Origin of the sequence: Rhizobium herbae (assembly GCF_017873135.1) — a bacterium.
GTDB lineage: Bacteria > Pseudomonadota > Alphaproteobacteria > Rhizobiales > Rhizobiaceae > Pararhizobium > Pararhizobium herbae.
This window is the reverse complement of sequence record NZ_JAGGJV010000012.1, coordinates 113,292-226,884: the sequence shown is the minus strand read 5'-3', so window position 1 is coordinate 226,884 and position 113,593 is coordinate 113,292. Positions and strand designations below refer to the sequence as shown.

The window sequence follows — 113,593 nt, the reverse complement described above, 5'->3', positions numbered from 1 at the left end:
CGGTAGTCGAGCTCCCGCCGCCATTTTGCCGAAAGGAACGCGACAATCGCTTCCCTCCCGGTGACAAACTCGGCACGGTTCCGCCACTGGCTGTCCACGGTGTACGCTAACGCAACCCTAGCTGGGTCACGGCTGTTCCATCCGTCTTCGGCAAGCCGCACTTTCTCGACTGCGCTTTCGAACGTGAACGGGGGAAGTGGTGGTCGCTGAGCTGCGCTCATCTTCAAGGTCCTCCCAACTGGGCTCGCAACGTCGCGTTTTCAGTTTCCAATCGCTGCAGTCGCTCACGAAGAGGAGCGACAACCTGTTCAACCTGCTGTTCGGTGTAGCGCGGGGTGATGTGCTGAGGGCAGTTCCAGTCGTACGCCTCAAGCCGAAGCCTGAAAATCGCCTCTGCCCGGCCTTTGTACGTGGGATCGGACACGAGTTCGGTGAGCCCCTGGTCGTCACCGAGCGTCAGCCGCTCAACATGGACGTATATTTTGAGCCGGGCCCGTCGCACGTAGTCCATCAAAAAGAGACAGGCCCGATCGTTGGCGGCGAAATTGCCGGCACTTATATACTGGCGATTCCCCCTGTAGTCGGCAAAGGCCAATGTTTGCTGATCGACGACCTTGAGGAAGCCGGTTTTTCCTCCACGATGTTGAACATACGGCCAGCCCGTTTCGGAGACGGATGCCATATAGAAGCTGTCGCGTGAGGCTATGAAGGCGATCTCGTCTTCGGTGAAGGTGTCTGAAGGGCGGTTGTCAGCGCCCAGCCATATCTGGTCGACCCCCATGTTCGCCTGAGCCGCTCTGACGCTTGGCGTTACAGCAACCTCAAGGAAATGATATGGCATGCCTATTCTCCTTGCCCAGGCAGGCTCGCATCGTTGTCTCACGGTGCGAGCCTGGATCTATCTTTGGGTAGCCGAAATCAGTGCTTGGCATTCATACCTTAAGATCACCGAGAGCTGACATCAGTCCTGCAGGGCCCAGTCCGCGACCTGCCACCGCATCTCCCCACGATCGGCGACGATACGGCCGAGGCCGGGGAAAGGCATGTGCGTGGCAGCGATGAGCGCACCCTCCGACGCGGCAAGCGGAAAGAAGCGATCACGCATGGCTTTCGCAGCGGCACGGTCCTGTTCAAACAGGAAAAACACATCGGTCGCGGCCGGATGCACGACGGGAAAAATCATGTCCGAAACCATGATCATGCTCTTCCCGCCATCTTCGACCCGCACGCCGATATGACCGGGGGTGTGGCCGGTCAGGTCGACGATCGAAACACCCCTCATGATCTCGCGCTCTCCGTCGATCGCTTGGAGCCTCGGGTATAGCCGCACGACCTCCTCCGCCATCCTGAAGCTCGTCTGCAGGTAGTCAGGTGCGCCGTTACGCTTGGCTGGATCGGTCCAGTGGGTAACATCGCGACGATCGATATAAAGATCGGCGCCGGGGTAGTTGTTCTTGCCCCCCAGAACAAGTCCGCCCATGTGGTCTTGGTGCATATGCGTTACGATGACCGCGTCGATCTGTTCGGGCTGTAGACCGAGCGCGGCGAGTGCCTGTGGCAACTGTCCCGTCTGCCCGATCGAACCTGCCGCACCGGCATCGATCAGGATGCGGCGCTCGCCATCCTCGACGAGATATTGGTTGAAGAGGAACCGAACCCCACTTGGCCGGGCGGTGAATTGCGCGCTTGCCGCCCTCTCGACCTCGGTTGCCGAGCGTCCCGGAAAATAGTCATACGGCATGTCGGCATAGCCGTCCGTCAGCGCCGTAACAGTGAACCGTCCGATGCGGATCTGCGCGAACGGGTTCACCGCAACAGGCGCCTTGGCAGCGACCTGCGTCGCCGCACGGGCGGGGGAGTCGCCGAGCAGGCCTGCACCGAGCAGGCTTCCACCGATGAGGCCGAGAGGCAGAGCGCCAGCGAAAGCGCGACGTGAAAGTTGAGGCATGACATCTTTCTCCGGATCAGTAGCACGATGGGACCTATGGCAACGCGAAGGCTATGACATCCATAAACAACCGGATACCTTGGTATTGTGGAAACATTCTTCTCATTTTATGGAAGGTTTTGATGGATCGTTTTGACGCAATGGCGGTGCTATTGGCGGTGGTCGATGCCGGCAGTCTTTCTGCCGGGGCACGGCGGCTGAATGCGCCGCTCGCCACGGTCAGCCGCAAAGTGACCGATCTTGAAAAGCATCTTGGCGTTCGCCTGGTCGTGCGCACCCGCCGCGGCCTCGCCTTGACGGATGAGGGACACGCCTTCGTCGTCGCGTCACGTCGTATTCTCGAGGAACTGGATGCGGCGGAGCGGCAGGCCAGCGGCGATTATGGAGCGCTGCGTGGCGGGCTGCACGTGACCGCGCCGATTGCCTTCGGCGAGCGCCATCTGCTGCCAATTGTGCTCGAATTCCTCAAGGAGCAACCCGATATCAACCTGCGGCTGACCCTGACTGATCGGCAGCTAAGTCTGACGGATGAGCACGTCGACGTAGCCCTACGGATCGGGCACATGCCGAACAGCGCGATTATCGCGACACGGGTTGGTACCGTCCGCCGGGTGATCTGCGCCAGCCCCGACTATCTCGCCCGCCGAGGAGTGCCGCGTCAGCCGGAAGACCTCGCCCTGCATGATGGTATAAGCTTCCAGGGGTTCGCGACCGCCCCGGAATGGCGATACCGCCGGGATGGCGCGGCCTTCGCCGTCGAACCGCGCCTCAAACTCGCGGTCAACACGACAGAGGCTGCCATTCAGGCTGCGCTGGCCGGTATCGGCATTATTCGCGTGCTGTCCTACCAGATCAACGAACATTTGCGCTCTGGCGCTCTGCAGGAATTGTTGGCGGAGTTCGCACCGGAGCCGCTGCCAGTAAATGTTATTCGCGGACCAGCCGATCCGCTGTCGCTGAAGGTGCGGTACTTCCTTGACTGGATCGGCCCGCGCCTGCGCGCACGGATGCCATCCTAGCCCCACCACTCTCTCTTAACACACTGAAATCGTTGAAAAGCTCATGCCGCTGTCGGCCGTTTGATGCGTTTTGCTACAAAGTCTCTGCGCGAAAGCCCCGCCATCGCTGACGGGGCCTGTTTCCGAAGGGGCGTTTCAAGCTGCTGCAAGCGCCTTTTCGATATCCTGCAGCGAATGGCCCGTCAGATCCTTGGCGAGCTCGCCAATCAGAACTTCAGACAGGGATTTGTGGTAGCTCTTGCGCATTTCGCCCAGCGTTCGCGGTGCCGCCACGACCACAAGGCTCTTGATCTTCCCGTCAAGCACTTGCTTGTTCAACATATCCGCCACGCCGGAGCTGAAGCCGTCCTCTTCCTGCTGGCTGTCATCCGGGTTTGCAGAGCTGCTGGAATGGCGGCCGCCGGAGGAGATTTTCGAGCTGTCGATCTCCGCGGAAGGCATCGCCTTCAGCTTCACGTTTGCCGCATCGCCTTCGTTTTGAAAAAGGTTGAACTTCTCGCCATCGGCAACGGCAATAATCGTGTTCTGAGGAAGTTGCATGTTGGATCTCCTTCATAGCAATGCGTATTCCACCCGTGGGATGGGACAATGCTTGTTTCTGTTGCAACGGTAACCCCGCAGCCGAAGATCTGTTCCGTCGCAAGCGTGCGACCTACTCCTCAAACCGGTCCGTGGCGTCACGATCGCGGTCGTAACGTCTGGTGAGTGGAAACGGCGGCAACCAGGACTCGCGACGGATGGTCCAGAGTTCGTAGGTCGGCATCAGCTGGTCGGGCGCATCCAGGGATCCCAGGTTCACCTCGATTTCGTCCGCGGTGCGTGCGAAAACGGACGAGCCGCAGCGGGGACAAAAAAACCGCCCGGCGTAGTCGCGCGTCTCGCCGTCGATCGTCACCGCATCCTGAGGGAATATCGCGGAAGCGTGAAAAAGGGCGCCATGATGCTTGCGGCAGTCGAGACAATGACAAAGGCCGACCCTATACGGCCGCCCCGTTGCGACAATTCGGACGTTGCCGCACAGGCAACCGCCCGTGAATCTGTCCATGCTGCGTCTCCTCCCAATCGAGCCGGCGGAATATTTACAACCGGCAGCGCCGGCATTGCAATTGCCGTTGCGGGCGGAGGAAGACAAATCGCCCTCGGGAAATTCGTCGGGATGGATGCTTTCGCAGGTCGAAGCGCGGCATCCGCGCGCAAAATCGTGGTATCAATTGGCTGAAAAATCTGCGAAAGGCCTGTCGTCCGCAAGGACGGGACGCGGCTGCTATTAGATTTAGAATAGGGCCGGGCGGGCAGATTGACGTCTCTCTCGCTGCCACGAAAGAACGTGGCCGTCCATTTCTCAAGCCACCCTCCGATTTGCGACGCCACTCCTTGATGCCGAGCGGTTCTGCCGCCACCTGGAAAGCGGCAATGAGATGATGGCCGATCGCGCCAGGGCGAATTTTCGCCGGACCCTATCGATGTGCCCCCGGCCGCCAGAGCGACTGGAACGTCATTTTCCACGCGAACACAAACGGTCAATCCGGATTGACGAAACCCCGCGGTTTGCAGGCCGATGAATGCGGATTGTGGGTACAGTCCACGGCAATCAATGCTACAGGTCGCTGCGATATGATCGGCTTTGCCGGCGCCAACATTCTTGAAAGGGGCCATTCATGGCCGAGAAATTCATCGTTCTTCCCTATCGCAAGGTCCGTGGCGGAATGGCGCCGGGCGAGATGCGCCAGGCATCCAACGCAGCCAGCGCCGAGAAGATCGCCGCCGCCATGGCCGGCCGCTTTGCCGGCGTCGCGGCTTATGCCGTTGAGGTCGATGAGGAAACCGGCGACATGACCAGCCCGCGCCTGCTGGTCCAATTCGGGGATATCGCCGAACTGCCGTCGGCTTGATCGCATCGCAATCGTAACAGTGATTCCCGCGCAATTTTGATCAAAAAAGTGGCTGTCCGGCTACTTTCCATGCCTGGACCGTCTTTTCGAGGAACATTCGCCCTGCCGCGACGTTTAGTGGGCAGTTGCCTTCAACGTTTGCTGGCACAGGCACCATTTCTCGAAAGGATATGACCGCCATGAATCAACGTTTTGACCCCAGTGAAAACCGCAACGTGAATCCTGCAGCATGGCCAGCCGAACAGGCAGGCCCGCGTATCGATCCGGTGACAGGAACGCCGGTGAACGATCCGTTGGCAAACCAGCGTCAGCCGGAAGAGATCGAACCCCGTTCGACCCGCTCCCGCTGGCCGGTCCTGATCATCCTGCTTGCAGGTCTGGTTCTGGCATTGCTTGTCTGGCTGCCGGCGGAACTGTCGACCGATCAGACCAATGACGCGGTAACCCCACCTGCGACGACAGAGCAGTCGACCACGCCGCCGGCTGACAACGCCACCCCGCCAGTCGACAACAGCGCGACGCCGGGCACTGCAACTCCGGATACCACGACAACGCCGAACGCAACGCCTGCGACCCCGGATACGCAGACCCCGGCGACCGGTACCGACACGCAGACCCCTGCTACCGGCACTGCTCCGCAGAACTAATCTGCGCCCGATCGATGACACATGGCGGAACCGCTTCAGCGGCTCCGCCATTTTTTTATCCGCGTCGTCGACCGCAGGATTGCTCCGAGGTCACTCCGCCAAATGAACCAAATGCGCCGCCATCCGTTTCCCTCTCGATCCCATCAGAATGAGGACGTAACGATGATCGACAAGACACCGAAAACCACCGGACGCGAGGAAGACTACCGCGACTACGAGGAACGCGACCTCGACGAAGGCTGGCCATATGCCGACGGAACTCCCGGATCGGAAAGAAAGGTTGGCAACGGCTCCTACGGACAGGGCGAGGGAAATTTCGACGAGGCGGGAAATCCCGGATTCCAGCGCAGCAGCGATACCGCGATCGAGAGCAAAAGCGGCGTGGACCCTTTCGGCGACGACACCGAGGCGGACGTCGACGACGACGCGCTTGAAGACACGGTTGCCAATGCGCTTGAAGACAGCGACATCGAAACTTCGGGTATCGACATCAAGGCCCGGCGAGGCAATGTCTGGCTGAAGGGCGCAGTCGATACCGCGCATGAACGGCGCAAGATCGAGGCGCTGGTTTATGCAATGCCCGGCGTGGTCAGCATTCGCAACGACCTCGCGACAAGCGGTGTGGATGGCGGCATACCGACGGATTGGGACGATTGATCCAATCCGGTTCAATTCGTCTTGGCCTTACAAAAAACCCGCATTCGACTTCCGAACGGCTGAGGGGCTTTCGTGAAAACATTAGGCACCAGCGCGACCGGCAATAGAGACGGGTCTGGCAAATCCGCAGATGCAGTGACGCCAGCCAAATTTCTGGTCGGCATCGGCCGCGGTGTCGGCGGCGCCCTGCTGTTTGCACTGCCGATGCAGATGACCATGGAAATGTGGGAGCTTGGCTTCACCATGGACCGGTGGCGCCTGGTTCTCCTGCTTCTGGTTGCCATTCCCCTGCTGATCGGCATTTCCCATCGCATCGGTTTCGAAGAAACGTTCTCCTGGAGGGAGGGGGCTCGCGACGCGATGATCGCCTATGGCCTCGGCATTGTCACAAGTGCCGTCATGCTGACGCTGTTCAAGCTGCTGATGGGCAACATGCCGGCGCAGGAGATTATCGGCAAGATCGCAGTCCAGGCGGTTCCCGCCAGCATCGGCGCCTTGCTGGGGCGGAGCCAGTTGGGCGGCGGCAAGGACGATGCCGATGACGATCCGCAACCGGGCTATGGCAGCGAGCTGTTCATGATGGCGGTGGGCGCCCTGTTCCTCAATCTCAACATGGCGCCAACGGAAGAGATGATCCTGATTTCCTACAAGATGACACCCTGGCACGCTCTTGCAACGATCCTGCTTTCCATCGCCCTCATGCACGCCTTCGTCTATGCCGTCTCCTTCAGGGGCGGCCACGAATTATCGAGCGATACGCCATGGTGGCACGCGCTCATCCGCTTCACCCTGCCCGGATATGTGATCGCCCTGGTCATCAGCCTGTATTCGCTGTGGAGTTTCGGGCGGCTGGACGATGGATCGTTCACCCCGGCAATGACGGCAATGATCGTTCTTGCCTTTCCCGGCGCGATCGGCGCCGCCGCCGCGCGGCTGATCCTGTGAGGAAACACGATGGCTGAGGCAAAACCAGACAGGCGCAACGGCCGGACGGTCAGCCGCGGCGCACACTGGATCGAATGGCTCACCGGGGGACTTTGCACCGCGCTGGTTGCGGCGATGATTGCCTGGATCGCCTCCAATGCCGTGATCGGTTCCGACAGAGCGCCGGATCTCGCCGTTCGGATCATTCGCCAGCAAGCCAACCCCGGTGGCGGCTACGCGGTTTCATTCGTCATCGAGAATAGCGGAACGCGAACCGCGGCCGCTGTCCCGGTCACGGGTGACCTGAAGGATGGCGACAGGGTGATCGAGACACACGAGGTGACCTTCGACTACGTCCCGGCGCAATCGAGTACCACCGGCGCCCTCCTGTTCAAGACCGATCCGTCCGCCCATATGCTCGACATCCGCGCATCAGGTTATGTCGATCCCTGATCGGCATAGGACACCGCTTAGGCGCGGGTTTCTTCACGAGGCAGAGGGACAGCGGAAACTGCATTCCAGCCGAACTGGCTGATGGAAGGATCCCCCTCGCCGGGCACCCAGAAGCTGGCCGCCGGCATCGAACGCCCGGGCGGCTTCGACAGAAGCGCCGTTACTGCTCGTTTTGCTTCCACCGGACGAGAAAACAGACGGCCGTCCAGGCTCCAGACGCCATACTTGACGGCGATGAAGCGAAAACCGTCGCCATCGGGCACGACTGCGCCCACGGCTTCGCCGTTGAACTCTATCACCTGTTTCTGCATGAAATACGCTCCCGCTGCCGCTTGCCACGGCAGTCATTTCCATTCGCTGCGCATGGCGCAACAGACCGAGCCCTCGCCTTCAGCCAACCCTCTTAACGGGTGAATTTGACGTTTGTTCCGGCCTGCGGAAAAAAATAACGGGAATTCATGCAGGGCGACGGGGGCGAGAGAGTTTGTCCTCGCCTCACCGCCCCCCCTTGATCAGGCCAGAAACCGATCGGGTCTGAACGGCTTGATATCGATCACCGTTTTCTCCCCGGTCATCTTTTCGGCGAGCGCGCGACCGGTAACGGGGCCAAGCGTCATGCCGTGATGGGCGTGGCCGAAGGCGAACCAGAGGCCTTCGTGGCGCGGCGCCTTGCCGATGATCGGCATCATGTCCGGCGTGCAGGGGCGCGCGCCCATCCACGGCTCCTCGTCGCGGCGCTCAGCCAGCGGAAAGAACTCGCGGGCAACGCGCTCGGCGCGGGTCAACTGCACCGGCGTTTTGGGTGCATCCCGGTTGGCGAACTCGGCGCCAGTGGTCAATCGGATACCGCGCAGCATCGGGGCGAGGAAATAGCCCTTCTCGGCGTCAAGGACCCAGTTGTTGAGCTGGGCGCCCTCCTCCATGCCATAATGCATGTGGTAGCCGCGCTTGACGGCGAGCGGAAAACGGTAGCCGAGCTTCCTGGTCACCGTATCGGCCCATGGACCGAGCGCAACGACGACTTCCTTGGCCTCGAGCGGGCCTTCGGGCGTTGCGACGCGCCAGCCTGGGCCTTCGAGAATATGCTCCAGCGTTGCCGCGTCGCCGGAGACGAGGCGTCCGCCGAGCGACTGGAAATAGCTGAGGTAGGCCTTGTTGAGGCTGTGCGGATCGCGGATCGACCAGGGATCGGTCCAGCGCAGGCCGCCGGTGAGATCCGCCCTGATCGACGGCTCCATCGTCTTCAACTCGCTGCTGGACAGTTTCTGATGATTGACGCCAAACGTCGACGAAAGCTTTTCCGCGTCCTTGTAGGCGGCGTCGCGCGCCGCCTCCGTACGAAACACCTTCATCCAGCCGTCCTTTCGGATCAGATCGCCGGCTCCCGACGCATCGATCAGGTCGCTGTGTTCGGCGATCGAATTCTCGATCAGCGGCGCATACATCGAGGCAATGTTCTGGTGCTGGGTGAAGCCGGAGTTCCACCAGTAGCGGATGAGGAACGGCACGAGGCCGGGCAGCGCCCGGAAATGGTAGTGCGCGTCGATCGTGTTGTTCAGCGCATAGCGGAACAGCGCACCGAAATCATGCGGGAAGCCATAGGGAAACACGCCTTCGCGCTGGATCAGGCCGGCATTGCCATAGGAAGTTTCCTCGCCGGCGCCACGGCGATCGAGAAGCACCACCGACTTGCCCCGCCGCGCGAGATGGATAGCCGTCGACAGGCCGACGATGCCCGCCCCCAAAACAACGACGTCTGTCTTCATGCCCTGTTCCCCATTGTTCTCTCTGCTTATTTCTTCAGTCTGTTCATGATCTGCTCGAGGAACCCGAGCATCAGCGCGGAGACCACAAACGCAATATGCATGATCGTCGCCCACATCAGCTGCTCGCTGGTATACTGCTGCGTATTCAGGAAAATCTGCAGCAGGTGGATCGACGAGATCGCCACGATCGACGAGGCCACCTTGATCTTCAGGCTGCCGGAATCGAGCTTGCCGAGGAACGACACCTCGGCATCTGCCTCATCGAAACGGCTGACAAAGTTTTCATATCCGGAGATCATCACCATGACGATGAGGCTGGCGACGAGCGCCGCATCGATCAGGCCGAGCATCGCGAGGATCATGTCAGCCTCGTCATAGGTGAAGACCATGATGGCGATCTTGTAGAACTTGTAGGCGAAGGAAACCGCATAGAGGGCAAGCGCTGCGACGAGTCCCAGATAGAAGACCACCAGGAGCCAGCGGCTCGACAGGATGATCCTTTCGACAATGAGTTCCAGCGACTTCATGCTTCGCGCGGCTCCGGATTGTGCAGTTGCGAGATACTCCGGTCATGAATACCGAAGCCCATTGCCTTCGGCAAGGCGGAAGCGGGTTATGTCGAACTCGGCAGCAGAGCAGACGCAAAAAAGGGAACGATGCTTTCGCGCCGCTCCCCTTCTTTATTCATCATTCATCACCTTGGAGGGGATCAGGTTCTGCGCATCAGGCCGGCCACCAGCGAGATGACCAGGAATGCCAGGAACAGGAAGAACAGGATCTGCGCGATACCCGCGGAAGCGCCGGCAATACCGCCAAAACCTAGAACACCCGCGATGATGGCAACAACGAGGAAGACGAGAGCGTAGTAAAGCATCGGAAATTCTCCTTAGTTTAATCCTTCGCTGAATAAACGCCGAAAGAGAAACTTTGTTCCGGAGAAGGGCACCATAGGACGCCATATCCCGCGCGAAATCATTCATTAACCATGGCCGGGAGATTGCCTCGATTTGACACAGATTGACCGTGCATTTCGCGGAACATTACCGATGCGGAGACCGTTGTCAGGGCATATACATCATGCGAGAGAGTAAAATGACCGTGTCGACAACGAATATCTGGAAATCTGCCGCGGCTGCGGCTCGTCAACCGAAACATATGCGTGAGAAAAATCTGCATGTCGGCAGGACTTTGCGCGATCTGTACTTTACCGACGACATGCCTGCGCCGGACGGAAAATTTTCCGACCTTCTGTCTCAACTCGATGCTGCGGAAAAACCGTGCAGTGGCCGAGACCATAGTTGAAAATAGAGATCCAAATCGAACAAAAGACAGCGGCATTGCGCCGCTTTTTTTGTGCCCGCTCAGGAGCCGGCGGACGGTATAAGGACAACAAAAAACCGGCGCCATTTTGACGCCGGTTTTTTCTAGAAGCCGCGTTAGTTTGCCGGCGCTTCGAGAATGATGCCGCGCGGATTGACCTTGTAGGCCTCCTCGTCATAAGCCGCCTGGCTTTCCAGCTGCGCCTTGGTGAACGGCGAGTAGATGGTCATTGCGCCGCCGGCATCGGCCATCACCTGAACGCTCTCGGCACTCATGGCCACCGGCTTCTGCCCGATACCGAGGAAACCGCCGACATCGATGACGTAGGCCTCGACCTTGCCGTCCTTGCTCAGAATGACGTCGCCGATCTCGCCGACCTTGGTATCGTCGGCAACCTTGACATCGGTGCCGATGAGCTTGTCGGCGCTGATCAGCGCCGGATCGACCAGTTTCATCTCATCGGACGGTGTTGCGGCCGTCGTGCCGGTGTCCACCGGCGGCTTGAGATCCGGATCGGTCATCTCAGGCGTCGTTCCGGTGGCCGGCGACGTCGCTTCCGCGGCCTCGTCGGTTATAACCGGCGCGGCTGAGGGCGTCGAAGCATTGTCATCTTCGGGCATTTTTGCCGCAACGCCGTCCATGATGGCCGTACGCTTGAATTCCGGGGCTGCCTGGAGTTCCTCCTTGGTGGCAGAAATGACGATGATACGTTGGCCGTCCCTGTCCGACCATGAAACACGGTCGAAGTTGACAGCCACGTCCTTCTCGCCGATGCCAAGGAAACCGCCGACACCGATCACAAGCGCCTCGGCACCGCCATCGGCGTTGATGACGACGTCGTTGACGTCGCCGATCGCTTCGCCTTGTTCATCGACCCCGGTATAGACGGTTTTGCCAAGGACCGAAGTCGCCAGAATTTGCTCGGGCGCCGCCGAAAAATAGCCGGCCGGGCCTTGCCTGGAGGCATCGGAGCTGGTGCTTGCGGGCTTGGCCGGATCGGCCTTCGTAGCCGCATCCTGCGCCCATGCACTGGAGGTCAGGGCGCCGGAGGCCAGGAACGCGGCAAGTGCGGTCGTCGCCAAGAGGGTGCGGATCATTGTGTACTCCTTCATGCAAGTCGGGATAAAGCCTGTCCGGCGGAAAAGCCGGTGTTCTGCCGGCTGTGATTGCCCTCGGGAAACGGAGCCCTCCGGGTTTTGTTCCGAATTTTATCCAGCTCACTTGATGCCAGTTAGAAAATGACCCGGACGAGGCGGGCAAGGACCAGCAAACGGTTCCGCCGCCGATCAATTTGCTGTTCGGTCTGCCGACGGAATAGGTAAGTAATTTCTTACTTACATTTGCGCGCACCCGTTCTTTTGCGAACACGCTCACAGCCCGGCTTCAATCAGAATTGTCCGCCGGAACAAAATTGTGTGACAGACGTTGTCGCAGCAGAACCCCGTGGCCCGCCAGAGGCCTGAACCCGAAGAGGAAATATCATGCTCGGTACAATTCTGCTGATTGTCTTGGTGCTGTTGCTGGTCGGTGCGCTCCCGAACTGGGGCCATAGCCGCAACTGGGGCTACGGACCCTCGGGCGGTCTCGGACTGGTTGTCGTGATCCTCCTCGTCCTCGTCCTCATGGGCCGTATCTGATCGGCCGCAGTGCTTTTCCCGTTTGACCATTAATGCCCCTTGAAAAGGAACCAGTCATGAAAAAGATTCTTCTCGCAGCAGCCCTTATTCTTCCGCTTGCAGCCTGCTCCCAGACGGAAAAGGGAGCCGGTATCGGTGCCGCTTCCGGCGCCATCATCGGTGGGGTAGCGACGGGCAATGTCCGCGGCGCCGCTGTGGGTGCTGCCGTCGGTGGTGTTGCAGGCGCCTTGATCGGCAATGCCAACGAGCCCGGTCGTTGCGTCTATCGCGACCGCTATGGCCGCCGTTATACGGCAGCTTGCTGATCGCGACAGCAACATAGTCTAAAGACAGGAAAACGGGCTACGGCCCGTTTTTCACGTTCTGACAGATGAGATTGATCAAACCAGCCGGCGACTGTCAGCAGCATGCGTCAGAGCTGCGACTTGCCGATCTGCTCGGCCTTGTCGAGTTTTTCGAGAAGATCAAGAAACATGTCGGGAATGGGTTCCCGCTCGACTGCGCTGTAGAGGGCTTTCAGTTTGGAAGCGATCTGGTTGTTGGGGTCTGCGAGGCCACCACCTGCCCTGCCCGCCATACCGGCACGCCGCTGATTTTCCGGGATGTCACTCATCGACAGTTTTACTCCTGAGCCCGCAACGGCGATCGCCACGCTGCAACGCCTTCACGCTTCCCTTTGGTACACTTAAAACGTTGCTATATTCCAAATTTTCAGGGGTTTCGCTTCCGCCCGCATACAATTGGTTCGGCCCGGAAACTTCCCATAAACCATAAAACATGTTCAAACCAATGCCACGTTTCGACTCGCGATAGCGTCCGACACCGACAAATCTCGGCGCCATCATACTGAAGGAAGTCCTAAATGTCACTTTCCATGCGGATCGCAGCCCATCTTCCCTATCTGCGACGTTTTTCCCGTGCGGTGACTGGATCGCAAACGTCCGGCGACGCCTATGTGGCCGCCGTACTGGAAGCGCTGATCGCCGATATCACGCTTTTTCCGCAAGGCGCCAACGACCGGGTCAACCTTTTCAAGCTGTTCTCCTCGCTGTTCGATACGCTCACGGTCGATCTGCCCGCCACCGCTTCGCCCTTCGGCTGGGAAGCGCGCGCGGCGGCAAACCTTTCTGTGATCCCGCCGGCGGCCCGCAAGGCCTTTCTGCTGGTCGCCGTCGAAGGCTTTACCCCGGATGAAGCGGCCGAAATCCTCGGTGTCACGGATGTCGAAGCCGCGGCATTGCTGCGGGAAGCTTCGGAAGATATCTCCAGACAGGTCGCCACCGAAATCCTGATCATCGAAGACGAACCGCTGATTGCCATGGATATCGAAGACATGGTGACCAGCCTTGGCCACAAGGTCGCAGGCGTGGCAAGAACCTACGGCGAAGCGATTGCGCTTTTTGAAAAGACCGCGCCAAAGATGATTCTCGCCGACATCCAGCTCGCCGACGGCAGCTCAGGCATCGACGCGGTCAACGAGATCCTGAAGAGCGCGACGATCCCGGTGATCTTCATCACCGCGTTTCCGGAGCGGCTGCTGACGGGAACGAAGCCCGAGCCGGCCTTCCTGGTGACCAAGCCGTTCAATCCGGAAATGGTCAAGGCCCTGATCAGCCAGGCCCTGTTCTTCGACGAGAACGCCCGCGCCGGCAAACGCTGACGGGTTATCCGGCAGGCGAAGGCCGGTCGATTGCAAAGGCATCGAACCAGTCTTCCCGGTGGCCGGCGCACAGTTCGGCCAGCATGCGCGATGCCATGAAGCTGAAGGTAATGCCGTTGCCGCCGTAACCATAGGCGGCAAGAATGCGCGGCATGCCGGGAACGACACCGATCAGCGGCAGGCCGTCCTCCGTCTCGCCGAATGCGCCGGACCAGGAATAATCGACGACCGGTTGGGCGGCGGGCCAGAGCTTGACGAGATCGTCGATGAGCGCCGCCGCTTTTTCCGGCATCTTGCTGTCGCGCTCAGTGGGATCAACCGTATCGTCGTCTCCGCCGCCGATGATGATCCGTCCATCCGCCGTGGTGCGCGCATAGTTGTAATTTTCCGACGCCTCCCAGATCAGTTCGCTGCCCGGCCAGAGGCTGCCGGGCGCCTGCGGGGTGGTCGCGATCGCCCAGCTTGACGCCGTCCGATGGATCTCGCTCTTGACGAAATCGGGCATGACATATCCCGTGGCCAGAATGACATGTCGTGCCTCGATGACGAACGGGCCGTCGGTCTCGACCGTCACAGCACCCGGTGCATCATGATAGGCTGTCGCCATCGCATCGATAAGCCGCGCACCACGCGCCGCGGCATCGCGCAACAGTCCCCAGGAGAGAAGCATAGGATCGGCGTCGGCGGCTCCCGGCGACAGGATGGCGGCGGCACGGTCGATACCGAAGCGGGACAAGAGTTCGGCGTGATCAAGCAACATGCCCGGCAAGCCAGCGCGCTGACGCAGGAGATGCTCTTCGCGCAGCGCCGCAGGCCCTACCTCGCCGGCGGCGATATACAGTGTCGAGCGTGGCCGGAAAACGCAATCGAAACCCAGCGCGCCGACGAGACCGGTCAGGCCCTGCACGGCGGCAGCGCTTCGGCGATAGAGAGAGGCCGCCCGGTCGAAACCGTAGAATTCACTCAGTTCGCCGAGCGTACAATCGATTTCCCATTGCAGCATCGCCGTGCTCGCAGCCGTACTGCCAAGGCCCGGCTGCTCGCGATCGATGATCGTGACATCCACCCCACGCGCCGCCAGATGCTGGGCGGCAAGCGATCCGGTGATCCCCCCGCCGACGATGAGCACATCGGTCTTCATGCTTTCCAACAGGCGGACATTGCGGGGCGGCCGAAAACCCCTGCCCCATGGGGCACGACCTCCATGAAGATCATCCTGCACCGTACCGAGGGGATCGAGCGTTGGAGGCATGCTTTTGTCTTTCCGTTGCCATGCACGGATCTAGATCGATCCGGGCCAAGGTTATTCCGACTCGGTGTTCACGCGGGCAATTGCCGCTCGGGCGGTTGAGTACGGACCTCATTGAAGATGGTCATGGCGATCAGCGAAAGCGGCAGGGCCAGCATGGCGCCGACGGCGCCCCACATCCAGGTCCAGAAGATGATCGCAAGGAAGATCAGGAACGGATTGATCTCCAGCCGGTGCCCCAGGATCGCCGGGGTCACCAGGTTTTCCATCACCAGATGCAGCAGGAAGAAGGCCGCGGCGGGAGCGAGCGCCAGCAGCAGCGCATCATGGGTCATCAACCCGGCGCAGAGCAACGCTACCGTCATGATCGTGACGCCGAGATAGGGAATGAAGCTCGACACGAAGGCGAACAATCCCCAGAGCGGCGCCATTGTCAGGCCGCCGACAAAGGCAATCGCTACGGTGATCGTCCCGAGTATCATGTAAATGATGCCGGCCGTCGAAAAATAGAACCCAACCGCATTTTCCGTCGCGTTCATGATCCGGATCGCGGCAAGCCGCCGGTCGCGCGTCGCAAAGGCGAGGATGATCGTCTTGCGCAAATGCGCACGCCCCACCAGGAAAAGCCCGAGTGCCGCAAGGAAAATCAGCGTCTGGATAAAGGCGGGCGTGACACCGGCGGCAACAAGCCCGAGCATGGCGCCGGCGTTCTGGATGGCAACGTCGGTGACGGCTTTTTCGTCGGTGCCGGCAATCGCAGTCTTTGCCCATTCGAACCGCTGGATATAGGGAAGGATGCGCTCGATGGCCCGCTCAAGGATACCGGGCGCCTGGCCCGCCAGCGACGTCAGGGGCTCGATCAGCGTGTTGATCAGAAAGAAAATGCCGACGACGAAAATGATCGCCAGAAGCAACCCGCCGAGTACGGGAGGCAATCCGAATCGCGCCAGCCGATCCGCGGCAAGCCCCAGTACCATGCCGATGACGATGGCAAGGGTTACCGGCATCAGAATGGCTTCCATCATATAGATGGCCGTTGAAGCAAGGATGACGAATGTTCCGACAACACTCCAGGCAACCACCAGGTCGAGCCCTGTTTTCGGCGACGTTTCCGGAATGTCCGCCGCAGCCACCTGTGCCTCTGCCTCCGCCTGTTTTCGCTTCTTGAAAATCCCACTCCCCGGCAAGGCAGCACTCATCTTCCGTCTCTCCATGTGCCCGGTCCGCAACGGTCTCTGCCGAACGGACGAATGAGATCAATATGCGGAAAACGCCGGAGCAGAGGCAGCACCGGCGTGTAACGGCTATTAACTCGTCGCTTACGAAAAGGTTCCCGCACCCATATTGGCCGGCATTGCAGATACTCAAGCAGGCTTTTCAGATAGGGTCGAGTTCGACCGCGCCAAAAACGTCGATCCAAAAGATGAAACCGTTTTGTCGCCTGCTTTCGCCGGACGGGTCAGTAGCGTTCCGGGGGGAAAACGTGGAGCGTCAGGGAGAATAGGCCGAGGCCCAAAATCACGACGATCAATGTGCTGGCGATGTCTTCAGACGTCGCCGGCAGAATACCCAAGCCCAGAACCGCGCCGATGAGCAGGAACAGGCATAGCCTTGGCAACCAGTACAGCATGGCACATTCCTTCGTTGTTGGAGAGCATTCCAGAAGAATGCGTAGTCTAACGCGGAGAGGCAGGAATTGTTCCATACCCTTGCGTTGAACATCGCGAAACATTGGACGTAGATCGAGTGATCCAATTGCTGAGCACGACGTATCGAGTGCAACGCGATGGAGACTGTCATGCACAAAATTGCCATTGTCTTTCTGGGAACGACAATTTCCAGCCTTGCCGCAGCGGCCGAAGCCAATCAGATGAAGGAGGCAGATATCCGCAGCCTCATCATCGGCAAGACGATCTATCTGGCAGCACCGATGGGCGGAGAATTTCCGCTGAATTACCACCCTTCCGGCGAGGTCGATGGCAGTGGCAAGGCGCTGGGCCTGGGAAAATTCATCCAGCCAACCGACAAGGGCCACTGGTGGATACAGTCGGACAAGCTCTGCCAGCAATTCAAGGTCTGGTATGACGGATCGGCAATGTGTTTCGACCTGACGGAAACCGGTCCGGACAAAGTCAAATGGATTCGCGACAACGGCGACACCGGCACCGCACGCATTGGAAACTGATTGCTGGAACGCAAAAAGCCGGCACCTGTTGAAAGCGCCGGCTTTCTCATGGAACAATCGCAGGTCCTAGAGAGCGGCGATCACGATAACTTCGACGAGGTAGTCCGGGGTTGCGAGCTTGGCTTCGCCAGTCGCGCGAGCCGGCGTGTTGCCCTGCGAGGCCCAGGCATCCCAGACGGCATTCATCTTCGGGAAGTCGACCATGTCGGCGAGCCAGATGGTGGCCGACAGGATGCGGGACTTGTCGGTGCCGGCGAGCGCCAACAGACGATCGACGGATGCGAGAGCCTGTTTGGTCTGCTCTGCAACATCCGAGCCTGCCTCACCAACCTGGCCGGCGAGATAGACGGTACCATTGTGCACGACAGCTTGGCTCATGCGCGGGCCGGTTTCGAAGCGTTTGATGTCCATTTTCATATTCCTCGTAAAATGCGGCAGGCCGCATGTGAATTGTTGTAACGCTGGCGCTTTATCGCAGATTTCCAATCAGTGGAACCGTCATTGCGACAACCCGGCAGCCAATGCGCATCATTCAGGCGGCATTTTTCCGGGCAAGGCGCGCCTTGATGCTTTCGACATCGGCGCGGGGCGTCGCGGCGAAAAGCGTCCTTGTGTAGCTGTGCTTCGGATCGCTGAAGACTTCCTCGCGGCTGCCATATTCGACGGCCTCGCCATAATACATCACCATCACGTCATCGGCGATGTAGCGCACCACCGACAAATCGTGGCTGATGAAGACGTAGGTCAGCTGGAATTCGTCCTGTAGGTCGGCAAGCAGGTTGAGAACCTGGGCCTGCACCGACAGGTCGAGCGCCGAGACCGGCTCGTCCAGCACCAGAAGCCGCGGGTTGAGCATCAGGGCGCGGGCAATCGCGACGCGCTGGCGCTGGCCGCCGGAAAACATGTGCGGATAGCGACCGTAGTGCTTTTCCTCGAGGCCGACCTTCTTCAACATGGCCATGGCCTTGGCCTGCCGCTCGTCCGCCTTCATCTTCGTGTTGATGATCAGCGGTTCGGTGAGGATTTCGCCGATCTTCTTGCGCGGGTTGAGCGTGCCGTAGGGGTTCTGAAAGACGATCTGGACCTTCTGGCGCATTTCCGGCGTCAGCCGCTCCTTGGCGATATCGACCTTCACACCGTCGATCAGCATGTCGCCTGATGTCGCAGGGTCAATCATGGTGACGATGCGGGCAAGCGTCGATTTTCCGCAGCCGCTTTCGCCGACTATGGCCAGCGTCTTGCCTTGGTCGACCGAAAAGCTCACGCCCTTGACGGCATGAACGGTCTTGCCTTTTTTGAGGAGGCTGCCCGGGATCTGATAATCGCGGACGAGGTTTCTGGCTTCGAGGACATGGGTCATCGAACAGCTCCTGCAAAGATCTGGTCGTCACTGAGGAATTCCGCGATCGTCGGCAGACGGTCTCCGGTGGCGTTGTCGGGAAGCGCGGAGAGAAGTGCGCGCGTGTATTCGCTCTTCGGGGCCTCGAACAGCGACAGCACATCCGCCTCCTCGATCTTGCGGCCCTTGTACTGGACGATGACACGATCGGCGGTTTCAGCAACAACACCCATATTGTGGGTGATGATGATCAGGCCCATGCCATGTTCTGCCTGGAGCCGCATCAGGAGATCGAGAATCTGCTTCTGGATGGTCACGTCGAGTGCCGTGGTCGGCTCGTCGGCAATCAAAAGCTTCGGATTGCAGGAGAGCGCAATCGCGATCATGACGCGCTGGCACTGGCCACCCGACATCTGGTGCGGGAAATGGCTCAACCGCTCGGCGGGATTGGGAATGCCGACCAGGTCGAAAAGCTCGATGGCGCGCGCCCGGCGGGCCTTCTTGTCGAGACCGAGATGAATGCGCAGCACTTCCTCGATCTGGAACCCGACCGTAAAGCAAGGATTGAGGCTGGCGACCGGTTCCTGAAAGATCATGGCAATGTCCTTGCCGACGATCGTGCGCCGATCGGATGCCGACAGACCGAGAAGATCAACGCCGTTGAACTGCAGCTTGTCAGCGGTAACCTTCGCCGTCCAGGGCAAGAGGCCCATGGCGGCCAGCATCGACACCGACTTGCCGGAACCGGATTCTCCGACGATCGCCAGCACTTCGCCCGCATTGACTTTCATCGAGACGCCATCGACGGCGCGGAACGGGCCGGCAGCCGTCTGGAATTCGACGACGAGATTTTCGACTTCGAAAAGGGACATCATGACCTCTTCAACTTGGGATCAAGCGCATCGCGCAGGCCGTCGCCCATCAGGTTGATGGCAAGGACGGTGATAAGAATGGCAAGGCCGGGGAAGGTTACGACCCACCAGGCGCGCTGGATGAACTCGCGGGCTTCGGCCAGCATCGTGCCCCATTCCGGCGTCGGCGGCTGGGCGCCCATGCCGAGGAAGCCGAGGGCCGCCGCGTCGAGGATCGCCGCCGAGAAGGCGAGCGTCGCCTGGACGATCAGCGGTGCGAGACAATTCGGCAAGATGGTCAGGAACATCAGTCGCAGAGTGCCGGCACCGGCGACCCTGGAGGCGATGACATAATCCTTGGTGCGTTCGGACATGACCGCAGCCCGCGTCAGCCGAACGAAATGCGGCAGGTTGACGAGCGAGATGGCGATCATCGCGTTCAGCAGGCCCGGGCCGAGTACGGCAACCAGCACGAGAGCCAGAAGCAGCGACGGAAAGGCCAGGATGATATCCATGACGCGCATGATGATCGTATCGGTGCGGCCGCGGAAATAGCCGGCGACCAGGCCGACGAGCACGCCGGAAATGACCGAAAGAGTGACGACCACGAGACCGATGAACAGCGAGAAACGCGCGCCATAGATCAGTCGGGACAGGATATCGCGACCGACGGCATCGGTGCCCAGAAGGTAGGTCCACTGCCCGCCCGCAGACAGCGCCGGGGGCAGCAGAAGGACGTCGCGGTTCTGGATGCTCGGACTATGCGGCGTGACGATCGGCGCGAAGATCGCCAGCACCAGGATAATCGTAAAGACCACGAGGCCGATCACCGCGCCCTTGTTGCGCGAGAAATAGAACCAGAACTCGGCAAGCCCGGTCGGCGGCGCGGTGGTTTTGATTTCGACGACAGCCATCAGACCCTCCTAGTGCCGGATACGCGGATTGATGAAGCCGTAGAGCACATCAACGATGAGATTGACGATCATGATCACCGCGGCGATCAGCATCAGTCCGCCCTGGACGACCTGATAGTCGCGTTTGAAGACGGAATCGACCATCCACTTGCCGATGCCCGGCCAGGAAAAGATCGTTTCGGTCAGGATCGCACCGGCCAACAGCACGCCGACCTGCAGGCCGATGGTGGTGATGACCGGGATCAGGGCGTTGCGAAGCGCATGCACGCCGATGACGCGGAACGGCGACAGGCCCTTGGAGCGGGCGGTCCGCACATAGTCTTCGCCAAGCACTTCCAGCATCGCAGAGCGCGTCTGTCGGGCAATGACGGCGAGCGGAATGGTCGCCAGCACGATGGTCGGCAGGATCAGATAGGTGACCGCCGACTTGAAGGCGCCCGCCTGCCCCGAGATCAAACTGTCGATCAACATGAAACCGGTAACCTGCGGGAAGAAATACATCAGCGAGATGCGGCCCGAGACGGGCGTCCAGCCGAGATAGCCGGAGAAGAAGATGACGAGCAGCAGACCCCACCAGAAGATCGGCATGGAATAGCCGACCAGCGCGGTTCCCATCAGCGTCTGGTCGAGCCAGGTGCCGCGCTTGACCGCAGCCAGGACGCCGGCGGGCACACCGAGAGCGACGGCCAGGATGATGGCACAGAGCGACAGCTCGATGGTTGCCGGAAACAGTTGCATGAAATCATCAAGCACGGCCCGTTTGGTAACGATCGAGCTTCCGAAATCGCCGTGCAGCAAGTTCACGAGGTAATCGAAATACTGGATGTAGATCGGCCGGTCGAGGCCGAGATCCGTCATGATCTGGGCATGACGCTCGGGAGACATCACGCGTTCACCCGACATCAGCATGACCGGATCACCGGGCAACAGGCGGATGAACGAGAAGGCGATGATGGAAACCCCGATGAAGGTGGGGATCAGGACGGCCAGCCGTCCGAAAATAAAGCGCAACATGGGCGTTTAGTCCGATTGTAAAACCGGCGGCTCGAGGAATTCGAGCCGCCGGAAACTGCCACCGCGGTTGCGGCGGGCATAGATCATACGGAAGAATTACTCTGCAATATCCACGCCGTTAAAGCGGTGAATGCCGAGCGGATCCATGACGAAGCCGGTCACCTTCTTGTTCATCGGAACGAAGACGAGCGAATGGTCGATGGTGTTCCACGGAGCTTCCTTCTTGAAGATGACCTGGGCCTCCTCATAGAACTTCGTGCGCTCCGCGACGTCGGCGGTTGCCTTGGCCTTGGTCATCAGGTCGTCGAACTCCTTGTTGCACCACTGGGCACGATTGTTGCCGCCGACGGCGTCGCAACCAAGCAGGGTGTCGAGGAAGTTGTCCGGATCGCCATTGTCACCGGTCCAGCCGAGGATGGCCGCGCCGTCGCGGTCCTTGGCGGACGAGAGCTTCAGGTACTCGGCCCATTCGTAGGAAACGATTTCCACCGTAACACCGATGGCGGCCAGATCGGCCTGCATCAGCTCAGCTGCACGGCGAGCGTTCAGCATGTACGGACGAGCGACAGGCATCGCCCAGATCTTCATCTTGAGATCCTTGACGCCAGCGTCTTCAAGCATCTTTTTGGCCGCCGCCGGATCGTACTTGTCGTCTTCGATCTTGTCGTTATAGGACCACATTGTCGGCGGGATCGGGTTCTTGGCGACTGTTGCGGCCCCCTGGAACACGGCGTCGACGATCGCCTGCTTGTTGACGGCCATGTTGAGGGCCTTGCGGACCTCAGCCTTGTCGAACGGAGCAACGAGCGTGTTGTAAGCGAGGTAGGAGACGTTGAGGCCTTCCTGTTCGAGAATCGTCAGGTTCTCGTCCTTCTTCAGCTCGGCAACGTCGGCCGCGTTCGGATACGCCATGATGTGGCATTCGCCGGCCTTCAGCTTCTGCGCGCGGATTGCGGCATCGGTCGTGATGGCGAATACGAGATCGTCGATCTTTTCCTTGCCGGCCCAGTAATCCGGGTTGGCCTTGTAGCGGATCGCAGCGTCCGTCTGGTAAGCGACGAACGTGAACGGACCTGTGCCCAGCGGCTGCTGGTTCAGCAGTTCCATCTTGCCGTCGGCAGCGAGCTTGTCGGCATATTCCTTCGACATGATCGAGGCGAAATCCATGCCGAGGTTGGCGAGGAACGGCGCTTCGGCCTGCTTCAGCTTGAACTTGACAGTGAGGTCATCGACCTTGGTGATCGACTGGATCAGGTCCGGGAAGCCCATGCCTGCGAAATATTCCCAAGACGCGCCGGCAACGTACTTGTTCCAGGGATTGTCTGCCTTGTACTGGCGCTCGAACGAGAAGATCACGTCGTCTGCGTTCAATTCGCGGGTCGGCGTGAAATATTCGGTCGTCTGGAACTTGACGCCCGGACGCAGCTTGAAGGTATATTCAGTGCCGTCAGCCGAAACTTCCCAGCTTTCAGCGAGGCCCGGCTCAAGTTCCGTACCACCATGCTTGAATTCGACGAGACGGTTGTAGACCGTGCGCGACGAAGCGTCGAATGTCTGACCACCTGTATAGAGACCCGGATCAAAACCTTCCGGCGATGCTTCGGAGCAGTAGACCAATGTCTTCGACCATGCCGAACCAGCCATCAATGTGGCGATTGCGGTTGCAGCAAGGAGAGTAGAGAGCTTTTTCATGAGTTTGCTTCCCAGTTTTGTTCTTGTTCTCATATTTTTCTGACGCAGAAGCCGTTGTTTCCGGTCAAGGCCGGATGGAACGACATTTGCTACGGCATTGCAATAAGCATCCGAAAAAAATTGTCCAATTGGAAAATTCCTCCGGATGCGACAGAGGCGGCGCCATACACGACTTTTTCATTCGAAAACGGGCCAAATCGAATCACGGTCGATCGCCATAAAAAGTCAATCCCAAATTGCACGGATAGCGACTGGTTATGCTCCGTGGCATAACCAGATTGCGGGGCGGGGAGGGCTGTCCAGCTTTTATCTGCCAGGCGGGGATAGATGAAAGCGACAATATACAGTCCTTCCCCCCTCCACCACGCTTGCGGCTCGAATCCAGCAGTTCAAAACCGCCCACAACTCCCCTTTCCAGTGCAGATGCCAGTTGCTTATAGTCAATCGCACGTTAAACTGGCGGTCGCGGGATACGTGGGGGACGGCCGCGTCGTGGCAACTCTTCTGAAAAACCACCGGCGATACCATTTTGACAGCGATTTGGAGAAAGCTCTCAATCGGGTCGACTTCTTTCGAATTTTCCATACCATGTCGCTCCGCTATGGTTTCGACCATTTCGGCATCCTGCAACTCGGAAACGAGGGCGATGCCTGCATGTTGACGAACCGGCTGGCCCTGCACGATCTCCCCTCCGGACTGGCAGAGGAATATGACAAACGCCATCGTTTCGGCGATTCCGTCGTATTCAAAAGCCTTCACACATCATCCATTCCTTCCATCTGGAAGGCCGACGACCCTCATCTCGGCCATGGCAGCAATCTGCTCGGCCAACTCGGCTTCGACATGCTGATGTGCGTGCCGGTGACCGGCATCAATGGCGCGCGCTATGCCGTGCTGTTTCTGGGCGACGGTGAGGACATGGACCAGCAGGCGCATTTCGCGCTCTGTTACGACGCCGTTTGCGCCTTCGACTATTTTTACCGGCTGGTCCTGTCCAACAAGGCGGGGCTTGGCCTGACACCGCGAGAGACGGAAATTTTGCGCTGGATCTCGCACGGCAAGACAGCAAGCGAGATCGCGCTGATCGTCTCCGTGTCGGAACACACGGTCAACTCGCATACGGCGACAATCCTGAAGAAGCTCGACGTGGTCAACAGAACCCAGATGGTGGCCAAGGCGATACGGGAGCAGATCATACAATGATGCCGGACCCGCAGCCGATCCACATCCTGCTCGTCGATGACGATCCGGCCGAAAACCTGATCATGCGCGGCGTGATGAAAAAGGTATCGAGCGCGGAGATCCATCTGCACTATTGCGAAACGATTGACGACGCACTCGACTTCATCAAATCCGGAAAACCCGTATCCATGGTACTGATGGACAATCGCCTGCAGCCGCAGGCTGACTTTCGCGAAACCGTTCCAGCCATGCGTCAGCAAGGGTTCATCGGCCCGATCGGGGTGATTTCCTCGTCGCTTGCCGATCCGTATTTTCAGAAATTCGAGGAATACGGCGCCGATTTCCGTATCGACAAGGCCGAGCTCGATCCGACCGCGATCGAATTCATCCTGCGGGAATATGTGACGAAATCATAGCCCAGCAAAAAGCCCGGAAAAACCGGGCTCTTGCTTCAGGACGATGGCTCAGTTCAAGCGGCAGCCGTTTTCGGATGCGTGAGCTGATCGAGGCCAAGCAGGAAATTGATCTGCGGCCGGGCCTTCACCAGATCGTCGATCGAATATTGCTGGAGCACTTCGAAAAAGGCGTTCAGCGCCTTGCGCAACGCCGAGTTCAGGCCGCAGCTATCGACCAGCGGACAATCGATCTCGCCAGCCTCGAAGCATTCCGCCATGGCGAAACTGTCTTCAGTCACCTTGACGATATCGAACAGGCTGATCTCGGCCGCCGGCTTCGGCAGGCGCACGCCGCCGTTGCGGCCCCGCACCGTCTCGACGAGACCGGCCTTGTTGAGTGGCTGCAGGATCTTGAAAAGGAAGAGTTCAGACACTCCATAGGCCTTTGCAATTTCCGGGATGCGGCTGAGATGGCCGTCATTGGCAGCGCAATACATGAGCATGCGGACTGCGTAGTTCGTTTGCTTCGTCAGACGCATCGTTTACTCCAGGCTTCGAAATGTCGGTGCCCCTCGGTTCGGATGAACCTATGAGCCTATAGCGATACTCAAGAATTCGTGGCTATGCGGCGATTCGACCGACAGTCTCACATTCTGCCTCTTCATATAGGACGATTGGTAGTTTGGAACAATTCCAAAAAGCATAAAATCATCTCGATGTGATCATGATCAGCTTCTCGGCGGCTGTCCATCCTTCAAACGGGCAAAAATTGATGTTTAAAATCAAGTTATAGCTGACAGTGAGCGACGCCGGGCTAGTTCGGCGCCTGCTTCTGCCGCAACTCCGCTTCATATTCGCGAATCGCCTTCTTGCGCTCCGGGGTACCAGGATGCGTGGAAAGAATATTTGTCCCGGACGTGTCGCCGAGCTTTTTCTCGATGATCTCGAAGAAGCGCGCAATGGCCGTCGGATCGTATCCGGCCTTTTCCATCAGCTCGACCGAATGGCGGTCGGCAGCAGCTTCCGCCGACCTGGAATAGGAGAGCGACACAAGGCCGCCGCCCTGGACGAGCAGATCCTCGACACTGTCGCCCACATCGCCGGCGATCAGCATGATCAGGCCGGCCATGCCGGCGGCGCGGTAGATCTGCCGCAGGCTGTGCTCCAGTTCGACATGGCCGATCTCGTGTGCCAGCACGCCGATCAGCATCTCGGTGTCGTTGCCGGCGAGTACGACCAGTTCATCCGTAATGATCAGCGTGCCGTCCGGCAACGCAAATGCGTTCGGGCCGATCGCCCCACCTTCGCGGAAATTTAGCGTATAGGCGGAGGCGCCACGATCCGATTTTGCCGCGATGCGGGCAAAACCTTCGGAAATCGTGCGCTTCTTTGCTTCGTCCAGCTTCGTTTCGTCAAGCACGGTACGATCCAGCGTTGCCAGCGTGCTGACGGACATCAGCTTCGGCACGACTGGCGGGGTAACGGCGACGGCAACCTCGACCAGCACCGGGAGCGCGAAACGATAGACCAGACCCGACAGCAGGAAAACCGCTGCGACGAAGACCAGCAGGCGCGGATGAAACCGCTCGAGGCCGTGGACGAACCCGACCCTCTTCCGGCCGTTTGCCAACTGAAGGCCGTCAATCGCATCGTTGTCGGCGGTTTCAAACAGCGAGCCGTCGGGAAACTCGACACGGCGCGGGATCGAGCCGACCCGCGCCGATATATCGAGAGTGGAAAAGACCGCCGATGCGAGCGCCGTGCCATCTTCGGCAATGGCCCCGACCTGCCCGTCCTTTTCGACGAGACGAGCAGCAGCCGAACGGCTGGAATCGCGCGGATGCCAGTCGCCCCGGCAAATCGGCCTTTCGTCAGAAGCCAAAATCGAAGCCCTCGAATTCCATGAACTCCGCGCCGACCGCAGATCCTTCCTGCTCGACCGTTGCGAGGATTTCGCCGACATCTCCGTCGAAACGGACTGCCGTGTGCTCGTTGACATAGCGCGCCATGCGAACCGCCGCCCAAGGGCGCATCAGGCCGAGGGTCAGAACGGTCACGACCACATTCGACACTGCAATCCAGACATAACGGAACCGCGACATGTCGCTCTTGAGGTCATGCTTGCCATCGAAACGGGTCGCCGACCAGGCGATGTTGCGAACGCCGGCACGATAGAACAGGGCAGCAATACCGAAGGACAGCAGCACGGCCAGATAGGCGACGATGCCCAGAATGAACATCGATGCCTGGAATTCGGGTGGCAGCGCATTGGGGTTGTCGATGAGGGCGACGATCAGGGACATATTGGCAAATGCCGCGACTGCGATGACCAGCAAGCCGAGGATGATGATCAATGCCGAGAAGAACCAGGTTTGGTAGATCGGCCCGAGCTTCGGATCCGTTGCAAACGCCCGGCCGCCATAGCGCAGATTGTTGCCGATATAGCGATACATCCAGCGGCTGGCGAGCGGCGCCAGAATGCCGAGCGACAGAACGGCCATCACCGGACCGGCCATGAATGCGACAAAGGCCCCACCCATCTTGCCGACGAAATTGAAGCGGACGTTGCGATAGCTGGTCACCCGGGCACTGAAGCGCAGACCGCGCATGATCAGCCAGGGAAAGAAGAAGAGAACGACGACGGCCAAGGCTATGCCGGCAATCGGAGATGCCGCCAGCAGGATATTGTAGATGACGAAGTAGGCAAAGACGATCAGCCGGCCGATGAAGATCTGCTTGCCCTTGGCATGATATTCGAAGGCGCGGCCGAGCAGTACCGTGTTGCCGTAGAAATAGCGGTTGCGCCGCACCTTCGCCCAGGCCGAGTAGATGCCGAGCGTGACGATCGTCAAAAGGATGTTGACGATCCAGATGCCGAAATATTCCGCAGCGTTTCCGGTAAATGACAGCCGGTGAAAATCCTGCGATGCCGCCGGCAATGGTGCCGTTTCTGTAGTACTCATGGTTGCCCCTCTTCCGTATCATTCGATGCCATTGAAGAACGGCCGAATATCCCCCGATATTCAGCCGCCGAAGAGGAGTCTTAAACGGCCACCACCACAGGTCAACCGCGCTAAGGCGACTACAACAAAAAAGGGCCTCCGCAAGGAGGCCCAATCGGGGAGGATTTCAGAGTGATTACTTCATCGTCGGCATGACGAACTCGGCACCGTCCTTGATGCCGGACGGCCAGCGCGAGGTGATCGTCTTGGTCCTGGTCCAGAACTTGATCGAGTCCGTGCCATGCTGGTTGAGATCGCCGAAGGACGAGGACTTCCAGCCGCCAAACGAGTGATAGGCCAGCGGAACCGGGATCGGCACGTTGACGCCGACCATGCCGATATTAATACGGGACGCGAAGTCGCGGGCGGCGTCGCCGTCGCGGGTGTAGATCGCGACGCCGTTGCCGTATTCATGCTTCATCGGCAGGTCGAGGGCTTCCTCGTAGGTCTTGGCGCGAACGACGGAAAGAACCGGGCCGAAGATTTCCTGCTTGTAGATGTCCATGTCCGGTGTGACGTTGTCGAACAGGCAGCCGCCGACAAAATGGCCGTTTTCATAGCCCTGCAACTTGAAATCGCGGCCGTCGACGACGAGGTTTGCACCTTCTTCGACACCCTTGTTGATCAGGCCGAGAATACGCTCCTTGGCTTCCCTGGTAACGACCGGGCCCATGTCGGCCTTCTCGTCGGTGTAGGGACCGATGCGCAAGGATTCGACCATCGGGGTCAGCTTTCCGATCAGGCGATCGGCGGTGTCCTTGCCGACCGGAACGGCAACCGAGATCGCCATGCAGCGCTCGCCGGCCGAACCGTAGCCGGCTCCCATCAGGGCGTTGGCGGCCTGATCGAGATCGGCATCCGGCATGATGATCATGTGGTTCTTGGCGCCGCCGAAGCACTGGGCGCGCTTGCCGTTCATCGCAGCCGTGCCGTAGACGTAACGGGCAATCGGCGTCGAGCCGACGAAGGAGACGGCGGAGATATCGGGGTGGGTCAGGATCGCATCGACCGCGCCCTTGTCGCCATTGACGACGTTGAGGATGCCGGCCGGAAGACCCGCTTCGATCATCAGTTCGGCCAGGCGGATCGGAACGGACGGATCGCGCTCGGAAGGCTTCAGGATGAAGGCGTTGCCGCAGGCGATTGCCGGGGCGAACATCCACATCGGGATCATGGCCGGAAAATTGAACGGGGTGATGCCGGCACCGATGCCGACGGCCTGGCGAATGGAATACATGTCGATGTTCGGGCCGGCGCCTTCGGTGAATTCGCTCTTGGAAAGATGCGGAATGCCGATGACGAATTCGCAGACTTCGAGGCCACGAATGACGTCGCCCTTGGCATCGTCGATGGTCTTGCCATGCTCGCGCGACAACATCTCGGCCAGTTCATCCATGTTGTCGTTGAGGAGCTGGACGAACTTCATGAAGACACGGGCGCGGCGCTGCGGGTTGGTCGCAGCCCATTTCGGCTGAGCAGCCTTGGCGTTGGCAACGGCGGCGGCCATTTCCGCGTCGCTGGCCAGCGCCACGGTTGCCTGAACTTCGCCGGTTGCAGGATTGAAGACGTTGGCCGTGCGGCCGCTGATGCCGGCAACACGCTGGCCGCCAATGAAATGACCGATCTCGTACATGGTGATCCTCCTGATCTTGATTATGGCGGGAGTGTCGCACTACAATATGCACAAATCAACGCGCGATATTCAGCAACCGTTGTGCGTATATTGATGTCGATAAGGAAATCGGGGAGGTCCTGCAGATGAAAGCCGACGCCGAAAGAATGGTCAGGATGGCAGAGCTGGAAATCGATCCGGCCCGGATTGAGGACTATATCGCGTTGCTGAGAGAGGAGATCGAAGCCTCGGTCGCAAAGGAACCCGGTGTCCTCATGCTTCATGCCGTCACGGTCAAAGGCACGCCGGAGAAAGTTCGTATCCTTGAAGTTTATGCCAGCCGGGAGGATTACGAAGCCCATATCCGGACACCGCACTTCCTCAAATACAAAACGCTGACTGCCGACATGGTGAAGTCGCTCAACCTTATTGACGTGGACCCAATCGTCCTGTGCGCCAAGTGAGGAATGCGGCATGAACTGGGATGATGTCCGCATGTTTCTGGCGGTCGCCCGCGGCGGCCAGATCCTGTCAGCCTCCAAGCGGCTGGGCGTCAATCATGCGACGCTCAGCCGGCGTGTCACGGCGCTGGAGGAATCGCTGAAGACGCGGCTGCTGATCCGCCGCACCAATGGTTGCGACCTGACGGCGGAAGGCGAGATCTTCCTGCATGCCGCCGAGCGGATGGAAACCGAGATGCTGGCGGCGCAGTCGCAGATCGGCCGGATCGATACCGCCGTCGCCGGCACGGTGCGCGTCGGGGCGCCCGATGGTTTCGGGGTGTCGTTCCTCGCCCCGCGGCTTGGCAAGCTGACTGCCCGCTTTCCGGAACTGCGCATCCAGCTGGTGCCGGTTCCGCGCTCGTTTTCACTGTCGCAGCGCGAGGCCGACATCGCCATCACGCTGGAGCGACCGGAACAAGGGCGGCTGATCTCATCGAAGCTGACGGACTACACGCTGGGACTTTATGCATCGCAGGATTATCTGGCTTCCTACGGCGCTCCTGAAACGATCGAGGATCTGAAAACCCATCGCCGCATCGGCTATGTCGAAGACCTGATCTTTACCGCCTCGCTCAATTTCACCGGAGAGATCATGCGCAGCTGGGACGCCTCCTTCGAAATCTCCAGCGCCACCGGCCAGACCGAGGCTGTCCGCTCCAGCGCCGGGATCGGCATCCTGCACAACTATATCGCCCGGCAATATCCCGAACTGACCCGCATCCTGCCGGAGACAACCATCCGGCGGGGCTACTGGACCACCTATCACGAGAGCGCCCGCGATCTCGTCCGCGTCCGCACCGTTGTCGATTTCCTTCAGGAACTGGTCACCGAGGAACACCACATCTTCATTTGAGGATGCTTACTGCGTGGCGGAGGCAACGGCTGCCGGAGCCAGAATGATCGCCGGTTTGAAGATCGCCTTGCTGGAAGCATTCTGCCCGGCGACGGCGGGAACCGTATCGGTGGCGGCAAGAACGGCTGTCTCCCCCGGCATCGGCACCTTGACCGCGTTGGCGACTGTTTTCTCCTCGGTCTTCGCCGTTTCAGACGAAACGTCCGCGATGACAACATGTTTCGGCATCCGGCGCACCGGAGCCACGACGGCGACATCCGTCACAGAGGGTTGCGCCACCTGTTCCGCGATCGGTTGTGTCATATACAGCGGTGCGGCGGACACTTTCCCCGAACCCGCTGCAAAGCGCAGCGTCTGGAACGTCTGCGACGAAACCGGCTTGATCCGCAGCCCCTGCATCAGGACGGCGATACGGTCCTGCGACATGGACGGATTGCAATAGCGAAGCCGGATCTGGGCCGCATAGCCGGAGCCCACACCGCCAATCGGCGTGATGTTTCCGGCAAGCTGCCAGGCATAGATGCAGCTGCCCCCTTTGCCTAAAGCGCCTGTCGCGTACCCGAAGACGCCATAGGCGTTGTCGCCGATCACCGGGCTGACGCGCATGCGCACGCCGGAAAGGGCACCCCGCATTTCCGCCTCGATCTCCGATTGCGACGGCGCGTGCCTGGAGCTCTTACTCCCCTTGCCGACAGTCACCGTCAGCGCATTCTCGCCGGCAAGGTCGGTGGCATTGGCATAGAGGATCGTCTGTTCGGCATCGTTTTCACGCACCGTCTGGCGCACGGACGCGGCCTCGATGCCGGGCACGATCGCCAGGGCATAGTCCGCGGAAACGGCGGTCGCCAGAGACGGGCCGTCTGCTTTCAGAGCCCCGGTCCGCAGGAAAGGATCATCAACCGTCGTGCAGGCGGCAAGCGGCATCATCATCGCAAGGGCAAGGAAAATCCTGTTCATCGGCGGGTATCCCACTGGCTCGTCACCATCAGCCCGCGACGAACGCCGGCATCGGAAAGATGGTCGTTCAGGCGCTGGAACACCTGCTTGGCCATCACCTTGTTGCCAAGGTGGTAATAGGCCCAGCCGCGAAGCTGGCTGAGGTCGGTCGGCTCCGCCACCAGGCTGGCCCGGGCGTTCAGGGCATCCAATGCATTCTGGTATTGTTTCTGATCGAACGACGCGCGTGCGCGCTGGACGTAGATTTCCGCACGAATTTCCCGGTCGCGCTCGGCATTGAGCGGATAGGCGGCCAGAATGGCTTCGGCATCATCGGTCAGGCGACCGCGCAGCAACGTCAATGCCGTGCCGTAGGCGGCGTCGGAGCGTATCTGTCCGCTGGCATTCAACCCTTGCGCAAAGGACGCCCGCGCTTCTGACAAACGGCTCAAGCCCAAATAGCACCAGCCGCCGATCTGTGCGGCATCGGGAGACAGCTGTCCCCTCGCCTGGAGATCGCTCAGGTCGTTGATGCAGGCGCTGTAGCGCTTGGCCTGAAAGTTGCGGAAATAATTGGCCTGGATCGCGCCACGGGGCTTGATGACGGCGGCTGCCTTCTCGCCCTTCGGCGGAGCAGCCGCCTTGATCTCGCTCCAGATATCCGGATAGGCCACGCCGTATTTCTCCTGCAACCCGGCAAATTCCTGCTTCTGCGACAGGCGCAGGTATGAAAGTGCCAGACCCTTGACGCGGGCCGGCGCCACCTTCCAGTCGACCGCCTTCTGGAACCAGGCGGAAGCGGCCTCGTATTGCTTGGAATTATAGGCGTACCAGGCCAAAATCTCGGCATGATCGGCATTCAGCGTCTGCAGGATCGTCGTCGAGTAGGACGCAACGATCTTCTCGTCGATCACGGCCATGTCCGGCTTGGCGAAGCGAAGCGACAGCGCGTTCATCAGGAATTCGGGATCGTCTGACAGGTCCTGCAGATGGGTGGCAGCCACCTGATAGGCTTCCTCCTCGAGGTTCTGCGCGGCGAGGCTGAGATAGAGCCCCTTGGCATTCGAGCCGTCCGCCTGCAGCGCCAGAGCCTTGCCGAACCACAACGCGCTGACGGCAGGCTGCTTGACCTTCAGATAATACCAGCCGAGCAACGCCAGATCCTCGGCCTTCGGCGGCACTTCGGCCTTGAGTGGCACCAATTGATCTTCGGACAGGGGAGCCGTCTGTTTTTCATCGGCATTGAAATCGGCGACCGTCTTGCGCAGGAGATCGAATGCGACGGGTTGCAAGCCTGCCTGCATCGCCGGCGTCACGGCCAGTTTCTGCATGACTGCCTGGACCTCAGCTGCCGGAAAGTCGCGGATAGCCTTTTGCAGCGTCGTCACCAGCACCGCATCAGGCAGGCGTTTATCGCCTTCGCGCAGCAGAATACCGCGATAGACGTCCGCCAGAGGCTGCTTTATGCCGGTCTGCGAATAGGCGTCGATCAGCGTCCAGAGCAGATCCATCTCCGTTTCGGTTGCCGGATCGAGGCTGCCGGAGGCCTGGATCACATCCGTCCAGTTCTTGTTCTTTGCCGCCTCGGTCATCAGCACGCGCTGCTTCTTGCGGGCGAGCTTGTCGGTGAAATCGGCGGTCGGTGCCCAATCCGGCGTCTCGGTCTTGCGGCGGATGATCTCGGCGTCGATGCCGGTGAAATCGCTCTTGTCGTAGAGCTGCCAGAGTGCGGTCTCGTCAGCGCCGCGTGCCGATTGCGGCAGGAACAGATCCTGCGGCATTTCGAACTGCGGAAACTTGAGCCTCAGCCGCGCGGCCTCGGCCGCGACGCGGTCATCCTGCTTCTGTTCGGCATAGTAGTAGAGTGCGGCCAGTTCGACCTCACCGGGCTCGTTGCCGGCCTTCGGCGACGCCTTCGCCGCCTGATCGGCGCCTGCGGCTGCCGAGGTTTCTCCCGTTCCTGTGACGGCAGCCGTCATCGCCTCGTCCACGAGCCGGAAGGACCCTGCCGCCTGGGTCAGGAGAGCGGCGGAATCCTGTGAAAAGCTCAATCCCGGCAAAAGCAGGCTCGATGCGGCCAGCAGCACGACCCAGTGTCTTTTCATCACGATCATTGATCCGACCTCACACCCTTGCGCGGAATGGCAAACCCGAGCCACACGGCGAAAACACCCATCGACGCAACGATAAGCAGAACGTAGAACTGGAAATTGTCGGAGAACCAGGCGGCGGCCAGACGCCGGATGTTGCCGACACTCTGATCCGTCATACCAGCCACGAAACGCGGGCCGGACGGCATGGTATTCACCGCAAGACTCGCGGTTTCGATTTCGGCCGAACCACCATTCAGCCCCGCCCAGACCGCAGGCTCGGCAAGCCGGCGAACGCCGAGAGCGATATCGGCCGGCGATCCTGCATGTACCACCGTCCAGACGGCATCGCCGGAGGGCGATGGAGCCTGCGTCAGCGTCAGAAGAGACCGCCCTTCCTTCAGCGTTGCCACCGTGTCCGCCCCATCCTGATAGTTCAACCATTTGCCGAAGCGCGCGCCGGCGGCCGCAAACCAGCTCTGCAGCTTCGACGTCACCGACAGACCGCCTTCCGGACGCGTGGTCGATTTGCGAAAGGCATCCAGCAGCGCACTGGAATCGTCGCCGCCGTTTTCCGTGACGCCTGCCGCGAAAACAGTGTCGCCGATGGCGGCCGTTTTCATCGGATCGGCGTCCGTGATCGGCGCAGCCATCGCATTCGACTGGAACACATCAAGGGGAAAACCGCCCTTGCCTGTTTTTCCAAGATCGGCAAAGGCGTTCTGGGTGGTGATGACCAGCGCGTTGCGGTCGCCCGAGGCACTGGCGGCGCCCAGGTGGATATCGGCGCCGAGCGGATTGCGGGCGGCCAGCGCCAGGCGGGAGAGCATGGTCAGGGCTGCGCCGGCAGACTGCGCGTCCGGGCGCTCGATGAAGATGTCGAACGGTTTTCCATCGGCATAGGGATAGGCGGTGCCGGCAAAGGCGCCGATATCCGGCAGACGGCCGATGCGGGCAAGCGCCGGGATCTCGATCGCCGTATCCTTCAGAAGTATGAAACGCGGCCGGGCGTCGTCGCGGGCCTCGGGCGCACAGGCCTCGTCGGCTTCGACCGGCAGCTCGGCCAGAAGCTCGACCTTGTTGTTGCCCGGACGAAACGCGCGCAGCGGCAGCTCTATCAGCTTGCCGTCGAACTGTTCACCCTCGGCGTTGCGGAAGGGGTAGCTGGTGACGACGAGATCGTTGACCCGAACCAGGAACTGCGCCGTGCGCTTCAGGCCCGGCGATGTGGCCGCATGCAGCTTCAGGCCGATCGTCGCATAATCGGCGGGATAGAAGTCGGCAGGCATCACCATGTTGAAGCCGGTGCGCGATAGGCGGCCGGAAAAGACGCGGGTGTCGTAGCCGGTATCAGCCAAGGTATAGCGGCTCGACGCATCGGCAAGGATCGTTCCGGACCGGCTCGAAAAGATGCCGCTATCAAGGCTATCCTTTAGCGGACCGCGAATGGCCTCCAGCAGCTGGCCGCTCATCTCGGCGCGCGTGGCACCACGCAGGCTGACCAAGGCACGGCCGACCTCGCCTGAATTCCGAACGGAGAAGCCATAGGGCATGATCGGGGCGCCGACACCCTGCGCCTGTGCCCGGGTCTTGTCGGTCGAGACATAGAGATCGATACCCGGTCCCGTGCCAGGCTTTTCGCCAACGGTCACGGCCAGATCGTCGCGATTGAGAAACAATGCCAGGGTCTGGAGAACCGGAGCTGCGTCATTCAGCATTTCGGCCGTCACCGTCCGCGGCAGGACCAGCCGGATATCGGTGACATCAGCGTCGGTACGGGCAACCGTCAGCAGATCGTCGAAAGAGCGGAAGCCGTTGCTCCTGGCAGCCATGAAGCCGCTGGCGGCGGGATCGATCTCGCTCCAGAGTTCATAGGTTGCCGCCAGCGAACAATCGACCCGATGGAACTGTCGCGCCCTGAGCAGCACCTGATTGCGCCCCGGCTTCAGGAAATCGGCGCTAATCTTCAGCGCTTCCGTCTTGAAGCCGTTCGGCGAGGCGATCGCGAACGTACCGGCAGCCTTGCCGTTGACCTCGACATCCATCACGGAGCTATCCGGCAAGACCGAGACGGCGTTGCGATAGGCAAGTGCCAGCTGACCGCCCGATGCGACCTGATCGGGAGCGAGGTTGAAGCTCAGCCGTGCCACATCGTCCTCGCCGGACAGGCGATAGGCCGGCAGCGCCTGTTCGAACGGCACCAGACCGGTTGCCCTAGCAGCGACCGCTTCTTCGGGAGCCGTGCGCGTCGAGAGAATGCTCTCGCTTTCGCCGGACACGACCCGGGTGACGGGCGGTGCGGCTTCCAACAGGCTCTGGGCGGAAAGAGGCAGCGTCTGTGCCACGATGAGGGCAAGCGTCAGACTGGCGGCCCGAGTGCGAAAAGGCTTAGCCATAGAGCTGCTCTCCCTTGAGAACCAGGCCGGGCTCCGCCGTTTTGACGGGCAGAGGCACCTGGACGATCTTGTTGTCGTTAAGAACCATCGGTGCATCCTCGAAGGACTGGACGACCGTTTCGCGGATCAGGCCGGCGCTGTATCGGATGGCGCGCAGCGATTCCGTCAGGCTCCAGAGTGCGAACCGGCTGGTGCCCCAGAAGAAGTTCTTGCGTATCTGACGGCGAACCAGACGGTCCTGCAGCACGGACTGGTCGGAATACATCAGCTCGGCGATCGCCATTACCGTTTCCGGCGTACGCTCGGAATAGGCAAAGCCGCAGATGGCCGTCTTGTCGATCACCCGGCGGGAGCGATAGACGACATTGAAATTCACCGTCTGGCCGCCGCGGCGCACCTCAACCTTGGCAATCGTCGGATTGACGAGATCCAGCTTCGGTTCCTTGTCGACAAACTCGATCGACACGCCGCCACTCGATGCATCCTGCACGATGACGTGGTGGATGATGTCGTCGATATGCATCAGCGCATGGCGCTTGACCGGCAGGCGCTGGTTGCGGCGCAATTCGCGGCGTTCGGCAATCGCGCCAAGAGCGGCACCGGCAAGGCCGAGATTGATCAGGTTCCACATGGCGACGATCAGCAGCAACTCGCTGGCGACCGGTTCTGTGAGGACGCGGTAACCCGAATAAAGGGCGGCGGCGAGCAGCAGGAAGAAGATGGCGAAGTACGGCTTTGCCAGCGGCGACAGCTTGCTCCTGTCCAGCGTCTGGCCCTTGGCCGTCACATTGAAGGTCGGTTTGCGCGGATTGCGCACGACGCTGATGATGCTGCCGAACAGGAAGACGGCCTGTACATATTCATAAAGCTCGGAAATCCACGGCCAGCGGACGCGGCCATAGAGATAGCTCTGCATGGCGAACGAGCTGATCAGGTAGGTGACGGCGTAGGAGGCGAATTCGAGGATGTTGGCCTTGTAGATCTCCAGCGAGAAGAAGATGTAGAGCAGCGGCGAGAACATGAAGGCCAGCCGCGACAGCGGAAACAGCCAGAACATGTTGATGCCGGCATAGCAGATGCGCTGCGGGATCGAGAGGCCCTTGGCCAGGAACGGCCGCTTCAGGATCAGGATTTGCAGCATGCCCTGGCACCAGCGGGCGCGCTGGCCGATGAAGGAGACGAAGGTTTCCGGCTGCAAACCTGCGATCAGCGGTTTGTCGACATAGACCGAATGCCAGCCCTGGCAATGCAGCGACAGCGCCGTTTCGCAATCCTCGGTGATCGACTGGCCGGAGAATCCATCCGTGGTCATCAGCGCCGAGCGGCGCAGAACGGCAGCCGAACCGCAGAAGAACGACGCATTCCACTTGTCGAGCCCGCGCTGCAGGATCGAATAGAACATCTCGTTTTCCGACGGCATGCGCGCAAAGGTCTGGAGGTTCTTTTCGAGCGGATCGGGATTGAGGAAGTAATGCGGGGTCTGGACGAGGAAGAGCTTGGCATCGTCCTTGAAGAAGCCGACCGTCTCGCGCAGAAAATCGCGTACCGGTGCATGGTCGGCGTCGAAAACCACGACCAGCTCGCCCCTGGAGATCTTCAAGCCTTCGTTGAGGTTGCCGGCTTTGGCGTGATCGTTCTGCTTGCGGGCATGGTAATGCACGTCCATGGCGGCGCAGAGCGCCTTCAGCTGCTCGTGACGGCGGATGGCGGCAACCGCGATATGCGGGTTCTTGTGGTTGCGCTTGGCATCCGTGCCTCCGTCGTCGAGCAGATAGATGTTGAGCTTGTCCTTCGGATAGGCCATCGACTTGGCAGCAGCGAGCGTCACGGCCAGCAGTTCGGCATCTTCATTGTAGCTCGGGATGAAGACATCGACCGTCGGCAGGTCGGCGGCACCGCCCATGTCCGGGGTCTTCCGCTTGATCGGATCGATGACCATGAAGAAGCTGATCGCCAGCATCGCCAGGCAATACATTTCCGCGAGATAGAGCAGGAAACCGGGAATGAAGTTCAGCGGCTCGGTGATATCTGGCAGCGTCTCGGTCGTGCGCCAGAAACCATAGCGGAGCGCGATGATGCCGGCAAAGACGAGCGTGATGACGCGGAAGGCGCTGTTGTCGGGCCGCGTCATGCCAATGAACATGATGCCGAGGACAGCGAAGGAGAGCATGAGCTGCGCCTGAAGGCTCATCGGCAGCAGAATAAGAGTCAAGCCGAGAGCCCCGGCCGGAATCGCCAGATATTTTCCGCACGTCATGTGCCACCAACCCCATTGTCATGTTCAGCGGCGCATCATGCGGGCCGGTCCTACATCGAACAGCCGGAACCTAAGCGGTGAAGGGTCAACAGAATCCTAATATGCGGCGGGTGACCGGAAAGGACACAGGATTAGGTAAACGCAAGGTTTACGGATGGATCCAAGATTTGAGGGGGCACAACGTCCGCTTGCAACGCACGAATCTGAAACACGATTTCGGAGATGAGGACAGCAAAGACGGCACGGTTGGCGTGGATCGACCCTTAACCGTGCAATTGTTATTTCGAGCTGTTAATTCGAGGTGGAATGCCAATTTTAGTGGAAAATGTTCGGATTTTCCTTTCAGTTCAAAGTCATCTCGCGAATGGAACGGATGACCACATTCGGATCGTATGGCTTCGTCATAAATCGAGCTTCAACCGGCAGGGCATCGACATCTATTCTGCGGTGTCCGGATGTCACGATGATCTTTATCGGCGGCCACCTGTCACGAACCGATGCCGCAAGCTTCAAGCCGTCGACGCCACCGGGCATGTCGATGTCGGTGAACATTACCTCGATCCTGCTGTTGGCAATGAGAATATCGATCGCCTGCGCCGCATTCGACGCCTCAAGCACCTCGAATCCCGCATCCTCCAGTTCCTCGACGATACTCATTCTGATGACAGCCTCATCTTCGACGACAAGAACCGCGATACGTGGATTGTCCATGACGTGCTCAGTCTCGTTTGGCCTGCGGCCCTTGCCGGAGGTCACGCAGCTTGTGGCGCGTCGGTTATGACGACGTCATCCCGGTGTATAATTGAAACCCTGGTTCCGGGCATAGCATCTGCCACGGTGATCTCGGCCCCCAATTGATTGCTGAGCGCCTCGACAATACCTGTACCCAGGCCGGGTTTTGCGTCATCCGCTTTCGCCGGCATCCCTATGCCATCATCGCCCACCTGAAGGGTCCAGTCTTTTCCTTTGGCGTGATAGTCGACGGTGATTTTGCCCTTGCGCTGGTTCGGGAACGCGTGCTTGAGCGCATTGATTACAAGCTCGGTGACGACGAGACCAAGGCTTACGGAGATGTTTGCGTCGGTAACGGTTTTGTCCACGTTGACGTCGATCGAGAGTTGCTCTGGATCGTGGATCATGGATGCCCCAAGGCTTCTGCAGAGCTGTTCGAAATAGCTGCGTAGCTCGACCTCTCCGACACTGGATGCCGCGAGCTGCTGCTGGACCGCGGCGATTGACATCACCCGGCTGTGTGCGGATGTCAAATGCGTGCGGGTCTCTTCGGATTGAACCTTCCGGGCGCTCTGCAAAAGAATGCTCGCGATGATCTGCAAGCTGTTGGCCACCCGATGCTGAACCTCCTTGAGGAGGATCGCCTTGTCCCGCAGCAGGTCGTCCTTTACCTTCTCGGCTACTCGCGCGTCCGTGACGTCGGCCACCGTCAAAAGCAGCCGGACCGACGCGTCCGCGTGGTCAAGCTTCTGAGCGCTGAGAACCAGACGCCGAGTATTTTGGGCGGGGCGCTTCAGATCCATCTCGTAACCATGCACATCCGCGATCCCGGCCGCCGTTGCCTCCAGCAAGACCGATAACTGCGCTACGTTCCATTCGCCCGCGCCGAGTTGCGAAAACTTTTTTGCCGCGGCCGTCTTGGGGTCGATCAGAAATGCCTGGTAGAACGAGGTACTGGCCGCGATCACGCAAAGATTGCCGTCGAGAAGCACGATCGGCGCGCTGGAGGATGCAATGACCGCAAGGGCGAGACTGAGCGAGGCTTCGGGATGAAGAGGCGTGACGGCTGTCATGGATGTGTCCTTTCGGCCAGAGGCTCGCGTTGCGAAAGCCATCCCCGGCATGGACCTGGATCAATTCGGAAAAACCGATCCTCAAAGACACTAACACGTATATTGCGGCACAGTTCCATCATTCGCAAAAAACTGAGAAAGAACCAGCCGCGCCCGGTAAAAGACGAAACAAAAATTAATCAAATACTTAATTGTGGAAGAAATGGTACGGTTGGGGGGTCTCGAACCTCCGACCTCAGGTGCCACAAACCTGCGCTCTAACCAACTGAGCTACAACCGCACAAAACAAAGCGGACCAGACAAGGTCGTGTCCCGCTTTCCGGGTCAAATACGGGCAGTCCGTATTTTTTGCAAGCCATAACTTGCCACTTGATGTGAAAAAACCGGGTGACATGCCACCCGGTTCCTTTGATGATGCCCTGCCGGCAAAGCTGGCGCGGCGACAATCAGCCCTTCTTGAAGCCGGCAAATGCCTTTTCGGCGGCATCCTTGCCAGGCTTGGCAACCGTCTCGGCAATCTTCTTGGTTGCTTCCTGCATCGACTTTGCCTGCTCCATGGCAAGCTCGGCCTGCTTGCGGATGAAGGCCGTCTGCAGTTCGAAGAGTTCCGAAACGGACTTGACGCCCATCAGCGCTTCCATGTGCGAGAGCGAATTCTCGGCATTGGTGCGCAGCGCTTCGATGGCCTTGAGGCCGAGAGCGACGGAACCGGACTGTGCGCTTTCCAGCGTCGCCTCGACGGTCTTCGTCGCGTCTTCGGCGGCGGTCTTCATCTTGGAATAGGCGTCCTTGGACTGGGCAGCACCCTTTTCCGCGAAATCGCGGAAGGTTTCGGTGACCTTTGCCGGGTCGAACGATGTAAGCGAAAAGACGTCGTCGATTTTCTTGGTAGCCATGATCTGCGCTCCTTGGTTTGGGCCCTCTCATGAGGCACCCGTTGTGTGATGATGTCTATATAGGCGATTTCATTGTGCATTGCAATATATTTGTGCACTGCACCATCCCTTAAATTCACCCGCATTAACCTTTCGCCGCGAAAGGCTTGTGGGCCATGGTCTGTTCGCTGGACCCTTGGCGCGGCGGCGTCTATTAATAGACTGTTAACAATCCCGTCCGTGTGACGGTTGCGCAAACCAGGTCAGCCGATGCCCGCAAGATCGTATCCCTTTATCGACATCGCCGTTCACGAGCGGGTGCGGGAGCATTTTGCCAAGGGGGACGCCGCCGTCCTGTTTTCACCGGACATGAACCAGGTGCTCTGGTCGAATGGCGAAGGCGCCTTCCTGTTCGGCCAGCCATCGATCTACGATTTCATCGACAGCGGCGCCAACCGCGGCGAAGCATCCTATCGCCAGATGGAAGCTGCCGCCAGGCAGCTGAAACACAGCGGAGACAAGCGAACGTTCCTGATGCGTATCTCCGCCGGCTTCCAGCGCGCTTCGGTCGGCGCATCGGTCGAGATGATCACCGTGCGGCCGGGCGAAACGGCCATCCTCTTTGCAGCCCCGCGTACCGGCAAGCCGCTTGGCCTCGAAGATCGCGCAGCACGGATGATCTCCGGCTTCGACGATCCCGATACGCATATGGCCGTGCTCGACGGCGACGGCGGCATCCTGGCCGCCTCCCCCGGGTTCCAGGCCCTCTCCATGACACCACAGACCTGCCGCTCGCTGGTGGCTGCCGTTGCCCGCGACAGCGACTGGCTGCTCAAGCGACCGATCCCGACCGGCAAGGGCCACCTGCCCGCCGCGATCGGCAAGCTGTCGGAACGTCCTGCCCTGCATCTGCTGTTCGCGGTCGAGACCATTCTCGGCAACCTCGATCCGGGAGCCGATTTCCGCGAAATCGAAGAAGCAAGCACCGCGGCGACCGCAGACGAGCCCGTCATATCCAACAAGGCCGCACCGCTTCTTGCGCCGGCGACCGTGCCGGACGACGTCATCGACGAAATCGAACAGATCGAGGAAATCGCTCCGGAAAGCGAAGGCTTCATCGATTCGCTGGACGAAACCGACGGTGCGGATGCCGATGAGGCATCGACCAGCACCTTAACGGGAGAACCCGAGGATGACCTTGCGGCATTCAATGCAGCAGACGCGGTGATCAACGACAACGCTAGGTCTGTTTCAGATGAGGAAACAGAGCTGCCTTCCGTTGACGACAGCGCCGTGCTTGACGAAACCTACTCCGAAGCAGCTGAGCCGCAGCCAAGCTTGTCACCTGACGAACCCCCGGAACAAATCGCACCGGACGACGACGCTGCCGTCGAGGCCAGAAACGCTGACGAAAATACGGATCGGCCGGTGACAGACGAAACGGCCGCTGATTTTCCGATCGAGACTGTGGCAAGCGAACCGCTTCTGGATGAGCCGATTGAACCTTCCGAAACGCCGGAAGCGCCTGCTGAAGAAAGTACCGCGCCAGACGAAACTCCTTTGACCGAGCCGGACCGTGTTGCGGATAGTGCCGGCGCCGCCACGGATGCGACCACCGCGGAGAGCGACCTTGCCGGTCCGGTCGATGTCACGTCGGAGGACATGCCTGACGAAGAGAACACCACGGAAGAAGCTGCGCAGGGTTTCGTCTTCAACCCCAACAGCCGGGCTGTCCGTTTCGTCTGGAAGATCGATGCGGACGGGCGCTTCAGCGAGATTTCCGAGGAATTCGCAACCGCCGTCGGCCCGAATTCCGCCGATATCGCCGGGCGGAGCTTCACCGAACTGGCGGACCGCTACCATCTCGACCCCGGCAATACGATCGGCGAACTGCTGAAGCGTCGCGATACCTGGTCGGGCAAGACCATCTACTGGCCGGTCGAGGGCACCGGCCTGCAGGTTCCTGTCGATCTGGCGGCGCTTCCGACCTATTCACGCAACCGGGAATTTGACGGCTTCCGTGGCTTCGGCATCGTGCGTGTGGCCGATACGGTCGATGACGAACAGGCCATGGGCCTGACATTCGGCGAACAACCGGCGCCCGCCCAAGAGACCGCTCCGGAAGAAGCCGATGACGGAAAGAGCGAGACTGATGCGCTTTCCGGCGACCGGGAGACGGCAGAGAAAGATGTTGTCGCATACGAGGGAGTTGTCAGCGACGAAACAGATACCGGCGATTTGGAATCCGCTTCAGATGTTGCTTCCGAACCGCCGGCACTGGAATCGGACGACGACCTGTTTGCCGGTCTCGAAGACGAACTGCCCGCAGTGGATGAACCTCCGGAAGATCCCTTCCGTGGCGAGCGTCCGGCGCTGAAGCTGGTCGAGTCCCTGGGACGCCGCGCATCGGACAAGGTCATCCAACTCGACAACCACCGCCCGCAGAGTACAGAGACCCTGAGCCGCAGCGAACAGGCAGCCTTTCGCGAAATCGCGCGTCAGCTTGGCGAGAATTTTGGCAAGCGATCGAATGAAGACGTGCCTGTTAAAGGCGAACCCGTGATCGCCGATCCGTTCGAAGGTACAACGCCGAAAACCGAGGAGACGGACAAGGACGATTTCGCCGGTATCGACGATGCTGGGGTTCCAACCGCCGAAAACGACCTGCCCGAAGCACTCGCTGCAATCGCACCCGCGCGCATCGGCGGCAACAGCAGCCTGACGCCGGAGATACTTGACAATCTGCCGCTCGCCCTGCTGGTTCATAGCGGCGATGATCTGTTTCACGCCAACTCCGAATTCCTGAAGCTTACCGGTTATGCCGATCTGGACGAACTGCGGGAAGAAGGCGGCATCGACGCCCTTTTCGCCGGGGACGATGACGGCCTGTTCGACCTGCCTGATGGCACCATGATGGTGATCCGTAACGATGGCCAGCTCGTGCCGGTGTCGGCGCGGCTGCAATCCATCCGCTGGGAAGACAAGAGTGCCCTGATGATGGCGCTTTCGGCGACCCAGACCGCGCCGGCACCAGTCGTCGTGCCGGAAAACGAGCTCGCGGCTCTGTCCGAGGAAAGCGCGCAGGCGCCGGAAATCCAAGCGCTGCGCATGGAAACCGAGGAGCTTCACTCCATCCTCGAAACGGCGACCGACGGTGTCGTCGTCGTTGGCGCGGATGGTGAAATCCGCTCGGTCAATCGCTCCGCGAGCGCGCTGTTCAATTATGACGACGGCGAAATCCGCGGCAAACCCTTCGCCATGCTGTTTGCCCATGAAAGCCAGAAGGCAGTGCTCGACTATCTCGCCGGCCTTTCCGGCCATGGCGTTGCCAGCGTGCTCAACGACGGCCGCGAAGTGATCGGCCGCGAAGCCTCCGGTGGCTTCATTCCGCTGTTCATGACCATGGGCCGCCTCTCCTCCTCCAACGGGTTCTGCGCCGTCATCCGCGACATCACCCAGTGGAAGCGGACGGAAGAGGAACTGCGCAATGCCAAGCGGGCCGCCGAGACGGCAAACGCCCACAAGAGCGACTTTCTCGCCCGGGTCAGCCACGAGATCCGCACGCCGCTCAACGCGATCATCGGTTTTTCCGACATGATGGCGAGCGAGCATTTCGGCCCGATCGGCAATCCGCGCTATGTCGAATATGCCGGCGATATCGGCCGCTCCGGTCGTCATGTGCTCGACATTGTCAACGACCTGCTCGACATATCGAAGATCGAAGCCGGCGAGATGGATCTGGAATTCACGGCCGTGGAGATCAACGACGCTGTGTCGGAGGCCGTCGCGCTGGTGCAGCCACAAGCCAACAGCCAGCGGGTGATCATCCGCACCTCGCTTTCCGGCTCGGTGCCGAACGTGGTCGCCGACAACCGGTCGATCAAGCAGATCGCGCTGAACATCCTCTCGAACGCCATCCGCTTCACGCCGTCGGGCGGCCAGATCGTCGTTTCCACAGCCTATGAGGCCAATGGCAGCGTCATCCTACGCATTCGCGATACCGGCGTCGGCATGACCCGGACCGAGCTGGAACAGGCGATGAAACCCTTTCGCCAAGTGACGACCGGCGCGCGCAAGCGCGGCGACGGCACCGGCCTCGGCCTGCCGCTGACCAAGGCGATGGCGGAGGCAAACCGGGCGCAGTTCTCGATCAACTCGGCGCCCAACGAAGGCACGCTGGTGGAAATTTCCTTCCCGTCGCAGCGGGTTCTGGCGAACTGACCGGGATTGAAAAACCTTCAGAAAAGCCCAAAAAAAGAGGCAGCTAAGAAGCTGCCTCGATAAGTTAGATGCTAAACAGGTGCTTGAGAAGAAATGACGTCATGTCCAGGCTGGCATCTCTGCCGAAAGCCACCCCTGACATCGGGTGGCCTCAAGTTGAGATCACCATGCCCTGTTATCTGTTAACAAAACCTTGCCACGCAATACTCAAATTTTAGCCATTGGCGGCAAAGACCTAAGCTTTGGTTAATTCGGCGAGCCCGAAATCCTTAACAGAACCAGGTCAGCTCCGCAGTTCGTCAAGGTTTGCGTAGAGATCGAGCGCTTCGGGGTTGGCGAGCGCCTCCTTGTTCTTGACCGGCCGCCCATGCACGACTTCGCGCACCGCGAGTTCGACAATCTTGCCGGACTTGGTGCGCGGAATATCGGCGACCGCGACGATCTTGGCTGGCACGTGACGCGGCGAGGCACCGCTGCGGATCCTGGTCTTGATCGCCCTGACGAGATCGTCGGTCAGTTCGCTTCCCTTTGCCAGGCGCACGAACAGGACGACGCGGACATCATCATCCCAGTCCTGCCCGATGCAGATCGCTTCCGCAATCTCGTCCATCTGCTCGACCTGATTGTAGATCTCGGCCGTACCGATGCGCACGCCACCCGGGTTGAGCGTCGCGTCCGAGCGTCCATGAATGACGATACCGCCATGCTCGGTCCATTCGGCAAAATCGCCGTGGCACCAGATATTGTCGAAGCGCTCGAAATAGGCCGCCTTGTATTTGGCCCCATCCTTGTCGTTCCAGAACATCACCGGCATGGACGGAAACGCCCTGGTGCAGACGAGTTCGCCTTTTTCCTGACGCACCGGCTGGCCGTCATCGTTCCAGACATCCATGGCAAGCCCAAGCCCCGGCCCCTGGATTTCGCCGCGCCAGACGGGCTTCAGCGGATTGCCGAGCACGAAGCAGGAGACGATATCCGTGCCGCCGGAAATGGACGCCAGCTGCACGTCCGGCTTGATTCCCTCATAAACGAACGAAAACCCTTCCGGCGACAGCGGCGAACCGGTTGATGTCATCAATCGCAGCGACGAGAGATCATGCGTGGAGACCGGCGTGAAGCCACCCTTGCGCACGGCGTCGATATATTTCGCCGAGGTGCCGAAGATGGCGAACTGCTCGTCGCGCGCATAGTCGAACAGGACATTGCCGTCGGGGTGGAACGGAGAACCGTCGAAAAGGCAGAGCGTCGCGCCCAGCGCAAGGCCGGACGCCAGCCAGTTCCACATCATCCAGCCGCAGGTGGTGAAGTAGAACAACCTCTCGCCCTCCCTCAGCCCGCAATGGAACCGATGCTCCTTCAGATGCTGCAGCAGCGTGCCGCCGGCCGAATGTACAATGCATTTCGGAACACCCGTCGTGCCCGACGAGAAGAGAATATAGAGCGGGTGCGCGAATGGCAGCGCGACGAATTCGAGAGGTTTCGCCGTGAAAGGCTCGATGAAGGCGGCCAGGGTCCTGCCGTTCGATACCGATGCCGCGAGCGCTTCCGCATCGCCGGCATAGGGAATGATCAGAGCCGGCACGCCGAGGGTCTTGACGACAGCCTGAACCTTTGCGGAAACGTCCTGAAGCTTGCCGGCATACCAGTAGCCGTCACAGGCAATGAACAGCCTGGGTTCGATCTGGCCGAAGCGGTCAAGCACGCCCTGCTCGCCGAAATCGGGCGAACAGGACGACCAGATCGCACCGATGGAAGCGGTGGCCAACATCAGGGCGATGGTTTCCGGCATGTTCGGCATCATCGCGGCAACGCGGTCACCCTTGCCGATACCCGCAGCCTTCAATGCCTGCTGCAGCCTGGACACCAGCGCCCGCAGCTCGTCCCAGGACATGCGCGACTGCGCCTTGTCCTCGCCGCGGAAAACCAGCGCGTCGCCGCTTCCGCTGTGCCGCAGGAGGTTTTCCGCGAAATTCAGTGTCGCATCGGGGAAAAACCGGGCGTCCAGCATCACGTCACCGTGGATCAGCGCTCGTTCGCCGCGCTCGCCGACCACGCCGCAATGATCCCAGACCGCGGTCCAGAAATCGGCTCGCTCAGTGATTGACCAGTCATGGAATGCGTCATAGTCCGCAAAGGTCTTCGAAAAGCGCTGTTCGCACCGGTTGATGAACGCCTTCATCGGCGTCTGTTCGATGAATTCCGCGGACGGTGTCCAAAGGGGTCGATCTGACTGCATGCTTTCCTCCGCTTCCCAAGCCAGCCTCTATATCATGCTGCGGCGCAAGATAAACAGACAGTGCAAATGATGACTGTGGCAGTTGCGACATTTCCCTGCTCGACCGTTTGATTTCTCCCGGCTGAAAGCCTATCCAGATCCCTTTCAAAACGATTGAAAGCGCGCCGGACTGCAATGAAGCAATTCATCAATATCGCCAGCATGAAAACCAGACTGCTTGACCTTCTCGCGTCACGCACGGTTGCCTGGCTGGTTATCGGCGCGCTCGCCCTTACCGTTCTGTTCAAGGTGGCGCTGCCGCTGTTCGTCTCGACAGCCAGCGTCAAGACCAACATGGAGCGGGTACTGTCCTCGTGGACGGGCGCGCGGGCAAACATTGCCGGTGATCCGCTTATCAGCTTCTGGCCGCACCCTGTCCTGACGCTCCGCACCGTCACCTTCGAGGGTGGCGATGCGGCGACGCCGGAGCTGCTGGCGAAGGCAGACGCCATCGCCGCCGGGTTCGATATCCTCGCTGCGCTGCGCGGCGCGCCTGTCTTCTATGACTTCCGCCTGGTCAACCCGGTTTTCAAGGTAGAACGACGGCTCGACGGAACCTTCAACTGGCGCCGCGCCGGGTGGATGGCCGATGCCATCGCCAACGCGTCGACGAAAACGCCGTCCGCCGTTCGCAACACGCCGATCGGCGACATCGAGATCGACAACGGCACCGTTGAACTCAACGATCGCATCACCGCCAGCGCGCATCACATCAACAATATATCCGGCTCCGTTCAATGGCCGACGCCTGCGGCGCAGATCAGGGCAAACCTTTCGGCTGCCATGAACGGCGAAAAAGTGGAGTTGTCCATCACTTGCGATGAGCCGATGATGCTGCTTTCGGGTCAAAACAGCGCGATCCAGACATCCTTCAGTTCCACGCCGCTGACCTTCAGTTTCGACGGCATCGGCAACGGCTCGGCCCACCCGTTTGCCTCCGGCCAGCTTCAACTGACCGCAAGATCGATTCCGGGGCTGGCGGCATGGTCTCGCGGAAATACGCTGCCTGCGGAGACCACGGGAGCCATCGCCCTCGACACCAGCATGACAATGTCCGGCGAGATATTGAAAATGGACAATCTCTCGCTTTCGCTGGAAGGGGCGAGCGCAACCGGTGTCCTCGACATTGCCTGGAACCGGGCGCGCGGTCCGCGTGTCGATGGAACACTCGCATTTGACCGGCTCGATTTGACCGCTCTGGCTTCTTCGTTTTTGCCACTCCAGCTCGCCGGTTCCCCCGACATGGCGTTCCTGAAGCAAATCGGCCTCGACCTTCGCCTGTCGGCGCAGGAAGCAAGTTATGGCCCGATCGCTCTGACGGATGTTGCCGCGGGCATCATGGCGGAGAACGGACGTGCTTCCGTCGACATCGGTGACGGTACCTATGCCGGCGGCTCGCTCAGCGGCCGCATCGCCCTTGCAAAAGACGGCGGCGATGGCGGGCAATTGCAGTTTTCGCTGAAAGACGCCGATCTGGCGCCGGTCGCCGCCACTCTCGGCCTGGCAGGCCCCTTGCCGCTTGGCCGGGGCGTTTTGAGCGTCGATCTTTCCACCGCCGAGCCATTGTCGAAAATGACCCCGGGCGGTGTTTCCGGTGAAATCCGCTATATGGTCGACAACGGCACCTTGCGGGACTTCAACGGGCCGGAATTCGAACGGCTTGCGGCGCAAGGCCGTTTCTTCAACATCAGCGAAGCTGGCGACGGTTCCTTCGCCTTTACCAGCGCGGAAATCACTGCAACGCTGCGCAACGGCATGGCTGAACTGACCAAGGCGGATATCAAGGGCGAAGGAAGAATCTTGTCTCTCGCCGGGATCATTCCGTACCGGAACGGCAGCCTGGCGCTGGCCGGTGCTATCCAGCCGGACGACACCGCGATACCCGCCGTCCGCTTCTTTGTCGGCGGCTCCTGGCCGAACCCGGTCATTTCACCCCTGGCGGCAATCCCCGCCAAGCCATGAACTGGCTACATCGACTTTGTCACAGGGCATTCTAAAATAAGCAGCCGAATCAGCCCACAGGAGAAGTGTCCGTGCTGCGTTTTCTTGCCGCCCTGCTCAAGATCGCATTGGCATCGCTGCTCACGGGCGCCGGGCTTTCGATCTTCAATATCTCGTCCGAGCAGATCCTGCAGCAGGCAGGTCTGACACCGGACATCCTTTGGGGCTATCTGTTGCGCTTCACGAGCTGGGCGCTGCCGAATATCCTGCTCGGCTCGATGATCGTATTGCCGATCTGGTTGCTGACCTACGTTTTCCTGCCGCCGCGCGAAAGAGAACGGGAGCGCGAGTGACGCCCCTGCCCCCTCCGTCTCAATGAGCGAACGCAGCCTGCTCGTCCTTGACCCGCTGGATTTCCCGGCGGCGCGACACCACGGATGCGATCAGAACGCCGATGGCGACGATGCCGATCAGGATGGTGCAGACCGCGTTGATCTCCGGCGTCACGCCCAGGCGAACCTGGCTGTAGATCCGCATCGGCAGCGTGGTGGCACCAGGCCCCGAGGTAAAGCTCGAAATCACCAGGTCGTCCAGCGACAGCGTGAAGGCGAGAACCCAGCCGGAAAAGACCGCCGGCGCGATAACGGGTAAGGTCACCTGCAGGAAGGTTGCAACCGGCGTCGCGCCAAGGTCCATCGCGGCTTCTTCGATCGAACGGTCGAAGCTCAGGAGCCGGGACTGCACAACGACTGCGACGAAGCACATGGTGAAGGTGATGTGGGCGAGCGTCAGCGTCCAGAAGCCGCGATCGAAACCGATAGCAACGAACAAAAGTAGCATCGACAGGCCGGTGATCACCTCCGGCATGACCAGCGGCGCGTAGATCATGCCGGAAAACAGCATGCGGCCGCGAAACCGCGTGTAGCGCGTCATGGCGAGTGCTGCCAGCGTGCCGAGAACGGTTGCCACCGTCGCCGAGATCAGGCCGACCCGCACGGTCACCCAGGCTGCATCGAGAAGCGCCTGATTGTGAAACAGCTGCACATACCATTTGGTCGAGAAACCGGCCCAGACGGTGACCAGCTTGGATTCGTTGAACGAGAAGATCACCAAAAGCACGATCGGCAGGTAGAGGAAGGCAAAGCCGAGAACGATGGAGGCGATATTGAAACGGGACCAGCGTTGCATGACTATCTCCCCTCGCCGTCGGCCTTGGCCTGCGCATGCTGGAAGAACATGATCGGCACCACGAGAATGAGCAGGAGAATGGTCGCCACAGCCGCGGATACCGGCCAGTCGCGATTGGCGTTGAACTCGTTCCAGAGGGTCTTGCCGATCATCAGCGTCTCGGACCCGCCGAGTAGATCCGGAATGACGAATTCGCCGACCGCCGGAATGAACACGAGCATGCAGCCGGCGATCACGCCGGGCATGGAGAGCGGGAACGTGACGCGCCAGAAAGCCCGGATCGGCGTGCAGCCGAGATCCTGGGCGGCTTCCGTCAGGCTGTGATCCATCTTTTCCAGCGACGAATAGATCGGCAGCACCATGAAGGGCAGATAGGAATAGACGATACCGATATAGATCGCCCAATTGGTGTTGAGGATGATCAGCGGCTGGTCGATCAGACCGAGCGTCAAGAGCAGCTGGTTGAACAAGCCTTCGGGTTTGAGAATGGCGATCCAGGCGTAGACGCGGATCAGGAAGCTCGTCCAGAACGGCAGGATGACCAGCATCAGCAGCGTCGGGCGGATCGTGTTGGGCGCCTGCGCCATGCCGTAAGCCACCGGATAGGCAATCAGCAGCGTCAGAAATGTCGAGACACCGGCGATCCAGAGGCTGGAGGCATAGGCTTTGGTATAGAGCGCATCCTCAGTCAGCCAGATGTAGTTGTCGATCGAGAACTGCTTGATATTGTCGATGAAGCCGCCAACGCCCGACGCCAGATCGAACACCGGCAGATAGGGCGGCATGGCGACGGCCGTTTCCGACAGCGAAATCCGGATGACGATGAAAAAGGGTATCAGGAAGAAGAACAGCAGCCAGGCATAGGGGATGATGATCACCAGCCGGTTGAACAATGCCGATCCGAATTTTGCCATGGCCTCAATCCTTCAGCACGACGCCGGCATTTTCATCGAAGGAAATCCAGACTTCCTGGTCGTAGCCCAGCGGATCCTCGACGGCACGCACGGCGTTCAGCGACGAAGCCTTGATCACCTTGCCGTCCTTCAGCTTGACGTGGAAAACCGTCATATCGCCGAGATAGCCGATATCCCAGATTTCGCCCTGAGCGGCATTGAGCGGCGCGCAGGCAGGCTGGTCGCGGCCGACGCGGATTTTTTCCGGACGAACGGCAAAGCCGGCCTTGGCGCCGACGGCCGGCGGCTCGGTCGAGGCGACGCGAACCGTGAAGCCGGTTTCCGTTGCAATCTCGATTGTGCCATTGCCGACGGCAGAAACGGTGCCGTCAAAAATGTTCACGTCACCGATGAAATCAGCCACGAAGCGCGAATTCGGCGCCTCATAGATTTCCGGCGGGGTGGCGACCTGAACCACCTTGCCGTGCGCCATGACGGCGATGCGGTCGGCCATGGTCATCGCCTCTTCCTGGTCATGCGTGACGACGACAAAGGTCAGGCCGAGTTCCTGCTGCAGGTCCATCAGTTCGAACTGGGTTTCCTCGCGCAGCTTCTTGTCGAGCGCGCCGAGCGGCTCATCAAGCAACAGCACCTTCGGCCGCTTGGCAAGCGAGCGGGCAAGCGCCACGCGCTGGCGCTGGCCGCCGGACAACTGGTGCGGCTTGCGCTTGGCGAATTTGTCGAGCTTGACCAGCTTCAGCATCTGGTCGACGCGCTCGGCGATATCGGCCTTGGGCATACCATCCTGCTTCAGACCGAAGGCGATGTTGTTCTCGACCGTCATATGCGGAAACAGCGCATAGGACTGGAACATCATGTTGACCGGCCGCTTGTAGGGCGGAATGCCGGCAAGGCTCTGTCCGTCGAGGACGATTTCGCCCGAGGTCGGCTGTTCGAAGCCGGCGAGCATACGCAGCAGCGTTGACTTGCCGCAGCCCGACGCGCCGAGCAGCGCGAAGAATTCACGGGGATAGATATTCAGCGACAGATCATCGACAGCGACGAAATCGCCGAACTTCTTGGTGACGTTCTTCACCGCGATGAACGGTATGGATGTGGGGTCTGCCCATGGAGCAAAGGAACGCCGGATACTGCCAAGTGACTTCATCATCTATCCCCGAATGACTTGCACAAACGGCGCCTTCCCCAGCGCCGCAAAAGAAAATTGCCCGGATTTCAGGTCCGGGCAATTGTTTTTGACTTACTGGCCGGTGACCACCTTGGTCCACAGCCGCGTCACCAGACGCTGCGATTTGGCGTCATAGGGCGTGACCGTGAAGAGTTTCGCCAGGACCTCGGGTGTGGGATAGATCGCGGTATCGTCGAGCACTTCCTTGTCGACAAACTGCTGCGAGGCCTTGTTGCCGTTGGCATAGAACACGACGTTCGACGCCTTGGCGACCACTTCCGGCTTCATCATATAGTTCAGGAACTCATGCGCCTCGGCGACATGCGGCGCGTCGGCCGGGATGGCCATGACATCGAACCACATCTGCGCGCCGGTTGGCGGGATGACATAGTTCACCGTGACGCCGGCTTTCGCCTCGGCGGCACGATCGCGCGCCTGGAACACGTCGCCCGAATAACCGACGGCAAGGCAGATATCGCCGTTGGCCAGTGCGTTGATATATTCCGACGAATGGAACTTGCGGACATAGGGGCGGATGGACGTCAGCAACTCTTCCGCCTTCTTCAGGTCGTCCGGGGTGCGGCTGTCGGGATCGAGACCAAGATAAGCCAGGGCCGAAGGCAGAACGTCGGAAGCGGAATCGAGGATGTGAATGCCGCAATCCTTGAACTTCGCGGCAACTTCCGGCTTGAAGATCACATCCCAGGTCGGTGGCTCGTCGGTTCCAAGGATCTGCTTCACCTTCTCGACATTGTAGCCGATGCCGGTGGTGCCCCACATGTAGTCGACGGCATATTCGTTGCCGGGATCGTATTTCTGGATGCGATCGGAAATCACGTCCCACATGTTGGAGATGTTCGGCAGCTTCGACTTGTCGAGCTTCTGGAAGACGCCCGCCGCGATCTGGCGCTGCAGGAAGCTGGCCGTCGGCACCACAACGTCGTAGCCGGTGCCGCCTGCGAGAAGCTTGGTTTCAAGAATTTCGTTGGAATCGAAGACGTCATAAACGACCTTGATGCCGGTTTCCTTGGTGAAGTCTTCGAGAATGCTGGCATCGATATAGTCGGACCAGTTGTAGACGTTGACGACGCGCTCCTGCGCGGTGGCAATCGTTGCGGATCCACTGAGGATCAACGCGGCAAACGCGGTGGCAATCTTTCGCGACATGGAATTCCCCTTGATTTTTTTCGGGTCAGTCCAGGCACGCCGCCGTCGCCTGCCTGTCTGTCCCTCCGTATGCGCGTTTGGAAGTTAGGCATGTTTTCCAACAACCACAAGCGCTTTTAAAGCTCGCGCCTGCGCATTCGATGGCTTCTCAAATTTTAGCGGTCACTGGCAAAAGCCGAATCTTTTCAGTGCGGCACGATCTCCCGACAACAGGAGCAATCCCGCGCTCAGCCTGGATTAACCATAACTTCAAATCGATCGTTAAGCATGGCATTTACGATTGCTTAACCATGCCCGGGATGCGATTTTGCACTGCAACAGATATGCGTTTCGGAGTTGGCCATCATGAGCGTGAAGTCGCCGCGGATCGATCCGCGGGAATTGAAGCGGCTATCGGTGCTGCAATCCCACCGGACGCTTCTTGCCATCGGTTTCGACTGGGCACTGATCGCCGCCGCCATCGCCTTCAGCAAATACATGCAGCATCCGCTCGCCTATCTCGCTGCCGTGCTTGTTATCGCCGGCCGCATGCATGCCTTCGGCTGCCTGATGCATGAGGCGGCCCACTACCGCATCATCAAGAACCGCAAGGCGAGCGACTGGCTGAGCGACCTGCTGCTCGCCTGGCCGATCATGGCGACCGTCGATGGCTACCGGATGAACCATCTTGCCCATCACCAGCACACCAACACCGAGGGCGATCCGGACTGGGTCTCCAAGCTTGGCATGACGCAATTCACCTTCCCGCAGAAGCTCTGGCGCGGCGTGGTGCAACTGCTCGGCTATCTGGTGGCGGTGAATTCGGTGCGCGATATACTCCATATGGCCAAGCGCATCGCCAAGCACGACCGCTCGACCCGGACCTACAAAATCCTGCGGGTCAGTTTTTATGTCGCAGCAGCGATCGTGTTCTCGGTGTTCGGCCTGTGGACGGATTTCACGCTCTATTGGCTGGTGCCGTTCTTCACCTTCTTCTGCCTGTTCCTCTATGTGCGCAGCGTCGCCGAGCATTTCGGCAGCATGGACTATTCAGACGAGCTCGGCAGCTCGCGCACGGTCTACCCTTACATGTGGGAAAAGCTGTTCTTTGCACCCCACAACATCAACTATCACCTGGAACATCACCTCTATCCGGGCGTGCCCTATTACAATCTGCCGGAACTGCATGCAGCGCTGATGCAAAACCCCGACTACGCCAGCCGGGCGCATATCACGCGCGGCTACACGACAGGCCTTGCTTCGGAATGCTTTGCTCCCAACGCACCGCTGTTGCCAGCCCATCACCCGGTCAGCTACTGAAAAACCGCAGCTACTGAAAATCAAACGCACTCAGGCCCGTTACCATCTCGTCAAGCCCGAGCGGCCGGGTGACCGGCGGTTCGGCTCGGGCAAGACAGCCCCGCCGTTCGCAGAGCCGACAGGCCGTGCCGCCGGCAACGGTCATAAGCGGCGCCTCGCCGTAGACGGTTTCCGTGGCATGGGCCGCGTCGCAACCGACAAGGATCGCCGTACGCCGAATGCGCTCCTGAAACCCGGCACGCGGACCTTCGACCGTTCTGGCGACGACGAGAAATTCCCCGCCCCCGAAGACCTCAACGCGGTCCACCAGAACCTGGCCGGTCTGCGAGAAGGCTGCATGGATATTGAGCTTCGGACAGTGGCCGCCGAAGCGCGCCCGCGGAAAACCCTGCGCGCCGGATTTGCGCAGGCGGTGTCCAGCCTGGTCGATTTCCATCAGGAAAAACGCCAGCCCCGAAGCCCCCGGGCGCTGCAGCGTCACCAGCCTGTTTGCCGCCTGCTCGAAGGAGACCTGGAAACGGGCACTCACGACATCGATATCGTATTTCGCCCTCTGAGCCGCCGCCAGAAAAGCACCATAGGGCATCATGATCGCATGGGCGGCATAACGCGCAAGTTCGAAGCGGCCGATGCGCCGCGCTTCGCCGGTCGAAAAGGCCAGCTGTTCGAGATCGGCTGCGATTGCTTCCGGAAGGGCAATCTGGGCAGCCTCCATGGCGATTTCGCGCAACTGGTCCTGCGCCGACAGCCTTTCGGATAAAAACAGCCGCATCGAATGGCGATCGAAGCGGCGGCGCAGGTCCGGCATGACATGCACCGGCAGCGCCCGAACAGTCAGGCCATGTTCCTTGCGCAGCCAGGTCTTCAGCGCCCCGGCAAGATCGTCGCCAGGCGCAAGCTGCGTATGGAACGCTTCCGCGGCCTCATCGATGCGCGCAAAATAATGTGGGCGATTTTCGAAGATGTCGCGCACCTCGTCCATGGGCAGGCGCGCATCGGACAGCGCCGCCATATGACCCTGATCCGACAAAAGCGCGCTCAGGTCCTTCAGCCGCGACGATTGCTCGCGATAGGCGCGATAGAGCTTGAGGATACCCATCGCAGCATTGGGCGCCGCCTCCGCCACCTCGATCAGTTCCTGATCGCCCGGCAGTTCGCCTGACAGCAGCGGGTCGGCGAATATCTCGCGCAATTGCGTGACGCTGCCGGAGGCCTCGCCCTGCAATTCGTCGAGATCGACCTTGTAGACCGAGGCAAGCTTCAGGAGCAATTGCACCGTCAATGGCCGCTGATTGCGCTCGATCAGGTTGAGATAGGACGGCGATATGCCCAGCGCCTCGGCCATGGCCGTCTGGGTGAGCGACAGGCCGTTGCGGATCCGCCGCACACGGGCGCCGGCAAAAATCTTGTTTTCAGCCATTTGTCATGCCTTTTACAATTTTATACCGAAACGGAAATTTACATAATTTACAGAATTACAGAAACCTCTTGTAAAAGACAAGACATGATAACCCTTTTAACAGAAGCAATAATCCGTTTGTTCTGGCACCTTTGTGCGTCGCACTGTAAAACAAATTACATCAGATCGACGATTGAACGGACATTAAACCAAAGTTGAATGACGTTCAGGAAACTGCAGGAGGATACTTATGACTGATTTTTACAATATTGTTCCCGGTGCACCACAGGGCCGTTTCGACGGTATCGAGCGCCCCTACACCGCGGATGACGTCAAGCGTCTGCGCGGCTCCGTCCAGATCCGGCATACGCTTGCCGAAATGGGTGCGAACCGGCTGTGGCAGCTGATCCACGAGGAGGGTTTCGTCAATGCGCTGGGTGCGATGACGGGCAATCAGGCCATGCAGCAGGTCCGCGCCGGCTTGAAGGCGATCTACCTCTCCGGCTGGCAGGTCGCAGCCGATGCGAACACCGCGTCGTCGATGTATCCCGACCAATCGCTTTACCCGGCCAATGCCGCGCCGGAGCTTGCAAAGCGCATCAACCGCACGCTCCAGCGTGCAGACCAGATCGAAACCTCGGAAGGCAAGGGCCTTTCGGTCGATACCTGGTTTGCGCCGATCGTCGCCGATGCGGAAGCTGGTTTCGGCGGACCGCTCAATGCCTTCGAGATCATGAAAGCCTTCATCGAGGCCGGTGCTGCCGGCGTCCATTACGAGGACCAGCTGGCATCGGAAAAGAAGTGCGGCCATCTCGGCGGCAAGGTTCTGATCCCGACGGCCGCGCACATCCGCAACTTGAACGCCGCGCGTCTCGCCGCCGACGTCATGGGCACGCCGACCCTGATCATCGCCCGCACGGACGCCGAGGCAGCCAAGCTCCTGACCTCGGACATCGACGAACGCGACCAGCCCTTCGTCGATTACGATGCCGGCCGGACCACGGAAGGCTTCTACCAGGTCAAGAACGGCATCGAGCCCTGCATCGCCCGCGCCATCGCCTATGCACCCTCTTGCGACCTGATCTGGATGGAGACCGGCAAGCCGGATCTCGAACAGGCCCGCAAGTTCGCCGAGGCGGTACACAAGGTCCATCCGGGCAAGAAGCTCGCCTACAATTGCTCGCCGTCGTTCAACTGGAAGAAAAACCTCGATGACGCGACGATCGCCAAGTTCCAGCGCGAGCTGGGCGCCATGGGCTACAAGTTCCAGTTCATCACGCTCGCCGGCTTCCACCAGCTGAACTTCGGCATGTTCGAGCTTGCCCGCGGCTACAAGGACCGGCAGATGACCGCCTATTCCGAGCTTCAGGAAGCGGAATTCGCCGCCGAGATCAACGGGTACACCGCGACCAAGCACCAGCGCGAAGTCGGCACCGGTTATTTCGACGCCGTGTCGATGGCGATATCCGGCGGCAAGTCTTCGACGACTGCCATGCATGAATCGACCGAACACGAGCAATTCCGCCCGGCGGCGGAGTAACACACTCCCCTCCCTCCGTTCTGAACGCCGGGAGGGGACCGAAGTGCCCTTTCAAGAACCCCGTAGAAGAGGAGAAATGCCATGACAGTCCAGACCCCTATCAAGACGCACGTCAAGGAACGGGCCGAGGAACAATCTTCGGCCATGACACCGGAACAGCAGGCGATGATCCGCATGGTCGCCAACGACCTGCACCGGCTCAACCAGGCCGTCATGAAGGCGGTGGATGCCGGCGTTTCCGTCGAACTCGTCCGCTCGGCCCGGCATCACGGCGGCGAGGGCAACTGGGGCGACCTGCTGATCCCCGTCATCGTCACGCAGGGACGCGGCTGAAGGGAAGAGCGGCCGCGACCCTGAAAACCCGGCGGATCAAGGTCCGCCGGGTTTTCCGTTGAGGCAAAGCGTTAAAGGATGAAGTCCACGGCGCTCAGCACGAAACGGCCGTTGAGCGTGATTTCCATGTCCGATACATAGCCGTAGGATTCGCCTACCACCGTGGTAATGATGGTTTTGTCGCCGACGATCTCGGAATGCACGGTGCCGATGGAGCCGGAATCGGTGCGATCAAAAACGAAGGTCTGGTTTCCCGAGACACCGCGGACAGAATCAATCGCAGACAGATCGATCTTGTCGTAGGTGCGGCTGAAATCGGTGATGATAGGATTAGCGTAGAACTGTGTGGAGTCGTTGAAGACGAAGAGATCAACGCCGGCGCCGCCCGTCAGCACATCCTCGCCGAAAGTCACCTCCAGCCGGTCGTTCCCGGCACCACCATTCATGACGTCAGTACCATAACCATCGATCAGTATGTCATTGCCTGCATCGCCGAACATGCGATTGTCGCCGTACTCTCCCTCAAGTCTGTCATTGCCTGCATCACCATGCAGGGTATCGTTGCCGGAGCCTCCCAGAAGCACGTCGTCCCCGATACCGCCATTGAAGACGTCATCGCCACCGCCGCCGCGAATCGTGTCATTCCCTTCCATGCCGTTGACCGCATGCGGGTCAAAGGACAGGGCTCCGAGATGGATATAGTCGGCAAAGCTGGTGCCGATAACCTTTTCCCCGCCGGCGCCGGCCAAGCGCGCACCGATCGCATTGGCAACAGCCCGCGTCGCGGTGTAGCCGATGGCCACGCCATAGGTCAGGCCATGAAAATCCACCGTATCGAAACCGCCACCACCCTCGGTGCTGTTGCTGGCCGAGAGAACGACGAAATAGTCGTCGCCGGCGCCGCCGAAAAGTTCCGATGACGCCGTGCCGCCCGTCAGCCTGTCATTGCCCTCGTCGCCAAACAGTTTCTGGTTGGTCTTCGAGATCATCGTGTCCCCAAATCTCGACCCATGGACTTCCTCGATGCTGATGATCGTGTCTCCCTTGGAAGCGGAATCATCCCCGCCCCGGCCTTCCCCATTGATCAGGTCGACTACCACGGCGGCACGGCTGTAACGATAGTCGAGCGTATCGCGACCCATGCCACCATTGATCAGGTCCGAGCCCCAGCCGCCGAAGATCAGGTCGTTGCCATAATCGCCGAAAATCCTGTCGTCGCTGCCCAGCCAGATGTCTTCACTCTGGGCGCCGTCCTTGTCCCAAATAACATCGTCGCCGGTCATGGCGCTGACCGTATCATTGCCGAAACCGATCTCGATCATGTCGGCATCGTCGGTGCCGCGCAGATTGTCCCACCAGATCGTATCGGCGATATTGTTGAGCAAGCTGAACCGCATGGCGCATTCCCTTCAGGGCAGATCGAAGCGATCCGTCTGTTCTAAGGGAAAACACTCGGACAGGCTGTGTCGTAGGAAACAGACTTCACCAATGGAAGGTCAGACCGTGCGGCTCGGCCGCTTTCCGGCAATGAGGTCGGAATGGCTTTTCAACAGCCGGAACAGCCGTTCGGAAACCGTGTGGATGTCACGGCGGTGGCGATCCTCGCTGTTGGTGATGATCCATTGCGCGTGGCGCAGGGTCTTCAACTCGTCGCCGACCCGCTCCAGCCCTGGATCGAGATCACCGACGAAACAGGGCAGCACCGCCTGCCCTGCGCCTGCGCGGGCCAGATCGAGCAACGAACGCGGCCGGCTGACGATGACGGCGATCGACGCGCCTGTATTCTCATGCGGCCAGCGCAAATAGGGCGATATCGCATCCTCATCGGACACGGCGAGCCACGAGGCCGCCAGCCCGTCCGGTGCATTGCGCTGGCGATAGGCGGCATAGGCAACCTCGCCTGCGTGGCGACGGGCAAGATGCGGCTCGTCGGGCACCACCGCGCGGATGCCGATATCATGCTCACGGTGGGCAAGCGTTGCCCGGCGCTCGGAAACGGACATATCGAGCCTGAACCCGTCACGGTCGCTGCGGATCGCCTGGATGTTCTCGCAGATCAGCCATGTGCCCCAGGTGCCGGCCATCAGGCGCACCACGGAGGAACCGTGCGCCTCCTGCCGCCAGACGTCCACCTTACGGACGACCGCATCCATCGCCTGCAATTGCTCGAACAGTGCCTGCCCGTCGGCGGTCAACCGGTAGCCGGTCTGGCTGCGCAGAAAGAGCTGCCGACCGATCCCCTGTTCGAGATCAAGGACGCGGCGGCCGACCGTGGCCGGACTGAGGCCGCTCGCCTGCGCCGCGCCAGTCAGGCCGCCATGGCGCGCAACAGCCAGAAATATCTGATAGGCATCCCAGGTTATATCTTTCATCAATGAAAAACATATACCAGTTTCTTCCGTTTATAAACGAATTTTCGAAGCATAGATTGAAAATGCGAACGGAGCGCGGCCATGCCGCCTCCTCATCCCAGATTGAAGGAAGTTGATAGTGCAGGACATCGGGTCCGGCATCGGCTTTCTGTTGCCGAAGGAGACCTGCTATGCCGGAAATGATGGGAATAGTGCTGTTGGCGGAGATACTGTCGAAAGACGCGCGCAAGACGCATGAATTCGAAGAACTGCGCAACCGGAGCCGCCTCCCCGGCAGGCTTTCGGCGGGCCTGCGACTGCTTTGCCTGCGCTGGATTCAATAATCCATCAAAAGAAGAGACCCGGCGGCCACCGCTTTGGTGATCGCCGGGTCTTTGTCTCGTTTTCGACTGTCAGTGCTCAGGCGGCGCGGCTGATCTGGCGGGAAGTATTGCCCTGCTCCAGCCGGAACTGCTCCACCAGCGTCATCAGCATATCGGCCTCGCCTGCCAGTTCGCGGCTGGCATTTGTCGTCTCGGCGACCATGGAAGCATTCTGCTGGGTCATCTGGTCCATCTGGTTGACCGAACCGTTGACCTCCTGCAGGGCCGCCGACTGGTCTCTGCTGGCGGTAGCGATCATCTCGACATGCTGGCTGATGGCGACGATCTGCTTGCTGATCGAAGCGAGTACGGCACCCGTCTCCTGCACCAGCGCCGAGCCGGTGCTGACTTCGCTGGTCGACTTGTCGATCAGCGTCTTGATCTCCTTGGCGGCATTGGCCGAACGCTGTGCCAATTCCCGCACTTCCTGGGCAACGACCGCAAAACCCTTGCCCGCATCGCCGGCGCGTGCGGCCTCGATGCCGGCGTTCAGCGCCAGAAGGTTGGTCTGGAAGGCGATGTCGTCGATGACCTCGATAATCTGCTCGATCTGACGTGACGCGTCCTCGATCCGGCCCATGGCGGCAATCGCGTTCGAGACGACGCTTGCCGAACTGTCGGCGCTTTTCTTGGTTTCGGCAACCGCGCGGTTGGTTTCCTGCGCCCGTCCGGACGAGGATTTGACGGTAACCGTGATCTCCTCGACGGCGGCTGCGGTTTCCTCCAGCGATGCGGCCTGCGCTTCAGTGCGCTTGGAAAGCGCATCGGCCGACGACAGCATGCGGCTGCCGTTGTGCTGGATGGCCTGGGCATTGTCGCGGATATGGACGAGCGTTTCCTGCAGACGGGTGACCGAACCGTTGAAGTCGGTCCGCAGCTGTTCGAGGCGACCGGTAAACGGCGTGTCGATCTGCTGTGTGAGGTCGCCCTGCGAGAGGCGTCCGAGGCCGGCTGCAATGGCGTTCACGGCAAAATCGATCTCACGATCTGTTTCGCGCTTTTCAAGGTCGTGGCGAGCGCGCTCCTCGTCCGTTTCAAGGCGGCGATTTTCGCTTTCGATTTCCATCTGGCGCTTCGCCAGCGCATTTTCCCGGAAGACGGCGAGCGCGCGGGCAATGCCGCCGAACTCGTCCTTCTTGTCGAGATAGGGAACGGAAATATCCAGCTTGCCGGAGGAAATGGTCTCGACCGAGCCTGTCAGAATGCCGAGCGGCCGGATGGATGCACGGATCGCGGCGTAGGCCAGCAGGCCGACGACGATCATCACACCGATGCCAATCGCCAGGATCAGATACTGCAAATAGTTGATCTTACTGAAGTAAACCTCTGTGGGGATGCCGATGAACAACATGCCGACATTGGTGCCGGATGCGTTTTTCACCGGGAAATAACCGGTGATGTAGTCGCGTCCGAACAGCACGGCCGGCCCGTAATAGGCTTCGCCCTTGGCCAGGAATGCCTGCGCCGGATGGTCGGCAGCAAGCTTGGTGCCGACGGCGCGGTCGCCATTTTCCTTTTTCACGTTCGTCGAAATGCGGACGTAGTCGCTGCCCTGTTTCTCGAAGATCGTCGCCACGCCGCCAATCGTCTGGGCGGTGCGGTCGACAAGATCGTGGTCGGGAAGCGTTGCCATCTTGTCTTCGGTGACGCTTGCGAGCGTTCCGTCCTTCACCGCGATCGTCGCATCCGGCACCTTCATGCTGTAGAGGACCGCCATCGCGCGGCTCGCGTCGCGGGCGTCCATGGTCGCATCCGCCATCACATACGTGCGCAAATTATAGTGCATGACGCCGACGATCGTCGCGGTGCTGAGAAAGATCAGCCCCAGCGTGATAGCGACAAGCTGGGAGACGACTGAGGATCGGAAAAGCCGGAACATCGCATGTCCTTCGTACGGAAAAGAGTCATAATCTTTCTAATTTAGAAGGCTTAAAAAACAGTGAGAAAACCTTGCAATTTCCGGGGTTTCGATACGATCCAGCTACGATTTTATAGAAATAAAAATGCCCGGCGCGAGGACCGGGCATCGAGGTTGTCTTCAATTGTTGATCAGGCGGCGCGATTGGCCTGACGCCCGGTGCTGACCGGCTCCAGGCGGAACTGCTCGACCAGCATCATCAGCGTATCGGCCTGGTTGGCAAGTTCGCGGCTGGCGTTGGTCGCCTGATCGACCATGATGGCGTTCTGCTGGGTCATCTGGTCCATCTGGTTGACCGAACCATTGACCTCGTGCAGGGCAGCGGCCTGATCGCGGCTGGCAGTGGCGATCATTTCGACATGGTTGCTGACGGAGACGATCTGCTGGCTGATCGAGGCCAGCACGGCGCCGGTCTCCTGAACCAGTTGCGAACCGGAATTCACCTCGTTGGTCGACTTGTTGATCAATCCCTTGATCTCGCGGGCGGCGCCGGCGGAGCGCTGGGCCAGTTCGCGCACTTCCTGGGCAACGACGGCAAACCCCTTGCCCGCATCGCCGGCACGCGCGGCCTCGATACCGGCATTGAGCGCCAGAAGATTGGTCTGGAAGGCGATCTCGTCGATGACTTCGATGATCTGCTCGATCTGGCGTGACGCATCCTCGATGCGGCCCATGGCGGCAATGGCGTTGCTGACGACGACTGCGGAACTGTCGGCGCTCTTCTTGGTGTGGGTGACTGCGACATTGGCCTCGTGCGCCCGCTCGGCAGACGAACGAACCGTGACGGTGATCTCATCGACAGCTGCCGCCGTTTCCTCCAGCGACGCCGCTTGCGCCTCGGTGCGCTTCGACAGCGAATCCGCCGAGGCATGCATGTCGTTGCCGCTGCGCTGGATCGACAGGGCGTTGTTGCGGATCTGCAGCAGCGTATCCTGCAGGCGGATCAGCGAACCGTTGAAGTCCATGCGCAACTGCTCGAGGCGGCCGGTGAACGGCGTCTCGATCTGTTCTGACAGGTCGCCTCTCGCCAGGCGGCCGAGACCGGCGGCGAGCTGGCTGACGGCGAAATCGATCTGGCTGTCGAGCGCGCGCTTTTCTGTGTCGTTGCGTGTGCGTTCCGCTTCTGCCTGCGCACGCTGCTCTTCGCTTTCCGCTTCGATGCGGACTTTGGAAAGAGCATTTTCCTTGAAGACGCCGAGCGCCCGGGCCATGTCGCCGATTTCATCGCGGCGGGCGCCGCCGTCGATCGAGGTGTCGAGCGCGCCATCGGCAAGACGGCGCATGGCAGCGGTGATCTGACCGATCGGGCCTTTCAGCGTCAGCACCAGCGCGCCGCCGGCCAGAAGCGCGATCAGGATGCCGATGACCGTCGCGAATACGGAAACCTGGTTGGCCTTGTCGCGCTCGACCGAAGCTGTCGTCTTCTGGCCTTCGGCAAAGGCCGTCAGCTGGCCCCAGATGTGATCGATTTCGGCAGCAGCGGCGGAAAACTCTTCGCCGCGCTTCTTGCTGATATCGACAAGAGCCGCGCTGTCCGTGTTCATCTTTTCGATGATCGGATTCAGCGATCCCACAAGATCCGAAAAGAATTTCAAATCGCCGGCAGTCCCGGCCAGGCTCTGAACGTCCTGGCCCATGATCGAGAATTCGCGAGCAAGGCGCTTGCGGCCGTCCTCGTCGGATTTTTCAAGGAAACTCGCGGCGGCAATGCGGATGGAATAGACGGAATTGACCAGCTTGCGCGTGTCGGTCAGCACGGCACCGGCCTTGACCAGAGGCCCGTCCAGTTTTCCGAAGGTCGCGGTGGCGTCACGCATCTTCACGGTGGCGGCGGTTTGCAGCTGGATGCTGTTCTGTCGGAAGCGGGCAACCAGGCGACCGATCGCGGTCGCATTGTCCTCGCTGAGGTCGCCTGTGTCGATCAGCGCCTTGATCTCGGCGACCGTCGTCTTGAAGGTTTCGGCGACGGCCTTCTGGTTTGCCGGCAGGCCCGATGTGATCTTGCGCTGGACCTTGGTCAGGTCGCCATAGGAGGAACTGACAAGCTTGATCTTGTCTTCCGGCGTCGCAGCCTTGGCAAAGGCTGACATGAAGGCAACGAGTGTATCGCTCGACGACGTCAGCCGATCGGCTTCGCGCAGGATCGATTTTGCCGCCTCTTCGTCCTTGCGGACGACACGTTCCATCTTGGTTGCTTCCTCAAGCACTTTCATCTGCTCGCCGAGCAAGCTTCCAAGGCTCGCAGAAATGGATTTGCGAAGTGCGACCTCTTGTTCGTAAAGTGTCCAGAGCTGGCCGACGCGATCACCGATCTTGGTGCTTCCATCAACGGCTTCCTGCAACTGCCGGCGGCCTTCCTCGTCATTCACCTGCGTCAGCGTGTCCGACAGCACGGTCTGCTGCGCTTGCAGCTTCTCGACAACTGCCTGCCGGGTTGCTTCCGACGTATTCTGAAGGAAACTGTTCATGCCGGCATAAACATCCTTGAAGCCGCTCAGCGACTGGAGAACGCTGTTCGATATTTCCATCCGGCCCTGCAGCAATCCGGACGCATAGAGCCCGGTGATACCGACGGCGCAGATGCTGACGACGAAGGGCAGGATGAACAACAGCACCTTGGTCTGGATTTTGAAGCGGGCAAGAATCTTGTCGATGAACATGAACGCACCTTGGCTCGCAGCCTGCATCGCCCCTCCTCGAGCCCTGACAGGCTTCCCCGGTGCGTCAACAAGCTGGTGATTTGATCGAAAACCATACGGCGCATCGCCGCCAGCCTGCCAGGCATTCATTGCATGACCCGCCGCGTTTCCGAGGCAAGATCATGGCAGACTCCGTTGCAGCACATTCTTCAACGGCAACGATTAATATTTGAATAAATGCGACCTAAATCGTTTCAGGCACGGCGGGCGAAGACAGGATAAAGAACGACACCGCGGCCCCGCAAAACGGGCAAAAAATGCCGTCCGCTCAATGCCCGGCACAAAGCCGTCGGCGACAGCTATACTCAGGAAATATCTGGGGCGTCAGAAGGACCAGAAGGAAGGCAGTGCCGTGAGCGCTGCGAGGGCGCAAACGGCGATCACGGACGCGCGGATCAGAAGAGACTTTCGCGCGTTGCTCTCGTCAGTTTTCGCAATGGCGATAGCGCGGGCTGTGGAACGGCTGCGTGACTGGTTCATGGCATCATGTCCTTTCGACCAAAGCAACAATAGACCCGGATGATCCGGACCGCCAGCCCACTTCATGTTGCAACCGCTCGCAATAGAGAAAAAATGTCACTTTTCTGAAACATTTTTCGAAAAGAACCGTCTTTTCCGCATCGCGAGGCCGTTGTGCCAGCTTATGAGACAGGTTCCGCCAGATGTCTTAACAATGACTGAAGACCAACCGGGTCTTTTGCGCCCGTTATACTGTCTGCCCCGCGGAGAAGCCCGATGCCCAGGCCCATTGGAAGTTATACCCGCCGAGCCAGCCGGTGACATCGACACATTCGCCGATGAAATAGAGGCCGGGCACATCCCGCGCCTGCATGCTGCGGGAATCGAGCGCCCTGGTATCGACACCGCCGAGTGTCACTTCCGCGGTGCGGTAGCCCTCCGAGCCGGCCGGAGTGATGGTCCAGTCCTTGATGCCGAGACAGAAGGCATCGATGCCCTTGTCGGAGAGATCGGCGAGCGGCCGGTTGCTGAAGCCGGCAGTCTCGGTAAAGAACTGCGCCAACCTCTTCGGCAACGATTCTGCGAGTGCCGTCTGCAAAGCCTGACGTCCGTTTTCCCGGCGCGCAGCCTTCAGGAGGGCAGCTATATCCACGCGCGGCAACAAGCCAAGACGGATGTCGCCGCCTTCACGCCAATAGGACGATATCTGCAGGATGGCTGGGCCGCTCAAGCCGCGATGGGTGATCAGCACCGCTTCCTCGAACGCGGCCTTGCCCGAGCGCGCTTCGGCATCGACGGCAACGCCGGCAAGCAGACTCAGGCTCTCCAGTTGCGCCGGATCCAGAGTCAACGGCACCAGCGCGGGGCGGGTCTCGATCAGCGGCAGGCCGAATTGTTCGGCAATCCTGTAGGCGAAACCCGTCGCCCCCATCTTCGGGATCGACTTGCCGCCGCTCGCGATGACCAGGGAAGAACAGTCGATCATGCCGTCCGCGGTGACGACCCGAAATCCGGAAAGCGTTTTTTCGACCGACTGTATCTGCGCGCCCAGACGCAGCACCGCGCGGGCATCCTTCATCTCCGTCAGAAGCATGCGGATGATATCCTTGGCGCTGTCATCACAAAACAGCTGGCCAAGCGTCTTTTCGTGCCAGGCGATGCCGTGGCTGTCGACAAGGCTTACAAAATCCTGCGGCGTATAGCGCGCCAGGGCCGACTTGCAGAAATGCGGGTTGGCGGAGAGGAAGTTCTTCGGGCTCGCGTGGATATTGGTGAAGTTGCAGCGCCCACCACCGGAAATGCGGATTTTCTCGCCGGGGGCCTTGGCGTGATCGAGCACGACGACACGGCGGCCGCGCTTGCCCGCCTCGATCGCCGCCATCATGCCGGCGGCCCCTGCCCCGATTATCACCACGTCATATTGCTCAGCCAAGACATCCGTTCCTGTTTCCGTTTCCTTTCGAAGGCGGCGGCGTCAAAGTCAATTGCCGCGCCTTCTCTATGACCGCAAATACAGCCTGTACGGGATGGAAAGTCCCGGTTTTCACCCTAGCCAATTGCCAAACTGTGGCTATGATGACCTATCCGAACCCAAAACCGGTGATTTATGCCTGTCAGAAGAAATGCTGCCCAACCAACTGCAAGGACCGTTAAGAGCGTAAAAATACCCGCCGCACTGCAAGCTCCAAGAGGAGTGAAGACCTGGAAAGAGGCCGCCGATTGGCTGAAAATCCGCGGCATCGAGGACATCGAATGCATCACGCCCGATATCGCCGGCGTGCCGCGCGGCAAGATGATGCCGTCCTCCAAGTTCACGTCCAATACGTCGCTGGCCCTGCCATCCGCGATCTACCGCCATACGATTTCGGGAGAGTACCCGGAGGAAACCGGCGAATTCCGCTATGACAGCCGCGACAGCGACATCAAGCTGGTGCCCGATCTGTCGACCCTTTCTGTCGTCCCCTGGGAGAGTGACCCGACGGCGCAGGTTATCTGCGACATTGCCGGCTCTCAAGGCGAAGACGTTCCCTATACGCCGCGCAACGTTCTCAAGAACGTGCTGGAGCTTTATCGCAAGAAGGGCTGGAAGCCGGTTGTCGCGCCTGAGATCGAGTTTTATCTCGTCGCCAAGAACGACGATCCGGACTATCCGCTGCATCCGCCCAAAGGCCGCTCCGGCCGCTCGATCCAGGGCGGACAAGCCTATTCCATCGCGGGCGTCAACGAATTCGACGAACTCATCGACGACATCTATCATTTCTCGGAAAAGCAGGGTCTGGAGATCGACACGCTGATCCACGAAGAAGGTCCGGCGCAGCTGGAAATCAACCTTCGCCATGGCGATCCCATCGAGCTTGCCGACCAGGTCTTCATGTTCAAGCGGACGATCCGCGAGGCGGCGCTGAAGCACGGCATATATGCGACCTTCATGGCCAAGCCGATGCAAGGACAGGCCGGCTCGGCCATGCATATCCATCAGTCGATCGTCGAGATCAATACGGGGCGCAACCTGTTTTCAAACGCGGATGGATCGGCCTCGAAAGAGTTCTTCTCCTTCATCGGCGGCATGCAGAAATACGTGCCGAAGACGCTGTCGATGATGGCGCCCTATGTGAACTCCTACCGCCGCCTGACGCCGGACATGTCGGCGCCGGTTAACAATGCATGGGGTTACGACAACCGGACGACGGCTTTCCGTGTTCCCGTGTCAGAGCCTGCCGCCCGGCGTGTCGAAAACCGGCTGCCGAGTTCAGACGCCAATCCCTATCTGGCGCTCGCCGCTTCGCTCGGCTGCGGCTATCTCGGCATCGTGCAGGGGCTGGAGCCATCGCCGCCGGCAGAGGCTTCGGCGGATCGCGGTACGGTCGACCTGCCGCGAGGATTGCTGGAAGCCATCTCGCTGCTCGAATCGGAACCTTCGCTCGCCGAGATCTTCAGCCCGGAATTCATCGCCATCTATGGCGGCGTGAAGCGGGGCGAGTTCGAAACCTTCATGCAGGTGATCAGCCCCTGGGAACGCGAATACCTGCTCCTCAATGTCTGACAGGAAAGGCGCGGCCATGCCCTGGCAAAGCCCGATCTCGCCCGGGATTTCCTGGTATGAGGCACAAGTACCGGAACGGCCGGACTATCCGGCACTCTCCGGTTCGATCGACACCGATGTCGCGATCGTCGGCGGCGGCTTCACCGGCCTTCAGGCCGCCTATAATCTTGCCCTGAAGGGCGTTCGCGTGACGCTGATCGACGCCTGCCGCTTCGGCGACGGCGCATCCGGCCGCAATGGCGGGCAGCTCGGCACCGGCCAGCGCTGGTCCCCGGAAGAGCTGGAGGATTCACTCGGTTTCGAGCGGTCCAAGGCGCTGTTCGATCTTGCCGAAGACGCCAAGAAATATCTTCTCGATTTTTCTGCCTTGCACGGCATCGATATCGAATACGTTAAGGGACAACTCAACGTCTGCCACAAGAGACGTCTTGAGAAGGACTACCGCGACAGCGTCGAGATCGCCGCATCGCGATACGGCTACGCTCACCAGAGCTTCATGGAGCGGGACGAAACCGTCGCGCGACTTGGGTCTGACCGTTATCTGTTCGGCATCCGCGACACCGGCACCGGCCATATCCAGCCGATGAAACTGCTGGTCGGGCTGGCGAAGCAGGCCGCATTGGCAGGTGCCTCACTCCACGAGCAGACCAAGGCGCTGAAAATCAACCAAGCCGGTGGCCGGGTCAGTATCGAGACAGACAAGGGCACGATCCGCGCCGAACGTGCGCTGATCGCCTGCAACGGTTATATCGGCAATCTCGAACCGGTGACCGCGCGTCATGTCATGCCGATCCGCTCCTTCATCGGCGCCACGAAAATCCTCACCGATTTTCCCGATGTCCTGCCCGGCGGCGAGGCGGTTGCCGATTCGCGCTTCGTCGTGCGCTATTTCCGCAAGTCGCAGGACGGCCGGCTGCTGTTCGGCGGCCGCGAGGCATATACGGCGGACAATCCGCGCGACATTTCCGACCATATCCGCCGGCAGATCAGCGAGATTTATCCGTCGCTGGAAAATATCGAGATGACGCATGCCTGGGGCGGCTCCGTCGGCATCACCATGCCGCGCCAACCCTTCGTGCGCGAGGTCATGCCCGGCGTCACATCGATCGGCGGTTATTCCGGCCATGGCGTCATGCTGTCAAACTACTGTGGCAAGCTCTATGCCGACCTGGTTACCGGAAACCGCTCAGACCTCGATCTTTTCCGTGATCTGGACATCCCGGCCTTTCCCGGCGGGCAGCGGTTCCGCTCGGTGCTTTTGTTCCTTGCGCTCAGCTGGTATGCCTTGCGCGACAAATTCTAAAAGCGCAATTCTGCACGAGCGAAATCCATTTTATTGCGCCGCACTCTAGCGCTTTTAAATCGATTAGATTATACACTCCTCAGACCAGAACGAGATCGAGATTTCTCATGAGCAGCCAGATCATCCCTGTGGAACCCTTTGACTATGTGGTTTTCGGAGGCACCGGCGACCTTGCAGAACGCAAGTTGCTTCCTGCCCTTTATCATCGCCAGCTTGACGGCCAATTGAGCGACCCGACCCGTATCATCGGGGCCTCGCGCAGCGCGCTCAGCCATGAAGAATATCGTAAATTCGCCACGGACGCCCTGAAGGAACATCTGAAAAAGGGCGAATATGATGACGCCCAGGTCAAGACCTTTACGGATCGTCTCTATTACATTTCCGTCGATGCCAAATCGGACCAGGGCTGGGACAAGCTGAAGGCTCTGCTCGACGAAGGCAAGGAGCGCGTCCGCGCGTTCTATCTTGCGGTTGCTCCGGGTATTTTCGGCGATATCTCCGAAAAGATCCGTGATCACAAACTGATCACCAAGATGACCCGCATCGTCGTCGAAAAGCCGATCGGCCGCGACCTCTCCTCCGCGCTTGAGCTCAACGACACGATCGGCAAGGTGTTCAAGGAAGAGCAGATTTTCCGCATCGACCACTATCTCGGCAAGGAAACCGTACAGAACCTGATGGCGCTGCGCTTTGCCAATACGCTGTACGAGCCGCTGTGGAACTCCGCCTATATCGACCATATCCAGATCACGGTTGCCGAGTCCGTCGGACTTGAAAGCCGTGCCGGTTACTACGACAAGGCCGGCGCGCTGCGCGACATGGTGCAGAACCACATTCTGCAACTTCTCTGCCTGGTTGCCATGGAAGTACCGCCGTCGATGAACGCGGAGGCGGTGCGCGACGAGAAGCTGAAAGTGCTGCGGGCGCTGAAGCCGATCACACCCGCCAATGTCGAGAAAATGACGGTGCGCGGCCAGTACAAGGCGGGGGCTTCCGCCGGGGGCGCGGTCAAGGGGTACCTTGAAGAACTGGAAGGCGGCGTCTCGAACACCGAAACCTTCGTCGCCATCAAGGCCGAGATCGGCAACTGGCGCTGGGCAGGTGTCCCCTTCTACATTCGCACCGGCAAGCGCATGGCCGGCCGTATGTCGGAAATCGTCGTCAGCTTCAAGCCGATTCCGCATTCGATCTTCGATGAAGCGGCCGGCCGCATCGCCGCCAACCAGTTGATCATCCGGCTGCAGCCGGACGAAGGCGTCAAGCAGTCGCTGATGATCAAGGACCCAGGCCCGGGCGGCATGCGCCTGCGCAACGTCTCGCTCGACATGACCTTTGCCGAAGCCTTCAACGCCCGCAGCGCCGATGCCTATGAGCGTCTGTTGCTCGACGTCGTGCGCAACAACCAGACGCTGTTCATGCGCCGCGACGAAGTCGAGGCCGCATGGCGCTGGGTCGATCCGATCCTCAAGTCCTGGGAAGCGGTTAACCAGCAGGTCCAGGCCTATACGGCCGGCACCTGGGGCCCGAGCCAGGCGATTGCGCTGATCGAGCGGGATGGCCGCACCTGGCATGAAGTGATCTGAGGGCTGACGCGGATGACGGCTGCGATGCATGTATTCGACAATGGCGCGGCCCTCGCAGAGGGCCTGGCCGAAGCCGTGGCATCCGCGCTGTCCGCAGCCGTTGCCGCGCGTGGCACAGCCAGCATCGCCGTCTCGGGCGGGTCAACGCCGAAGGCGTTTTTCAAAGCCCTGTCCGGCAAGGCGCTCGACTGGCCGAATGTGACGGTTACGCTGGTCGACGAACGCTTTGTCGCTCCCGACAGCGACCGCTCGAACGAGAAGCTCGTCAAGGACAACCTGCTGATTGAAACGGCCGCTTCGGCGATCTTTCAGCCGCTTTTTTATCCGACGGCGACCGCCGAAGAAGCAGCAGCCACGGTAAGCAAGCAGACGGCCGCTATCGGCTGTCCCTTCGACGTCGTCATTCTCGGCATGGGCGGCGACGGCCATACGGCCTCGTTCTTTCCGGGCGGATCGCGCCTTGCAGAAGCGCTGGATCTGGCCACGCCACGCGGCGTGATGACGATGGAAGCCGAAGGCGCTGGCGAACCACGCCTGACATTTACATTCTCCAGCCTTCAGGATGCCCGACTTCTGGTGCTCCATATCGAAGGAGCGGCCAAGAAGGACGTTCTTGCCAAGGCTGAAGCGCCCGGTGACGAGGCGGAGATGCCGATCCGGGCGATATTGCGCCGGGCCGCCTCCCCGCTTCAGATTTACTGGGCACCCTAAAGCGGGTCGCGATCTCCGGGGATCGCTTCCTGCGCTTTAGGTCTTTGATTTTATGCATGTCGCTATCGCAAAACCGCTGCACACTTTTGCGCGACATGCTTCAAGCCCGAGATCCGGGGCCCCAAGACCCGGATGAACGAAACCATGCAGACCACAGGAGTGGCGAACACTCCGGAACAGGATTGCCATGTCCGCCGACAGCCGCATTGCCGCGATCACCGCCCGCATCGTCGAACGCTCCAAACCCTATCGCGAGCCTTATCTGGCGCGCGTTCGCTCGGCGGCATCCAAGCGCGTCAACCGATCGGTTCTCGGCTGCGGCAACCTTGCCCATGGTTTTGCCGTCTGTTCCCCCTCGGAAAAGGTCGCCCTTTCGGGTGACGAGGTACTGAACCTTGGCATCATCACCTCGTACAACGATATGCTTTCCGCGCATCAGCCGTTTGAAACCTATCCGGCACTGATCCGTCAGGCAGCCCATGAAGTCGGCGGCGTGGCACAGGTGGCCGGCGGCGTTCCGGCCATGTGCGACGGTGTTACCCAAGGCCAGCCCGGAATGGAGCTGTCGCTGTTTTCTCGCGACCTGATCGCCATGGCCGCGGGTGTCGGCCTGTCGCACAATATGTTCGACAGCACCGTCTATCTTGGCGTTTGCGACAAGATCGTACCCGGCCTGATGATCGCCGCCATGACCTTCGGCCACTTGCCTGCCGTTTTCATCCCGGCCGGTCCGATGACCACCGGTCTGCCGAACGACGAAAAGTCACGCGTGCGCCAGCTGTTTGCCGAGGGCAAGATCGGCCGCGACGAACTGCTCGAAGCGGAATCGAAATCCTATCACGGTCCCGGTACCTGTACTTTCTACGGTACGGCCAACTCCAACCAGATGCTGATGGAAATCATGGGCTTCCACCTGCCCGGCGCCTCCTTCATCAATCCGGGCACGCCGCTGCGCGACGCGCTCACCCGCGAAGCCACCAAACGGGCGCTGGCCATCACGGCGCTTGGCAACGAGTTCACGCCGGCCGGCGAAATGATCGACGAACGCTCGATCGTCAACGGCGTCGTCGGCCTGCATGCGACCGGCGGCTCGACCAACCACACCATGCATCTGGTCGCCATGGCGCGTTCGGCCGGCATCGCGCTGACATGGCAGGATATTTCGGAACTTTCCGACATCATCCCGCTGCTTGCCCGCGTCTATCCGAACGGCCTTGCCGACGTGAACCATTTCCACGCGGCCGGCGGCATGGGCTATCTGATCAGCCAGCTTCTCAAGCACGGCCTGTTGCACGACGACGTGCGCACCGTCTTTGGCCAGGGCCTCGAGGCCTATGCGATCGACGTCAAGCTCGGCGAGAACGGCACTGTCGCCCGCGAACCGGCGCCGGAACACAGCCACGATCCGAAAGTGCTTTCGACCGTCGAACATCCGTTCCAGCATTCCGGCGGCCTGAAGATGCTGACCGGCAATCTTGGCAAGGCGGTCATCAAGATCTCGGCCGTCAAGCCGGAACGCCATGTCATCGAGGCTCCGGCCAAGATCTTCCACGATCAGTCCGAACTGCAGACAGCCTTCAAGGAGGGCAAGCTCGAGGGTGACTTCGTCGCCGTCGTCCGTTTCCAGGGCCCGAAGGCCAATGGCATGCCGGAACTGCACAAGCTGACCACCGTACTCGGCATTCTGCAGGATCGCGGCCAGACCGTGGCGCTCGTCACCGACGGCCGCATGTCGGGCGCGTCGGGCAAGGTGCCGTCGGCGATCCACATGACGCCGGAAGCCAAGGACGGCGGGCCGATCTCCAAGATCCGCGAAGGCGACATCATCCGGCTCGACGCTATTCACGGCACGATCCAGGTGCTTGTCGATGCCGCGGAACTGGCCAGCCGCCAACCGGCCGAGGCCGATCTGTCGGACAACGAGTTCGGCATGGGCCGGGAGCTTTTCGCTCCCTTCCGCGCTGCCACAGGCTCCGCCGACCACGGCGCCAGCGTGTTTTTCCACTGAAAGCCGGAGCCTTCGACAATAAATCGAGGTTTTCCTGTCTGGCGGGATTTGATCAGGGCAGCGGCCCGGGATGCATGTCGCTCCGGCCGTCATAGCGTTCGATGGCCAGTTCGAAGATATCGATACCCTCGATGCACCGGGCATTGACCGAGACGCGCCCGCCGGGATAACCGCTGCGCATCAGGGCAACACCGCAAGTCGGGCAAAAATGGTGGCCTTCGGTGACGCAGCGCCAGACATAGGTGGACATGCGCCGCTTTTCGCTGACCAGCGTCACCTTGCTGGCCGGTATTTTCCAGTGAAGGAAGCCAGAGCGCCGGCATGTCGAGCAATTGCATTCGACCAGTTCGGAAATCTCGTCATCGACTTCAAGGCAGATATCGCCGCAATGACAGGAAAGGCGATAGGGTGGCTTCATGGGTCATTGTCTCGCTTCTGTCACGCAATCTCTATCAATCCGTCTCTTGCGCACGAAGTCAAGCATAGGCCGAAGCTTCCTCTCCCCGGTGGAGAGAGGAGAGATCAGCTATAGATATCCAGCACGCGGTTCCGGTGGTTTGGATGCGTGCTGTAGACAAAAATCCGGTTGAGGTCGCGCTCCGACATCAGGCGCAGAAAACGCGCCTCGATGATGTTGTTGGCATGGACCCGCTTGACGATGCAGCCAACCATGCCGATACGGGCACTGGGAACATCGAGATAGAAATTCTGCGGCAGCTTGAACTGCGTGGCGATGCCGATGACGGCGCTGCTTTTCGATATCTTCAGCAACTCGCAACGGCGCGAGCTCAGGTTCAACATGCCCTTTTCGGTATATTCGATCCGCGCCTCGTTGCGCGTGTCCTCCATCGGGAAGTTGGCTTCCCGGTCGTACATGAAGGACTCTTCCTTACTCAGATATGTCGGTTTATCGGATGCCTGTCCCCGCATCTTTTGCTCCCTCGCCTTTGGTTGCAAAAACATTAGCGACAGAGATTTAACAGAGCGTGAGTCGATGGATGATTTCGGCACAGGGCGTATAAAAAAACCGCCCGGAACTGCAATCCAGGCGGGTTTTAAAAATGCAACTGCGGTCTAGACGCGGTAGCTCTTGCCGTTTGCATCGAACAGATGCAGCTTTGCCTTGTCGGCCGTGAAGCGGACCTTCTCGCCGCGCTTGATATCAAGGATACCCGGCACCTTGGCGATGATCGGTTCGTTGGCAACGAGCCCTTCGATATAAAGCAGGGTGACTTCGCCTAGCGCTTCGATGATCGCGACAGTACCTTCGAACAGGAAGTTGTCGCTGGTCGAAACCCGCAGGTCTTCCGGCCGCACGCCGAAGCTTGCGGCCTTGCCGTTTTCCGAAGCTGCGGTCGGGATATCGAGGACGTCCGTCTTACCGCCCGGCAATTCGACCGTGGTCTCGGCACCGGTGCCGACAATCTTGGCCGGGATGATGTTCATCGCCGGCGAGCCGATGAAGCGGGCAACGAAGAGGTTGGCCGGGCGCTCGTAGAGTACCAGCGGGGGACCGACCTGCTCGATATGACCGGCCGAGAGCACAACGATCCGATCGGCGAGCGTCATCGCCTCAACCTGATCGTGTGTCACGTAGATCATCGTCGTATCCGGCATGGATTCGTTCAGCTTGGCGATCTCGATGCGGGTGGCAACACGCAAGGCGGCGTCGAGGTTCGACAACGGCTCATCGAACAGGAAGACCTTCGGGTCGCGGCAGATCGCCCGGCCGATGGCGACGCGCTGGCGCTGGCCGCCGGAAAGCGCCTTCGGCAGGCGGTCGAGATATTTGGTCAGCTGCAGGATATCGGCGGCGGCGCGGACGCGGCGGTCGATCTCTTCCTTCGATTCCTTGGCGATGCGCATGCCGAAGGCCATGTTGTCGTAAACTGTCATGTGCGGGTAGAGCGCGTAGGACTGGAAGACCATGGCGATGCCGCGCTGCGAGGGCGGCACTTCGTTGACCAGCCGCTCGGCAATATACATTTCGCCGCCGGAGATTTCCTCAAGACCGGCGATCATGCGCAGCAGCGTCGACTTTCCGCAACCGGACGGGCCGACGAAGACGACGAACTCGCCCTGTTTGATATCCAGATCGATGCCATGGATGACATCCACCGCGCCATAGGACTTGCGGATATTCTTCAGTTGCAAACCTGCCATGTCATCCTCCCCTTCATTCTCTCATTTTTATCGACACCCGTGGATGCCGGCTTGATCCGATTATTCGACGCGGGCGAAAAAGCCGCTCCAGGCCGGTAGTGTGATCCTGTCTTCTGCCAATTGAGATCCAAAGCCATGGCCTTCTAGAACCTCGAGCCGTTCAACCGGCCGTTGGGCGGTCACTGTTTCGCCGCTCATGTTGAACAGGCACAGGATCGTCTCGTTGCCGAACGTCCGCTCGAAGCTAAGCAGCGGCGCTTCGCAAGCGCGAAACTCGATCTCGCCCTTGGCGAAAGCCGGATGCTGTTTGCGGAAGGTCAGGAAACGCCGGTAGTGGTTGAGTACCGAATTCGGGTCCGTCTGCTGCACCGAGACGGCGCCGCGCACATGATCCGGCGGGACTGGCAGCCATGGCTTGCCGGTGCTGAAGCCGCCATTGACCGCATCCTTTTCCCAGACCATCGGCGTGCGGCAGCCGTCGCGGCCCTTGAAATCCGGCCAGAACTGGATGCCGTAAGGATCCTGCAGATCCTCGTAGGCGAGATCGGCTTCGGTGAGCCCAAGCTCTTCGCCCTGATAGATGCAGACGGAGCCACGCAGGGTCATCAGCAGGCTGGCGAGGAACTTCGCGTGCGCCTGATGATCGGCGATACCCTGGCCCCAGCGGGTGACGTGGCGCACGACGTCGTGGTTGGAAAAGGCCCAGCAGGCCCAGCCTTCCGGCGCGGCACGCGCAAAGTCGTGCAGCACCTGTGCGACACCTGCCGGCGTCAGCGGATCCGGCGCCAGGAATTCGAAGGCGTAGCACATATGCATCTTGTCGTTGCCGGAGGTGTACTGCCCGGCAATCTCAAGACCGATCTGGCTGTCGCCGACTTCGCCGACCGCGGCGATCGCCGGAAACTCGTCCATCACAGCGCGGAAGCGCTTGAGGAATTCGAGGTTTTCCGGCCGGTTCTTGTCGTAGAGATGTTCCTGATAGTTATACGGATTGACCGCCGGTGCCGTGTTGGCATTACGGCGCTCAGGCGCCAGCGCCGGATTGTCGCGCAGTTCCAGATCGTGGAAATAGAAGTTGATCGTATCCAGACGGAAACCGTCGACGCCACGCTCCAGCCAGAAACGCTCGACGGCCAGAAGCGCGTCCTGAACCTGCGGATTGTGCAGGTTCAAGTCCGGCTGCGAGGTCAGGAAGTTGTGCATGTAATATTGCAGCCGTGTCGGGTCCCACTGCCAGGCCGAACCGCCGAAGATCGACATCCAGTTGTTGGGCGGCGTGCCGTCGGGCTTTGAATCCGACCAGACATACCAGTCTGCCTTCGGATTGGAGCGGCTTGAGCGACTTTCGACGAACCACGGATGCTGGTCCGACGTATGAGACAGCACCAGATCGATCATCACGCGGATGCCCAGGCGATGGGCCTCGGCGATCAGCGCGTCGAAATCTGCAAGCAGGCCGAAGATCGGATCGACATCAGTATAGTTCGAGACGTCGTAGCCGAAATCCTTCATCGGCGAGGTGAAGAATGGCGAAATCCAGATCGCATCGACACCCAGCGAGGCGACATGCGGCAGGCGCGCGGTGATACCCTTCAGGTCGCCGATGCCATCGCCATTGGAGTCCTGGTAGGAACGCGGATAGATCTGGTAGATCACCGCGCCACGCCACCAGTCCCTATCGGCCTGCAATGTGGAACCAATTGCCTGGGTCATGCTCATATTCATTCCTGTAGAAGTTCCTTGGATTTAAGAGGTCTCAACCGCCCTTGACCGATCCCGCCAGCAGGCCGCGCACGAGGTAGCGCTGCAGCGTGAAGAAGACGATCAGGGGCACGATGATGGTGACGAAAGCCGATGCCGTCAGGATTTCCCAGTTGCCGCCACGCGAACCCAAGAGGTTGACGAGGCGTCCGGTCAGGACCAGTTCGTTGTTGCCGGTTCCGAGGAAAACCATGGCGACCAGAAGGTCGTTCCAGGTCCACAGGAACTGGAAGATCGAGAAGGAGGCAAGCGCCGGGAAGGATAGCGGCAGGATGATCTTGATGAAGATATCGAAATCGCTGGCGCCATCGACCCGGGCCGATTCCATGATCTCGCGCGGCAGGCCGGCCATGTAGTTGCGCAACAGATAGATCGCCAGCGGCAGGCCGAAGCCCATATGCGCCAGCCAGATGCCGACATAGGTCTTGGCAGGCACGCCGAGGAACGCGCCGACGCCGTTGTAGAGTTTCAGCAGCGGGATGAGCGACATCTGCAGCGGCACAACGAGAAGGCCGACGACGACGGCGATCAGGATCGCGCGCCCCGGAAACTTCATCCAGGCGAGCGCATAGGCGGCGAAGGCGGCGACGAGGATCGGGATGATCGTCGCGGGAATGGCGACGGTCAGCGAGTTGATGAAGGAAGCACCGATGCCTTCGGCGCGCATGACTTCGCGGTAGTTGTCAAAGGTAAAGCGCGGCGGGATGGCAGCCGTGTAGAAGATACGCTGGCCGCGCGCGCCTTCCATGCGGGTGGGCGAAACGATTTCGTAACTGCCGTCGTCCTTGACGGTCAGTGTCTGGCCGTCGCCGATGTCGGCGGGCGTGCCGGCTGGGAATGCGGTCGGTTGCAGCGGCCGAAAGCCGAAGGCCGAAACCTTTGAATTGCCGCCCTCCAGAAGGTTGCCGGCGATGACGAACTTCCCGTCACGTTCGACCTGCGATTCCGGCGAGGCTGCACGGCCGGTCAGGTTCTGCGACGACGTGGAAAGAGCCGTCCACCAGCCGGAAACGGCCAACTGGTCCTTGTCACGCAGCGACGAGATCAACAGGCCGGCGGTCGGCAACGTCCAGAGGACGACCAGAAGGATGACGGAGATATGGACGACCCAGACGAGTGGCGAGCGGGAAGAAGCAATCATCTCAATGGCCCTCCATTTCCTTGGCAGCGTTGCGGATATTCCAGACCATGATCGGGATCACCAGCACCATGATGATGACGGCGATCGCCGCGCCCCGTCCGAAGTCACCGCCACCGCGGAACATCCAGTCGAACATGAGGTTGGCAAGAACCTGGCTTTGCCACTGCCCGTTGGTCATGGCGAGCACGATGTCGAAGACCTTGAGCACCAGGATTGTGATGGTGGTCCAGACGACGGCGATCGTGCCCCACATTTGCGGGATCATGATCTTGAAGAAAATCTGCAGGCCATTGGCGCCATCGATGACGGCGGCTTCAATGGTTTCCTCGGGAATGCCGCGCAGGGCGGCCGAGAGGATGACCATGGCGAAACCGGTCTGGATCCAGATCAGGATGACCATCAGGAAAAAGTTGTTCCAGAACGGCAGCGTCACCCAGGCTTCCGGCGAGCCGCCGAAATAGACGACGATCGCGTTCAGGATGCCGATCTGCTCGGTGCCTTCGGCGCGGTAGTCGTAGATGAATTTCCAGATCACCGAGGCACCGACAAACGAGATCGCCATCGGCATGAAGATCAGCGTCTTGGCGATATTGCCCCACCAGATGCGGTCGGTCAGCGCCGCGATAATGAGGCCAAAAAACGTGGCGGCGGCGGGAACGACCAGCAGCCAGAGGAAGTTGTTGTAGATCGACTGGCGGAATTCACCGTCGTTGAACATCCAGATGAAATTGTTCAACCCGACGAAATTCTCCCCCGCCCTGTCATGCAGGCTGAGCCAGACGGAGGCGATCACCGGATAGATCAGGTAGATGGTCAGCGAGAACAGCGCCGGTCCGAGGAAGAGCCAAGGCCTGATGGCATTGGTGATGCGCAGGTTGCGCGAGGCAAGCGGACCGGTGAGGCCCTTCGACGGAAAGAGCTTGTCGAGGATCCAGTTCGTGCCGAAGAAATAGGCGGCGCAGGCCAGAACCCCCGCTGCCATCGTGGCGATGGCGAATAACAACTGCTGCATGGCAACTTCCTCCCCAGGAAAATCGGTTGGGGAGAGTTCGCCCCCCTGTCACTTCGTGACATTTCCCCTCAAGGGGAAATCAGTCTTTTGCATCTCGAACTCTTGGTCAGAAACCAACTGGGCTTTGAGACACCTCCCCCTTGAGAGGGAGGTGCCGGCATCATCGAAAAGGGAAAACCGTATTCCCCCTTATCGTTCCTTACTTGATCGAGTCCCAAGCTTTCTGGATACCATCAGCCACATCCTTCGCCGACTTGCCGCCGACATAATCGACCATGCCGGTCCAGAACGCGCCTGCGCCAATCTTGCCCGGCATCAGATCGGAGCCGTCAAAGCGGAAGGTCGTTGCGTTCAGCAGGATTTCGCCCTGCTTCTTCATCGGACCATTGGCATAGGCATCCTTGTTGGCGCTCTTCAACGGCGTCAGGAAGCTCGTTTGCGCCATCCAGACTTCATGGGCGATCGGAGTTTCCAGGAACTCGATGAAGGCGCGCGAAGCCGGCGTATCCTTGGTGATCATGGCAAGCGTGCCAGCACCGAGAACAGGATTGCCGAGTTCCGGCTTGCTGGCATAAGGCGGCATGTAGAAGAAGTCCGCGTCTTCGCCAACCTTGGTGCCTTCGGGGAAGAACGACGGGATGAACGATGCCTGATGGTGCAGGTAGCACTTCGGCGGCGAGGCAAAGAGGCCCTTCGGGCTGTCGCGGAAGTCGGCAGACGCGACAGCGGCAGCGCCGCCATCGACGTTCTTGTCGTTCTTGGCAAACCAGCCGAATTCATCGATGGCGCCGACGACGGCCGGATCGTTGAACGGGATCGCATTGGTAACCCACTTGTCATAGACGTCGGCCGGCTGCGTGCGCAGCATCATGTCTTCGACCCAGTCGGTCGCCGGCCAGCCGGTCGCGCCGCCGGAACCGAGACCAATGCACCACGGCGTGCCGCCATCGGCAACGATCTTCTCGGTCAGGGCTTTCAGCTCTTCCATGGTCTTCGGAACTTCATAGCCCGAATCCTCGAAGTTTTCCGGCACGTACCAGACGAGCGACTTCACATCGATCTTGTAGGGGAATGCGTAGAGTTCCTTCTTGCCGTCCTTGCCTGCATAGGTCGACAGATCGACCCAAGACTGGCCGGCGGCGTAATTTTCGAGAAGCCACTTCTTGGTCTCTTCGCCGAGCGGCGTCAGGTACCCCTTCGAGGCGAGGTCGGCGATCAGCCCCGGCTGCGGCAGGACGGCGACATCCGGAGGGCTGCCCGCCTGCGTGTCGATGACGATCTGCTGCTCATAATTTTCGGACGAGGAATATTTCACATCGACGCCGGTCGCATCGCGGAAATAGTCGAGCACCGATTCGACCAGCGCCTGGTCCTCGCCGCGCCACGGCCCAAAGATCGTCAGCGTCTGCCCCTTGAGGTCATGACCCTTCTTGAATTCTTCGAAACTTGCCCAGTTGAATTTGGAATCTTCGCCCGGCTTGAACTTCAGCTCGGCTGCATTTGTGGCGCCGGCCACAAGCGCAAGCGCCGCCACTCCCATCAAGAATGTTCTCTTCACGTCATTTCCTCCCAAGAAAGACCCGACCCATTGATGCCGGGCAAACATCACCGCGCCACAAAATTCAAAGCGCTTTGAGTTTGCTAACAAATCATTTTGACGGGCAGGAAGTCAAGAGCTTTCCCATTAACGGCGAAGAAAGGCCTAATTCATGCACTGCAGCGAAGGTTTGCGGCGCAATGAAGCGGATTTTTCTGGTTGCCGATCAATGCCGATGATACAAAAAACGTTGCGCGCTGGGGATTGGAAGCGAAAAACATGTAGAAATCAAAGCGCTTTGGGAGGGCGCGCTTGCCATGAATGTGAATTTGAAGCAGCTGGCAGAGATGTTGGGGCTGTCGCAAACGACGGTCAGCCGGGCGCTCAACGGCTATCCGGAAGTGAATGCCGAAACACGTCAACGGGTGTTAAGTGCGGTCCACGAGACCGGATACCGGCCGAACCGCGCCGCCCAAAGGCTTGCAACGGGCCGGGCGGGATCGATCGGACTTGTCATGCCGATCGCCCGGGGGATTGATTCGGACGTGCATTTCGGCGAATTCCTGGCAGGGCTCGGCGAAGAATCCGTCCGGCATGATTTCCACTTCGTCATCAATCCGAGCGCACCCGACGACGAAGAGGCGACCTTCAAGCGGCTGGCTGCCAGCGGCAATGTCGATGCGCTGTTCCTTGCCTATGTGCGCGCCAACGACCCGCGCATCGCCATGCTAAAATCGCTGTCGATCCCTTTTGTCGTGCATGGCCGGGCAATTGGGCAACCCGCCGACTATCCATTTCTGGATATCGACAACACCGGCGCCTTCTATGACGCGACGCGCCTGCTGATCCAGCTAGGGCATCGGCGGATCGCGCTGATCAACGGACCGGGAAACCTCACCTTTTCGATCCGCCGCATGAAGGGAATGCGACGCGCGCTTGAGGAGAACGGCCTGAGCCTCGACGAAGGCCTGGTGCAGAATTCGCTGATGACCGATGAATACGGCCACCGTGCCATGCAGCAGTTTCTGGAGCGGGAGCAGCCGCCGACCGCTGTACTCTGTTCCAGTACCGTGATCGCGCTCGGGGCGGTCAGGGCCATCAACAAGGCGGGATTGCAGATCGGCGCCGATATTTCGCTGATTGCCCATGACGACGTGTTGCCGATGCTGAAACCTGAAAATTTCAGCGTTCCACTGACGACGACACGCTCATCCTTGCGGGCGGCGGGCTCGCGGATCGCCACCCGGCTGATTTCCCGCATCCTGAAGACCGGCGACTATCCGGATCAGGAGCTCTGGCGAACGGAATTGATCGTCAGGGCCTCGACCGGCCCTGCCCCGAAATCGTAAAACTGGCAGTGTTCGCCGGATTAGAACTTCGGCGCGGTCTTGCCGGCTTTGCGGTAGGCTGCAATCACGGTGTTGGCCATCAGCATAGCGATGGTCATCGGGCCGACGCCGCCGGGAACCGGAGTAATGACAGCGGCCACCTCGGCGCACTCCTCGAAGGCGACGTCCCCGACTAGGCGGGACTTGCCCTCGCCCCGTTCAGGTGCCGCAATGCGGTTGATGCCGACATCGATGACCGTCGCACCGGGCTTGACCCAATCGGCCTTGACCATTTCCGGGCGGCCGACGGCTGCAACCAGAATATCGGCGTTGCGGCAGACAGCGGCCAAGTCCCTGGTGCGCGAATGGGCGATGGTCACCGTCGCGTTAGCTGCCAGCAGCAGCTGCGCCATCGGTTTGCCGAACAGGTTGGAACGGCCGATGACGACGGCGTTGAGGCCGGAGAGATCCTCGCCATGGGTGCGCTTGACGAAGACCATGGCACCGGCGGGTGTGCAGGACACGAGGCCGCCATCGAGATCACCGGTCGCCAGTTTGCCGGCATTGACGACATGCAGGCCGTCGACGTCCTTTTCCGGCAGGATCGACTGGATGATCGGCTCGGAATTGAGGTGCTTCGGCAGCGGCAGCTGCACGAGAATACCGTGCAGGCTTTCGTCCTTGTTCAGGGTCTGGACCAGGGCGGCCAGCTCTTCCTGCGTTGTCTCCTCCGGCAGCGTATGCTGAACCGAGGTGAAGCCGCATTCCTTGGCCATCTTGCTCTTGGAGGAAACATAGGCATGGCTTGCCGGATCGTTGCCGACGATGACGACGGCAAGGCCGGTCTTGACACCGGCCTGATCCTTCAGCGCCTGCGACGCGGTTTTCACGGCATCGATCACCGACGCTGCAACTTGCTTGCCATCAATCACGGTCGTCACGGTGTTCTCCCAAATTCTCGTTTGTTCTGTTTCACTCTAGTTTCAGCAAAAAATACCGGTGGCCTCAATGCGTCCTATGCTGTCCAGATCGAATAAATTCAAGGCCGGTTCAAGGATGGTGGCGCGGAAACGCAGCCGGGGAGCGATTTTCTTGCATTGCTGAGGAAATGAACCCGATGGGCCGCTCGGAGCGAGCCCTTTCGTTCCGAGACAAGAACAGTCAACTAGCGCCGGCCGCCGGTTCGCAGCTTGGCATAATGCTCGACGCGGGAACGCAGAGCGCGCAAATCCTCTTGAACCTGCGCGATATTGTCATCGTCTCCATCATTGTCCTGCATCCGGCGAAGATAATCGCGGAGACCTGTCGATGCCGCGTCGTCGCGCTGAGGAAAGGCCGAGAGCGCTGCTGCCGAGGCCGCAGCGTGATGCACGGATGGCGTGCGCAGCCGGTATTCCATCGGTGCAGGCATGGGGTCATCAACGTATTGCGGCGTTCCAGGGCCATCCGGATGATGATCGCCCTGTCCGGGCGGATCGCGTTGCGGAACAACGGCCGCCGGCCGGCTGGACCGTTGAAGCAGATCCTTGAGGCTCCGATAGGCGCCGAGCGCGATGCCCAATCCGACGCCTGCCATGAAACCTGCAATCATGCCGCCGATCGCGATCAGCTTGCGCGAGGGGCCGGTGGCCTGAAGCGGCGGCTGGGCCGACGAAATCACCCGGATGTTCTTCGAGGTCAGCTTCTCTTCCTGGCCGGTTTCGCTTGCCCGTTTCAGGAAGGATTCGTAGATCATCCGCGTCGCATTGGCCTTGCGCTCCAGTTCGCGCAATTCGATGAAGCCGGTCGACGAATTGACCTGCTGCGCCTTCTGGACGGCAAGCTGCTGGACAAGATCCTTCTCTGTCCGGATCGCCCGATCCAGTTCGGTCTGAGCCGTCGCCTCGATGCGGCGAAGCTCGTTGCCGATTTCCGAGCGAGCGACCTCGAGCGACTGGACGGCCGCGAGCCTCTGGGGATGACGCGGGCCGAGGCTTGCATCCAGAGAACTCAACTGCGCACGCGCCTGGGAATATTGCTTGCGCAATTCCTGCAGCGTCACCGAGCTGACTTCCTCGGGGAATGCGCCGCTGAGCACGTCGTTCAGCTGGGTTTTCGTGGCAACGTCAGCCTTTGCTCTTGCATCGGCGATACGGCTGCGCACCGCGCCCACCTGATCGTTCAGGGTCAGCAACTGCTTGTCGGAAATCAGCTCGCCGTCAGCCCCGACAATGTCGTGTTCGGCCTTGTATTTCTCGACTGCGTTTTCCGCCGTATCCAATTCCTTGCGCAGATCGGTCAGGCGGCTGTCGAGAGCGGCCGTCGTCCGCTGGAAGAAGCCGGATTGCGCCGCCTGTTCTTCGTTCAGAAAGGTGGCAACGAGGCGATTGGCGATCAACGCCGACTTGGCCGGATCCCGGCTCTTGACCTCGATAGTGACGATGAAGGTTTTCGGATCGCGTGACACGGTGACCGCGTCGCTCAATTTTTCCAGCGTTCGCGGATTGACCCCGGACGCCGGCGCCGGCTGCGCTTTGCCGGGGGAAACGATGTCGCGGATGACCTCTATGCCAGCTGCCAGGCCGCCTTTGCTTGCCGACACGCCGCCGAATTCAGGATCGCGGTCGAGCCCCATATCGATGGCGACCTTTTCCAGAACCGTGCGCGACCGCAACACTTCGAGCTGGCTGTCGACCAGCGCCAGGATCGCTTCCGTCGCCAGGCTCTCCTTGGACAGGTCCGAATCCGTCAGCCGCACTTCGCGCGGGTCGACATAGAGCTTGCTTTCCGCAACATAGACGCTCGGGGTCGATATCGCGAGAAGCGCGCCGCCGATAGCGCCGACGACCGTCAGCGCCACGATTGTCTTGCGAAGCTGCCAGACGGAGGTCAGGATCGTGGCGAGATCGATCAGCGGCCGATCCCGCTGTTCTGTATAGGTTTCGTGCCTCTCCGCCGCGGAATATGCGGGGGCGCTATCCTGCTTCTGGATTCCCCGTACCGACTGCGTTTTACCGATCCCGAACCAGCCGGCCAAGCGACCTGCGGTGGGTTTCGATGATCCTGTGGCGCGCGGGTGAGCGGACTGCTTGCCGTTTTCAGACTGCGGCGGTTGCGGCTGGGCGGCCGGCTTGGCAAGGCGGTCCAGCAGTTCGCTGGCATTGCGCGCGACGGGAGCGCTGACACGCGCCGACGTTCGGGAACGCCGCGGCGTCTCCACCTCGTTCGACGCAAGGTCGACGGGGGAGCGACGTGCCACAGTCCGTTTGTTGTCTTCCGGATCGAACATCAATGCCTGCAAACGCCCGCAATTGGGCAAAGTGACGAATTGTGAACGAAGCTTAAGTTTTTGTGGAAAACAAACCGTTAACAAGCGTTGGTTCTCATGCCGGCAAATGCTGCAAAGCGGTCGGTTCAAACCGCTCATTAAGCTTTAGAGGCTAGAAACGGGACAGCACATCTGGACCCCGCTCGTGATCGACTTCGCCAAGACCCTCTATGCGCGCCACAGCGGCGTCATTCACGCCTACATCTCGATGACAAGCGGGTCGGCGGGCCGGCTTGTGCTGTCGCTTGTCTATTTCATCTGCATCGCCAACGGGCTTTCGATCGCCGAGTTCGGCCTGTTCGCCACGGCGTCCGCCGCCGGCATCATGATTTCTCGGGTTCTTGCCTTCGGCTTCATGTCGCCGCTTTACCGGGTGGCTACCGTCAAACCCTTGCTGGTGGGCACCTATAGCGCCGGATTTGTCGCCGGCGCCCTGGTATCGCTGCCGCTGTTGGCGGTCCTGTGCCTTGCGATCTACTACGCCGTCTTCGACCGCGATATGGCACTTTCCGTTTTCCTGGCCTTCATGGCTGCGGAAATCATCTGCTGGCGCGGGCTGGAGGTCGTCGTCATCGTCCTCAACGGCCTCGGCCGCTTTGGCCGCGCAGCACTTCTGGTGGTGATCGGCACCGGCATCCGCACTGCGGCCGCGCTGGCCTTTTCGCTGTCGCACTGGACATCGCTCGGGACGTGGTCGCTGTTCTATCTTGCCGCCAATGTGCTCTCCTTGCTGATCGCCATCGTCTGGTTCTTTCCCAAGGTGCGGCTGCGCTGGCGGCCGGAGCTGTATATCCGCCGCTGGGCGGATTCCGTTACCGTCGCCGGTGCCGAGGTGCTTTTCTATATCCAGTCGGAATTCGACAAGATCGCGGTTCTGGCCATCGGCGGGCCGGAGGTTTCGGGCATCTATGCGATCATCATGCGGCTTGCCGACCTGACGGCGCTGCCGGTGCGTTCGTTCAATACGCTGCTGGTCCAGAAGATCATGCGAACGCCGGGCACGATTTCGTCCTGGCGCACCCGGCTGACGATCGAATCTTTGGTGGCGGCGATATCCTTCCTGGCGATCACCGCCATGGCGGTCTATCTCTGTATCTTCCCACGCGGGCTTGGAAACAACGTCGCGCAAGCAGCGCCTTACCTGATGGCAGTGCTGCTGGTGCCGTCATTCCGCAACCTTGTCGAATATCACTCGGAATTGCTCTATGCGACAGGCCGGACGGTGCGCCGGATGGTCAATCTGGTGATTGCCGGGATCGTCAAGGTTGCCCTGCTCGCTGTAGTCTTCAAAGCCAGTACGGATGTCGCCTACTGGGCGCCGCTGCTCAACGGCGTCTATCTGGCGCTCTATGGCGCGTCCTTCGCCCTCACCTACAGCGCGCTGCGCCGCGAAACGGGCCGGGTAATTTAAAGCGATCAGGCGGCGCGTTCGAGAACGGCGTTGCGAATGTCGGCGAGATCGTGCCCGACAAACGACTGCACGCCGATACCGATCTGGTGCGGCGCCATCTCGCCCATGAAATGCCTGAGCCCGCCGATGTCGCGCGTATAGCTGTCGTCGAACCAGAGAACGTGGCAGAGCCCATCGGGCGACGCGGCATGCCCCTCGCCCATCAGCACCTCATCGACGAAACGGCCGTAGATCATGCATTCCGAAAACTGACGCGAACGGATCATGGCGCGAATCCAGTTGCGACCGTGCAGCGCCTCGACATGATCGAGCAGCGCCCGGCAGGTGTCGGTGCGCCAGGCAATCAGCGTATTGATATAGTCATTGGCCGGAAGGCTGAACGGGCCGATGCCCAGGAGCCGGTCGGAATGGGCAAGCCATTCGAGGTGGTTGGAGCGCATCCGCTCGCCGATGGCGCCATTCTTGCGATAGAGCGTCAGCCGGTCGCCTTGCCAGAGGGTCGCAGGGTCGAAATCACGCAGGAAGACCACATCGGAATCGACGGCGAACATGGTCGCTTCCCCGATATGCCGGGACAGCGCCAGCCGGCGCAGCTGCTGCACATGCCAGCCGCGCAAGGGCAGGCTATAGGGGCTGATCCAGAGCTTGCGGCGACCGCCCGACATCGGGTCCGGAACGGCGCGCAGCCACCAAGGCAGGAGATCGCTCTCGCTGATGACCTGCCGGCGCGAGCCTTCCAATTGGCGAAACAAGGCAACGTCGAAGGGCGCGACGAGCAGATAATGAACCCAATCGCCCTTCAGCCGCATATCCATGCTCTCGCACAAAAGACGGCAGCGTTCGAAATCATTGGCGTAGGAGGCGGTCACGACAGCTGTGCGCATCTTGGTATCCGTCAGAAAGACCGTGATCCGGCGCGGTGCCCGCCGATCTGCGACGTCTTTTCCCGCCCTCTCAGCTTGTGGCGGAGAATATAGTATATGAACAACGGGTTGCCCAGGAGATAACGGCGCCAGAGACGGCCCGGCTCGTGGACGAGCCGATGCAGCCATTCCAGACGCAGGCGCCGCACGGTCGACGATGCACGCGGCACCTCCTCCGCCATGAAATCGAACAGCGCGCCGACGCTGATGACAAGCCGGGCGTGGCCTGGACCGACATGGCGGTCGATCCATTTCTCCTGTTTCGGGCTGCCCATGGCGATCAGCAGGATGTCCGGCTTGAGCGCACGGACCCTGACCATGACCTCGTCGGATTGGGCCGCATCGAAATAGCCGTCGGCAACCGCAATGAACTCGTGCCAAGGCGCATGTCTGCGGAAATTTTCCGCAGCCCGCGCCAGAACCTCCGGACGGGCGCCGATCATTGCGACACGCCTTGGCGTTGTCATATAGGTCATCAGCGCCGGCACGAAGTCCGTCCCGTTCAGGTTGGCAGGAAAAGTCTTTCCATGGAACAGCCAGGACGCCAGATCGACGCCGTGCCCGTCGGGCAGGACGATGTGGCGATTGAGGACGGCCCGGTACTCCGGATCATGCATCATCAGATTGGCATTGTTGGCGTTGAGGAACGAAATCACCGTCTGCCCGATCGGCAGCGACGAGATTTCGTCGGCAAAGGCGAAGGCATCCGCCCAGCCGAAATCGCAGACCGGCATGTCGAGGATCATGCGTTGCGATGCGACGATCGATGTGCCCGGGAAGACATTCATCGGGATTTCCCTCCCTCATGCACGGCAAAGCCATAGGGCGCGCTGGCCGATTTCTTGTTCATGGATGACGGCTCGGCGAGTTCTACGGCGAAGGTCGGACCGGACACAGCAGCCGGCCTTGCGAAACGGGAAAGGCCCCGTTCCAGCGTCGCGAGAAGCCTGGATTTCTGCGCCTGATGAAAGGCCGCTCCCGACAAGCGCTGACGATTGCCCGCTCGAACCTGTGCGACTTTTTCCGTCAGCAACCGCGCAAAATCAGCGGGATCGTCGGCAACCGCGCAGTTGCCGGGAAGCTCGCCAATGCCGCGCAGCGATGCGTTTGTGGCAACGCTCGGCATGCCGAGTTCGAAAATCTCGATGGTCTTCAACTGGACCCCCGTACCGCCACGGCTGATCAGCGGAACGACAGCGCCGGCTTCGACGAAAGCGCGTGCGTCCGGCACCCGGCCGAGAAAATGGACCCCGGGATGGGTAATTGCCGGCGCGTCCGGCAACTGGCCGGCGATGCCAATCGACATATCGGCCGGCAGCAGCGGCACGACCTTGGACAAAAACCAGTCAAGGCCAATCCTGTTGGCCTGCCAGCTCCAGGTACCGATCAGAGCCAGATCGTATTCCGGCAGCTTTTCAACGCTGGTCACGGGCAGATCCCAGCGCGTCACCAGCGGCAGGACGGCTGCACGATCCGAGACCGTGTAGCCGAATCCGAAACGATCGGCCTCGGCAAAGGTCCAGATCGCCGAGGCGGCCTGGGTCAGCTGTCGCTCGACCTGCTCGAGGTAATGAGCCTCGCGCTTGAACAGCAGCCGTTCCAGCCGCCCGGACGCGGTTGCTGCATTTTCGAGCGCCGAGTCGGCTTCGACATTGTGGGCGATGTAGATCGTCGGATGTTTCTGGAAGACGCCGGCAAAGGCGCCCGGCAATTGCACGGAATTGAGGAGGATCCCGTCGAATGGCAGCAGCCCCTGCAGCAGCGTCTCGATGTGCTCGCCGTCGACGGTCAACATCTTCGCCGAAGACAGGGTCGTGCGCTTGAGAAATGCCGTTGCCAGCCAGCGTAGCTTTGTTGCGGTCCCCACCTTGGCGTTGGTGACTTCGAGTTCGCCGAGGACATGCATGTCACCGCCCGCAGCAGGATTTTGTCCAGGCTGCAGATAGCCGATCACGCTCACCCGGTGGCCGAGGGCGCGAAGACCGTCAAGGACGGCGCGGTTGGCAATGTCGAACCCCGATGAAGGGTTCTCCACCGGCACCAGCGAGGAAACGAAAACCAGATGCATGCTGCCACACGAGACTTGAGAACAACTGCCCGGACTGTAGCAACACGGCGTGAAATGACCTTTAAACCATTCATTCAAAAGCGAATTTGGAAATTTAGCATCTGTTTAGGAAGATTTGCTTTAGTGCTTGTCAGATCTTCGCCTTCAACAGGTTTCCGCCATGACCCCGCCCGACCAGGATGTGACTGTGTTTTGCCAGACGGCGGTGGATGCGGCTGACAGCATCGAATTCGTCGTCACGCTGCCAACATTCCGGCGGCCGGAACATCTGCTGAAAACCCTGAAAACCGTTATTTCACAGGACCCCGGCTGCCCATTCGCGATCGTGGTGATGGAGAACGACGCGAACGGTCTTGAAGGCGCAGAAGCTGCGAAAACGTTCTTTGCCGACCACCGGATCAACGCCCTCGTGGTGATCGCGCACCAGCGCGGAAATTGCCATGCCTATAATGCCGGCTGGAGCATGGCACTCGCCACCTATCCCAACCTTCGGGCCATCGCCGTCATCGACGACGACGAGATTGCCGCCCCCGACTGGCTCGACAGTCTCGTTTCGGTACAGGCACAGACGCGAGCGGATCTGGTGGGCGGGCCGCAACTACCCGATTTCGAAAACAGGGCGCGCAATGATCGCAAGCGACACCCGGTCTTCATGCCCCATTACGACACGACAGGCCCGGTTCCGATCCTTTACTCCTCGGGCAACGTATTGATCACGCGGCCGGTGCTCGACGCCATGCCAAGACCTTTCCTGGATCCGCTTTTCAATTTCATCGGCGGGGGAGACAGCGATTTTTATCGACGCTGCCGCGAGAAGGATTTCACATTCGCCTGGGCGGCAGAAGCCTGGGTTGCCGAGACCATCCCGGCGCGGCGAACGGAAATGTCCTGGATCAGGGCGCGAAGCCTGAGAAACGGGGCAATTTCGGCGCTGCTTGAACACCGCGCCGCGCCCGGCCTTGCCGGCCGCGCCCGGACCGTTGCCAAATCGCTGGCACTTTTGGCAGTTTCGCCTTTTCGTGGCGTCTCGTTGTGGAGGTCAAGCAAGCTGCCATCAGCGGGGCTTTACCACTTCTACGTGGCCTGGGGGCGCCTGATGATGGAGTTCGGTTTCGTCAATGAGCAGTATCGCAACCCGGAAAAAAACTGAGCGACGTCTGCCTTCGGCTCAATGGCCGGCCGCGGCCGCGCGTTTTTCGCTTTCGGGCATCTGATCGTGGGCTGTTTCGCCGTTCTTGTCGACGATCGGCACAGGCTTGCGCTGTTTTTCGTTCGCCGAATTGGCGATACGGGCAACGTCCGTCTTCGACAGATATTCGAGCTGTTCGACAAGCACCCCGAAGATCACTTCGTCGCGAAACTGCTTGTTGAGCCCGTCCTTCACCGCGGTCTTGAAACTCGCAAGGTCAAAGTTGCTGGTGTCAGCCACATTGATGAGCTTCTGGCCAACGAGAATATCGAACAGCGCATTCGTCACCGATTCCTTGAGCGGCACTTCCATATTCTTGGCCTTGGCCTTGTCGACCGAGAATGAAAGTTTGGTGAGGAAGTAGCCCTGCACCGCGCCATCGGCGATCACCGGCACGGTGATCAATTCGCCCGGCACATATTCCTGCAATGCGCGGCGTTCAGCCTCCGCATCCGTTTCCACCGGCGCCGACGCATGCTGGATCGAAAAATAGACGGATCCGAGCGATACGGCGCAAATCCAGACACCGGTGAAAACAAGCTTCAACATCAGAAATCGCCGTAGCGGAACTGCTGTTCGGAATAGATGCCGTCCGCGTCCGCGTCCTGCACTGCAGTTTTCAGAAGATCGACGACCGATCGGCAGGCTTCCATATGCGCATTCACCTTCTGCGAATTCGCCATCAGCTTGGTTTTGATATGACGCGTCTGCGAGACGAAGGACGGCGAAATCTCGTTCGGCGAAGCGTCGCGATGCAACATCGTCAGTTCATACAGGCACCGGCTCTTGCGCGCATTCGACGCCTTCAGATCGAAGCTTGGATCAATGCCGATCCGGGTGTTCTCGTTGTCGAGGATCATTTCGAGACGCCCCAACACGTTCTGGATACGCACGTCACTCGATGCTGCAACTTCCATTATTTGGCTCCCGTTGGCGCTAGCGGCACGCGGGTCTTGGCCCTTGGCGTGACGTGTGCGCGAAACTTCTGTATCTGGCCGGCCCGGGCTATCCGCCCGGACAACCTCAAGCTTGTCCGCTCTTGTCTTCGGTTCCCATGAAATTGGCGACGGCCTTGCGTTCGTATTCCTGCACCATGCTCAGCGCGACATTGTTGTCATTGCCGTCGAGCGATGCGTTCACCCGGTCAGGACCTTCCGAGCCGACGATACGGTCCGTTACCATGCTCTCGGCAATGCCGACGCCGTCGCCCTGCGCCATGACGTTGCCGATCTGCTCGGCCATCATGCTCTTCCACATGTCACCGGCCGTGCCTTTGCCGTAGATCTCTTCGCTTTCGGTGGGCAGCATCGACTTCACGAAGTTCTGCAGCACCATGGCCTCGAACTTGCGGTAGCTCTCCGGAATTTTCTTGGCCTCGGCACGATTGTTGATGTCGCCGAGACTGTTGGTCGCGCTGTCCTGTTTCAGAACTGCGACCGTGTTGGCAAAGCCGTTTCCGTTTTCGGCAAGGCTCGTCGCCTGAAAAGCGGCGCGATTGGCCTTCAGACGCGCCTGTGCTTCCTGCACTTCCGCCGGATCGGCGGCGCGCACGACATCCATCACCAGGTCGCTTGGAGGAGAAATAGCCATGCGGTGTCCCTCTCGGTCACGGAGCCCAAGCGACGCTTGTATCAGCGCCAGCGATAACTCCACAATTTCAGCAGTTTAAACAAGCGGTCCGGACGCACAGACACCCGGCCCTGAAGCCGCACTATGACCGGCCAACCTTACCGGAAGCTGGTGATCCGCTCATCATATGCTGATCGACGAGGTCGTAGATGGCATTGTCGGCCTCGGTGCGGTCCTCCAGGACACGCGCCTCCTTCATGTTTTCCTCCAGCCGGTCGCCCTTGGCCCGTTCCTTGAGAACGCGGGTTTCGTGCCCCTGCTGGATGCCGAGCAGCATCTGGTCCTTCTGCGCAAGACGGCCGAGTTGCGAGGCATAATGCCCGGAAAACATCGCATGCAGCGGGCTTGCAGATCCCATGGCATCGGCCACGACATCGATGGTTTCGGCGAGATCGCGGCGCTGCCTGGCGGTTTCGGCCAATTCGCTTTCCGCCATCTGCTCCAGGTGCCGCTGCACGGCGACGAGGCGCTTGAGTTTTTCCGACCGGCTTTTCGTCATCGCTAGCTCCCTTGCATCATCGGGCCGAAGCCGTCGGCAAACAGCTTCAGCATCGCTGCGATACCGAGATAGAGGAGAAACATACCGCCCATGATCAGGTACGGCAGCGAGATGAAATAGAGCGGCATCTGCGCCGCCAGCTTGTTGACCATGCCGACGGCGACGTTGAACAGAAGGCCATAGATAATGAAGGGGCTGGCCAGCCGCAGCATGATGTAAAACGTCGTCTCCAGCGCGTTGGTGAGGGTGATAAGGACGCCTTGCGGATCGAATCCGGCGCCGAGCGGCATCACCTTGTAGGAATCGACAATGCTCGACAGGATGACGTGGTGGAAATCGAGCATGAACAGAACCATCAAACCGGCAAAGCTGATCAGATTGGTCAGCTGGTTCTCGGCCGTGTCTTCAAGGACATCGGAGGCCGGCGGCGCGTTGAAGCCGATCATCATCGTAATCACGGTGCCGGTGAATTGCAGACCGAGCACGTAGTAGCGGGCGATCAGGCCGATAACGCTGCCGATGACAGTCTCCGTGGCGACGATGTAGATATAGGTATGCCCCTTGCCGGAAATCTGCGGATAGATCTCGTTCCACATGATCGGCAGGACCGCCATCGAGATCGCCAGCGCAACGAAGATGCGGATCTGGACAGATACGCGCGCCGTCGAGAATCCGGGCATGACCATGATGCAGGCGCCGATCCGGCAGAATGCGGCGAAGAGCGCCAGCACTGTGCCTTCCGGATCGGAAATCATGAGATCGAGCCAATGATCTTTATCTCGAGGCCCTTGGCAAGCTCGACATGCGAGAGAACCGGCAATGTTGCAAAAAGACGCTCGATGATCATGCGCACATAAGAGCGGGATTCGGGCGAACTTACCAGTACGAACGGCATGCCGCGGTCGAGATGTTCACGGATAACCTTGGTCGCCTGCTCGCTGAACTCCTCCAGATGGCGCGGGTCGATGTCGAATTCGACAATCTCGCCTTTGGCGTCGCGCTTCAGCGCCTGGTGGAAGACCATGTCCCACTTGTTGCCGAGGCGCAGGACGCGCAGCGTGCCGTTGTCGGCGAGATCGCCGCACAGCTGTTGCGACATGCGCACGCGCACATGCTCGACGATCTGCTCGGTCTTCCTCACATGCGGCGCGAGTTCGGCGACCGCTTCGAGAATCAGATGCAGGTTGCGGATGGAGACGCGCTCGGCAAGCAACAGTTTCAGCACCGCCTGCAGACCGGAATAGGACATGTGCGAGGTGCAGATTTCGTCGGCCAGCTTGCGATATTCCGGATCGAGCCGTTCGATCAGGATCTTCACATCCTTGTAGGAGAGAAGCTGCGGCAGGTTGTTGCGGATGACTTCGGAGAGATGCGTCAGCACCACGGAGACGTTGTCGATCGGATGGAAGCCTTCGCGCTTCAGATCCTCGGTAAAGGTTTCGAGGATCGACACGGCCGGCATGCCGAAAGCGGGCTCGCGGATGTCGTCCCCCGGAACGCTCGGCTTGCGGCCGCCGCCGGTGACAACGATGACTTCGCCGACACGAACCGTGTTCGAGGCAATCGTCGTGCCGTGGATGCGGATGTGATAGGCCTTGTCTGGAATGCTGATGTCATCCGAAACCTTGATTTCCGGAACGATCAGACCGTATTGGCCAGCGAACTTGCGGCGCATCTTGCCGACGCGGAACGCCAGTTCCTGATGCGCGCCGAGAAGACGTGTCGATACCTGCTTGCCCAGCAGCAGTTCGATTTCCGATGTCTTCAGAACCGACTTGACCGAGTCCTTTTCGCTGTCCGTCTTGTGCTGCGCCGTCTGCTGATCCTGATCGCGCTTGAGCTTGTTGGCCGCCTCCAGCTGACGGGGAATTACCCAGCTCAGAAAGGCCATGCCGCCGCCCAGGACAGCAAACGGGACAAAGGGAAGACCCGGCATGAAGGCAAGCATGAGGATAAGACCGGACGCGACCATGAGGGCGCGCGGATAACCGGCAAGCTGGTTGACCACCGCCTGGTCGGTAGAACCCGAGGTGCCGCCGCGCGACACGAGCAGGCCTGCGGCCAGCGATACGATCAGCGCGGGGATCTGGGAAACCAGACCGTCACCAACCGACAGCTTGACAAAAACGTCGGCGGCCTCGCCGATCGACATGTCGTGGCGGACGTAACCGATGATGATGCCGCCGAAGACGTTGATGGCGGTGATCAGCAGGCCGGCGATGGCGTCGCCGCGCACGAACTTCGAGGCACCGTCCATGGAGCCGAAGAACGAGCTTTCCTCTTCCAGCTCGCGCCGGCGGCGTTGCGCTTCCTTCTCGTCGATCAGACCGGCCGAGAGGTCGGCGTCGATCGACATCTGCTTGCCGGGGATGGCATCCAGGGTGAAGCGGGCGCCGACTTCCGCGATACGCGTGGCGCCCTTGGTGATGACGATGAAATTCACCGTGATCAGGATCAAAAAGACGATCAGACCGATGACGAAATCGCCGCCCATGACGAGTTCGGCGAAGCCGGCGATGACGCCACCGGCCGCATCATGTCCCTCATGCCCGTGCGAAAGAATGACGCGCGTCGTCGCGATATTGAGCGACAGGCGGGTCATCGTCGAGATCAGCAGGATGACGGGAAAGGACGAGAAATCCAGCGGCTTCTGGATCCACAGGGAAACCATCAGGATGAGAACGGAGAATGCGATGGAAAAGGCCAGCCCGATGTCGATCAGAAACGGCGGTATCGGCAGAAAGAGGATCGACAGGATCGCTACGATGCCGAGCGCAAAGCCAATATCCCGGCCTTTGGGCGCGACTTTCGGAATGATCAGAGCAGGAGGTTGTGCCATCGGAAATTCCGTCTCTTCATGAGAGGCGGACAGCATTCATACCTGCTGCCCAAACTAAGCAGCAGGCCTAACGCACCAAACTTGCGCGAAGGTGGCATCATTGTCTGAAAGAAGGAAGCGGACGCGCTTTTCGCAGCGTCCATGGTTATTCAAAGTCCGCCCAAGACGGCGGCCTGCCTCATCAAAAGCCGCTTTGAATGCGGGAGAAGACGACATCGGTGAAGATGGAAATCTGCGAACCGACGAAAGAGGCTGATAGTGCGACCGTCACCAGGACGGCGAGGATTTTCGGCACAAAGGTCAGGGTCATTTCCTGCACCTGGGTCAGCGCCTGAATGAAGGCGATGACGACGCCCACCACCATGGCGGCGAGGACGGCTGGCCCGGAAGCGACGACCACGGTCCAGATCGCCGCCTGTACGATATCGAGGGCATCAGCCTCATTCATGAGCTATCACTTTACGGTAACACCCGGGCCTACGACAAGCTCCTTGCCGGTATCAAGCACCGCGATGATTCCATCCGAGTATAGCTTCACTTCCTTCACGACACCAGTTGTCTTGCCGTCGGCGCTCGTCACCGTCTTGCCAATGACCGCATTGGCTTCGCTGAGCGAGGTGCGCTGCAGGAGGCTCTCGAGATTGGTATTGGTCTTGATCGTCTGTTCGACCTGCGAGAAGGTCGCGAGCTGCGCGATCTGCTCCGTCGAATCCATCGGCTCGGTCGGATCCTGGTTTTTCATCTGGGCCACAAGCAGCTTCAGGAAGCTGTCGTAGTTGAGGCTGGCCGAAGCCGCGTCCGTGCCCGATTCCGTTCCGGATGCCGTGGGGATGTAGCTGCCGGTTGATGTGACGCCGCTTACCGCCATGGTGCAATCTCCTTGCGAATCTGTTCGATCGTTGCCGGGGTGATTTCCTGGTTGTTCAGAATCTTGTCTTCGACCGCGTAGAGACCGCGGATCGCCTTCAGTGCGTCGAAGGCGCGCCCCTGGGTTACCATGCCGTCGATCTTCTTGAGCTCCGAGACGACCTCGTCGTTCTTGAAGCAATTGAGAAGCATGATGACCGACTTGCGGAACATGTTCGTCGACTGCTCGGCGCCTTCCGGATTGATCAGGATCATCTGGGCGATGAAATAGAGCTGTTTCAGGGGAGTCGTCGCATCTTCCGGCTGCAGAACATGGTTCTCGAGCAGGAATGTCACGTCATTCAGGAACTCGACTGCAACCTTACGGTCGACACGCAACACCGCCCCGTTGACAAAAATCCGTTCGCCCGACTTCAGCGAAATACGCAGTGTGCTTTTCATTTGAGTCCATCCCTGATGATGGTTGTGATGTCTATGATGCCCTGGAAGTTCGAGGACTCGCGTTTGCGAATCTTTTCCGTCTCGCCCAAGATCCAGATGGCTATGGAAATAAGGTTGGCGCGCAGCTCATCGTTCAGCTGATTGTCCGAAGCGCGAAGATCCTCGATGAACCGGATCCAGACGCGCCTTGTGTAGTAAATCGCCTCGATGGCCTCCCTCGAATACCCTTTCTGCTGTTTTGCAGCTGCAAGCAGCGCAATCGAGCGGTCGAGTACCTGCCGTTCGCGATCCTTGGAGTCGGCGACGCCGTCCTCCATGATCTCGGCGTAAGAAAACTGATACATTCAGACATCCCTCATGTTTGTCCGGTTCCTCATCTCATCAGAGGTAGTTTATCAAACTCAGTTGCTGAAGCCGCGAGGTCAGCGTGTAGGAGGTTTCGATCTGGGTCAGCAGCGTGTTCATCCGCGTTGACGCCGCGTAGGTATCGACACCTTCAAGATCGGAAATATGAGTCGTCACAAGCTTGATCTGCGCTGCAAGAGAGGTGTTGGCCTTCTTCACCCGCGCTTCGGAGATACCGAGATCGCTGCGCTGCGCGTCGATTCCGGAGATGGCCTCGCCTATATAGCTGGTCACCGACCCGCTTATCGTGGAGCGAACCTCGGAGCTGACATCCGCACCGAGCAGTTCCGAGGCGATAACGCTCGCCAGGGCGAACTTGCGCATGCCGTCGGAATTGGCGGTCGTCGAACTCGGCACCACTTCCGTCGTCGAGATCCGGCTTGTCATGGTCTGGTCGGATGCGCTGGACCAATCTGTCTGCCAGCGCGACTGATCCCCGGCAGCCGGGTCGGTATCGACATACATAGGCTCCAGCGTGTTGGTGATGAAATCTTCCATCTGCGCTTTGGAAAACTGGTTCATCGCCGTCAGCGGCGGCACCTGCGCACCCATGAAGGTCGTCAGAGCCGTATTATAGGCCGCCTTGGCCGCAGCCCCCTCGGCACTATTGTAGTCAATCATCGGCTTCACGTCGGTGTTGATGCCGGAGAACAGAAATTCGCCATTGAAAGAGGTGTTAATCGCCGAGTTGAAGATCGAAAGCGCGTTGGTGACCTCGGTCTTGGCGATCGTCAGCTGATCCGCCGAATTGCTTCCACTCAAACCGATCATAACCTTATTGATCGATTGTGCGGCGTCGGCAACCGACGTAAGCGCTCCCTGCGAGGCGGCGAGGCGCTGCGTGACAACGGCGTTGGTGCTGGTCAGCGTCTGCATTCGGGCCATTTCCCGCTGAAGGTCGAGGGAGCGCGACGTGGAGCCGCCGAGCGCGACGCCGACATCGGCATGGCGGCCGGTGGTAACTTCCGCCTGCAGCTTCACAACTTCGGACTGGCTCTGCTGAATGGTGAGCCGCATAGCGTTCTGGACAGCCAGATTTGAAACGAAGGACGTCTTCATGATTACCTCACAGCTTCCAGAAGTGCCGCCATCATGGCGTCCACGGTACTGACCAGTTTGGCCGATGCTTTGTAGGATTGCTCCAGGTCGAGCAGCAGCGAGAGTTCCTCGTCCATACTGACGCCGGTCTCGTTGTTCAGGGCTTCCTGCGTGCGCGAAAGCAAAGCGACCTTGTTGTCGTTTGCCGTCGAGGCGCTGCTGCGCAAATCCTCGAGCCAGCCGACCGACGAGGTTGCGAAGTCCATAATGCTGGTGCTTCCGTCAAGGCCGGTCGCGGTGTCGAATGCCAGATTGCCGTCCATGGCTGCCGTGAACTTGTCCAGGAGGTCCGAGTAACCTGAGCTTCCTGTTGTATTCTGAACATAGGCAGCGCCGTTGAAGCCGCCGTCGCGAACAAGCAGCGGGTTCGACAGCGCCAGCGGATTGACCTTCAGCGTGGCGGCGATGCCGGGCACGGTTGTCCCTGCGGGTGGCACGGTTGCAGGCGGAACCGCCGGCGTCCAGGTGAAGAGCCCCGGCAAAGTGGTGGCGCCGCTCTGTTCCTTGAAGAGCTCGACCAGACCGCGCGCAACCTCATCCAGCTGCGACTGGTATTTCGGCGCGATCTCATCGCGCAATTGCAGCAGCGTCGAGAGCTTTCCCTCTCCGGAGGTATTCCCCCCAGCCCCGGCGGCGACGGGAACTCCGTCGATATAGACCTTCTGCCCGGTCGTCGTCGCACCAAAGCCCGAGGTGGCTTGGAAGGTCACCTTGCGGGGCGTGTTTTCAAAAAGGACCGTGCCATCGGACGTATAGATGACCGTATCGTTGTTCGACCGCGTCACCGTCGAGATGCCGACGATCTCGGAAATCTGGCGCAGCAGCTTGTCGCGCTGATCGAGCGCATCGCTGGCGTCTGCACCTGACGCCGTTGCACTCAGGACGCCGTTGTTGGCCTTTTCAAAATCCGCCAGCAAGCCGTTGAGCTTATCGACGGAACTTGCAATCTCCTTGTCGGCTTCCAGGCGCATGTCCTGGACGGAGGTCGAGGTCTTGTTGAGCGAGTTCGCCAGATCGGTGGCATCCTGCACCAGCGTTGCCGCGACCGTCGTGTTGCCGGGCGTCGAGGCGAAAGTCTGCAAGCTGTCACGAAACGACGCCAGATAGGTGGATGGCGCCGTTTCGTAGTCGTTGCCGCCGAGCGCGGATTTCAAGGTCTCCAGGCCCGCAAAAAGCGTACCTTGAGCGGAGGCCTGCGAGATGCTGACCATGTTCTGCTTGAGCAATGCGTCATTCTGCGCCCGCTGGATGGAAACGACCTGCGCTCCATTGCCGCTGGTACCGAGCATCGCCAGCCGGCGCGAATAATCCGAGTTGCTGGCATTCGCGATATTCTTCGACACGATCGCGGTCTGCTGCGCCGTGTTGCTGAAGATCGAATTTGCGGTGTTTATCGCAGATGACAGAGACATGACTCAGCCTGTACTTTCAATTACCGCTTCAGGTTCACAAGAACGTCCAGCAGGTCGGCGCCTGTCTGGAAGACCTTCGAATTTGCGGTGTAGCTGCGCTGGGATTCGATCATCGCCGTCAGTTCGTTGGCGATATCGACGTTGGAGCCTTCGAGTGCGCCGGACTGGATGCTGCCGAAATCGCCGGAGCCGGCAAAACCGGTGACGATGACGCCTGAATCCACACCCTGCGAATAGACGTTGCCCGATTGCGGAACGAGATTGTCCGGGCTCTGGACGCTGGCAAGCGCGACGCGATAGCGCGGATCGAGATCGCCGTTTTCATACTTGACGAAGACGATACCTTCGTCGTCGATCTGGTAGCCGGCCACCTTGCTCGGCGCATTGCCGTCGATGGTACCACCGTCCGGATTGAACTTGTAGCCGAGCTGCGTGGTCTTGGCGAGATCGATCGTCAGGGCGCTGAGATCTGCGCCGGTGCCTGGAAGACCGACCATCGCGGTCGTTGTCAAGGTTGACGGGGTGGTCGTCAATTCGCCGTCTGAGTTGAAGGCCAGTGCCTTGGTACCCAAGACACCTACGGCCGGCGGACCGGCGCTGTAGGAGGTACGATCACGCACTTCTACGCTCCATGCGTTCGCACCAGTCTTGCTGTAGACAAAATCGAGAAGACGCGAGTTGCCCTGGCTGTCGAAGACGCTGAGCGATGTCGAGGATTCGGTGCCGATGGCATCCGCCGAATTCAGGTTTGCACCCATGGTTCCGGTCGTGGACCCCTTGGCAACCAGACCGTCGGAGGCAAGGTTGACCTTCGTCAAGCCATCGAAGCCGTTGACGACAACCGTCGGGTCGACGCCTTCTTCGTATTCGTAGCCCATCAGGCTGTAGCCGGCGGAATTAACCAGATTGCCATCGGCATCCGGAACGAAGGCACCGGCGCGGGTGAGGAAGTTGGAGCCGTTTGCACCGGAGACAATGAAAAAACCGCCGCCGTTGATGGCAAGATCGGTGCTCGACGTGGTGTAGGTGGTCGCGCCCTGCTCGGAAATGCTGTAGCGAACTTTCGTTTCGACACCGCCCGAATTGTACGAACCGTTGCTGCTCGGCAGGATCAGGGAAGAAAATTCCGTCGATGCCCGCTTGTAGCCGGTTGTGCTGGCGTTGGCGATGTTTTCGGCGACCGTGCCCAGGCGGTTTGCCTGAGCGTTCATGCCGGAACCGCCGGTTCTCATCATTCCGTAAAGACTCATGTCCGATCCTCGTTTTCGTCGTTATGGCGAGACTATGGGGTGGGCCTTGCGTGAACCTGTCTTGAGAGGGATCGGATGCCGCACATCCGATCCCGAGCGAAGATCAGCTCCAGTCGATGCAGTAGCCAAGGAAACGCTTGGAATCGATCGGATCGAAGCCGAGCCGCTTGCGCAGCTTCTTGCGCAGCTTGCTGATATGGCTTTCGACGACGTTTTCTTCGACGTCCTCATCGAAGATGCCGTAGATGGCATTGAAGATCTGGGACTTGGAAACGCGGCGCCCGCGGTTGGAGACCAGATATTCGAGAATGCGGCGCTCGCGGCGCGGCAGGGCGAAAACCTCGCCCTGGACTTCCGGGTCCCGACCATCCGAGAACACGCGGATCGGGCCGATGTCGGTGAAGTTCACCAGCGCCTTCAAACGGCGGCGGATCGCTGCCGCCCGCGCCAGGATTTCCCGGGGATGAACCGGCTTGCGCACCACGTCGTCGACGCCGCAGTCGAAAAACGCCAGCGTTGTTTCCAATGAAGGGCTGTCGCTGATTGCAATGACCGGGGCCGAAGACCGGTCCCGGATGGCGCGGGGGAGGCTCATGGCCTTTTCGCCCTGACCGATCAGGAACGCCTCGACCGCGTCGATGTCGCTATCGGCAGCCGTGGAAACCCAGTCCCCGAATTCGCTTGGATCGAACCCCTGGGAGGGCACACCCTCCCGTCCAAATAGTGAAGTATATCCGTCTTTCACGAGCTCACGCTCATCAACCACTACGATCATTCGTCCGCCTCCGAATCAGTATGGTGCCTCTATGGTTAAGAGGTACGAATCGGGGGATTCATGAACAACTATGGAATGTTAGTGGCTGAAATTAATAGTAGATTAAGATTTGTGTGCCGATTTGATCTATATCTAGTGGGTACACACAAAAACAGCACTAAAATTTGTGTGGAAACGTTAACGCTATTTTAAGAAACCGCTTGCGTTCATTTTTCCACCGCAATATCGCCGCAATGCTGCGGCGCAGCGAGAAAGCGAATGAAAATCATCTATAGGTTGCATTATTGACAGAAAGTCGACGCGTTTGGTGTCCACTTTCCATAGCCTGTCGCGACGAGATTGGCGATCACCCGACAGACGTATTTCTTCTGTGCGGGGTCGTTGTTCGGTCCGGCGTGATAGCGCGCCACGGCCATTGTCCAGGTCTCGTGTCTGGCATGAAGATTGGACAGGAAACGGGCGGCGTATTCGACATTTTTCCGCGGGTTAAGCATCTCGCCGGGCGAGGCGAAATTCTCTCCGTGAAAGTAGTAGTTGATCTGCATGCAGCCGAGATCGATCAGCTTGGCACCCTGTGCCCGTGCCGCAGTGAAGCGTTGCAACACCTCCTCGGCGCTGTTTTCAAAATAAGCCTTACCCTCGATATTCATGGCAAAGGGCTGGAGCGATCCCTTCCTGCCGGTTTCCGTCAGACCGACGGAGTAAAGGATGCCGGCCGGTATCTGATATTTCGCCGCGGCGGCTGTGATCTCGCTTTCGCAGACCCCGGGACTGGCCTGTGCACTACATATAGACGTCACCAGCGCGGTTAAGCTCAGCACCAGAAGACGCATCGCCCGTACCTTCATTGCCCGTCCACCTTTCGCGACCCTGTTGCTGGCCGCCATTGTCATTGCGCTGGCTCTTGCCCTGCCCTGTGCTATCGCCAGCGGCCTCGCGACCCTGCTGGCCCGCCTGAGGCTGCGCCTGCTGCTGTGCATTGCTGCTGCTCGAATCCGAAGAATTGAAAACGATATTGACCTGATCGACGGCGAAGCCCTGCGCACGCAACGCCTTGACCATGGCGCTTTGATCGTCGCTCAGCTGCCGGAAGGCATCACCGGTCTCGACCTTGATCTCAACATGCAATTCATCGTCCTTGAGCCGCAACGTTGCCGTTACCATGCCAAGATCGATCGGGTGCATCTGGATCTTCAGCGTGTTGAGAACCTTGCCGGTGGACGCCTGTGTCAACGGCGCCGCAGCCCCGGCGCTCGGCTGGAGGGCCCGCGCCCATTCCGGATTGCTGGCGATCTGGCTGGTCACGGCCGACGCGTTGCTGGTCGGCGCGAGGCCAAGATAACGGCGCGCTTCCAGAACAGTCACGGTTTCGGCCTTTGCGGACGTCGCGGGAACATCATTCTTGACGACCGTCTTGTCGCCGTCCGAAGCCAGATTCATGGAAACCGCCTGGCCCTTGCCATCGGCACGGGCAAAGCGGAAGACCTGATCGGATCCCGCCTTGGTTGCATTCTTGACCGCATTCGCATCGGCGGACACACCGCCATCGGTTTTAGACGCCGTTGCATCCTTCGGAGCCGTCTTCGCCTTTCCGGCGCGTTCGGCGAGTGCCTGGAATTCCGACATCGCCGGGGTTGTTTCGGCTCGCACGGACTGGCTCGCATCCACCGGTCTCTGTGCCGTGTCGAGCAGGGTGAGCAACTGGCTGACATCCGCGGATGTCGCATCGGCCGCGTCGCCGGCAGACTTTGACGGCGGCGTCTCGTCGGCCTTTTCCGCTTTAAGATCGTTGTGCTTCGAGAGGTGCGTTTTCGCGTCCTTCAGCAGACCAACCGCCAGCAGACCGGCCACCTTTTCACCTACCGGCCCGTCCACATCGATAGTCGCGTCTTCGCCGACACCGGCAAGCCCCATGGACGACAACAGATCGGCTTTGCCATCCGGCAGCATCAGGGCGAATTTCAACTTTTGATCGCTTCCTTCGGCGACCGCCGGATCCTGTTCGACGTCTTGCGTCGGCATTGTCTTGGCGGGCGCGCGCAACGCAGTGTCGGAAGAATTGCCGATCGCGGGTTTCATCAACCCATCGTTTTTCGGGACAAATCCGCGGCGTGACACCTGTTCGTCCTCGCTGGTGTCCGGGTCTCCGATATCAGGGGCAAGCACATCAGCATTTTTCCCCCTGGAAGATGATACGTCCTTCTCGGTCGCAGGCGCTTCTGCCTCCGTCGCGGGGATGTTGGCGGCGGAGGTCGAGAGGTTCTGCGAAACGGGAAGGCCGCTTTCCGGGGCCGGTTTCGCACTGATCGAGACGACCGGCTGCTTTTTCTTGCCGGCGTCGGCGAAAGCATTCTCGAATGCGGCCCGTTGATTGGCGGCGTCCATGTCCTGCGACTTTCCTGCAGATTTGGCGCCGGACTTAGCCGACCTTATCGGGCTGGTCCCAAGCAGGTTGTCGTCTACGAATGTCATTGTTGTTCTTCCTCCTTCAGGAGAGAATCGATCTCGTCGAGTTTCGAGCGGCCTGTGCTCAGAAACGCATCGAGAACCGGATCAGCCGGGCCTTCTGCCGGCAAAGCCGTCTGCTGCGCGTCGCCCGGTTGAGCGGCTTTCAAAGCCGCCTCGGACGCCGCCGCAGCAAATGGGCTTTCGCCGCTGCCTGTGCCTGCTGCGTCTTCTTCCTTTTTGATATCAGATTTTATTTTAGAAACAGATGCTTGCGTCAGGCTTTCGGAATCGGGTGCCCGCAGTACCTCCCGCGCGACGACCGTCGCTGCCTGACGCAATGCGCGATCACGAGGCGAGAGCTCGGCATCGGGAATAGAACTGATGTCCTTGACCGCTTCGAGTATGCCCTTCGAAGGAACGCCGACGAGACCCGAATAGAGGTTGGCCAGGGCTTTCGGCCCGGCGTCAGCGACGTCCGACAGGTCTTGCGCCCGTGCCGAGGCGAGCGTCGCGAGTTCCTGCATGCCGCCGATCGCAGCGCGGCGGGCGATCCGCAGATAGACCTCACGCTGTCTCGGCCTGTCCATGAAACCGAGAATTTCCTGGATTTTGGCTTCCGTCTTTTCCCCGTAATTGGCCACGGCCAATTCGACGAAGACGTCGGCAAACTGGCTGGCATAGGGAGACGTCAGGAAACGCCGGGCATAGGACAGCGAATAGCGGAACCCCTTATCGGGCATGGCGCCACGGGTCGCCAGCGCAATCGAACGCCGTAGGGCCGCTTCCTCGATATTGGTGCCGGGCGCCATCAGCCGTGCCCAGTCATAATACTCCAGCGACTTGGCCGGACTCTGTTGCGAGACCGCATTGCCGAGAACCAGGTAAAGGTATGGGCCGACCCGAGAGTTGCGGTATTCCGGAATGGCCTTGGCCAGGTTTTCGACCATCAGCCCGCCTTTGCCGGCAAGATAGTGACCGAGCGCATCGATGACGCGGCTATCGAAATTGCCGCTGATATCCTGGTTCGCGAGGTAGGACAGCGTTTCCGGATTGCCGCCGCTCATCGCATAGATGAAGGCCGCATCGACATTTCGTGGATCATCGAAAACGGCAGGGGCGGACTCCCGCAGCCGCTTGTCGATCGCAGCCAGCATGAAGCGCTGCATTTCGGCCGCCGAATGGTCCCCGAGAACGATGGCATCCTGGATATATTGCAGGGAGCGCAGCATCTTGTAGGGCGGCAGATCCTCCTGATCCTGCGCGCGTGCGGCCGTGGCGGGTGCAATCCCGATGGCGCATGCGCAGAGAAGGAGGGTACGGATCGCCTTCAACATCGCCATCAGCCCTGATTTGTCTGAAGCAGGATTTCGATCCGGCGGTTGGCAGGCGCCAGGGGATCCTTCGGAACCTGCAGGCGCTTGTCGGCGAAGCCGCTGATCTGGCTGACACGGTTCTCGGCGAGACCACCGCGAATAAGCATGTAGTAAGCGCTCTGGGCCCGGTCGGAGGAAAGCCGCCAGTTGTCATAGGCGCCCCTCTTGAATGGTCTTCCGTCCGTATGGCCGCGGATGGCGATGGCACCGCTGCGCGCCGACAGGAGCTTGCCGATCTTTTCCATGGCGATCACCATGTCCTTTTCGGGCACGGCGGAGCCGACACCGAACATCGGCGCATCCGCCTGCTCGCTGATCGTCACCAGGAGCCCGCCTTCGGTCGGCGTTACCAGCAGTCCTTCGGCAAGCTTGCCGGCGGAACCGCCGATTTCCTTCTCGATCTCGGCCTTCAACGTCTTGGCGGCATTTTCATCCGGCTTCACCGGTACTGCCGTGTCGGACGGATCCTTCATCGCGGTTTCGGGCTGATTCTCCGCAGCTGCGGCTTTGTCCCTCGATGCATTTGCCGGGCCGTCCCCGGCCTTGGCTTCGAGGCTCTCGCCGCCCTTTTCCGCATTCTGCAATTCGACCTGCTTCGTCCAGAAATCGGGGTCGAACGGATCGCGATAGGCTTCGCCACCTTCAGCGCCGGTCGCAGGCCCCGAGGTGGATGCGCCACCGTCGCCCTTGGCGCTGATATTGGCATTTCGGCCGACTTCATTGACGATCTCCGAAAGGACGGAATACGGATTCTCGAAGAAATCGGCGTCGGAATACTGGGTTTCCTCGCCCGAGGTTGCCGTCAGGTCATCGCCGTTCTTTGCCGAACCGCCGGTCTTCGTTTCCGTGCCGTTGACCTTCGACTTCATCTGGTCTTCTTCACCCTTGGCGTCCTTGGCCGGCTGCTTCACGCCCTTTTCGGACGGCTTGGCATCGGTCAGCTGGACAGGGTTGAAATAGGAGGCAAGTGCTGCCTTGGTTTGCGGGTTTGCAGCGTTGATCAGCCACATGACGAGGAAAAATGCCATCATCGCGGTCATGAAGTCGGCATAGGCGATTTTCCAGGCGCCGCCGTGATGGCCGTCATGGTTGCCGCCATGGCGCTTGATGACAATGATTTCGTTCTTGCCGTGGTGATGGCTTTCGTTCTCGCTCATGCCAGCACCTTGCCAACGGTATCGGCCCAAGCGGCCATTCGCGTCACCAGGATCGAATCGCCGAACTCGACCGATAGATCGATATCGCCACTTTCCTGATGGCGGAAGATCAGCGTTTCATCGTCGAGATGACGCTTCAGCGCCTCGAACAGAGCCAGAGGCCCTTTCACCGTGATCTTGGCGCCCTCGCCGGCCCCAACAGAATGCGTGATCATCCCGGCGAGGTCGGCGACTGATTTCTGCATCAGCACTTCATCCATCACAGGAGCCAGCACCCGCGCGGTCTGATCGGAAAGCATGGTGGCGAGTTGCGATCCCATGTCGGAGAAACGATCGAAGATCATGGCGGCGATTTCGTTTTCGCAACGCACGCGCATGGCCTCCAGCTCTGCTGTGTGGCGCGCGTTCAGGGCGGCGATCTCAGCCGCCTGCAGGGCGAACTGCTCGGCTTCCGCTTCGCGGCGGCCTTGCGCGAACGCATCGCGGCGCTCTGCGTCAATGTCGATCTGCGGTTGAACCTGCGGCTTCATGGCGAAAGCACCGTTGGCCGGGAAGTCATCGTCCAGATCCGGAAAATATCGCGGCGGAACCAGGGACAGATCGACTTTCGGGGCGCTGAAATCCTTGAGATAACGGGAAATAGAAGCACTCATCGGCTGCCTCCCGTGACACGGGTTGCCATCACGACCGGGCCTGCCCCCCGTTCGGTTGCAGACGGTATTGGGCTTGCGAGCCTGAAAACGTAAGACTGTGACACTTCCGGAATGTCTCCTTCAGGACCCTGCGGAGCGGGAAGTGCCGCACGGCCCGAACATTTTCAATCCGTACCGGCTCACCGCCGGAAAAACCGGCAGCGCAGGCCGCATACAACGGCAGCACAACATTCATATTGGCTGGCAACCTGAATGAGGATGGCTGCGGCTGGAGACTATCCGGTCAAACTTGTGCGAAAATGTAGGTCGGCGATGGAATATCTGGTCTCGATGAGATCTGGACCCAATGAGGTGTTGGACCGCGCCTGGGCAATTAGCGCGGTCCAACCGTTTCCACCATACCGATGACCGGCGGCAGGGCGGAAAGATGTGTTTGCATCCCCGCGAAAAAGAGGCGGCGACACAAGATAGTCGAGCCGGATCATTGCCCACCGATCCGGCGCGTCCGCGCTTATTGCTGGAACAGGCGCAGGATGTTTTCGGAGTTGGTGTTGGCGATCGAGAGAGCCTGGACGCCAAGCTGCTGCTGCGTCTGCAGCGCTTTCAGCCGGGTCGATTCTTCGTTCATGTCGGCATCCACCAGACGGCCGACGCCCTTGTCGATCACGTCCATCAGGTTGGCGACGAAGTTTTCCTGCATGTCGATACGGCTGGTAATGGCGCCGAGCGTCGATGCGGCATCGGTCAGATTGCTGAGCATGGCGTCGACGGCGCTGATCATGCCATCGATGTCGTTGTCGCTGGTGGTTGTCGTCAGGGTAACCATCTTCGAGCCAGTCGGCGCGGTGCCACCATCAGCGAGAATCAGGTGATAGGTTGCGTTTGCGGTTCCGGTGGCGGCAGTTGTACCGACCGGCTGGGAAACGGTGACAGCCTTGGTCAGCTGACCGAGCGAGGAGTTCTTGGTATCGATCAGGATCGATGCGGCCGTATTGTAGTCCAGGGTCGAAACGGAAACATTGCCGCTCGTCGAGCGGTTGAAGGATGCGACGATCGACTTGGTGCCGGCCGGCGTGGTGCTGTCGTTGTAGAGCCAGTTCTCACCCGAGAAGGAGGCCGATTCGGCAGCGGATGCCAGCTGGTTCTTGAGTTCGGTCAGTTCCTTGTTGATCTTGGTCTTGTCGACACCCGGTTCACGCGCAGCAACGAGCTTTGCCTTGATCTCGGAGACAACGTCGATCGCCGAACTCATGCCTGCGTAGGATGTATCGACCTTTGCCGCGCCGAGCCCAAGGGCATCTTGAACGGTCGACAAGGCAGCGTTGTCAGAACGCATGGTGGTCGCGATCGACCAGTAGGCCGCATTGTCCGCAGCGGTCTCGACGCGATAGCCGGAAGAAATGCGGTTCTGCACTTCTTCCATGTTGGTGTTGATCGAACGCAAAGTCTGGAGAGCGGCCATAGCCGCCGAATTGGTCAGGATGCTGGTCATTTGGTCATTGCCCCAGTTCGAATTTAAACGGAACATTCCGGTTGATGACCGGCAGCGACGGGACCAGCGTCATGCAAACTGCCCCATGTTTAGCCCAAGGACAGCCTATCGCTCTTAACGAACACTTAACAATCATATGGTTAACAAATCATTAAGAGCATTAGCAAGTGGGTAATCAAAATGAACGAAAATAAATCTCCATTGCTGAAGTGTTAAGATTCGCGCAAGCCAACTGGGGAAACGAAAAAACCGCGCCCCTTGCGGGACGCGGTTTTCGGGATATGTCCGGCGGATCGATGGTGAAATCCGCCCGCCGGCGCTATCGCTTTTTCTGGTCCGATTAACGGAAGAGCGAGAGGATGTTTTCCGAGTTGGAGTTGGCGATCGAGAGAGCCTGAATGCCGAGCTGCTGCTGCGTCTGCAGAGCCTTGAGGCGGGTCGACTCTTCGTTCATGTCGGCGTCGACGAGGCGGCCGACACCCTTGTCGATCACATCCATCAGGTCGGCCATGAAGTCGTCCTGCATGTCGATACGCTTGTTGGTGGCGCCGAGTGTCGCGGCGGCATCCGTCAGGCTCGTCAGCATGGCGTCAACGGCGCTGATCATGCCTTCGATATCGTCGTCGGCAGTCGTTGCCGTCAGGGCGATGGCAACCGAACCGGTCGGAGCGGTACCGCCGGAAGCGACGATCAGGTGGTACGTTGCGTTGGCCGTCGTAGCGGCAGTCGCGCCGTTCGGCTGGGCAACAGAGACAGCCTTGGTCAGCTGACCCTTGGTCGAGTCCTTCGTATCGATCAGAACCGAGGTCGAAGCATCGAAGGACAGAACGCCGACCGAAACGGTGCCGGAAGCGGAACGGGTGAACGAGCCAACCATTTCCTTGGTGCCGACGGCAGTTGTCGAGTCGTTGTAGAGCCAGTTTTCACCGGAGAAGGAAGCCGACTGAGCCGTCGAAACCAGCTGGTTCTTGAGCTCGGTGATTTCCTTGTTGATCTTGGTCTTGTCAACGCCCGGTTCGCGGGCAGCGACCAGCTTGGCCTTGATTTCGGAGATGACGTCGATAGCGTTGTCGAGGCCGGTGTAAGCCGTGTCCGTCTTGGCAGCGCCGAGACCGAGAGCGTCCTGGACAGTGGAGAGAGCCTTGTTGTCCGACTTCATGGTCGTTGCGATCGACCAGTAAGCGGCATTGTCCGCTGCCGTTTCGACGCGCAGGCCGGAGGAAACGCGACCCTGGGTCGTTTCCATACCGTCGTTGATCGAACGCAGGGTGGAGAGTGCTGCCATTGCAGCCGAATTGGTGAGAATGCTCGTCATGATAAAACTGCCCCTTTTGAACAGGTGAAATGGAAGGGACATTCCGGTCGTTACCGGGAAACAGCAGCCAGCTTCATGCCTGCTAACGCGTTAAATCTTTTGGTTAACCCGCTGTTTCGATGGTCATAGAAAACACCAACATGGTTAAGGAAAACCTAAAGGCAGAAAACATTTTTTGACGGCAAAGAAAAAACCGCACCTCTTTCGAGATGCGGTTTTCTGTAGGTCGCGAACCCACCGTTTGGGGGGGATGGCCGGCCCGCGCCGTTTTCGATTAACGGAAGAGCGACAGAATGTTCTGCGAGTCCGAGTTGGCGATCGAGAGAGCCTGGATGCCGAGCTGCTGCTGCGTCTGCAGAGCCTTGAGGCGGGTCGACTCTTCGTTCATGTCGGCGTCGACGAGGCGGCCGACACCCTTGTCGATCACATCCATCAGGTCGGCCATGAAGTCGTCCTGCATCGAGATGCGCTTGTTGGTGGCGCCGAGGGTAGCGGCCGAGTCCGTCAGGTTGGTCAGCATGGCGTCAACGGCGCTGATCATGCCTTCGATGTCGTCGTCGGCAGTCGTTGCCGTCAGGGCGATGGCAACCGAACCGGTCGGGGCGGTACCGCCGGAAGCGACGATCAGGTGGTACGTTGCGTTGGCAGTCGTAGCGGCAGTCGCGCCGTTCGGCTGGGCAACAGAGACAGCCTTGGTCAGCTGACCCTTGGTCGAGTCCTTGGTGTCAACCAGAACCGAGGTCGAAGCATCGAAGGACAGAACGCCGACCGAAACGGTGCCGGAAGCGGAACGGGTGAACGAGCCAACCATTTCCTTGGTGCCGACGGCAGTTGTCGAGTCGTTGTAGAGCCAGTTTTCACCGGAGAAGGAAGCCGAAGTTGCTGTCGAAACCAGCTGGTTCTTGAGCTCGGTGATTTCCTTGTTGATCTTGGTCTTGTCAACGCCCGGTTCGCGAGCAGCAACAAGCTTGGCCTTGATTTCGGAAACGACGTCGATGGCGGCGTTCAAACCGGTGTAAGCCGTGTCCGTCTTGGCAGCGCCGAGACCGAGAGCGTCCTGAACCGTGGAAAGAGCCTTGTTGTCCGACTTCATGGTCGTGGCGATCGACCAGTAGGCAGAGTTG

At 59.9% G+C, this 113,593-nt stretch carries 107 protein-coding genes, 1 tRNA gene and 1 pseudogene (2 of these 109 only partly in view); 30 read left to right on the top strand and 79 right to left on the bottom strand.

Going from position 1 to position 113,593, the window contains the following annotated elements; translation table 11 throughout:
* From J2Z75_RS27145 to J2Z75_RS27135, 3 genes are all read right to left on the bottom strand, one after another.
* Positions 1-221, bottom strand: the 5' portion of a protein-coding gene (locus tag J2Z75_RS27145) for a nuclear transport factor 2 family protein (protein WP_209856829.1). The gene continues 253 nt to the left of window position 1, outside the view; the window shows 221 of its 474 coding nt (coding positions 1-221); the start codon lies at positions 219-221; its stop codon lies off the left edge, out of view.
* A 2-nt stretch (positions 222-223) separates the two neighbouring features.
* Positions 224-841 (bottom strand): pyridoxamine 5'-phosphate oxidase family protein, encoded by a 618-nt coding sequence (locus J2Z75_RS27140; protein WP_209856827.1) that lies wholly within the window; start codon positions 839-841, stop codon positions 224-226.
* A 120-nt stretch (positions 842-961) separates the two neighbouring features.
* On the bottom strand, positions 962-1,948 hold the full coding sequence (locus J2Z75_RS27135) for an MBL fold metallo-hydrolase (RefSeq protein ID WP_209856825.1): 987 nt from the start codon (positions 1,946-1,948) through the stop codon (positions 962-964).
* A gap of 122 nt (positions 1,949-2,070) precedes the next feature.
* Between J2Z75_RS27135 and J2Z75_RS27130 the strand changes: the two genes are divergently transcribed.
* Entirely contained in the window at positions 2,071-2,967 is an 897-nt protein-coding gene (locus J2Z75_RS27130; protein ID WP_209856823.1) for a LysR family transcriptional regulator, read from the top strand.
* A gap of 135 nt (positions 2,968-3,102) precedes the next feature.
* Here J2Z75_RS27130 and J2Z75_RS27125 read toward each other — a convergent pair whose 3' ends face one another.
* Both J2Z75_RS27125 and J2Z75_RS27120 read right to left on the bottom strand, forming a co-directional pair.
* Positions 3,103-3,507, bottom strand: a complete 405-nt coding sequence (locus J2Z75_RS27125; RefSeq protein ID WP_209856821.1) for a host attachment family protein — start codon at positions 3,505-3,507, stop codon at positions 3,103-3,105.
* A gap of 112 nt (positions 3,508-3,619) precedes the next feature.
* Positions 3,620-4,012: a GFA family protein gene (locus tag J2Z75_RS27120; protein WP_209856819.1), complete on the bottom strand. Its 393-nt coding sequence runs from the start codon at positions 4,010-4,012 to the stop codon at positions 3,620-3,622.
* A 613-nt stretch (positions 4,013-4,625) separates the two neighbouring features.
* Here J2Z75_RS27120 and J2Z75_RS27115 point away from each other — a divergent pair.
* From J2Z75_RS27115 to J2Z75_RS27095, 5 genes are all read left to right on the top strand, one after another.
* Positions 4,626-4,859, top strand: a complete 234-nt coding sequence (locus J2Z75_RS27115) for a hypothetical protein (RefSeq protein WP_068957849.1) — start codon at positions 4,626-4,628, stop codon at positions 4,857-4,859.
* A 179-nt stretch (positions 4,860-5,038) separates the two neighbouring features.
* Complete coding sequence (locus J2Z75_RS27110; RefSeq protein ID WP_209856817.1) at positions 5,039-5,506, top strand: hypothetical protein; 468 nt, start codon at positions 5,039-5,041, stop codon at positions 5,504-5,506.
* A 162-nt stretch (positions 5,507-5,668) separates the two neighbouring features.
* Positions 5,669-6,163, top strand: a complete 495-nt coding sequence (locus tag J2Z75_RS27105) for a BON domain-containing protein (RefSeq protein WP_209856816.1) — start codon at positions 5,669-5,671, stop codon at positions 6,161-6,163.
* Positions 6,164-6,298: 135 nt separating this feature from the next.
* On the top strand, positions 6,299-7,108 hold the full coding sequence (locus J2Z75_RS27100; protein WP_209856814.1) for a TIGR02587 family membrane protein: 810 nt from the start codon (positions 6,299-6,301) through the stop codon (positions 7,106-7,108).
* Between the two features lie 9 nt (positions 7,109-7,117).
* Positions 7,118-7,540 (top strand): TIGR02588 family protein, encoded by a 423-nt coding sequence (locus J2Z75_RS27095; protein ID WP_209856812.1) that lies wholly within the window; start codon positions 7,118-7,120, stop codon positions 7,538-7,540.
* Positions 7,541-7,557: 17 nt separating this feature from the next.
* Here J2Z75_RS27095 and J2Z75_RS27090 read toward each other — a convergent pair whose 3' ends face one another.
* From J2Z75_RS27090 to J2Z75_RS27075, 4 genes are all read right to left on the bottom strand, one after another.
* Complete coding sequence (locus J2Z75_RS27090) at positions 7,558-7,851, bottom strand: hypothetical protein (RefSeq protein WP_234937594.1); 294 nt, start codon at positions 7,849-7,851, stop codon at positions 7,558-7,560.
* Between the two features lie 201 nt (positions 7,852-8,052).
* Positions 8,053-9,306: an NAD(P)/FAD-dependent oxidoreductase gene (locus tag J2Z75_RS27085; RefSeq protein WP_209856810.1), complete on the bottom strand. Its 1,254-nt coding sequence runs from the start codon at positions 9,304-9,306 to the stop codon at positions 8,053-8,055.
* Between the two features lie 26 nt (positions 9,307-9,332).
* A complete protein-coding gene (locus tag J2Z75_RS27080; RefSeq protein ID WP_209856808.1) occupies positions 9,333-9,833 on the bottom strand; it encodes a TIGR00645 family protein in 501 nt (166 codons plus the stop codon).
* Positions 9,834-10,015: 182 nt separating this feature from the next.
* Complete coding sequence (locus J2Z75_RS27075; protein WP_037105882.1) at positions 10,016-10,180, bottom strand: DUF1328 domain-containing protein; 165 nt, start codon at positions 10,178-10,180, stop codon at positions 10,016-10,018.
* 218 nt (positions 10,181-10,398) lie between these two features.
* Between J2Z75_RS27075 and J2Z75_RS27070 the strand changes: the two genes are divergently transcribed.
* Positions 10,399-10,608 carry a hypothetical protein gene (locus J2Z75_RS27070; protein WP_209856806.1) on the top strand — a complete coding sequence of 70 codons (210 nt, stop codon included), beginning with the start codon at positions 10,399-10,401 and terminating at the stop codon, positions 10,606-10,608.
* Between the two features lie 134 nt (positions 10,609-10,742).
* Here the strand turns inward: J2Z75_RS27070 and J2Z75_RS27065 are convergent, their stop codons facing one another.
* On the bottom strand, positions 10,743-11,723 hold the full coding sequence (locus J2Z75_RS27065) for a PRC-barrel domain-containing protein (RefSeq protein ID WP_209856804.1): 981 nt from the start codon (positions 11,721-11,723) through the stop codon (positions 10,743-10,745).
* Positions 11,724-12,107: 384 nt separating this feature from the next.
* Here J2Z75_RS27065 and J2Z75_RS27060 point away from each other — a divergent pair, with 384 nt between their 5' ends.
* Complete coding sequence (locus tag J2Z75_RS27060) at positions 12,108-12,263, top strand: DUF3309 family protein (protein ID WP_209856802.1); 156 nt, start codon at positions 12,108-12,110, stop codon at positions 12,261-12,263.
* Between the two features lie 56 nt (positions 12,264-12,319).
* Positions 12,320-12,568 (top strand): YMGG-like glycine zipper-containing protein, encoded by a 249-nt coding sequence (locus J2Z75_RS27055; protein ID WP_209856800.1) that lies wholly within the window; start codon positions 12,320-12,322, stop codon positions 12,566-12,568.
* A 107-nt stretch (positions 12,569-12,675) separates the two neighbouring features.
* On the opposite strand, the gene J2Z75_RS27050 is transcribed toward J2Z75_RS27055, so the two are convergent.
* Entirely contained in the window at positions 12,676-12,840 is a 165-nt protein-coding gene (locus tag J2Z75_RS27050) for a NepR family anti-sigma factor (RefSeq protein WP_209856853.1), read from the bottom strand.
* Positions 12,841-12,868: 28 nt separating this feature from the next.
* Positions 12,869-13,108: a hypothetical protein gene (locus J2Z75_RS27045; RefSeq protein WP_209856798.1), complete on the bottom strand. Its 240-nt coding sequence runs from the start codon at positions 13,106-13,108 to the stop codon at positions 12,869-12,871.
* A 17-nt stretch (positions 13,109-13,125) separates the two neighbouring features.
* Between J2Z75_RS27045 and J2Z75_RS27040 the strand changes: the two genes are divergently transcribed.
* Positions 13,126-13,923, top strand: a complete 798-nt coding sequence (locus J2Z75_RS27040) for a response regulator (protein WP_209856796.1) — start codon at positions 13,126-13,128, stop codon at positions 13,921-13,923.
* Positions 13,924-13,927: 4 nt separating this feature from the next.
* Here the strand turns inward: J2Z75_RS27040 and J2Z75_RS27035 are convergent, their stop codons facing one another.
* The 3 genes from J2Z75_RS27035 to J2Z75_RS27025 all read right to left on the bottom strand — a co-directional run bounded on the left by J2Z75_RS27035 (position 13,928) and on the right by J2Z75_RS27025 (position 16,802).
* Positions 13,928-15,175, bottom strand: a complete 1,248-nt coding sequence (locus tag J2Z75_RS27035; protein ID WP_209856794.1) for an FAD-dependent oxidoreductase — start codon at positions 15,173-15,175, stop codon at positions 13,928-13,930.
* Between the two features lie 68 nt (positions 15,176-15,243).
* Complete coding sequence (locus tag J2Z75_RS27030; RefSeq protein WP_209856792.1) at positions 15,244-16,371, bottom strand: AI-2E family transporter; 1,128 nt, start codon at positions 16,369-16,371, stop codon at positions 15,244-15,246.
* Between the two features lie 260 nt (positions 16,372-16,631).
* Positions 16,632-16,802: a hypothetical protein gene (locus J2Z75_RS27025; RefSeq protein ID WP_209856790.1), complete on the bottom strand. Its 171-nt coding sequence runs from the start codon at positions 16,800-16,802 to the stop codon at positions 16,632-16,634.
* A gap of 168 nt (positions 16,803-16,970) precedes the next feature.
* Here J2Z75_RS27025 and J2Z75_RS27020 point away from each other — a divergent pair, with 168 nt between their 5' ends.
* The gene (locus tag J2Z75_RS27020) at positions 16,971-17,357 is read left to right on the top strand and encodes a hypothetical protein (RefSeq protein WP_209856788.1); all 387 of its coding nucleotides are present in this window, start codon (positions 16,971-16,973) and stop codon (positions 17,355-17,357) included.
* Between the two features lie 66 nt (positions 17,358-17,423).
* Here the strand turns inward: J2Z75_RS27020 and J2Z75_RS27015 are convergent, their stop codons facing one another.
* The 6 genes from J2Z75_RS27015 to J2Z75_RS26990 all read right to left on the bottom strand — a co-directional run bounded on the left by J2Z75_RS27015 (position 17,424) and on the right by J2Z75_RS26990 (position 23,167).
* Positions 17,424-17,768: a RidA family protein gene (locus tag J2Z75_RS27015; protein ID WP_209856786.1), complete on the bottom strand. Its 345-nt coding sequence runs from the start codon at positions 17,766-17,768 to the stop codon at positions 17,424-17,426.
* Positions 17,769-17,889: 121 nt separating this feature from the next.
* The gene (locus J2Z75_RS27010; RefSeq protein WP_209856784.1) at positions 17,890-18,717 is read right to left on the bottom strand and encodes a dipeptide ABC transporter ATP-binding protein; all 828 of its coding nucleotides are present in this window, start codon (positions 18,715-18,717) and stop codon (positions 17,890-17,892) included.
* A complete protein-coding gene (locus J2Z75_RS27005) occupies positions 18,714-19,568 on the bottom strand; it encodes an ABC transporter ATP-binding protein (protein WP_209856783.1) in 855 nt (284 codons plus the stop codon). The genes J2Z75_RS27010 and J2Z75_RS27005 overlap by 4 nt, the downstream gene beginning before the upstream one ends.
* A complete protein-coding gene (locus J2Z75_RS27000; RefSeq protein ID WP_209856781.1) occupies positions 19,568-20,461 on the bottom strand; it encodes an ABC transporter permease subunit in 894 nt (297 codons plus the stop codon). The genes J2Z75_RS27005 and J2Z75_RS27000 overlap by 1 nt, the downstream gene beginning before the upstream one ends.
* Before the next feature lie 9 nt (positions 20,462-20,470).
* Positions 20,471-21,475, bottom strand: coding sequence for an ABC transporter permease subunit (locus J2Z75_RS26995; protein ID WP_209856779.1), 1,005 nt, complete (start codon positions 21,473-21,475; stop codon positions 20,471-20,473).
* A 96-nt stretch (positions 21,476-21,571) separates the two neighbouring features.
* Positions 21,572-23,167 carry an ABC transporter substrate-binding protein gene (locus J2Z75_RS26990; protein WP_209856778.1) on the bottom strand — a complete coding sequence of 532 codons (1,596 nt, stop codon included), beginning with the start codon at positions 23,165-23,167 and terminating at the stop codon, positions 21,572-21,574.
* A 327-nt stretch (positions 23,168-23,494) separates the two neighbouring features.
* Here J2Z75_RS26990 and J2Z75_RS26985 point away from each other — a divergent pair, with 327 nt between their 5' ends.
* Both J2Z75_RS26985 and J2Z75_RS26980 read left to right on the top strand, forming a co-directional pair.
* Positions 23,495-24,370: a helix-turn-helix transcriptional regulator gene (locus J2Z75_RS26985; protein WP_209856776.1), complete on the top strand. Its 876-nt coding sequence runs from the start codon at positions 23,495-23,497 to the stop codon at positions 24,368-24,370.
* A complete protein-coding gene (locus tag J2Z75_RS26980) occupies positions 24,367-24,765 on the top strand; it encodes a response regulator (RefSeq protein WP_209856775.1) in 399 nt (132 codons plus the stop codon). The genes J2Z75_RS26985 and J2Z75_RS26980 overlap by 4 nt, the downstream gene beginning before the upstream one ends.
* Positions 24,766-24,818: 53 nt before the next feature.
* Here J2Z75_RS26980 and rirA read toward each other — a convergent pair whose 3' ends face one another.
* The 4 genes from rirA to J2Z75_RS26960 form a co-directional block, all read right to left on the bottom strand.
* Positions 24,819-25,283, bottom strand: a complete 465-nt coding sequence (rirA, locus tag J2Z75_RS26975) for an iron-responsive transcriptional regulator RirA (RefSeq protein ID WP_209856773.1) — start codon at positions 25,281-25,283, stop codon at positions 24,819-24,821.
* Positions 25,284-25,558: 275 nt separating this feature from the next.
* On the bottom strand, positions 25,559-26,626 hold the full coding sequence (locus tag J2Z75_RS26970) for a M48 family metallopeptidase (RefSeq protein ID WP_209856771.1): 1,068 nt from the start codon (positions 26,624-26,626) through the stop codon (positions 25,559-25,561).
* Positions 26,616-27,707: a YjgN family protein gene (locus J2Z75_RS26965; RefSeq protein ID WP_209856769.1), complete on the bottom strand. Its 1,092-nt coding sequence runs from the start codon at positions 27,705-27,707 to the stop codon at positions 26,616-26,618. The genes J2Z75_RS26970 and J2Z75_RS26965 overlap by 11 nt, the downstream gene beginning before the upstream one ends.
* Before the next feature lie 175 nt (positions 27,708-27,882).
* Positions 27,883-29,379, bottom strand: a complete 1,497-nt coding sequence (locus tag J2Z75_RS26960; RefSeq protein ID WP_209856767.1) for a CoA-acylating methylmalonate-semialdehyde dehydrogenase — start codon at positions 29,377-29,379, stop codon at positions 27,883-27,885.
* 125 nt (positions 29,380-29,504) lie between these two features.
* On the opposite strand from J2Z75_RS26960, the gene J2Z75_RS26955 reads away from it, so the two are divergent.
* Positions 29,505-29,822, top strand: a complete 318-nt coding sequence (locus J2Z75_RS26955) for a putative quinol monooxygenase (RefSeq protein WP_234937592.1) — start codon at positions 29,505-29,507, stop codon at positions 29,820-29,822.
* Between the two features lie 10 nt (positions 29,823-29,832).
* Complete coding sequence (locus J2Z75_RS26950) at positions 29,833-30,714, top strand: LysR family transcriptional regulator (RefSeq protein WP_209856765.1); 882 nt, start codon at positions 29,833-29,835, stop codon at positions 30,712-30,714.
* A gap of 6 nt (positions 30,715-30,720) precedes the next feature.
* On the opposite strand, the gene bcsN is transcribed toward J2Z75_RS26950, so the two are convergent.
* The 8 genes from bcsN to J2Z75_RS26910 all read right to left on the bottom strand — a co-directional run bounded on the left by bcsN (position 30,721) and on the right by J2Z75_RS26910 (position 41,094).
* The gene (gene bcsN, locus J2Z75_RS26945) at positions 30,721-31,671 is read right to left on the bottom strand and encodes a cellulose biosynthesis protein BcsN (protein WP_209856763.1); all 951 of its coding nucleotides are present in this window, start codon (positions 31,669-31,671) and stop codon (positions 30,721-30,723) included.
* Positions 31,668-33,758: a bacterial transcriptional activator domain-containing protein gene (locus J2Z75_RS26940; RefSeq protein WP_209856761.1), complete on the bottom strand. Its 2,091-nt coding sequence runs from the start codon at positions 33,756-33,758 to the stop codon at positions 31,668-31,670. The genes bcsN and J2Z75_RS26940 overlap by 4 nt, the downstream gene beginning before the upstream one ends.
* Before the next feature lie 2 nt (positions 33,759-33,760).
* Positions 33,761-36,136: a cellulose biosynthesis cyclic di-GMP-binding regulatory protein BcsB gene (locus J2Z75_RS26935; RefSeq protein ID WP_209856759.1), complete on the bottom strand. Its 2,376-nt coding sequence runs from the start codon at positions 36,134-36,136 to the stop codon at positions 33,761-33,763.
* Positions 36,129-38,348 (bottom strand): UDP-forming cellulose synthase catalytic subunit, encoded by a 2,220-nt coding sequence (bcsA, locus tag J2Z75_RS26930; RefSeq protein WP_234937591.1) that lies wholly within the window; start codon positions 38,346-38,348, stop codon positions 36,129-36,131. The genes J2Z75_RS26935 and bcsA overlap by 8 nt, the downstream gene beginning before the upstream one ends.
* Before the next feature lie 387 nt (positions 38,349-38,735).
* On the bottom strand, positions 38,736-39,104 hold the full coding sequence (locus J2Z75_RS26925; RefSeq protein ID WP_209856755.1) for a response regulator: 369 nt from the start codon (positions 39,102-39,104) through the stop codon (positions 38,736-38,738).
* A 41-nt stretch (positions 39,105-39,145) separates the two neighbouring features.
* The gene (locus J2Z75_RS26920) at positions 39,146-40,198 is read right to left on the bottom strand and encodes a sensor histidine kinase (protein WP_209856753.1); all 1,053 of its coding nucleotides are present in this window, start codon (positions 40,196-40,198) and stop codon (positions 39,146-39,148) included.
* A 203-nt stretch (positions 40,199-40,401) separates the two neighbouring features.
* Positions 40,402-40,478: transfer RNA gene (locus J2Z75_RS26915), tRNA-His, on the bottom strand.
* 166 nt (positions 40,479-40,644) lie between these two features.
* Complete coding sequence (locus tag J2Z75_RS26910) at positions 40,645-41,094, bottom strand: phasin (RefSeq protein WP_209856751.1); 450 nt, start codon at positions 41,092-41,094, stop codon at positions 40,645-40,647.
* Positions 41,095-44,181: 3,087 nt separating this feature from the next.
* On the opposite strand from J2Z75_RS26910, the pseudogene J2Z75_RS29760 reads away from it, so the two are divergent.
* Positions 44,182-45,294, top strand: a pseudogene (locus tag J2Z75_RS29760) (ATP-binding protein); the annotation flags it as partial.
* A 283-nt stretch (positions 45,295-45,577) separates the two neighbouring features.
* On the opposite strand, the gene J2Z75_RS26900 reads toward J2Z75_RS29760, so the two are convergent.
* A complete protein-coding gene (locus J2Z75_RS26900; RefSeq protein ID WP_209856747.1) occupies positions 45,578-47,530 on the bottom strand; it encodes an acetoacetate--CoA ligase in 1,953 nt (650 codons plus the stop codon).
* A 174-nt stretch (positions 47,531-47,704) separates the two neighbouring features.
* Here J2Z75_RS26900 and J2Z75_RS26895 point away from each other — a divergent pair, with 174 nt between their 5' ends.
* Both J2Z75_RS26895 and J2Z75_RS26890 read left to right on the top strand, forming a co-directional pair.
* The gene (locus J2Z75_RS26895) at positions 47,705-49,531 is read left to right on the top strand and encodes an AsmA family protein (RefSeq protein ID WP_209856746.1); all 1,827 of its coding nucleotides are present in this window, start codon (positions 47,705-47,707) and stop codon (positions 49,529-49,531) included.
* 71 nt (positions 49,532-49,602) lie between these two features.
* On the top strand, positions 49,603-49,863 hold the full coding sequence (locus J2Z75_RS26890; protein WP_209856744.1) for a DUF6460 domain-containing protein: 261 nt from the start codon (positions 49,603-49,605) through the stop codon (positions 49,861-49,863).
* A gap of 19 nt (positions 49,864-49,882) precedes the next feature.
* Here the strand turns inward: J2Z75_RS26890 and J2Z75_RS26885 are convergent, their stop codons facing one another.
* The 4 genes from J2Z75_RS26885 to J2Z75_RS26870 form a co-directional block, all read right to left on the bottom strand.
* The gene (locus J2Z75_RS26885) at positions 49,883-50,698 is read right to left on the bottom strand and encodes an ABC transporter permease (RefSeq protein WP_209856742.1); all 816 of its coding nucleotides are present in this window, start codon (positions 50,696-50,698) and stop codon (positions 49,883-49,885) included.
* A 2-nt stretch (positions 50,699-50,700) separates the two neighbouring features.
* On the bottom strand, positions 50,701-51,612 hold the full coding sequence (locus J2Z75_RS26880; protein WP_209856740.1) for an ABC transporter permease subunit: 912 nt from the start codon (positions 51,610-51,612) through the stop codon (positions 50,701-50,703).
* 4 nt (positions 51,613-51,616) lie between these two features.
* Positions 51,617-52,759: an ABC transporter ATP-binding protein gene (locus tag J2Z75_RS26875; RefSeq protein ID WP_209856738.1), complete on the bottom strand. Its 1,143-nt coding sequence runs from the start codon at positions 52,757-52,759 to the stop codon at positions 51,617-51,619.
* A gap of 93 nt (positions 52,760-52,852) precedes the next feature.
* Positions 52,853-53,947 carry a polyamine ABC transporter substrate-binding protein gene (locus tag J2Z75_RS26870; RefSeq protein ID WP_209856736.1) on the bottom strand — a complete coding sequence of 365 codons (1,095 nt, stop codon included), beginning with the start codon at positions 53,945-53,947 and terminating at the stop codon, positions 52,853-52,855.
* 345 nt (positions 53,948-54,292) lie between these two features.
* Between J2Z75_RS26870 and J2Z75_RS26865 the strand changes: the two genes are divergently transcribed.
* Positions 54,293-55,246: a fatty acid desaturase family protein gene (locus tag J2Z75_RS26865; RefSeq protein WP_209856734.1), complete on the top strand. Its 954-nt coding sequence runs from the start codon at positions 54,293-54,295 to the stop codon at positions 55,244-55,246.
* A 10-nt stretch (positions 55,247-55,256) separates the two neighbouring features.
* Here J2Z75_RS26865 and J2Z75_RS26860 read toward each other — a convergent pair whose 3' ends face one another.
* A complete protein-coding gene (locus tag J2Z75_RS26860; protein WP_209856732.1) occupies positions 55,257-56,666 on the bottom strand; it encodes a helix-turn-helix domain-containing protein in 1,410 nt (469 codons plus the stop codon).
* Positions 56,667-56,895: 229 nt separating this feature from the next.
* Between J2Z75_RS26860 and aceA the strand changes: the two genes are divergently transcribed.
* Both aceA and J2Z75_RS26850 read left to right on the top strand, forming a co-directional pair.
* Positions 56,896-58,185 carry an isocitrate lyase gene (aceA, locus tag J2Z75_RS26855; RefSeq protein WP_209856730.1) on the top strand — a complete coding sequence of 430 codons (1,290 nt, stop codon included), beginning with the start codon at positions 56,896-56,898 and terminating at the stop codon, positions 58,183-58,185.
* Between the two features lie 81 nt (positions 58,186-58,266).
* Complete coding sequence (locus tag J2Z75_RS26850) at positions 58,267-58,518, top strand: SMc00767 family acetate metabolism repressor (RefSeq protein WP_037156405.1); 252 nt, start codon at positions 58,267-58,269, stop codon at positions 58,516-58,518.
* 71 nt (positions 58,519-58,589) lie between these two features.
* Here J2Z75_RS26850 and J2Z75_RS26845 read toward each other — a convergent pair whose 3' ends face one another.
* Together J2Z75_RS26845 and J2Z75_RS26840 are read right to left on the bottom strand one after the other, a co-directional pair.
* Complete coding sequence (locus J2Z75_RS26845; RefSeq protein ID WP_209856729.1) at positions 58,590-59,915, bottom strand: calcium-binding protein; 1,326 nt, start codon at positions 59,913-59,915, stop codon at positions 58,590-58,592.
* A 99-nt stretch (positions 59,916-60,014) separates the two neighbouring features.
* Positions 60,015-60,890, bottom strand: a complete 876-nt coding sequence (locus J2Z75_RS26840) for a LysR family transcriptional regulator (RefSeq protein WP_209856727.1) — start codon at positions 60,888-60,890, stop codon at positions 60,015-60,017.
* Between the two features lie 170 nt (positions 60,891-61,060).
* Here J2Z75_RS26840 and J2Z75_RS26835 point away from each other — a divergent pair, with 170 nt between their 5' ends.
* Positions 61,061-61,213 carry a hypothetical protein gene (locus J2Z75_RS26835; protein ID WP_209856725.1) on the top strand — a complete coding sequence of 51 codons (153 nt, stop codon included), beginning with the start codon at positions 61,061-61,063 and terminating at the stop codon, positions 61,211-61,213.
* A 76-nt stretch (positions 61,214-61,289) separates the two neighbouring features.
* Here J2Z75_RS26835 and J2Z75_RS26830 read toward each other — a convergent pair whose 3' ends face one another.
* From J2Z75_RS26830 to J2Z75_RS26815, 4 genes are all read right to left on the bottom strand, one after another.
* Positions 61,290-63,131 carry a methyl-accepting chemotaxis protein gene (locus J2Z75_RS26830; protein WP_209856723.1) on the bottom strand — a complete coding sequence of 614 codons (1,842 nt, stop codon included), beginning with the start codon at positions 63,129-63,131 and terminating at the stop codon, positions 61,290-61,292.
* A 170-nt stretch (positions 63,132-63,301) separates the two neighbouring features.
* Complete coding sequence (locus tag J2Z75_RS26825; protein WP_209856849.1) at positions 63,302-65,830, bottom strand: methyl-accepting chemotaxis protein; 2,529 nt, start codon at positions 65,828-65,830, stop codon at positions 63,302-63,304.
* A 363-nt stretch (positions 65,831-66,193) separates the two neighbouring features.
* Positions 66,194-66,349, bottom strand: a complete 156-nt coding sequence (locus J2Z75_RS26820; RefSeq protein ID WP_209856721.1) for a hypothetical protein — start codon at positions 66,347-66,349, stop codon at positions 66,194-66,196.
* A gap of 226 nt (positions 66,350-66,575) precedes the next feature.
* Positions 66,576-67,760 carry a BaiN/RdsA family NAD(P)/FAD-dependent oxidoreductase gene (locus J2Z75_RS26815; RefSeq protein ID WP_209856719.1) on the bottom strand — a complete coding sequence of 395 codons (1,185 nt, stop codon included), beginning with the start codon at positions 67,758-67,760 and terminating at the stop codon, positions 66,576-66,578.
* A 174-nt stretch (positions 67,761-67,934) separates the two neighbouring features.
* Between J2Z75_RS26815 and J2Z75_RS26810 the strand changes: the two genes are divergently transcribed.
* The 5 genes from J2Z75_RS26810 to edd all read left to right on the top strand — a co-directional run bounded on the left by J2Z75_RS26810 (position 67,935) and on the right by edd (position 74,976).
* Entirely contained in the window at positions 67,935-69,371 is a 1,437-nt protein-coding gene (locus J2Z75_RS26810; protein ID WP_209856717.1) for a glutamine synthetase family protein, read from the top strand.
* A gap of 16 nt (positions 69,372-69,387) precedes the next feature.
* On the top strand, positions 69,388-70,674 hold the full coding sequence (locus tag J2Z75_RS26805) for an NAD(P)/FAD-dependent oxidoreductase (protein WP_209856715.1): 1,287 nt from the start codon (positions 69,388-69,390) through the stop codon (positions 70,672-70,674).
* Between the two features lie 107 nt (positions 70,675-70,781).
* Positions 70,782-72,257 (top strand): glucose-6-phosphate dehydrogenase, encoded by a 1,476-nt coding sequence (zwf, locus tag J2Z75_RS26800; RefSeq protein ID WP_209856713.1) that lies wholly within the window; start codon positions 70,782-70,784, stop codon positions 72,255-72,257.
* 12 nt (positions 72,258-72,269) lie between these two features.
* Positions 72,270-72,968 carry a 6-phosphogluconolactonase gene (pgl, locus tag J2Z75_RS26795; RefSeq protein ID WP_209856711.1) on the top strand — a complete coding sequence of 233 codons (699 nt, stop codon included), beginning with the start codon at positions 72,270-72,272 and terminating at the stop codon, positions 72,966-72,968.
* A gap of 187 nt (positions 72,969-73,155) precedes the next feature.
* Positions 73,156-74,976, top strand: coding sequence for a phosphogluconate dehydratase (gene edd / locus J2Z75_RS26790; RefSeq protein WP_209856709.1), 1,821 nt, complete (start codon positions 73,156-73,158; stop codon positions 74,974-74,976).
* A 52-nt stretch (positions 74,977-75,028) separates the two neighbouring features.
* Here edd and J2Z75_RS26785 read toward each other — a convergent pair whose 3' ends face one another.
* From J2Z75_RS26785 to J2Z75_RS26755, 7 genes are all read right to left on the bottom strand, one after another.
* Positions 75,029-75,394: a GFA family protein gene (locus tag J2Z75_RS26785; RefSeq protein ID WP_209856707.1), complete on the bottom strand. Its 366-nt coding sequence runs from the start codon at positions 75,392-75,394 to the stop codon at positions 75,029-75,031.
* A 104-nt stretch (positions 75,395-75,498) separates the two neighbouring features.
* The gene (locus J2Z75_RS26780; protein WP_209856705.1) at positions 75,499-75,906 is read right to left on the bottom strand and encodes a hypothetical protein; all 408 of its coding nucleotides are present in this window, start codon (positions 75,904-75,906) and stop codon (positions 75,499-75,501) included.
* A gap of 144 nt (positions 75,907-76,050) precedes the next feature.
* Complete coding sequence (locus tag J2Z75_RS26775; protein WP_209856703.1) at positions 76,051-77,139, bottom strand: ABC transporter ATP-binding protein; 1,089 nt, start codon at positions 77,137-77,139, stop codon at positions 76,051-76,053.
* 60 nt (positions 77,140-77,199) lie between these two features.
* A complete protein-coding gene (gene bglA / locus J2Z75_RS26770) occupies positions 77,200-78,852 on the bottom strand; it encodes a beta-galactosidase BglA (protein WP_407692822.1) in 1,653 nt (550 codons plus the stop codon).
* 43 nt (positions 78,853-78,895) lie between these two features.
* Positions 78,896-80,041, bottom strand: coding sequence for a carbohydrate ABC transporter permease (locus J2Z75_RS26765; RefSeq protein WP_209856699.1), 1,146 nt, complete (start codon positions 80,039-80,041; stop codon positions 78,896-78,898).
* A gap of 1 nt (position 80,042) precedes the next feature.
* Positions 80,043-81,053, bottom strand: coding sequence for a carbohydrate ABC transporter permease (locus tag J2Z75_RS26760; protein WP_209856697.1), 1,011 nt, complete (start codon positions 81,051-81,053; stop codon positions 80,043-80,045).
* Positions 81,054-81,252: 199 nt separating this feature from the next.
* Positions 81,253-82,611: an ABC transporter substrate-binding protein gene (locus J2Z75_RS26755; RefSeq protein ID WP_209856695.1), complete on the bottom strand. Its 1,359-nt coding sequence runs from the start codon at positions 82,609-82,611 to the stop codon at positions 81,253-81,255.
* A gap of 296 nt (positions 82,612-82,907) precedes the next feature.
* Here J2Z75_RS26755 and J2Z75_RS26750 point away from each other — a divergent pair, with 296 nt between their 5' ends.
* Positions 82,908-83,939 (top strand): substrate-binding domain-containing protein, encoded by a 1,032-nt coding sequence (locus J2Z75_RS26750; protein ID WP_209856694.1) that lies wholly within the window; start codon positions 82,908-82,910, stop codon positions 83,937-83,939.
* 20 nt (positions 83,940-83,959) lie between these two features.
* Here the strand turns inward: J2Z75_RS26750 and folD are convergent, their stop codons facing one another.
* Together folD and J2Z75_RS26740 are read right to left on the bottom strand one after the other, a co-directional pair.
* Positions 83,960-84,859, bottom strand: a complete 900-nt coding sequence (gene folD, locus J2Z75_RS26745) for a bifunctional methylenetetrahydrofolate dehydrogenase/methenyltetrahydrofolate cyclohydrolase FolD (protein WP_209856692.1) — start codon at positions 84,857-84,859, stop codon at positions 83,960-83,962.
* Positions 84,860-85,083: 224 nt separating this feature from the next.
* A complete protein-coding gene (locus tag J2Z75_RS26740; RefSeq protein ID WP_209856690.1) occupies positions 85,084-87,186 on the bottom strand; it encodes a GumC family protein in 2,103 nt (700 codons plus the stop codon).
* 184 nt (positions 87,187-87,370) lie between these two features.
* On the opposite strand from J2Z75_RS26740, the gene J2Z75_RS26735 reads away from it, so the two are divergent.
* Entirely contained in the window at positions 87,371-88,636 is a 1,266-nt protein-coding gene (locus tag J2Z75_RS26735) for a lipopolysaccharide biosynthesis protein (protein ID WP_209856688.1), read from the top strand.
* A 5-nt stretch (positions 88,637-88,641) separates the two neighbouring features.
* Here the strand turns inward: J2Z75_RS26735 and J2Z75_RS26730 are convergent, their stop codons facing one another.
* Genes J2Z75_RS26730 through J2Z75_RS26720 form a run of 3 tightly spaced genes read right to left on the bottom strand, consistent with a single transcriptional unit; the run spans position 88,642 to position 91,627 of the window.
* On the bottom strand, positions 88,642-89,520 hold the full coding sequence (locus J2Z75_RS26730; protein ID WP_209856687.1) for a DUF6492 family protein: 879 nt from the start codon (positions 89,518-89,520) through the stop codon (positions 88,642-88,644).
* Between the two features lie 11 nt (positions 89,521-89,531).
* The gene (locus tag J2Z75_RS26725; protein WP_209856685.1) at positions 89,532-90,347 is read right to left on the bottom strand and encodes a WecB/TagA/CpsF family glycosyltransferase; all 816 of its coding nucleotides are present in this window, start codon (positions 90,345-90,347) and stop codon (positions 89,532-89,534) included.
* Positions 90,344-91,627, bottom strand: a complete 1,284-nt coding sequence (locus tag J2Z75_RS26720) for a glycosyltransferase (protein ID WP_209856682.1) — start codon at positions 91,625-91,627, stop codon at positions 90,344-90,346. Before J2Z75_RS26720 ends, J2Z75_RS26725 begins: the two co-directional genes overlap by 4 nt.
* A 160-nt stretch (positions 91,628-91,787) precedes the next feature.
* Here J2Z75_RS26720 and J2Z75_RS26715 point away from each other — a divergent pair, with 160 nt between their 5' ends.
* Entirely contained in the window at positions 91,788-92,777 is a 990-nt protein-coding gene (locus J2Z75_RS26715) for a glycosyltransferase family 2 protein (RefSeq protein ID WP_209856680.1), read from the top strand.
* Positions 92,778-92,795: 18 nt separating this feature from the next.
* Here J2Z75_RS26715 and J2Z75_RS26710 read toward each other — a convergent pair whose 3' ends face one another.
* The 22 genes from J2Z75_RS26710 to J2Z75_RS26605 form a co-directional block, all read right to left on the bottom strand.
* Positions 92,796-93,365, bottom strand: a complete 570-nt coding sequence (locus J2Z75_RS26710) for a hypothetical protein (RefSeq protein WP_209856678.1) — start codon at positions 93,363-93,365, stop codon at positions 92,796-92,798.
* Positions 93,365-93,733, bottom strand: a complete 369-nt coding sequence (locus J2Z75_RS26705; protein WP_209856675.1) for a hypothetical protein — start codon at positions 93,731-93,733, stop codon at positions 93,365-93,367. Before J2Z75_RS26705 ends, J2Z75_RS26710 begins: the two co-directional genes overlap by 1 nt.
* Before the next feature lie 106 nt (positions 93,734-93,839).
* Positions 93,840-94,406, bottom strand: a complete 567-nt coding sequence (locus J2Z75_RS26700; protein ID WP_209856673.1) for a rod-binding protein — start codon at positions 94,404-94,406, stop codon at positions 93,840-93,842.
* Positions 94,407-94,527: 121 nt separating this feature from the next.
* Positions 94,528-94,944 carry a hypothetical protein gene (locus tag J2Z75_RS26695; RefSeq protein WP_209856671.1) on the bottom strand — a complete coding sequence of 139 codons (417 nt, stop codon included), beginning with the start codon at positions 94,942-94,944 and terminating at the stop codon, positions 94,528-94,530.
* 2 nt (positions 94,945-94,946) lie between these two features.
* Positions 94,947-95,699, bottom strand: a complete 753-nt coding sequence (gene fliR / locus J2Z75_RS26690) for a flagellar biosynthetic protein FliR (RefSeq protein ID WP_209856669.1) — start codon at positions 95,697-95,699, stop codon at positions 94,947-94,949.
* Entirely contained in the window at positions 95,696-97,783 is a 2,088-nt protein-coding gene (flhA, locus tag J2Z75_RS26685) for a flagellar biosynthesis protein FlhA (RefSeq protein ID WP_209856667.1), read from the bottom strand. Before flhA ends, fliR begins: the two co-directional genes overlap by 4 nt.
* 181 nt (positions 97,784-97,964) lie before the next feature.
* Entirely contained in the window at positions 97,965-98,231 is a 267-nt protein-coding gene (gene fliQ / locus J2Z75_RS26680; RefSeq protein ID WP_209856665.1) for a flagellar biosynthesis protein FliQ, read from the bottom strand.
* Between the two features lie 6 nt (positions 98,232-98,237).
* On the bottom strand, positions 98,238-98,651 hold the full coding sequence (gene flgD, locus J2Z75_RS26675) for a flagellar hook assembly protein FlgD (RefSeq protein WP_209856664.1): 414 nt from the start codon (positions 98,649-98,651) through the stop codon (positions 98,238-98,240).
* Positions 98,642-99,091 carry a flagellar biosynthesis repressor FlbT gene (gene flbT, locus J2Z75_RS26670; protein ID WP_209856662.1) on the bottom strand — a complete coding sequence of 150 codons (450 nt, stop codon included), beginning with the start codon at positions 99,089-99,091 and terminating at the stop codon, positions 98,642-98,644. Before flbT ends, flgD begins: the two co-directional genes overlap by 10 nt.
* Positions 99,088-99,435: a flagellar biosynthesis regulator FlaF gene (flaF, locus tag J2Z75_RS26665; protein WP_018324193.1), complete on the bottom strand. Its 348-nt coding sequence runs from the start codon at positions 99,433-99,435 to the stop codon at positions 99,088-99,090. The genes flbT and flaF overlap by 4 nt, the downstream gene beginning before the upstream one ends.
* A gap of 37 nt (positions 99,436-99,472) precedes the next feature.
* Positions 99,473-100,555 (bottom strand): flagellar hook-associated family protein, encoded by a 1,083-nt coding sequence (locus J2Z75_RS26660; RefSeq protein ID WP_209856660.1) that lies wholly within the window; start codon positions 100,553-100,555, stop codon positions 99,473-99,475.
* Positions 100,556-100,557: 2 nt separating this feature from the next.
* Complete coding sequence (flgK, locus tag J2Z75_RS26655) at positions 100,558-102,006, bottom strand: flagellar hook-associated protein FlgK (protein WP_209856658.1); 1,449 nt, start codon at positions 102,004-102,006, stop codon at positions 100,558-100,560.
* 20 nt (positions 102,007-102,026) lie between these two features.
* Entirely contained in the window at positions 102,027-103,256 is a 1,230-nt protein-coding gene (locus J2Z75_RS26650) for a flagellar hook protein FlgE (RefSeq protein ID WP_209856656.1), read from the bottom strand.
* Between the two features lie 103 nt (positions 103,257-103,359).
* Positions 103,360-104,031, bottom strand: a complete 672-nt coding sequence (gene rem / locus J2Z75_RS26645) for a transcriptional activator Rem (protein ID WP_209856654.1) — start codon at positions 104,029-104,031, stop codon at positions 103,360-103,362.
* 281 nt (positions 104,032-104,312) lie between these two features.
* Positions 104,313-104,864: a transglycosylase SLT domain-containing protein gene (locus J2Z75_RS26640; RefSeq protein WP_209856652.1), complete on the bottom strand. Its 552-nt coding sequence runs from the start codon at positions 104,862-104,864 to the stop codon at positions 104,313-104,315.
* A complete protein-coding gene (gene fliK, locus J2Z75_RS26635) occupies positions 104,815-106,503 on the bottom strand; it encodes a flagellar hook-length control protein FliK (protein ID WP_234937590.1) in 1,689 nt (562 codons plus the stop codon). Before fliK ends, J2Z75_RS26640 begins: the two co-directional genes overlap by 50 nt.
* Positions 106,500-107,813, bottom strand: a complete 1,314-nt coding sequence (gene motC / locus J2Z75_RS26630; RefSeq protein WP_234937589.1) for a chemotaxis protein MotC — start codon at positions 107,811-107,813, stop codon at positions 106,500-106,502. Before motC ends, fliK begins: the two co-directional genes overlap by 4 nt.
* 5 nt (positions 107,814-107,818) lie before the next feature.
* A complete protein-coding gene (locus tag J2Z75_RS26625; RefSeq protein ID WP_209856649.1) occupies positions 107,819-109,009 on the bottom strand; it encodes a flagellar motor protein MotB in 1,191 nt (396 codons plus the stop codon).
* Positions 109,006-109,662 carry a hypothetical protein gene (locus J2Z75_RS26620; RefSeq protein ID WP_209856648.1) on the bottom strand — a complete coding sequence of 219 codons (657 nt, stop codon included), beginning with the start codon at positions 109,660-109,662 and terminating at the stop codon, positions 109,006-109,008. The genes J2Z75_RS26625 and J2Z75_RS26620 overlap by 4 nt, the downstream gene beginning before the upstream one ends.
* A gap of 511 nt (positions 109,663-110,173) precedes the next feature.
* Positions 110,174-111,154 carry a flagellin N-terminal helical domain-containing protein gene (locus tag J2Z75_RS26615; RefSeq protein ID WP_209856647.1) on the bottom strand — a complete coding sequence of 327 codons (981 nt, stop codon included), beginning with the start codon at positions 111,152-111,154 and terminating at the stop codon, positions 110,174-110,176.
* Between the two features lie 340 nt (positions 111,155-111,494).
* On the bottom strand, positions 111,495-112,469 hold the full coding sequence (locus J2Z75_RS26610; RefSeq protein ID WP_209856646.1) for a flagellin N-terminal helical domain-containing protein: 975 nt from the start codon (positions 112,467-112,469) through the stop codon (positions 111,495-111,497).
* Between the two features lie 274 nt (positions 112,470-112,743).
* Positions 112,744-113,593, bottom strand: partial view of a flagellin N-terminal helical domain-containing protein gene (locus tag J2Z75_RS26605; RefSeq protein WP_209856645.1) — the 3' portion only. 125 nt of this gene lie beyond the right edge of the window; only the last 850 of its 975 coding nucleotides appear in the window; the start codon falls outside the window, past its right edge — the gene reads right to left on this strand; the stop codon is at positions 112,744-112,746.

Excerpts from the sequence above, each read along its gene's own strand:
- J2Z75_RS26775 (WP_209856703.1), bottom strand. The coding sequence starts at position 77,139 with ATGGCAGGTTTGCAACTGAAGAATATCCGCAAGTCCTATGGCGCGGTG.
- J2Z75_RS26885 (WP_209856742.1), bottom strand. The coding sequence starts at position 50,698 with ATGCAACGCTGGTCCCGTTTCAATATCGCCTCCATCGTTCTCGGCTTT.
- flbT (WP_209856662.1), bottom strand. The coding sequence starts at position 99,091 with ATGAAAAGCACACTGCGTATTTCGCTGAAGTCGGGCGAACGGATTTTT.
- J2Z75_RS26785 (WP_209856707.1), bottom strand. The coding sequence starts at position 75,394 with ATGAAGCCACCCTATCGCCTTTCCTGTCATTGCGGCGATATCTGCCTT.
- J2Z75_RS26965 (WP_209856769.1), bottom strand. The coding sequence starts at position 27,707 with ATGAGTACTACAGAAACGGCACCATTGCCGGCGGCATCGCAGGATTTT.
- J2Z75_RS26730 (WP_209856687.1), bottom strand. The coding sequence starts at position 89,520 with ATGCGCACAGCTGTCGTGACCGCCTCCTACGCCAATGATTTCGAACGC.
- J2Z75_RS27085 (WP_209856810.1), bottom strand. The coding sequence starts at position 9,306 with ATGAAGACAGACGTCGTTGTTTTGGGGGCGGGCATCGTCGGCCTGTCG.
- J2Z75_RS27050 (WP_209856853.1), bottom strand. The coding sequence starts at position 12,840 with ATGGCGGGCAGGGCAGGTGGTGGCCTCGCAGACCCCAACAACCAGATC.
- J2Z75_RS27070 (WP_209856806.1), top strand. The coding sequence starts at position 10,399 with ATGACCGTGTCGACAACGAATATCTGGAAATCTGCCGCGGCTGCGGCT.
- pgl (WP_209856711.1), top strand. The coding sequence starts at position 72,270 with ATGACGGCTGCGATGCATGTATTCGACAATGGCGCGGCCCTCGCAGAG.
- J2Z75_RS26895 (WP_209856746.1), top strand. The coding sequence starts at position 47,705 with ATGAAGCAATTCATCAATATCGCCAGCATGAAAACCAGACTGCTTGAC.
- flaF (WP_018324193.1), bottom strand. The coding sequence starts at position 99,435 with ATGTATCAGTTTTCTTACGCCGAGATCATGGAGGACGGCGTCGCCGAC.
- J2Z75_RS26740 (WP_209856690.1), bottom strand. The coding sequence starts at position 87,186 with ATGTTCGATCCGGAAGACAACAAACGGACTGTGGCACGTCGCTCCCCC.
- J2Z75_RS27065 (WP_209856804.1), bottom strand. The coding sequence starts at position 11,723 with ATGATCCGCACCCTCTTGGCGACGACCGCACTTGCCGCGTTCCTGGCC.
- J2Z75_RS26725 (WP_209856685.1), bottom strand. The coding sequence starts at position 90,347 with ATGAATGTCTTCCCGGGCACATCGATCGTCGCATCGCAACGCATGATC.
- J2Z75_RS26760 (WP_209856697.1), bottom strand. The coding sequence starts at position 81,053 with ATGCAGCAGTTGTTATTCGCCATCGCCACGATGGCAGCGGGGGTTCTG.
- J2Z75_RS26880 (WP_209856740.1), bottom strand. The coding sequence starts at position 51,612 with ATGGCAAAATTCGGATCGGCATTGTTCAACCGGCTGGTGATCATCATC.
- J2Z75_RS27080 (WP_209856808.1), bottom strand. The coding sequence starts at position 9,833 with ATGAAGTCGCTGGAACTCATTGTCGAAAGGATCATCCTGTCGAGCCGC.
- J2Z75_RS27130 (WP_209856823.1), top strand. The coding sequence starts at position 2,071 with ATGGATCGTTTTGACGCAATGGCGGTGCTATTGGCGGTGGTCGATGCC.
- bglA (WP_407692822.1), bottom strand. The coding sequence starts at position 78,852 with ATGACCCAGGCAATTGGTTCCACATTGCAGGCCGATAGGGACTGGTGG.
- rirA (WP_209856773.1), bottom strand. The coding sequence starts at position 25,283 with ATGCGTCTGACGAAGCAAACGAACTACGCAGTCCGCATGCTCATGTAT.
- J2Z75_RS26830 (WP_209856723.1), bottom strand. The coding sequence starts at position 63,131 with ATGTTCCGGCTTTTCCGATCCTCAGTCGTCTCCCAGCTTGTCGCTATC.
- J2Z75_RS27105 (WP_209856816.1), top strand. The coding sequence starts at position 5,669 with ATGATCGACAAGACACCGAAAACCACCGGACGCGAGGAAGACTACCGC.
- J2Z75_RS26900 (WP_209856747.1), bottom strand. The coding sequence starts at position 47,530 with ATGCAGTCAGATCGACCCCTTTGGACACCGTCCGCGGAATTCATCGAA.
- J2Z75_RS27030 (WP_209856792.1), bottom strand. The coding sequence starts at position 16,371 with ATGAGTGCTGCCTTGCCGGGGAGTGGGATTTTCAAGAAGCGAAAACAG.
- J2Z75_RS26620 (WP_209856648.1), bottom strand. The coding sequence starts at position 109,662 with ATGAGTGCTTCTATTTCCCGTTATCTCAAGGATTTCAGCGCCCCGAAA.
- fliK (WP_234937590.1), bottom strand. The coding sequence starts at position 106,503 with ATGACATTCGTAGACGACAACCTGCTTGGGACCAGCCCGATAAGGTCG.
- J2Z75_RS27010 (WP_209856784.1), bottom strand. The coding sequence starts at position 18,717 with ATGACCCATGTCCTCGAAGCCAGAAACCTCGTCCGCGATTATCAGATC.
- J2Z75_RS26805 (WP_209856715.1), top strand. The coding sequence starts at position 69,388 with ATGCCCTGGCAAAGCCCGATCTCGCCCGGGATTTCCTGGTATGAGGCA.
- J2Z75_RS26720 (WP_209856682.1), bottom strand. The coding sequence starts at position 91,627 with ATGCATCTGGTTTTCGTTTCCTCGCTGGTGCCGGTGGAGAACCCTTCA.
- J2Z75_RS26705 (WP_209856675.1), bottom strand. The coding sequence starts at position 93,733 with ATGGAAGTTGCAGCATCGAGTGACGTGCGTATCCAGAACGTGTTGGGG.
- J2Z75_RS26935 (WP_209856759.1), bottom strand. The coding sequence starts at position 36,136 with ATGGCTAAGCCTTTTCGCACTCGGGCCGCCAGTCTGACGCTTGCCCTC.
- J2Z75_RS26845 (WP_209856729.1), bottom strand. The coding sequence starts at position 59,915 with ATGCGGTTCAGCTTGCTCAACAATATCGCCGATACGATCTGGTGGGAC.
- J2Z75_RS26710 (WP_209856678.1), bottom strand. The coding sequence starts at position 93,365 with ATGTTGAAGCTTGTTTTCACCGGTGTCTGGATTTGCGCCGTATCGCTC.
- J2Z75_RS26920 (WP_209856753.1), bottom strand. The coding sequence starts at position 40,198 with ATGACAGCCGTCACGCCTCTTCATCCCGAAGCCTCGCTCAGTCTCGCC.
- J2Z75_RS27135 (WP_209856825.1), bottom strand. The coding sequence starts at position 1,948 with ATGCCTCAACTTTCACGTCGCGCTTTCGCTGGCGCTCTGCCTCTCGGC.
- J2Z75_RS26820 (WP_209856721.1), bottom strand. The coding sequence starts at position 66,349 with ATGAACCAGTCACGCAGCCGTTCCACAGCCCGCGCTATCGCCATTGCG.
- J2Z75_RS26715 (WP_209856680.1), top strand. The coding sequence starts at position 91,788 with ATGACCCCGCCCGACCAGGATGTGACTGTGTTTTGCCAGACGGCGGTG.
- flgK (WP_209856658.1), bottom strand. The coding sequence starts at position 102,006 with ATGTCTCTGTCATCTGCGATAAACACCGCAAATTCGATCTTCAGCAAC.
- J2Z75_RS26625 (WP_209856649.1), bottom strand. The coding sequence starts at position 109,009 with ATGAGCGAGAACGAAAGCCATCACCACGGCAAGAACGAAATCATTGTC.
- J2Z75_RS27095 (WP_209856812.1), top strand. The coding sequence starts at position 7,118 with ATGGCTGAGGCAAAACCAGACAGGCGCAACGGCCGGACGGTCAGCCGC.
- J2Z75_RS26960 (WP_209856767.1), bottom strand. The coding sequence starts at position 29,379 with ATGTACGAGATCGGTCATTTCATTGGCGGCCAGCGTGTTGCCGGCATC.
- J2Z75_RS27045 (WP_209856798.1), bottom strand. The coding sequence starts at position 13,108 with ATGATGGCGCCGAGATTTGTCGGTGTCGGACGCTATCGCGAGTCGAAA.
- J2Z75_RS27110 (WP_209856817.1), top strand. The coding sequence starts at position 5,039 with ATGAATCAACGTTTTGACCCCAGTGAAAACCGCAACGTGAATCCTGCA.
- J2Z75_RS26615 (WP_209856647.1), bottom strand. The coding sequence starts at position 111,154 with ATGACCAGCATCCTGACCAATTCGGCGGCTATGGCCGCTCTCCAGACT.
- J2Z75_RS26765 (WP_209856699.1), bottom strand. The coding sequence starts at position 80,041 with ATGATTGCTTCTTCCCGCTCGCCACTCGTCTGGGTCGTCCATATCTCC.
- J2Z75_RS26860 (WP_209856732.1), bottom strand. The coding sequence starts at position 56,666 with ATGGCTGAAAACAAGATTTTTGCCGGCGCCCGTGTGCGGCGGATCCGC.
- bcsN (WP_209856763.1), bottom strand. The coding sequence starts at position 31,671 with ATGAACAGGATTTTCCTTGCCCTTGCGATGATGATGCCGCTTGCCGCC.
- flhA (WP_209856667.1), bottom strand. The coding sequence starts at position 97,783 with ATGGCACAACCTCCTGCTCTGATCATTCCGAAAGTCGCGCCCAAAGGC.
- flgD (WP_209856664.1), bottom strand. The coding sequence starts at position 98,651 with ATGGCGGTAAGCGGCGTCACATCAACCGGCAGCTACATCCCCACGGCA.
- motC (WP_234937589.1), bottom strand. The coding sequence starts at position 107,813 with ATGTTGAAGGCGATCCGTACCCTCCTTCTCTGCGCATGCGCCATCGGG.
- J2Z75_RS26865 (WP_209856734.1), top strand. The coding sequence starts at position 54,293 with ATGAGCGTGAAGTCGCCGCGGATCGATCCGCGGGAATTGAAGCGGCTA.
- J2Z75_RS26780 (WP_209856705.1), bottom strand. The coding sequence starts at position 75,906 with ATGCGGGGACAGGCATCCGATAAACCGACATATCTGAGTAAGGAAGAG.
- J2Z75_RS26835 (WP_209856725.1), top strand. The coding sequence starts at position 61,061 with ATGCCGGAAATGATGGGAATAGTGCTGTTGGCGGAGATACTGTCGAAA.
- J2Z75_RS27090 (WP_234937594.1), bottom strand. The coding sequence starts at position 7,851 with ATGCAGAAACAGGTGATAGAGTTCAACGGCGAAGCCGTGGGCGCAGTC.
- J2Z75_RS26695 (WP_209856671.1), bottom strand. The coding sequence starts at position 94,944 with ATGACGAAAAGCCGGTCGGAAAAACTCAAGCGCCTCGTCGCCGTGCAG.
- J2Z75_RS27115 (WP_068957849.1), top strand. The coding sequence starts at position 4,626 with ATGGCCGAGAAATTCATCGTTCTTCCCTATCGCAAGGTCCGTGGCGGA.
- J2Z75_RS26910 (WP_209856751.1), bottom strand. The coding sequence starts at position 41,094 with ATGGCTACCAAGAAAATCGACGACGTCTTTTCGCTTACATCGTTCGAC.
- J2Z75_RS27040 (WP_209856796.1), top strand. The coding sequence starts at position 13,126 with ATGTCACTTTCCATGCGGATCGCAGCCCATCTTCCCTATCTGCGACGT.
- J2Z75_RS26810 (WP_209856717.1), top strand. The coding sequence starts at position 67,935 with ATGCCTGTCAGAAGAAATGCTGCCCAACCAACTGCAAGGACCGTTAAG.
- J2Z75_RS27140 (WP_209856827.1), bottom strand. The coding sequence starts at position 841 with ATGCCATATCATTTCCTTGAGGTTGCTGTAACGCCAAGCGTCAGAGCG.
- J2Z75_RS26840 (WP_209856727.1), bottom strand. The coding sequence starts at position 60,890 with ATGAAAGATATAACCTGGGATGCCTATCAGATATTTCTGGCTGTTGCG.
- fliQ (WP_209856665.1), bottom strand. The coding sequence starts at position 98,231 with ATGAATGAGGCTGATGCCCTCGATATCGTACAGGCGGCGATCTGGACC.
- J2Z75_RS26700 (WP_209856673.1), bottom strand. The coding sequence starts at position 94,406 with ATGGCTATTTCTCCTCCAAGCGACCTGGTGATGGATGTCGTGCGCGCC.
- aceA (WP_209856730.1), top strand. The coding sequence starts at position 56,896 with ATGACTGATTTTTACAATATTGTTCCCGGTGCACCACAGGGCCGTTTC.
- J2Z75_RS27015 (WP_209856786.1), bottom strand. The coding sequence starts at position 17,768 with ATGGACATCAAACGCTTCGAAACCGGCCCGCGCATGAGCCAAGCTGTC.
- J2Z75_RS26850 (WP_037156405.1), top strand. The coding sequence starts at position 58,267 with ATGACAGTCCAGACCCCTATCAAGACGCACGTCAAGGAACGGGCCGAG.
- J2Z75_RS27020 (WP_209856788.1), top strand. The coding sequence starts at position 16,971 with ATGCACAAAATTGCCATTGTCTTTCTGGGAACGACAATTTCCAGCCTT.
- J2Z75_RS26660 (WP_209856660.1), bottom strand. The coding sequence starts at position 100,555 with ATGAAGACGTCCTTCGTTTCAAATCTGGCTGTCCAGAACGCTATGCGG.
- zwf (WP_209856713.1), top strand. The coding sequence starts at position 70,782 with ATGAGCAGCCAGATCATCCCTGTGGAACCCTTTGACTATGTGGTTTTC.
- J2Z75_RS27120 (WP_209856819.1), bottom strand. The coding sequence starts at position 4,012 with ATGGACAGATTCACGGGCGGTTGCCTGTGCGGCAACGTCCGAATTGTC.
- J2Z75_RS27060 (WP_209856802.1), top strand. The coding sequence starts at position 12,108 with ATGCTCGGTACAATTCTGCTGATTGTCTTGGTGCTGTTGCTGGTCGGT.
- J2Z75_RS27025 (WP_209856790.1), bottom strand. The coding sequence starts at position 16,802 with ATGCTGTACTGGTTGCCAAGGCTATGCCTGTTCCTGCTCATCGGCGCG.
- J2Z75_RS26990 (WP_209856778.1), bottom strand. The coding sequence starts at position 23,167 with ATGAAAAAGCTCTCTACTCTCCTTGCTGCAACCGCAATCGCCACATTG.
- J2Z75_RS26995 (WP_209856779.1), bottom strand. The coding sequence starts at position 21,475 with ATGTTGCGCTTTATTTTCGGACGGCTGGCCGTCCTGATCCCCACCTTC.
- J2Z75_RS27005 (WP_209856783.1), bottom strand. The coding sequence starts at position 19,568 with ATGTCCCTTTTCGAAGTCGAAAATCTCGTCGTCGAATTCCAGACGGCT.
- J2Z75_RS26750 (WP_209856694.1), top strand. The coding sequence starts at position 82,908 with ATGAATGTGAATTTGAAGCAGCTGGCAGAGATGTTGGGGCTGTCGCAA.
- rem (WP_209856654.1), bottom strand. The coding sequence starts at position 104,031 with ATGATCGTAGTGGTTGATGAGCGTGAGCTCGTGAAAGACGGATATACT.
- J2Z75_RS27075 (WP_037105882.1), bottom strand. The coding sequence starts at position 10,180 with ATGCTTTACTACGCTCTCGTCTTCCTCGTTGTTGCCATCATCGCGGGT.
- fliR (WP_209856669.1), bottom strand. The coding sequence starts at position 95,699 with ATGATTTCCGATCCGGAAGGCACAGTGCTGGCGCTCTTCGCCGCATTC.
- J2Z75_RS26925 (WP_209856755.1), bottom strand. The coding sequence starts at position 39,104 with ATGGACAATCCACGTATCGCGGTTCTTGTCGTCGAAGATGAGGCTGTC.
- J2Z75_RS27035 (WP_209856794.1), bottom strand. The coding sequence starts at position 15,175 with ATGCCTCCAACGCTCGATCCCCTCGGTACGGTGCAGGATGATCTTCAT.
- J2Z75_RS26870 (WP_209856736.1), bottom strand. The coding sequence starts at position 53,947 with ATGTCGCGAAAGATTGCCACCGCGTTTGCCGCGTTGATCCTCAGTGGA.
- J2Z75_RS27000 (WP_209856781.1), bottom strand. The coding sequence starts at position 20,461 with ATGGCTGTCGTCGAAATCAAAACCACCGCGCCGCCGACCGGGCTTGCC.
- J2Z75_RS26610 (WP_209856646.1), bottom strand. The coding sequence starts at position 112,469 with ATGACGAGCATTCTCACCAATTCGGCTGCAATGGCAGCACTCTCCACC.
- J2Z75_RS27055 (WP_209856800.1), top strand. The coding sequence starts at position 12,320 with ATGAAAAAGATTCTTCTCGCAGCAGCCCTTATTCTTCCGCTTGCAGCC.
- J2Z75_RS26875 (WP_209856738.1), bottom strand. The coding sequence starts at position 52,759 with ATGAAGTCACTTGGCAGTATCCGGCGTTCCTTTGCTCCATGGGCAGAC.
- J2Z75_RS26950 (WP_209856765.1), top strand. The coding sequence starts at position 29,833 with ATGAACTGGGATGATGTCCGCATGTTTCTGGCGGTCGCCCGCGGCGGC.
- J2Z75_RS26980 (WP_209856775.1), top strand. The coding sequence starts at position 24,367 with ATGATGCCGGACCCGCAGCCGATCCACATCCTGCTCGTCGATGACGAT.
- J2Z75_RS27125 (WP_209856821.1), bottom strand. The coding sequence starts at position 3,507 with ATGCAACTTCCTCAGAACACGATTATTGCCGTTGCCGATGGCGAGAAG.
- J2Z75_RS26650 (WP_209856656.1), bottom strand. The coding sequence starts at position 103,256 with ATGAGTCTTTACGGAATGATGAGAACCGGCGGTTCCGGCATGAACGCT.
- J2Z75_RS26955 (WP_234937592.1), top strand. The coding sequence starts at position 29,505 with ATGAAAGCCGACGCCGAAAGAATGGTCAGGATGGCAGAGCTGGAAATC.
- J2Z75_RS26825 (WP_209856849.1), bottom strand. The coding sequence starts at position 65,830 with ATGTTCATCGACAAGATTCTTGCCCGCTTCAAAATCCAGACCAAGGTG.
- J2Z75_RS26985 (WP_209856776.1), top strand. The coding sequence starts at position 23,495 with ATGAAAGCGACAATATACAGTCCTTCCCCCCTCCACCACGCTTGCGGC.
- edd (WP_209856709.1), top strand. The coding sequence starts at position 73,156 with ATGTCCGCCGACAGCCGCATTGCCGCGATCACCGCCCGCATCGTCGAA.
- J2Z75_RS26640 (WP_209856652.1), bottom strand. The coding sequence starts at position 104,864 with ATGCGTCTTCTGGTGCTGAGCTTAACCGCGCTGGTGACGTCTATATGT.